Source organism: Janthinobacterium sp. PSPC3-1 (assembly GCF_049896105.1).
Lineage (GTDB): Bacteria > Pseudomonadota > Gammaproteobacteria > Burkholderiales > Burkholderiaceae_D > Janthinobacterium.
In genome coordinates this window covers 1-112,899 of the sequence record NZ_JAFCTQ010000012.1, presented here as the reverse complement: position 1 = coordinate 112,899, position 112,899 = coordinate 1, and the positions used below count along the sequence as shown (strand labels likewise).

General features: G+C 62.8%; 104 protein-coding genes, 1 tRNA gene and 1 pseudogene. 40 read left to right on the top strand and 66 right to left on the bottom strand.

The features are described 5' to 3' along the window. Positions 1–12 precede the first annotated feature (12 nt). The gene (locus tag ACP7B7_RS14910; protein WP_308923295.1) at positions 13–426 is read left to right on the top strand and encodes a CopG family transcriptional regulator; all 414 of its coding nucleotides are present in this window, start codon (positions 13–15) and stop codon (positions 424–426) included. A gap of 62 nt (positions 427–488) precedes the next feature. After that, complete coding sequence (locus tag ACP7B7_RS14905) at positions 489–1,781, top strand: extracellular catalytic domain type 1 short-chain-length polyhydroxyalkanoate depolymerase (protein WP_426077143.1); 1,293 nt, start codon at positions 489–491, stop codon at positions 1,779–1,781. Here ACP7B7_RS14905 and ACP7B7_RS14900 read toward each other — a convergent pair. The 3 genes from ACP7B7_RS14900 to ACP7B7_RS14890 all read right to left on the bottom strand — a co-directional run bounded on the left by ACP7B7_RS14900 (position 1,765) and on the right by ACP7B7_RS14890 (position 6,287). Beyond that, the gene (locus ACP7B7_RS14900; protein WP_426077142.1) at positions 1,765–2,913 is read right to left on the bottom strand and encodes a response regulator; all 1,149 of its coding nucleotides are present in this window, start codon (positions 2,911–2,913) and stop codon (positions 1,765–1,767) included. The genes ACP7B7_RS14905 and ACP7B7_RS14900 overlap by 17 nt on opposite strands. Continuing rightward, positions 2,910–5,987: a response regulator gene (locus ACP7B7_RS14895; protein ID WP_426077141.1), complete on the bottom strand. Its 3,078-nt coding sequence runs from the start codon at positions 5,985–5,987 to the stop codon at positions 2,910–2,912. The genes ACP7B7_RS14900 and ACP7B7_RS14895 overlap by 4 nt, the downstream gene beginning before the upstream one ends. Before the next feature lie 96 nt (positions 5,988–6,083). Further along, complete coding sequence (locus ACP7B7_RS14890) at positions 6,084–6,287, bottom strand: cysteine-rich CWC family protein (RefSeq protein ID WP_308923291.1); 204 nt, start codon at positions 6,285–6,287, stop codon at positions 6,084–6,086. Positions 6,288–6,518: 231 nt separating this feature from the next. Here ACP7B7_RS14890 and argB point away from each other — a divergent pair, with 231 nt between their 5' ends. Both argB and ACP7B7_RS14880 read left to right on the top strand, forming a co-directional pair. Continuing rightward, a complete protein-coding gene (argB, locus tag ACP7B7_RS14885; RefSeq protein WP_065307827.1) occupies positions 6,519–7,412 on the top strand; it encodes an acetylglutamate kinase in 894 nt (297 codons plus the stop codon). Between the two features lie 61 nt (positions 7,413–7,473). After that, positions 7,474–7,548 (top strand) — tRNA-Thr (locus tag ACP7B7_RS14880). A gap of 163 nt (positions 7,549–7,711) precedes the next feature. On the opposite strand, the gene ACP7B7_RS14875 is transcribed toward ACP7B7_RS14880, so the two are convergent. Then, positions 7,712–8,581 (bottom strand): TraB/GumN family protein, encoded by an 870-nt coding sequence (locus ACP7B7_RS14875; protein WP_308923290.1) that lies wholly within the window; start codon positions 8,579–8,581, stop codon positions 7,712–7,714. 92 nt (positions 8,582–8,673) lie between these two features. Here ACP7B7_RS14875 and ACP7B7_RS14870 point away from each other — a divergent pair, with 92 nt between their 5' ends. The 3 genes from ACP7B7_RS14870 to pabB all read left to right on the top strand — a co-directional run bounded on the left by ACP7B7_RS14870 (position 8,674) and on the right by pabB (position 11,944). Next, entirely contained in the window at positions 8,674–9,408 is a 735-nt protein-coding gene (locus ACP7B7_RS14870; RefSeq protein WP_308923289.1) for an HAD-IA family hydrolase, read from the top strand. 102 nt (positions 9,409–9,510) lie between these two features. Then, positions 9,511–10,086, top strand: coding sequence for a nucleoid occlusion factor SlmA (gene slmA / locus ACP7B7_RS14865; RefSeq protein WP_308923288.1), 576 nt, complete (start codon positions 9,511–9,513; stop codon positions 10,084–10,086). 19 nt (positions 10,087–10,105) lie between these two features. Next, complete coding sequence (gene pabB, locus ACP7B7_RS14860; RefSeq protein WP_426077140.1) at positions 10,106–11,944, top strand: aminodeoxychorismate synthase component I; 1,839 nt, start codon at positions 10,106–10,108, stop codon at positions 11,942–11,944. On the opposite strand, the gene ACP7B7_RS14855 is transcribed toward pabB, so the two are convergent. Next, positions 11,941–12,300 carry a DUF1428 domain-containing protein gene (locus tag ACP7B7_RS14855; RefSeq protein ID WP_426077139.1) on the bottom strand — a complete coding sequence of 120 codons (360 nt, stop codon included), beginning with the start codon at positions 12,298–12,300 and terminating at the stop codon, positions 11,941–11,943. The genes pabB and ACP7B7_RS14855 overlap by 4 nt on opposite strands. Positions 12,301–12,411: 111 nt before the next feature. After that, positions 12,412–13,011, bottom strand: coding sequence for a glutathione peroxidase (locus ACP7B7_RS14850; protein ID WP_426077138.1), 600 nt, complete (start codon positions 13,009–13,011; stop codon positions 12,412–12,414). A 169-nt stretch (positions 13,012–13,180) separates the two neighbouring features. Between ACP7B7_RS14850 and ACP7B7_RS14845 the strand changes: the two genes are divergently transcribed. Continuing rightward, the gene (locus ACP7B7_RS14845) at positions 13,181–14,284 is read left to right on the top strand and encodes an extracellular catalytic domain type 2 short-chain-length polyhydroxyalkanoate depolymerase (protein ID WP_426077137.1); all 1,104 of its coding nucleotides are present in this window, start codon (positions 13,181–13,183) and stop codon (positions 14,282–14,284) included. A gap of 5 nt (positions 14,285–14,289) precedes the next feature. Here the strand turns inward: ACP7B7_RS14845 and ACP7B7_RS14840 are convergent, their stop codons facing one another. From ACP7B7_RS14840 to ACP7B7_RS14775, 14 genes are all read right to left on the bottom strand, one after another. Further along, positions 14,290–15,132, bottom strand: coding sequence for a PPK2 family polyphosphate kinase (locus ACP7B7_RS14840; RefSeq protein WP_426077136.1), 843 nt, complete (start codon positions 15,130–15,132; stop codon positions 14,290–14,292). Continuing rightward, positions 15,129–15,551, bottom strand: coding sequence for a CoA-binding protein (locus ACP7B7_RS14835; protein WP_426077135.1), 423 nt, complete (start codon positions 15,549–15,551; stop codon positions 15,129–15,131). Before ACP7B7_RS14835 ends, ACP7B7_RS14840 begins: the two co-directional genes overlap by 4 nt. A gap of 87 nt (positions 15,552–15,638) precedes the next feature. Beyond that, positions 15,639–16,277, bottom strand: coding sequence for a bifunctional 2-keto-4-hydroxyglutarate aldolase/2-keto-3-deoxy-6-phosphogluconate aldolase (locus ACP7B7_RS14830; RefSeq protein WP_426077134.1), 639 nt, complete (start codon positions 16,275–16,277; stop codon positions 15,639–15,641). 22 nt (positions 16,278–16,299) lie between these two features. Next, positions 16,300–17,205 carry an SMP-30/gluconolactonase/LRE family protein gene (locus ACP7B7_RS14825; RefSeq protein WP_426077133.1) on the bottom strand — a complete coding sequence of 302 codons (906 nt, stop codon included), beginning with the start codon at positions 17,203–17,205 and terminating at the stop codon, positions 16,300–16,302. A gap of 92 nt (positions 17,206–17,297) precedes the next feature. Then, entirely contained in the window at positions 17,298–19,028 is a 1,731-nt protein-coding gene (araD, locus tag ACP7B7_RS14820; RefSeq protein ID WP_426077132.1) for an L-arabinonate dehydratase, read from the bottom strand. Further along, positions 19,025–20,038, bottom strand: a complete 1,014-nt coding sequence (locus ACP7B7_RS14815) for a 2-dehydro-3-deoxygalactonokinase (RefSeq protein WP_426077131.1) — start codon at positions 20,036–20,038, stop codon at positions 19,025–19,027. Before ACP7B7_RS14815 ends, araD begins: the two co-directional genes overlap by 4 nt. Positions 20,039–20,115: 77 nt before the next feature. Next, complete coding sequence (locus ACP7B7_RS14810; protein ID WP_426077130.1) at positions 20,116–20,901, bottom strand: hypothetical protein; 786 nt, start codon at positions 20,899–20,901, stop codon at positions 20,116–20,118. After that, positions 20,898–22,091 carry a XylR family transcriptional regulator gene (locus ACP7B7_RS14805; RefSeq protein ID WP_426077129.1) on the bottom strand — a complete coding sequence of 398 codons (1,194 nt, stop codon included), beginning with the start codon at positions 22,089–22,091 and terminating at the stop codon, positions 20,898–20,900. Before ACP7B7_RS14805 ends, ACP7B7_RS14810 begins: the two co-directional genes overlap by 4 nt. 68 nt (positions 22,092–22,159) lie before the next feature. Continuing rightward, positions 22,160–23,302, bottom strand: a complete 1,143-nt coding sequence (locus ACP7B7_RS14800; protein ID WP_426077128.1) for a sugar ABC transporter permease — start codon at positions 23,300–23,302, stop codon at positions 22,160–22,162. Next, positions 23,299–24,870 carry a D-xylose ABC transporter ATP-binding protein gene (xylG, locus tag ACP7B7_RS14795; RefSeq protein ID WP_426077127.1) on the bottom strand — a complete coding sequence of 524 codons (1,572 nt, stop codon included), beginning with the start codon at positions 24,868–24,870 and terminating at the stop codon, positions 23,299–23,301. Before xylG ends, ACP7B7_RS14800 begins: the two co-directional genes overlap by 4 nt. Before the next feature lie 206 nt (positions 24,871–25,076). Then, positions 25,077–26,051: a D-xylose ABC transporter substrate-binding protein gene (gene xylF, locus ACP7B7_RS14790; RefSeq protein ID WP_426077186.1), complete on the bottom strand. Its 975-nt coding sequence runs from the start codon at positions 26,049–26,051 to the stop codon at positions 25,077–25,079. 157 nt (positions 26,052–26,208) lie between these two features. Continuing rightward, the gene (locus ACP7B7_RS14785) at positions 26,209–28,005 is read right to left on the bottom strand and encodes an IlvD/Edd family dehydratase (RefSeq protein ID WP_426077126.1); all 1,797 of its coding nucleotides are present in this window, start codon (positions 28,003–28,005) and stop codon (positions 26,209–26,211) included. Beyond that, positions 28,002–28,769, bottom strand: coding sequence for an SDR family NAD(P)-dependent oxidoreductase (locus ACP7B7_RS14780; protein WP_426077125.1), 768 nt, complete (start codon positions 28,767–28,769; stop codon positions 28,002–28,004). The genes ACP7B7_RS14785 and ACP7B7_RS14780 overlap by 4 nt, the downstream gene beginning before the upstream one ends. A 36-nt stretch (positions 28,770–28,805) precedes the next feature. Then, positions 28,806–29,966 (bottom strand): fumarylacetoacetate hydrolase family protein, encoded by a 1,161-nt coding sequence (locus ACP7B7_RS14775; RefSeq protein WP_426077124.1) that lies wholly within the window; start codon positions 29,964–29,966, stop codon positions 28,806–28,808. A 378-nt stretch (positions 29,967–30,344) separates the two neighbouring features. Between ACP7B7_RS14775 and chvE the strand changes: the two genes are divergently transcribed. The 3 genes from chvE to mmsB all read left to right on the top strand — a co-directional run bounded on the left by chvE (position 30,345) and on the right by mmsB (position 34,272). Then, entirely contained in the window at positions 30,345–31,403 is a 1,059-nt protein-coding gene (gene chvE / locus ACP7B7_RS14770; protein WP_426077185.1) for a multiple monosaccharide ABC transporter substrate-binding protein, read from the top strand. A gap of 126 nt (positions 31,404–31,529) precedes the next feature. After that, on the top strand, positions 31,530–33,071 hold the full coding sequence (gene mmsA / locus ACP7B7_RS14765) for a multiple monosaccharide ABC transporter ATP-binding protein (RefSeq protein ID WP_426077123.1): 1,542 nt from the start codon (positions 31,530–31,532) through the stop codon (positions 33,069–33,071). Further along, a complete protein-coding gene (mmsB, locus tag ACP7B7_RS14760; RefSeq protein ID WP_426077122.1) occupies positions 33,061–34,272 on the top strand; it encodes a multiple monosaccharide ABC transporter permease in 1,212 nt (403 codons plus the stop codon). The genes mmsA and mmsB overlap by 11 nt, the downstream gene beginning before the upstream one ends. A gap of 64 nt (positions 34,273–34,336) precedes the next feature. On the opposite strand, the gene ACP7B7_RS14755 is transcribed toward mmsB, so the two are convergent. Continuing rightward, positions 34,337–35,089 carry an SDR family oxidoreductase gene (locus ACP7B7_RS14755; protein ID WP_308923266.1) on the bottom strand — a complete coding sequence of 251 codons (753 nt, stop codon included), beginning with the start codon at positions 35,087–35,089 and terminating at the stop codon, positions 34,337–34,339. 97 nt (positions 35,090–35,186) lie between these two features. Here ACP7B7_RS14755 and ACP7B7_RS14750 point away from each other — a divergent pair, with 97 nt between their 5' ends. Continuing rightward, positions 35,187–36,122, top strand: a complete 936-nt coding sequence (locus ACP7B7_RS14750; RefSeq protein ID WP_426077120.1) for an AraC family transcriptional regulator — start codon at positions 35,187–35,189, stop codon at positions 36,120–36,122. 22 nt (positions 36,123–36,144) lie between these two features. On the opposite strand, the gene ACP7B7_RS14745 is transcribed toward ACP7B7_RS14750, so the two are convergent. Genes ACP7B7_RS14745 through ACP7B7_RS14735 form a run of 3 tightly spaced genes read right to left on the bottom strand, consistent with a single transcriptional unit; the run spans position 36,145 to position 39,860 of the window. Continuing rightward, complete coding sequence (locus ACP7B7_RS14745) at positions 36,145–36,675, bottom strand: cysteine hydrolase family protein (protein ID WP_308923264.1); 531 nt, start codon at positions 36,673–36,675, stop codon at positions 36,145–36,147. 54 nt (positions 36,676–36,729) lie between these two features. After that, positions 36,730–38,349, bottom strand: coding sequence for an FAD-dependent oxidoreductase (locus ACP7B7_RS14740; protein WP_426077119.1), 1,620 nt, complete (start codon positions 38,347–38,349; stop codon positions 36,730–36,732). Further along, the gene (locus tag ACP7B7_RS14735; protein ID WP_308923262.1) at positions 38,349–39,860 is read right to left on the bottom strand and encodes a polyamine aminopropyltransferase; all 1,512 of its coding nucleotides are present in this window, start codon (positions 39,858–39,860) and stop codon (positions 38,349–38,351) included. The genes ACP7B7_RS14740 and ACP7B7_RS14735 overlap by 1 nt, the downstream gene beginning before the upstream one ends. 58 nt (positions 39,861–39,918) lie before the next feature. On the opposite strand from ACP7B7_RS14735, the gene ACP7B7_RS14730 reads away from it, so the two are divergent. Genes ACP7B7_RS14730 through ACP7B7_RS14705 form a run of 6 tightly spaced genes read left to right on the top strand, consistent with a single transcriptional unit; the run spans position 39,919 to position 44,011 of the window. Beyond that, positions 39,919–40,305: a DUF350 domain-containing protein gene (locus tag ACP7B7_RS14730; protein ID WP_308923261.1), complete on the top strand. Its 387-nt coding sequence runs from the start codon at positions 39,919–39,921 to the stop codon at positions 40,303–40,305. A gap of 30 nt (positions 40,306–40,335) precedes the next feature. Continuing rightward, the gene (locus ACP7B7_RS14725; RefSeq protein ID WP_426077118.1) at positions 40,336–41,385 is read left to right on the top strand and encodes an SPFH domain-containing protein; all 1,050 of its coding nucleotides are present in this window, start codon (positions 40,336–40,338) and stop codon (positions 41,383–41,385) included. Positions 41,386–41,395: 10 nt separating this feature from the next. Next, positions 41,396–42,859: a DUF4178 domain-containing protein gene (locus ACP7B7_RS14720; protein WP_308923259.1), complete on the top strand. Its 1,464-nt coding sequence runs from the start codon at positions 41,396–41,398 to the stop codon at positions 42,857–42,859. Continuing rightward, positions 42,856–43,029, top strand: coding sequence for a hypothetical protein (locus ACP7B7_RS14715; RefSeq protein ID WP_170840580.1), 174 nt, complete (start codon positions 42,856–42,858; stop codon positions 43,027–43,029). Before ACP7B7_RS14720 ends, ACP7B7_RS14715 begins: the two co-directional genes overlap by 4 nt. After that, positions 43,026–43,406, top strand: a complete 381-nt coding sequence (gene speD / locus ACP7B7_RS14710; protein ID WP_308923258.1) for an adenosylmethionine decarboxylase — start codon at positions 43,026–43,028, stop codon at positions 43,404–43,406. The genes ACP7B7_RS14715 and speD overlap by 4 nt, the downstream gene beginning before the upstream one ends. A gap of 50 nt (positions 43,407–43,456) precedes the next feature. Then, on the top strand, positions 43,457–44,011 hold the full coding sequence (locus tag ACP7B7_RS14705) for a hypothetical protein (RefSeq protein ID WP_308923257.1): 555 nt from the start codon (positions 43,457–43,459) through the stop codon (positions 44,009–44,011). Positions 44,012–44,186: 175 nt separating this feature from the next. Here ACP7B7_RS14705 and ACP7B7_RS14700 read toward each other — a convergent pair whose 3' ends face one another. From ACP7B7_RS14700 to mnmG, 13 genes are all read right to left on the bottom strand, one after another. Beyond that, positions 44,187–44,606, bottom strand: a complete 420-nt coding sequence (locus ACP7B7_RS14700; RefSeq protein WP_065307860.1) for a F0F1 ATP synthase subunit epsilon — start codon at positions 44,604–44,606, stop codon at positions 44,187–44,189. Between the two features lie 62 nt (positions 44,607–44,668). Next, a complete protein-coding gene (gene atpD, locus ACP7B7_RS14695) occupies positions 44,669–46,069 on the bottom strand; it encodes a F0F1 ATP synthase subunit beta (protein WP_065307861.1) in 1,401 nt (466 codons plus the stop codon). Positions 46,070–46,099: 30 nt separating this feature from the next. Beyond that, on the bottom strand, positions 46,100–46,975 hold the full coding sequence (gene atpG / locus ACP7B7_RS14690; RefSeq protein WP_308923256.1) for a F0F1 ATP synthase subunit gamma: 876 nt from the start codon (positions 46,973–46,975) through the stop codon (positions 46,100–46,102). A 62-nt stretch (positions 46,976–47,037) separates the two neighbouring features. Then, positions 47,038–48,579: a F0F1 ATP synthase subunit alpha gene (gene atpA, locus ACP7B7_RS14685; protein ID WP_010393784.1), complete on the bottom strand. Its 1,542-nt coding sequence runs from the start codon at positions 48,577–48,579 to the stop codon at positions 47,038–47,040. Positions 48,580–48,657: 78 nt separating this feature from the next. After that, a complete protein-coding gene (locus ACP7B7_RS14680; RefSeq protein ID WP_308923255.1) occupies positions 48,658–49,203 on the bottom strand; it encodes a F0F1 ATP synthase subunit delta in 546 nt (181 codons plus the stop codon). Positions 49,204–49,205: 2 nt separating this feature from the next. Continuing rightward, on the bottom strand, positions 49,206–49,676 hold the full coding sequence (locus ACP7B7_RS14675; protein ID WP_094442676.1) for a F0F1 ATP synthase subunit B: 471 nt from the start codon (positions 49,674–49,676) through the stop codon (positions 49,206–49,208). A gap of 43 nt (positions 49,677–49,719) precedes the next feature. After that, complete coding sequence (gene atpE, locus ACP7B7_RS14670; RefSeq protein WP_010393790.1) at positions 49,720–50,001, bottom strand: F0F1 ATP synthase subunit C; 282 nt, start codon at positions 49,999–50,001, stop codon at positions 49,720–49,722. A gap of 62 nt (positions 50,002–50,063) precedes the next feature. Beyond that, positions 50,064–50,873 (bottom strand): F0F1 ATP synthase subunit A, encoded by an 810-nt coding sequence (atpB, locus tag ACP7B7_RS14665; protein ID WP_426077117.1) that lies wholly within the window; start codon positions 50,871–50,873, stop codon positions 50,064–50,066. 51 nt (positions 50,874–50,924) lie between these two features. Beyond that, positions 50,925–51,293 (bottom strand): ATP synthase subunit I, encoded by a 369-nt coding sequence (locus ACP7B7_RS14660; protein ID WP_426077116.1) that lies wholly within the window; start codon positions 51,291–51,293, stop codon positions 50,925–50,927. Between the two features lie 202 nt (positions 51,294–51,495). Continuing rightward, positions 51,496–52,377, bottom strand: coding sequence for a ParB/RepB/Spo0J family partition protein (locus tag ACP7B7_RS14655; RefSeq protein ID WP_426077115.1), 882 nt, complete (start codon positions 52,375–52,377; stop codon positions 51,496–51,498). Positions 52,378–52,435: 58 nt separating this feature from the next. Continuing rightward, on the bottom strand, positions 52,436–53,206 hold the full coding sequence (locus tag ACP7B7_RS14650; protein WP_426077114.1) for a ParA family protein: 771 nt from the start codon (positions 53,204–53,206) through the stop codon (positions 52,436–52,438). A 195-nt stretch (positions 53,207–53,401) separates the two neighbouring features. Further along, the gene (rsmG, locus tag ACP7B7_RS14645; protein ID WP_426077113.1) at positions 53,402–54,046 is read right to left on the bottom strand and encodes a 16S rRNA (guanine(527)-N(7))-methyltransferase RsmG; all 645 of its coding nucleotides are present in this window, start codon (positions 54,044–54,046) and stop codon (positions 53,402–53,404) included. Then, positions 54,043–55,992, bottom strand: coding sequence for a tRNA uridine-5-carboxymethylaminomethyl(34) synthesis enzyme MnmG (gene mnmG, locus ACP7B7_RS14640; RefSeq protein WP_308923249.1), 1,950 nt, complete (start codon positions 55,990–55,992; stop codon positions 54,043–54,045). The genes rsmG and mnmG overlap by 4 nt, the downstream gene beginning before the upstream one ends. A gap of 227 nt (positions 55,993–56,219) precedes the next feature. On the opposite strand from mnmG, the gene ACP7B7_RS14635 reads away from it, so the two are divergent. Both ACP7B7_RS14635 and ACP7B7_RS14630 read left to right on the top strand, forming a co-directional pair. Beyond that, positions 56,220–57,377, top strand: a complete 1,158-nt coding sequence (locus ACP7B7_RS14635) for an iron-containing alcohol dehydrogenase (RefSeq protein ID WP_308923248.1) — start codon at positions 56,220–56,222, stop codon at positions 57,375–57,377. Between the two features lie 43 nt (positions 57,378–57,420). Further along, complete coding sequence (locus ACP7B7_RS14630; RefSeq protein WP_308923247.1) at positions 57,421–58,212, top strand: EAL domain-containing protein; 792 nt, start codon at positions 57,421–57,423, stop codon at positions 58,210–58,212. Between the two features lie 45 nt (positions 58,213–58,257). Here the strand turns inward: ACP7B7_RS14630 and ACP7B7_RS14625 are convergent, their stop codons facing one another. From ACP7B7_RS14625 to ACP7B7_RS14595, 7 genes are all read right to left on the bottom strand, one after another. Then, entirely contained in the window at positions 58,258–60,318 is a 2,061-nt protein-coding gene (locus ACP7B7_RS14625; RefSeq protein ID WP_308923246.1) for a 3-hydroxybutyrate oligomer hydrolase family protein, read from the bottom strand. 93 nt (positions 60,319–60,411) lie between these two features. Then, complete coding sequence (locus ACP7B7_RS14620; protein ID WP_426077112.1) at positions 60,412–61,392, bottom strand: branched-chain amino acid ABC transporter permease; 981 nt, start codon at positions 61,390–61,392, stop codon at positions 60,412–60,414. A 31-nt stretch (positions 61,393–61,423) separates the two neighbouring features. Continuing rightward, entirely contained in the window at positions 61,424–62,308 is an 885-nt protein-coding gene (locus ACP7B7_RS14615; protein WP_308923244.1) for a branched-chain amino acid ABC transporter permease, read from the bottom strand. Positions 62,309–62,468: 160 nt separating this feature from the next. After that, positions 62,469–63,677, bottom strand: a complete 1,209-nt coding sequence (locus ACP7B7_RS14610; protein ID WP_308923243.1) for an ABC transporter substrate-binding protein — start codon at positions 63,675–63,677, stop codon at positions 62,469–62,471. A 49-nt stretch (positions 63,678–63,726) separates the two neighbouring features. Continuing rightward, positions 63,727–64,449, bottom strand: a complete 723-nt coding sequence (locus ACP7B7_RS14605; protein WP_308923242.1) for an ABC transporter ATP-binding protein — start codon at positions 64,447–64,449, stop codon at positions 63,727–63,729. Beyond that, a complete protein-coding gene (locus ACP7B7_RS14600) occupies positions 64,449–65,219 on the bottom strand; it encodes an ABC transporter ATP-binding protein (RefSeq protein WP_308923241.1) in 771 nt (256 codons plus the stop codon). Before ACP7B7_RS14600 ends, ACP7B7_RS14605 begins: the two co-directional genes overlap by 1 nt. A 121-nt stretch (positions 65,220–65,340) precedes the next feature. After that, positions 65,341–66,978, bottom strand: coding sequence for a GMC family oxidoreductase (locus tag ACP7B7_RS14595; RefSeq protein WP_426077111.1), 1,638 nt, complete (start codon positions 66,976–66,978; stop codon positions 65,341–65,343). 422 nt (positions 66,979–67,400) lie between these two features. Between ACP7B7_RS14595 and ACP7B7_RS14590 the strand changes: the two genes are divergently transcribed. Next, the gene (locus ACP7B7_RS14590) at positions 67,401–67,604 is read left to right on the top strand and encodes a hypothetical protein (RefSeq protein ID WP_426077110.1); all 204 of its coding nucleotides are present in this window, start codon (positions 67,401–67,403) and stop codon (positions 67,602–67,604) included. 717 nt (positions 67,605–68,321) lie between these two features. After that, positions 68,322–69,098, top strand: coding sequence for a 5'-methylthioadenosine/adenosylhomocysteine nucleosidase (locus tag ACP7B7_RS14585; protein WP_426077109.1), 777 nt, complete (start codon positions 68,322–68,324; stop codon positions 69,096–69,098). 68 nt (positions 69,099–69,166) lie between these two features. Here the strand turns inward: ACP7B7_RS14585 and putA are convergent, their stop codons facing one another. Further along, the gene (putA, locus tag ACP7B7_RS14580) at positions 69,167–72,820 is read right to left on the bottom strand and encodes a trifunctional transcriptional regulator/proline dehydrogenase/L-glutamate gamma-semialdehyde dehydrogenase (RefSeq protein ID WP_426077108.1); all 3,654 of its coding nucleotides are present in this window, start codon (positions 72,818–72,820) and stop codon (positions 69,167–69,169) included. Between the two features lie 208 nt (positions 72,821–73,028). Here putA and ACP7B7_RS14575 point away from each other — a divergent pair, with 208 nt between their 5' ends. Both ACP7B7_RS14575 and ACP7B7_RS14570 read left to right on the top strand, forming a co-directional pair. Then, the gene (locus ACP7B7_RS14575) at positions 73,029–73,484 is read left to right on the top strand and encodes an Lrp/AsnC ligand binding domain-containing protein (protein ID WP_010393827.1); all 456 of its coding nucleotides are present in this window, start codon (positions 73,029–73,031) and stop codon (positions 73,482–73,484) included. 203 nt (positions 73,485–73,687) lie between these two features. Next, positions 73,688–75,247, top strand: coding sequence for a methyl-accepting chemotaxis protein (locus ACP7B7_RS14570; protein WP_426077107.1), 1,560 nt, complete (start codon positions 73,688–73,690; stop codon positions 75,245–75,247). On the opposite strand, the gene ACP7B7_RS14565 is transcribed toward ACP7B7_RS14570, so the two are convergent. After that, positions 75,248–76,228, bottom strand: a complete 981-nt coding sequence (locus ACP7B7_RS14565) for a LysR family transcriptional regulator (RefSeq protein ID WP_308923236.1) — start codon at positions 76,226–76,228, stop codon at positions 75,248–75,250. A gap of 196 nt (positions 76,229–76,424) precedes the next feature. On the opposite strand from ACP7B7_RS14565, the gene ACP7B7_RS14560 reads away from it, so the two are divergent. Beyond that, entirely contained in the window at positions 76,425–76,646 is a 222-nt protein-coding gene (locus ACP7B7_RS14560; RefSeq protein WP_426077106.1) for a hypothetical protein, read from the top strand. A gap of 58 nt (positions 76,647–76,704) precedes the next feature. On the opposite strand, the gene ACP7B7_RS14555 is transcribed toward ACP7B7_RS14560, so the two are convergent. From ACP7B7_RS14555 to ACP7B7_RS14535, 5 genes are all read right to left on the bottom strand, one after another. Next, complete coding sequence (locus ACP7B7_RS14555; protein WP_426077105.1) at positions 76,705–77,298, bottom strand: chalcone isomerase family protein; 594 nt, start codon at positions 77,296–77,298, stop codon at positions 76,705–76,707. 82 nt (positions 77,299–77,380) lie between these two features. Then, complete coding sequence (locus ACP7B7_RS14550) at positions 77,381–77,644, bottom strand: YfhL family 4Fe-4S dicluster ferredoxin (RefSeq protein WP_308923233.1); 264 nt, start codon at positions 77,642–77,644, stop codon at positions 77,381–77,383. A gap of 15 nt (positions 77,645–77,659) precedes the next feature. Further along, positions 77,660–78,157 carry a pantetheine-phosphate adenylyltransferase gene (coaD, locus tag ACP7B7_RS14545; RefSeq protein WP_308923232.1) on the bottom strand — a complete coding sequence of 166 codons (498 nt, stop codon included), beginning with the start codon at positions 78,155–78,157 and terminating at the stop codon, positions 77,660–77,662. A gap of 100 nt (positions 78,158–78,257) precedes the next feature. Further along, positions 78,258–78,917, bottom strand: coding sequence for a 16S rRNA (guanine(966)-N(2))-methyltransferase RsmD (gene rsmD / locus ACP7B7_RS14540; protein ID WP_426077104.1), 660 nt, complete (start codon positions 78,915–78,917; stop codon positions 78,258–78,260). A 68-nt stretch (positions 78,918–78,985) separates the two neighbouring features. Then, the gene (locus tag ACP7B7_RS14535) at positions 78,986–79,882 is read right to left on the bottom strand and encodes a DUF6279 family lipoprotein (RefSeq protein WP_426077103.1); all 897 of its coding nucleotides are present in this window, start codon (positions 79,880–79,882) and stop codon (positions 78,986–78,988) included. Between the two features lie 29 nt (positions 79,883–79,911). Here ACP7B7_RS14535 and glmU point away from each other — a divergent pair, with 29 nt between their 5' ends. After that, positions 79,912–81,288, top strand: coding sequence for a bifunctional UDP-N-acetylglucosamine diphosphorylase/glucosamine-1-phosphate N-acetyltransferase GlmU (gene glmU, locus ACP7B7_RS14530; RefSeq protein WP_426077102.1), 1,377 nt, complete (start codon positions 79,912–79,914; stop codon positions 81,286–81,288). A 618-nt stretch (positions 81,289–81,906) separates the two neighbouring features. Here the strand turns inward: glmU and ACP7B7_RS14525 are convergent. After that, complete coding sequence (locus tag ACP7B7_RS14525) at positions 81,907–82,380, bottom strand: Lrp/AsnC family transcriptional regulator (RefSeq protein WP_308923227.1); 474 nt, start codon at positions 82,378–82,380, stop codon at positions 81,907–81,909. 160 nt (positions 82,381–82,540) lie between these two features. On the opposite strand from ACP7B7_RS14525, the gene glmS reads away from it, so the two are divergent. Next, positions 82,541–84,370: a glutamine--fructose-6-phosphate transaminase (isomerizing) gene (glmS, locus tag ACP7B7_RS14520; protein ID WP_308925630.1), complete on the top strand. Its 1,830-nt coding sequence runs from the start codon at positions 82,541–82,543 to the stop codon at positions 84,368–84,370. A 44-nt stretch (positions 84,371–84,414) separates the two neighbouring features. Continuing rightward, positions 84,415–84,966: a hypothetical protein gene (locus tag ACP7B7_RS14515; protein ID WP_308923226.1), complete on the top strand. Its 552-nt coding sequence runs from the start codon at positions 84,415–84,417 to the stop codon at positions 84,964–84,966. Positions 84,967–85,024: 58 nt separating this feature from the next. On the opposite strand, the gene ACP7B7_RS14510 is transcribed toward ACP7B7_RS14515, so the two are convergent. From ACP7B7_RS14510 to ACP7B7_RS14495, 4 genes are all read right to left on the bottom strand, one after another. Further along, positions 85,025–85,963 carry a bifunctional helix-turn-helix transcriptional regulator/GNAT family N-acetyltransferase gene (locus ACP7B7_RS14510; RefSeq protein WP_426077101.1) on the bottom strand — a complete coding sequence of 313 codons (939 nt, stop codon included), beginning with the start codon at positions 85,961–85,963 and terminating at the stop codon, positions 85,025–85,027. Between the two features lie 124 nt (positions 85,964–86,087). Then, positions 86,088–86,309, bottom strand: coding sequence for a hypothetical protein (locus tag ACP7B7_RS14505; protein WP_426077100.1), 222 nt, complete (start codon positions 86,307–86,309; stop codon positions 86,088–86,090). A 53-nt stretch (positions 86,310–86,362) separates the two neighbouring features. After that, positions 86,363–88,243 (bottom strand): hypothetical protein, encoded by a 1,881-nt coding sequence (locus tag ACP7B7_RS14500; protein ID WP_308923223.1) that lies wholly within the window; start codon positions 88,241–88,243, stop codon positions 86,363–86,365. Between the two features lie 118 nt (positions 88,244–88,361). Then, positions 88,362–89,759 (bottom strand): cytochrome P450, encoded by a 1,398-nt coding sequence (locus tag ACP7B7_RS14495; RefSeq protein WP_308923222.1) that lies wholly within the window; start codon positions 89,757–89,759, stop codon positions 88,362–88,364. A gap of 97 nt (positions 89,760–89,856) precedes the next feature. Here ACP7B7_RS14495 and ACP7B7_RS14490 point away from each other — a divergent pair, with 97 nt between their 5' ends. Next, positions 89,857–90,705 (top strand): AraC family transcriptional regulator, encoded by an 849-nt coding sequence (locus ACP7B7_RS14490; protein ID WP_308923221.1) that lies wholly within the window; start codon positions 89,857–89,859, stop codon positions 90,703–90,705. A gap of 3 nt (positions 90,706–90,708) precedes the next feature. Here the strand turns inward: ACP7B7_RS14490 and ACP7B7_RS14485 are convergent, their stop codons facing one another. Then, positions 90,709–91,167: an Lrp/AsnC family transcriptional regulator gene (locus ACP7B7_RS14485; RefSeq protein WP_308923220.1), complete on the bottom strand. Its 459-nt coding sequence runs from the start codon at positions 91,165–91,167 to the stop codon at positions 90,709–90,711. A gap of 122 nt (positions 91,168–91,289) precedes the next feature. Here ACP7B7_RS14485 and ACP7B7_RS14480 point away from each other — a divergent pair, with 122 nt between their 5' ends. From ACP7B7_RS14480 to ACP7B7_RS14470, 3 genes are all read left to right on the top strand, one after another. Continuing rightward, positions 91,290–92,033 carry an AzlC family ABC transporter permease gene (locus ACP7B7_RS14480; RefSeq protein WP_426077099.1) on the top strand — a complete coding sequence of 248 codons (744 nt, stop codon included), beginning with the start codon at positions 91,290–91,292 and terminating at the stop codon, positions 92,031–92,033. Further along, positions 92,026–92,325, top strand: coding sequence for an AzlD family protein (locus ACP7B7_RS14475; RefSeq protein WP_308923218.1), 300 nt, complete (start codon positions 92,026–92,028; stop codon positions 92,323–92,325). The genes ACP7B7_RS14480 and ACP7B7_RS14475 overlap by 8 nt, the downstream gene beginning before the upstream one ends. Before the next feature lie 101 nt (positions 92,326–92,426). Then, a complete protein-coding gene (locus ACP7B7_RS14470) occupies positions 92,427–93,215 on the top strand; it encodes a MipA/OmpV family protein (protein WP_426077098.1) in 789 nt (262 codons plus the stop codon). Here ACP7B7_RS14470 and ACP7B7_RS14465 read toward each other — a convergent pair. Genes ACP7B7_RS14465 through ACP7B7_RS14455 form a run of 3 tightly spaced genes read right to left on the bottom strand, consistent with a single transcriptional unit; the run spans position 93,212 to position 95,891 of the window. Beyond that, positions 93,212–94,558: a sensor histidine kinase gene (locus tag ACP7B7_RS14465; RefSeq protein WP_426077097.1), complete on the bottom strand. Its 1,347-nt coding sequence runs from the start codon at positions 94,556–94,558 to the stop codon at positions 93,212–93,214. The genes ACP7B7_RS14470 and ACP7B7_RS14465 overlap by 4 nt on opposite strands. Further along, complete coding sequence (locus ACP7B7_RS14460) at positions 94,555–95,220, bottom strand: response regulator (RefSeq protein WP_426077096.1); 666 nt, start codon at positions 95,218–95,220, stop codon at positions 94,555–94,557. The genes ACP7B7_RS14465 and ACP7B7_RS14460 overlap by 4 nt, the downstream gene beginning before the upstream one ends. A gap of 59 nt (positions 95,221–95,279) precedes the next feature. Beyond that, positions 95,280–95,891: an MSMEG_1061 family FMN-dependent PPOX-type flavoprotein gene (locus ACP7B7_RS14455; protein WP_426077095.1), complete on the bottom strand. Its 612-nt coding sequence runs from the start codon at positions 95,889–95,891 to the stop codon at positions 95,280–95,282. A gap of 92 nt (positions 95,892–95,983) precedes the next feature. Here ACP7B7_RS14455 and ACP7B7_RS14450 point away from each other — a divergent pair, with 92 nt between their 5' ends. Beyond that, positions 95,984–96,805, top strand: coding sequence for an AraC family transcriptional regulator (locus ACP7B7_RS14450; protein ID WP_426077094.1), 822 nt, complete (start codon positions 95,984–95,986; stop codon positions 96,803–96,805). Between the two features lie 6 nt (positions 96,806–96,811). Here ACP7B7_RS14450 and ACP7B7_RS14445 read toward each other — a convergent pair whose 3' ends face one another. After that, positions 96,812–98,497, bottom strand: a complete 1,686-nt coding sequence (locus tag ACP7B7_RS14445) for a methyl-accepting chemotaxis protein (RefSeq protein WP_426077093.1) — start codon at positions 98,495–98,497, stop codon at positions 96,812–96,814. Positions 98,498–98,723: 226 nt separating this feature from the next. On the opposite strand from ACP7B7_RS14445, the gene ACP7B7_RS14440 reads away from it, so the two are divergent. The 3 genes from ACP7B7_RS14440 (at position 98,724) to ACP7B7_RS14430 (ending at position 104,071) form a co-directional block, all read left to right on the top strand. Then, positions 98,724–101,159, top strand: coding sequence for a DUF3772 domain-containing protein (locus ACP7B7_RS14440; RefSeq protein WP_426077092.1), 2,436 nt, complete (start codon positions 98,724–98,726; stop codon positions 101,157–101,159). Positions 101,160–101,297: 138 nt separating this feature from the next. Further along, the gene (locus ACP7B7_RS14435) at positions 101,298–103,013 is read left to right on the top strand and encodes an NAD+ synthase (protein WP_426077091.1); all 1,716 of its coding nucleotides are present in this window, start codon (positions 101,298–101,300) and stop codon (positions 103,011–103,013) included. Beyond that, positions 103,010–104,071, top strand: coding sequence for a bifunctional nicotinamide-nucleotide adenylyltransferase/Nudix hydroxylase (locus tag ACP7B7_RS14430; protein WP_426077090.1), 1,062 nt, complete (start codon positions 103,010–103,012; stop codon positions 104,069–104,071). The genes ACP7B7_RS14435 and ACP7B7_RS14430 overlap by 4 nt, the downstream gene beginning before the upstream one ends. A gap of 34 nt (positions 104,072–104,105) precedes the next feature. Here ACP7B7_RS14430 and ACP7B7_RS14425 read toward each other — a convergent pair whose 3' ends face one another. Both ACP7B7_RS14425 and ACP7B7_RS14420 read right to left on the bottom strand, forming a co-directional pair. Next, positions 104,106–105,065, bottom strand: coding sequence for a hypothetical protein (locus tag ACP7B7_RS14425; RefSeq protein WP_308923202.1), 960 nt, complete (start codon positions 105,063–105,065; stop codon positions 104,106–104,108). 149 nt (positions 105,066–105,214) lie between these two features. Then, positions 105,215–106,126 (bottom strand): LysR family transcriptional regulator, encoded by a 912-nt coding sequence (locus ACP7B7_RS14420; RefSeq protein WP_426077089.1) that lies wholly within the window; start codon positions 106,124–106,126, stop codon positions 105,215–105,217. A 128-nt stretch (positions 106,127–106,254) separates the two neighbouring features. Between ACP7B7_RS14420 and ACP7B7_RS14415 the strand changes: the two genes are divergently transcribed. From ACP7B7_RS14415 to ACP7B7_RS14400, 4 genes are all read left to right on the top strand, one after another. Continuing rightward, positions 106,255–107,352 (top strand): MFS transporter, encoded by a 1,098-nt coding sequence (locus ACP7B7_RS14415; RefSeq protein ID WP_426077088.1) that lies wholly within the window; start codon positions 106,255–106,257, stop codon positions 107,350–107,352. After that, positions 107,349–107,489, top strand: coding sequence for a hypothetical protein (locus tag ACP7B7_RS14410; RefSeq protein WP_426077087.1), 141 nt, complete (start codon positions 107,349–107,351; stop codon positions 107,487–107,489). Before ACP7B7_RS14415 ends, ACP7B7_RS14410 begins: the two co-directional genes overlap by 4 nt. Then, the gene (locus ACP7B7_RS14405; RefSeq protein ID WP_426077086.1) at positions 107,486–107,884 is read left to right on the top strand and encodes a DUF4440 domain-containing protein; all 399 of its coding nucleotides are present in this window, start codon (positions 107,486–107,488) and stop codon (positions 107,882–107,884) included. Before ACP7B7_RS14410 ends, ACP7B7_RS14405 begins: the two co-directional genes overlap by 4 nt. 113 nt (positions 107,885–107,997) lie before the next feature. Further along, the gene (locus ACP7B7_RS14400; protein ID WP_426077085.1) at positions 107,998–108,354 is read left to right on the top strand and encodes a hypothetical protein; all 357 of its coding nucleotides are present in this window, start codon (positions 107,998–108,000) and stop codon (positions 108,352–108,354) included. Between the two features lie 49 nt (positions 108,355–108,403). On the opposite strand, the gene ACP7B7_RS14395 is transcribed toward ACP7B7_RS14400, so the two are convergent. From ACP7B7_RS14395 to ACP7B7_RS14385, 3 genes and pseudogenes are all read right to left on the bottom strand, one after another. Further along, positions 108,404–108,979, bottom strand: coding sequence for a DUF1349 domain-containing protein (locus tag ACP7B7_RS14395; protein WP_426077084.1), 576 nt, complete (start codon positions 108,977–108,979; stop codon positions 108,404–108,406). 17 nt (positions 108,980–108,996) lie between these two features. After that, a complete protein-coding gene (locus ACP7B7_RS14390) occupies positions 108,997–110,397 on the bottom strand; it encodes an efflux transporter outer membrane subunit (RefSeq protein ID WP_426077083.1) in 1,401 nt (466 codons plus the stop codon). Further along, a pseudogene (locus tag ACP7B7_RS14385) lies at positions 110,394–112,835 on the bottom strand (efflux RND transporter permease subunit); the annotation flags it as partial. The gene ACP7B7_RS14390 and the pseudogene ACP7B7_RS14385, both read right to left, overlap by 4 nt. Between the last annotated feature and the right edge of the window lie 64 nt (positions 112,836–112,899).

The following is a 112,899-nucleotide window of genomic DNA, read 5'->3' as shown; positions in this document are numbered from 1 at the left end:
TTATGGAGCGCTATGGCCACGCAAGAAAGCAAGCCCAAAATTGGGGAATCAGAAAAAATTACCATCAACCTGGGCCTGATCGACCTGGGCCAGATTGATCTGCTGGTGCAGGAGGGATTTTATTCCAACCGCACGGATCTGATCCGTACGGCGATACGCAACCAGCTGGGCACGCATGCCGACGTGGTGAAGCAGACGGTGGCGCGGCGCAGCCTGGTGTTGGGCATGCAGCATTATTCACGCGCCGACCTCGAGGCGATCCAGGCGGCCGGCCAGCGCCTGCAGATACAGGTACTGGGGCTGGCCAGCATTGCCAGCGACGTGTCGGTGGAACTGGCATTGGCCACCATCGAATCGATTTTTGTATTAGGTGCCCTGCACGCCAGCACCGTCGTCAAGACGGCGCTCGCAGGGCGAATTCACTAGCGCGACGGTCGCGGCACGCTGCCGGACCCGTTGCGCAAACCATGCAACAGTTAAGGACTGCCATGAAACTTCCGCACGACATGATGGCGCAAATGCGCGCCGCGACCAGCAAGCTGTTGAAAAACGGCCCGCACACCGCCACCGAAACGATCCAGAAAGCGCTGTCGGCGGCCGGCCTGATGCCGGCCGCCGGTGCAGCAACGCCGGCGCCGCACACGGCCGGCACGCCGCAACCGCGACCGATGCAGGACATCAATCCGCCGCCGGCCAACAGCCAGGCCAAAACAGCCCGGCCCGAGCCCGAAGCGAGCCAGGCGCAAACCCAGACTGCCCCGCTGCCGCCTACCCCCGCGCAGGTGGCGCAGGAATTCGCCCAGGACTTCATGGCGCGCCTGGGCGTGCCGGCCGGCCTGGGCCAGCACAGCTTCGACATGCCCAGCTTCGAGCTGCCGAATTTCCAGCCGTCCGGCATTCCCGGCTTTGGCGGCGCTGCCGCAACCCGCGCGCCGCTGCCCGAAGGTGCGCAGTTCATCGACGGCAGCTATGCCAACCATGCGGGCACGCGCTCCTATAAACTGTATATTCCGAGCGGCTACCATGGCCAGGCCATGCCGCTGATCGTGATGCTGCACGGCTGTACGCAGAACCCGGACGACTTCGCGGCCGGCACGCAGATGAATGCGGTGGCCGAGGAAAAGCAGTGTTTTGTCGTCTATCCGGCGCAAACCCAGGGCGCCAACAGCTCGCGCTGCTGGAACTGGTTCAATGCGATCGACCAGCAGCGCGGCCAGGGCGAACCATCGCTGATCGCCGGCATCACGCAGCAGATCATCGAGGAATACCCGGTCAATGAACGCGAAGTGTTTGTCGCCGGCCTGTCGGCGGGCGGCGCCATGGCCGTGATCGTCGGCACGCTGTATCCGGAACTGTTTGCCGCCGTCGGCGTGCATTCGGGCCTGCCGTTCGCTTCGGCGCAGGACTTGCCGTCGGCGCTGTCGGCGATGAAGGGCGGCGCCATGTCCAAACGCCAGGCGCCGGAAGGCGGCGTGCCCATCATCGTTTTCCACGGCGACCGCGACACCACCGTCAACCTGCGCAATGGCGAAGAAGTGATTGCGCAGGCGGTGCGTGGCCAGGATGCGCGCGCCGATTCCATCGACGGCAGCGTGCCGAATGGTCACCGCTACACGCGCACCACGCACAGCCAGGCGGACGGCTCGCCGCTCGGCGAATACTGGGTCATCCACGGCGCCGGCCACGCCTGGTCTGGCGGCAGCGACAGCGGCAGCTATACCGACGGCAAGGGGCCGGACGCCAGCCGCGAAATGATGCGCTTCTTTACGACACTGGGCTGAACGCCGCCACCTGGCGCCGCTTGTCCGCCATCTCGCGCACACCGTCGGCGTAGCGGCTGGAAATGGCCTGGAACTCGTGCTGGATACGCAGGAAGGCGTCGACGATGTCGGCGTCAAAATGCGTGCCGCGCCCTTCGGCGATAATCTTCACGGCGTCCTCGTGGCGCATGCCGTCCTTGTAGATGCGGCAGCTGATCAGGGCGTCGTAGACATCGGCCAGCGCCATCAGGCGCGCCGAGATCGGGATCTGTTCGCCGGCCAGCCCTTGCGGATAACCGGTGCCATCCCATTTTTCATGGTGGCTGTAGGCGATCTCTTTCGCGTATTTCAAGAAGTCGACCTCGATGCCAAGCTCGCGCTCGGCCGCCAGGATGGCGTCGCGTCCCAGCGTGGTATGGGTCTTCATGATGGCCATTTCATGCGGCTCGAAGCGTCCTGGTTTCAGCAGGATATGGTCGGGGATGCCCACCTTGCCGATATCGTGCAGGGGCGCCGTCTTGAACAGCAGTTCGATCGTCTTGTCGGTCAAAAAATCGCGGAAGCGCGGCAAGTGGCGCACCTGCTCGGCCAGCGCCTTCAGGTAATGCGAGGTGCGGCGGATATGGTTGCCGGTTTCGCTGTCGCGCGTTTCGGCCAATGAGGCCATGGCGTGGATGGTGACGTCCTGCAGTGCGGCCACTTCCTGCACCCGGCGCTCCACTTCGCTTTCCAGGTAATGGTTCTGGTCGCGCAAAAAATCCTGCATGCGCTTCATGCCCAGCTGGGTCTTGATGCGCGCCAGCACCAGGGGCGCCGAAATCGGTTTGGTGATGTAATCGACGGCGCCCAGCGCCAGTCCCAGCTGCTCGTCGGCCACCTCGCTCATGGCGGTGACGAAGATGACGGGGATATTGGCGGTGGCCGGATCGGCTTTCAGCGCGCGGCACACGTCGTAGCCGCTCATGCCGGGCATCATGATATCGAGCAGGATCAGATCGGGCTGGTCGCCACCGGCGGCGATCTTCAGGGCGCGCTCGCCGTTGACGGCGATCTTGGTGCGGTAATCGTCTTCGAGCACCGCGCGCAGCAGGTCGATATTGTCGGGAGTATCGTCGACCACCAGGATGGTCGGCTTGCTGTTCAATGCCTTCATGAGTGTCCTGTCTGCGGTGTATGCAGTGTCAAATCGAGCGCGGCGGCCGTTTCGCCCAGCTGCGCCAGCGCACCTTCAAAATCGTATTGTCCCAGCATGCGTTTCAACTGGCGCGCATGTTCGGCCTGGCCGGCCGCCACCAGCATGGAGGCAATGCCGTCGAGATGCTTGACCGCCTGCGCATCATCCTGCAACAGCAGCTGCGACAGCTCGCGCAAGCGCGCTTCCAGCTGCGCGCGGTCCACCTCCGCCACCGCCGGACCTTGCCTTGGTGTGCTCCTGCCCTGCATCGCCTGCGCGATCTTCGGCACCAGTTCATCGAGCGCCAGGGTGCACGCCTCCAGGGCCTGCGGCAAGCCGTCGTGCGAACCGAGGCTGAGCAGATGCTCGACCCGCGCCGCGCTGTCGGCCAGGCCGCCGGCGCCGATATTGCCGGCCAGTCCCTTCAGGGTATGGGCGACACGGATCGCCGTTTCCAGCTGGTTGTTCTCGATCGCGCTGGCGATGCGCAGCATGGCGTCGAACTGGGTCTCGACAAAGCGGTCCAGCAATTTTCGCATCAAATTGACATTCCCGCCCACACGCCGCAGGGCCTCGGCCATCATCAGGCCCGGCACCACCGGCAAGGCCCCATCGAGCTGCGCCTGCGGCTGCGCCATCTCCTGCGCCACGGCCCGCGGCGCGCTTGGGGCCACCCAGCGCGCCAGGGTGCCGAACAGCTGCGCCACGTCGATCGGCTTGGCGATGAAATCGTTCATGCCGGCGTCCAGGCATTTCTCCTTGTCGCCGACCATGGCGTTGGCCGTCATGGCGATCACCGGCAGGTTCGAATAGCGGGCGTCCTGGCGCAGCTTGCGCGTGGCCTGGTAGCCATCCATCACCGGCATCTGGCAATCCATCAGCACGCCGTCGTAGTTGTTCTCGGCGATTTTCGCCAGCGCGATGGCGCCATTGCCGGCGATGTCGACGCGGATGCCGGCGTCGCTCAATATCTGCTGCGCCACTTCCTGGTTTACCTCGTTGTCTTCCACCAGCAGCAGCCAGGCGCCGCGCAAGGCCCGTTCGTCTTCCTTGTAGCTGCTCTGGCGCTGCGTCTTGCGGCTTTGTCCGGTGACGCCGCCAAACACAAAGGATATCTGGTCGAGCAGGCTCGATGCGCTGACCGGCTTGTTCAACACGCCGTCGAGCGGCAGCTCGCGCTGGCGCGCCGCTTCCAGCAGCGCTTCGCGGTGATACGCGGTGACCATGATGCAGGCCGGCGTGGCGTCGATGCCGGGCGACCCGGCGCGGATCGCGGCCAAGGCGTCAAGGCCGTTCATGCCCGGCATTTTCCAGTCCATCAGCACCAGGCCAAACGGGCGGCCTTCACCACGCGCCTGCGCCACCGAGGCGATCGCCGGCGCGCCGCCGGGCACCGCACGCGCGTCGAAACCGAGGCTGGCCAGCATGCTGACAAAAATCTCGCGCGCGCTGGCATTGTCGTCGACCACCAGTACGCGCAGGCCGGCAAATTGCGGCAGTGGCTGCAAATGCGGCAGCTGATCGCGGCGCACGGCGGCCAGGCCGAAGCGCGCCGTAAAGAAGAAGGTGCTGCCCACGCCCGCCACACTGTCGAGACCTATCTCGCCTTCCATCATTTCCACCAGGCGCTTGCTGATGGTCAGTCCCAGGCCCGTGCCGCCATGGTGGCGCGTGGTCGAGGTATCGGCCTGGGTAAACGCCTGGAACAACTTGCTGCGCTGGGGCGGCGTCAGGCCAATGCCGGTGTCGCGCACGTCGACCCGCAGCACGGCCGCATGGTCCTCCAATGTCTGCAGGCGGATGGTGACGACGATCTCGCCCTTGTCGGTAAACTTGATGGCGTTGTTGGTGAGGTTGATCAGCACCTGCCCCAGGCGCAGCGGGTCGCCCTGCAGCGCATTGGGCACGTCGGCGGCTACGTCGAACAGCAGTTCCAGGCCCTTGTCCTGGGCCCGCATCACGGACAGGTCGGCGATCTGCGCCAGCACGTCTTCGAGGAAAAAATCGACTTTTTCAAACGTCATCTTGCCGGCCTCGATCTTGGAAAAATCGAGGATGTCGTCGATGATGGCCAGCAGATTCTTCGACGCCGATTCGACCTTGTCGAGGTAGTTGCGCTGGGTCGGCGTCAGCTCCGTCTGCAGGGCCAGGTGGGTCATGCCGATAATGCCGTTCATCGGCGTGCGGATTTCATGCGACATATTGGCCAGGAAATCGGACTTCATCTTGGTCGCGTCTTCGGCCACCTCCACCGCATGGCGCAGGTCCTGTTCCAGCGCCAGGCTGATGCTCATGTTTTTCAGCGCCTGCATCAATTCGCCCGTCTCGTCGCGCGAATCGACGTCGATCACGGAACTCAGGTCGCCATTGGCCACGCGCGTGGCGATCGCCACCGCCTGGCCCAGCGGGCGCGTGATCGAGCGCGCCGACCAGGCAAACGCCAGCCCCACCAGCAGCGCGGCCAGGCCGATGCCGCCCATCAGCAGCAGGGACGTGTCGATGTCGCTGCGGATGCGCGCCGCGCTGTCGCTGATCTGCTGCTGCTGCAAGCCGTCGAGCTGGCCCACGTACAGCAGCACTTGCTCCAGCATCGGCAGGGCGCTCGTCTGCAAGGTCGTTTCGGCGCCCGCATGCTCGCCATCCTCCACTTGCGCGAAGATCCGGCGCAGCGCGACAAAATAATCGGCGCGCGCGCGGCGGATCTGCTGCAGCAGGTGCCGCTCTTCGGCACGCGCATCGAGGCTTTCCAGGATGCGCATCTGGCCATCGATGCCCTCCTTGATCGCTTCCAGGCGGGCCTGGTTTTCCTGCCGCAGTACCTCGCTTTGCAGGATCGGCAGGCTGACGATGCGCGTGGCCGCCTCGCGCGCCATCGCATGGATCTTGCTGGTCGCCTTGGAGGCGACCCAGTCGCGCTGCAGGATATCGTCGGTCTCGGCGCGGATCGCGTAGATGCGGCTGCCCGACAGCACGATCACCACCAGCATCAGCACGATCAGAATGGCGTAGCCCGCATTGATGCGCACGCCGATGCGGATATCCTTGAAACGCATGACTATTTCCTTACGGTAACTCTCAAAAGCACAGTCTGACGGGATTGCCCCGGCCCTAGCAAGATCAAATGCAAAGGAAACCGCCAGTGGCCGCGCTTATTTCGATGGCGCGGACGTCGATGAGGACAGCGGCAGGCCGGCGATATGCGCGCGCAGGCAGGCCGGGCACCAGCAGCCGGTGGCGCTGTTGCCAGGCAGCGGCACGGCCGCTGGCAGGGCCGCGCACCAGCATGGTCCGCTGGCCGCTGGGTCAACCTGGCCGCAGCTGAAGGGGGCGCCGCAAAGCGTGCAGAGGCTCATGAGTACTAATGAATTGACAACTGTGTGACACACGCCTGTCGGGCGCGAAGCAGGTGTAACTGGCGGTAAAAAGGCTGGTGGACGTGCATATCGGGCCAGACTATAGGATCGCCAGGGAAAATACAACAGGATCGTCCTATAATGCCTCCAAGATTTTCGTCTTCCCTGTAAAATCCCACCTATCTATTTTCCGGACTCGCCATGAATCAACTCGCTAAATTGAACCTGGACATGAATGACGACTTGACGGCCGTATCGCCGCAAATCAAGGCGCAGATTCTGGCCGAGGCCCTGCCCTATATCCGTAACTTCCACGGCAAGACCATCGTCATCAAATACGGTGGCAATGCCATGACCGACGAGCGCCTCAAGCACGGCTTCGCGCGCGACGTGATCCTGCTCAAGCTGGTCGGCATGAACCCCGTCGTGGTGCACGGCGGCGGACCGCAGATCGACAACGCGCTGAAAAAAATCGGCAAGCAAGGCACCTTCGTGCAAGGCATGCGCATCACCGACGAAGAAACCATGGAAGTGGTGGAGTGGGTGCTGGGCGGCGAAGTGCAGCAGGACATCGTCATGCTGATCAACCACTACGGCGGCCAGGCTGTCGGCCTGACCGGCAAGGACGGCGGCTTGATCCGCGCGCGCCGCATGCAGATGCCGGACCGCGAAAAGCCGGGTGAATTCCTCGACATCGGTTTTGTCGGCGAGATCGACGCCATCAATCCGGCCGTCGTCAAGGCGCTGCAGGACGACGCCTTCATTCCCATCATTTCGCCGATCGGTTTCGGCCAGGACGGCCAGGCCTACAACATCAACGCCGATGTGGTGGCCGGCAAGATCGCGGAAATCCTGAAAGCGGAAAAGCTGATCATGATGACCAATATCGCCGGCGTGCAGGACAAGCAGGGCAACCTGGTGACCGATCTGTCGGCGCGCGAGATCGACGAGATGTTCGCCGACGGCACGATTTCAGGCGGCATGCTGCCAAAAATCTCGTCCGCGCTGGACGCCGCCAAGTCCGGCGTGAACACCGTGCACATCATCGATGGCCGCATCGAACACTCTTTGTTGCTGGAAGTGTTGACCGAGCAGGCTTTTGGTACTATGATCCGTTCGCACTAAAAAATTCGCAGCACATCGCGAGCAGCACGGCGGCGCACTCACCTGGCGCCGCTTTCAATTTGCCCTTGTAGCTCAGTGGTAGAGCACTCCCTTGGTAAGGGAGAGGCCACGTGTTCGATCCACGTCAAGGGCACCAACTATTTATACCCCGTAGCTGAAAAAACGTCCATGACTGCGTTGCCTCGCCTCGCCGTACATGCGTACTGTCTTCGGCTCGACGCCTTGTCCTGAACGTTTTTCCATCTACTTGGCCGCCTGTGTTGCGCGGCTGGGCTGCCTTCAGCTTATTTCTTTGTTGTTCAATAAATCCGTTCTACCTTCAGGCCCTTCTTGCGCAAGAGGTCGGGGACGCTTTGCTGGCCGACCAGGTGCAGCACGCCGATGGCGGCGAGGCTGGATTTTTCTTGCTTGAGCAGGTTGGCGATGCCGTCGGCGAGGGCGGGGTTGCGGCCATCGAGCAACACTTTTTGCACGAATCGGGCGGCGAAGGAGGGGTCGGTGGCGGCTTTGGTGGCCAGGCGCTCGAAGGCGGCGGCATCGGCCGTGCGCCAGGCCTGGGCGATTTCGCGCGCTTCTTCTTTTTGATCCTTGTCTTCGATCGAGGCGACGCTGTCTTCCAGGAAGCGGCATTGCTCGTCCGGGGTCATGCCGCCGAACAGCGCCAGTTGGCTTTCCATCGATTCGAGTTCCAGCACCGGAATGCGGCGCTGCTTGGCCTGCTGCGACAGATAGCTGTCGACGGCCAGGTCGGCGCGGTAGCCGAGGGTGGAAAATTCGCTGATGGCCAAGACACTGGCCAGCATCCACGGTTTCATCGGCGCCGCCGCCTCGGCGGGAATCCCGTATTTCTGCAACAGCGGGGCCACGCGCGGCGCCAGCGCCTGGCGGCAGTCGGCAGGTGCCTTGCCGCCCGGCGCATCCATGCCGTATTTCAGCACGGCGCTGGCGGCCAGGCGCGGGTCGGCGGTGGGATCGATCTCCAGCGCCAGCGCGCCGGCCTCGTGCAGGGCGCGCGTGACGGTGGGCTCCAGCGGATAAAAATCGGGCGCGCCGACGTGGATGGTCCCGAACAAATACAGGGTGTGGCTGGCGTCCTGCACCTTGAACAGCGCGCCCCGGTTGACGGCCGCAGGCGGCGCTTCGGCAAAGGCCGCCGGAAGGGGCAGCAAGAATAATCCGCAGAACATCACTATAATCTGGCGTCGCATGGTTTTCCTGATCGTTAAATTTTCGTCGTTCATTTTGATTGCTAGAGACTCTCGTGCCCGTGCTCCATCTTAATCGCTCCTCGCCCGTCTGGCTGTTCGACCTCGACAACACCCTGCACAACGCCTCGCACGCCATCTTCCCGCTCATCACGGCCAATATGAACACCTATATTGCGCGCGTGCTCGGCGATGGCGTGACGCCGGCCGACGACGCCATCGTCAACGCGGCGCGCGCGGCCTACTGGCGCCGCTATGGCGCCACCTTGCTGGGCATGGTCAAGCACCACCAGGTGCCGGCCGCGCATTTTCTCAGCGAGACGCATGCCTTTACGGATTTGCCGTCGATGATACGCGCCGAGCGGGGCCTGGGTGCCTTGCTGCGGCGCCTGCCTGGCCGTAAAATTTTGCTGACGAATGCGCCGCTGCGCTATTCGAGCGACGTGATGCGCCATTTGCGGCTGCGCCGGCATTTTACCCATCATGTGGCGATCGAAGCGATGCATGTGCACCGCCAGCTGCGTCCGAAACCGTCGACCCTGATGCTGCGCAAGTTGCTGCGCAAGCACCATATCCAGGCCAGCCGTTGTATTTTGGTTGAAGATACGCTGGCCAATCTGAAGGGCGCCAAAAAGATCGGTTTGCGCACGGCGTGGGTCACGCAATACCTGAAAATGGCCGATCCCATCGGCATGGCGCGGCTGCCCAAAGCGTTAAATCGCCCCGCTTACGTCGATGTCAAAGTAAAATCTGTCCGGCATTTGGCACGCCGCCTTCATCGCCTGCGCTGAAGGGGACCTTCTCCGCCGTCCGGTTGATCCCGGATCGCGGGCCGCTAGCGGCGGTTTCGAACTCCCCTCAAGGCAGCATTTTTTTTAACTATAAGAGAAAACATGGCAAGCACACCGCCGGGCCAACGCAGGCTACAAATTCTTCAGGCCCTCGCCGCAATGCTGGAGCAGCCGAAAGGCGAAAAGATCACCACGGCCGCACTGGCCGCCAGGCTGGCCGTCTCCGAAGCGGCGCTGTACCGCCATTTCGCCAGCAAGGCGCAGATGTTCGAAGGGCTGATCGAATTCATCGAGTCGAGCGTCTTCGGCCTGATCAACCAGATCACGGAAAAGCACAGCGACGGCCTGTCGCAGACGCGCGACATCGTCGGCATGCTGCTCAATTTCGCCATCAGCAATCCGGGCATGACGCGCGTGCTGATCGGCGACGCGCTGGTCAATGAAGACGAGCGTCTGCAAGTGCGCATGAACCAGTTCTACGACCGCGTCGAACTGTCGCTCAAGCAGGCCTTGCGCGTGGCGGCCGCCGAAGGCCATGGCAAGGAAAGCGAAGTGTCGGCGCGCGCCACCCTGCTGGTCAGCTTCGTCATCGGCCGCTGGCACCGCTACGCCAAGAGCGGCTTCAAGATCAATCCGTCCCAGGAAGCGGCGCTGCAAATCGCCATGCTGCTGGGCTGATTCCATCGCCGCTGTTGCCATGAGTGCCGACTGCTACGCCCTGCTTGACGACGCCGCCAGCCCGGGCGCCGGCTCGCGGCTGTACACGGGCGTGGCGGGCGTGCTGCGCTGCGATGCCATCGAGCAGTGGCCGGCACTGCTGGACGGCCTGGAAGCGGCCTTACAACGCGGCCTGCATGCCGTCACGGTATGCAGCTACGAACTGGGCGCGCATCTGCTGGCGACGCCGCCGCGCGCGGCTGATGGCGACGCGCCACCGCTGGCACAGGTGCTGCTGTTCAAGCACTGCGCGCATTTGTCGCAGGATGACGTGGCGCATTGGCTGGCAGCCCAGGCGCCGGCTGGCGAGACACCGGCCGGTATCGCCGGGGTCAATGCCAATATCGACCAGCGGCAGTTCACGCAGGCCTTGGCCCGCATCCACGACTATATCGCCGCCGGCGACACCTACCAGGTCAATTACACATATCGGCTGCGCTTCGACGCGTTTGGCGCGCCCGCCGCCCTGTATGCGCGGCTGCGCGCGCGCCAGCCGGTGCCGTATGGCGCGCTGGTCATGCTGCCCGATGGCGGCGCCCTGCTGTCGCTGTCGCCCGAACTGTTCGTGCGCCATGCGCACGGTGAATTGACGGCGCGGCCGATGAAAGGCACGGCGCCTGCGGCACCGGCGGATCAGGAAGAGGAAAACACGCGCCGCGCGCTGGCACTGGCGCAGGATCCGAAAAACCGCGCCGAAAACCTGATGATCGTCGACCTGCTGCGCAACGATATCGGCCGCATCGCCGACACCGGCACGGTGCAGGTGCCGGCCCTGTTCGACGTCAAACGCTACAGCAGCGTGCTGCAGATGACCTCCACCGTGCAGGCCCGGCTGCGCCAGGACGCCACACTGGCCGATATCTTCCAGGCGCTGTATCCCTGCGGCTCGATCACGGGCGCGCCCAAGCGGCGCACCATGGAAATCATCGCCGAACTCGAACCCGATCCGCGCGGCATTTATACCGGGGCGATCGGCTGGTTCGATCCGCCCGCGCCAGATTCAGCGCACGCGGTGGGCGACTTCTGCATGTCGGTGCCGATCCGCACGCTGGCCCTGCAGCCTGTTGATGCCGCCAGCGGCACCCGCCGCGGTGAACTGGGCGTGGGCGCCGGCATCGTTTACGACAGCGTGGCGGACGAGGAATTTGCCGAATGCCGGCTCAAGGCGCGTTTCCTGACAGGTTTGAGCAACGACTTCGAACTGTTCGAGACCCTGCATGCCAGCCGCGCGGACGGCTGCCGCCAGCAGGCGCGCCACCTGGCGCGCTTGAGCGCATCGGCCCGCTACTTCGGCTTTGCATGGGATGAAAGCCTGGCGATCGCCGCGCTGCAGGCCGCTTGCGCGGAGCGGCCGGACGATACGCCCTTCCGCCTGCGCCTGGCCCTGGCATACGATGGCGGGTTCAGCGTGCAGAGCGGCGCGCTGGCGCCCCTGCCCGCCACCGTCACGGTGATGCTGGCGTCCGATGCAACGGACAGTGGCGACCTGTTCCTGCGCCATAAAAGCAGCGTGCGCGCCCGCTACGACGCCGCCTGGCGTGCCGCCGAGGCGCAGGGCTGCTTCGACATGCTGTTCTTTAACGAGCGCGATGAACTGACCGAGGGTGGGCGCAGCAATGTGTTCGTCCAGCTGGACGGGCGCTGGCATACGCCGCCGCTATCTTGCGGCTTGCTGCCCGGCGTGCAGCGCGCGGCCATGCTGGCCGACCCGGCCTGGGATGCCCGGGAAAGCGTGATCACGCGCGCCATGCTGACCAGCGCACAGCAGATTGTGGTGTGCAATGCGCTGCGCGGGGCGATGCCAGCACAACTCGTTTAGAGATCGATTTTCATTTCGTAACCGCCGTAGACCATGCGCTTGCCGTCAAACGGCAATTTTTCCGGATCCATGTATTCCTTCATGCGCGGATCTTTCATCACCTTGTCATTGATCTCGTCACGCCTGGCGCGCGATTCGTAGACGATCCAGGAAAAGATCACCACTTCGCCGTCCTGCAGGTCGACCGCCTGCGGGAACGAGGTCCACTTGCCCGGCTTGACATCGTCGGCCACGCATTCGCGAAATTCGAGCGCGCCCAGGTCGCGCCAGATGGCGCCACAGGCACGCGACATGGTCAGATAGTCCTCCAGCCGGTCCTTGGGCACCGGCACCACGAATCCATCGACATACGCCATGATGTTCTCCTTGTCAGCTGTTGTAGAGACTCCAGCAGGCAGCTTAGGACAGCGATGCCAGAATGACAAGCGCGGCGTTACAAAAAAACCGGCGCGCGGGCCGGTTTGTTCTTACATCGCCAGCGCCTTTTCGACGGCGCCCACCAGTTTCTTGTCTTCCGGCGTGACCTTGCTGGGGAAGCTTTCCAGCACCTTGCCATTGCGGTCGATCAGGTATTTATGGAAGTTCCAGGCCGGCGTCTTGCCGGTCTGCTTGATCAGGTCCGCATAGAAGGGGTTCGGCGTGGAACCGGACACCACCGATTTGGCGAACATGGGGAATTTCACGCCATAGGTGTTGTAGCACAGGTCGGCGATATCCTTGCTGTTGCCCGGTTCCTGGTTGCCGAAGTCGTTCGACGGAAAGCCCAGCACCACCAGGCCCTTGCTGCCGTACTTGGCATACAGCGCTTCGAGGCCTTCGTACTGCTTGGTAAAGCCGCAATAGCTGGCCGTATTGACGACCAGCACGACCTTGCCCGCGTACTGGCACAGGTTTTGCGGCGCTTCATCCTGCAGGCGGTTGAAGGTCTGCTTGAGAATGGCCGGGCAGGCAGCTGGCGCGGCGGCGGCCGGGGCGGCGGCGGCAGCGGCGACCGGCTGGGCGGCAAAAGCGGGCAGGCCCGCACACAGGGCGGTCAACGCGAACAGCTGGGCAATAGTCTTGGACATGCGGGCACCATGATGAAAGGATAAAAAAGCATTCTATGCCAATCCTTGCGCGCGCGTGTGCGGCACCGATGCCACTGCGGCGATTGAGCGATATCAAGCCCAGCACAGTGCTTGCCCACAGCACATTATTTTTGCCTATGCTCGGCCTACCCCATTGCCAGGAAATGCCATGAACCGTCCAGCCATCCATGCCCTGCTTGCCGCCAGCCTGCTGCTGGCGCCGCAAGTACACGCCATTACCAGCCCCGTCAAGCCGACGGCCCCGAAAAGCGAGGCATCCGCCCTGCCCGCGCTGCAGGTGGACTTGCGCCAGACCACGGTGTCCGGCCTGTCGTCGGGCGGCTATATGGCGGCGCAGTTCGCCGTCGCCTATTCGGCCACCGTCAGCGGCGCCGGCATCATCGCCGGCGGGCCGTATTACTGCGCCAGCCAGCCGGGCCGCTTTCCGTATATCGCCTACCTGAACAATGCCCTGACCACCTGCATGAACCCGGGCGACGCGCAGGTATCACCGCCGGACGCGGCCGGCCTGCTGCGCGCGGCGCAGGACTTTGCGCGCGACCGGCTGATCGACGACACCGGCAATTTGCAGCGCCAGCGCATCTACCTGTTCAGCGGCACCCGCGACCAGACCGTGACGCGGCCGGTGGTGGAGCAGGTGGCCAGGTTCTACCAGCTGGCCGGCACCCCGGCGGTCAATATCCGCTTTGCCGACACGGTGACCGCCGGCCACGCCATCATTACCGACAGCCTGCAGGACTCGGCCTGCGCCAGCACCCAGCCGCCATTCATCAACAACTGCGGTTTTATCCAGGCGCGCGACATCTTGCAGCATCTGTACCAGGACCTGCAGCCATCTTCCACCACCTTGAAGGGCAAGCTGATCGCTTTCAATCAGCGCGGCTTTATCAAGAGTTCCTATTCCAGCATGGGCAATACCGGCTACGCCTATATTCCCGCCGCCTGCAACAGCGAAAGCTGCCGCGTGCACGTGGTGTTCCACGGCTGCCTGCAAACCACGCAGGCGATAGGTGACCAGTTTTATACGCGCACCGGCTACAACCAGGTCGCCGATGCGAACAAGATCGTGGTGCTGTATCCGCAGGTGGAACCGAGCCCGATCTACCCCTACAACCCGAAAGGCTGCTGGGACTTCTGGGGCTACACCAGCATCAATCCACTGGAGCCGGACTTTTACCGCCAGAGCGGCACGCAGATGGAAGCGGTCAAGAACATGCTCGACCGCCTGGCCGCGCGCAGAGGGTCGCGCTAGGTTTTTTACTCGACTTTATAGGATGACAGTTTCGGGTCCGGCGCCGGGTAGGCCAGCTTCATCGCCTGCAAGGTTTCCAGCAGCAGGGACGCCACTACCAGGTTGCGCTGGGTCTTGGAATTGGCCGGCACCACATACCAGGGCGCGTGATCGGCGTCGGTCTCGCGTATCGCCGTCTGGTAGGCGCGCTGGTAGTCATCCCATTTCTTGCGCTGCGCAATATCGTTCGGGTCGAACTTCCACTGGCGGTCGGGATCGTCCAGCCGCTCCTGCAGGCGGCCGCGCTGTTCATCCTTGGAGATATGCAAAAAGATCTTCAGGATGACGGTGCCGGTCTCGCTCAGCATGCGCTCGAAATCGCGGATCTGCGCGTAGCGGCGCTCGCATTCGGGCTTGGTGATCATGTCCTGCACGCGCGTGATCAGCACGTCTTCATAATGGCTGCGGTTGAAGATCGCGATCTCGCCTTTCACAGGCACATGCTGGTGCACGCGCCACAGATAGTCGTGCGCCAGTTCGATATCGGTAGGCCCCTTGAAGGCCACGGCGCGGATGCCCATCGGGTTGATATTGCTGAAGATGGCTTTTACCGTGCCATCCTTGCCCGAGGTGTCCATGCCCTGCAATACCAGCAGCACTTTCTGCTTGCGCTGCGCGTACAGCATGCTCTGGCACTCGGCGATCTGCGCCGTCAGGGCCACGGTTTCCTCGCGGTCCAGCGCCTTGCACTGGGCGGCTGTCAGCTTCTTGTTGGCGGCCTTGGTGGCGGCGCCCAGCAAGCGCTTGCCCGCGAAATCCTCGTTCAGATCAAACCCTTTGCCGGCGCGGAACTGCGTGCGCGCCTTCATGCCGTCACCGCCAGGTTGCGGTGCTCGATCTTCGTGCAGTGATCCATCACCACCTCGAGACCGGCGGCGCGGGCGATCGCCGCCGCTTCTTCGTTGACGACATCGAGCTGCAGCCACAAACAGCCGGCCGCGATGGTGACGGCTTCCTGCGCGATCGGCACAATGTCTTCGGACTTGCGGAAGCAGTCGACGATATCGATACGCTGCGGGGCCAGCGCGCTGGCCGCTTCGGTAAGGGTGGCAAAGACGCGCTGGCCCAGTACCTGCTGGCCGGCCAGCGCCGGGTTGACGGGCACGACCTGGTAGCCGTGCCCGATGAGGTATTCGGCCACCTCATGGCTGGCGCGTTCTGGTTTGTCGGACAGGCCGACGATGGCGATAATGCGGGCGTCTTGCAGGATGCGGGGAATATGGGACATGGTCTGGGCTTCGGCAGGCGTGCGACATTGCCCGCCTAGCGTAGCAGATTCAGGCCGGCATGGGAGCCAGCCTGAAGAGGTGGACGCCTATTTGCGCACGGCCGCCATCTGCGCCACGAACTCGCGCGCGCGGCTGGTGACGGCCGCGTAATCGCCCTTGGCGCCCGGGCCACTGAGGCTGCCGCCGATGCCGACCGCGATGGCGCCGTTGGCAAACCATTCACCAAGGTTCTCTACCGTGACGCCGCCGGTCGGCATCAACGGCGCGTGCGGCAACGGCGCGCGCAGGGCCTTGATATAGGCAGGGCCGAACATCTCGGCCGGGAACACCTTGACGATATCGGCGCCGGCCTGCAGGGCCGTGACGATTTCGGTCGGCGTCATGGCGCCCGGCATGGCCAGCACCTGGTAGCGCTGGCACACGGCAATGGTGTCGACATTGACGCCCGGCGAAATGATGAACTGGGCGCCGGCCAGTATCGCCGCGCGCGCCGTTTCAGGGTCCAAGACCGTACCCGCGCCCAGCAGCACGTCCTGGCCATGACGCTCGCGCAGGGTGCGCAGTACGCCCAGGGTGTCGGGCGTGGTGAACGCCACTTCCAGCGCCGTCACGCCGCCGGCGATGCACGCCTCGGCGATCTGTACCGCCGCTTCGGGCGAGTCGGCGCGCACGATGCCCACCATGCCGCGTTCAAGGATGCCTTGAAAAACTGTTTGCTTCAACATGCTGATACTCCTGATTGGTTGGTCAGACTGGCAGTGCGTTGAAACGCACTTCGGGCAAGCCGCGCACGCCGTCGATGCGCGCATGGAACAGGCCACCGGCCTGCGGTTCCGCCGCCAGTTGTTCCGGCGTCAGGTTTTCCTGCGCCGTGGTGATGAATACCTCGTTGTAGGCAGCGCCCCCCACGCTCACGCAGCTGGGCTGCGAGACGGGCAAGGTGACTTGCCGGGCTATGCTGCCATCGGGCGCAAAGCGCAGCACGCGCGAGGCGCCCCACTGCGCGCTCCACAGGTAACCGTCAGCATCGATGGTGGCGCCATCCGGTGCGCCAGGCTCACCGGCCAGATGCGCAAACACCTTGACCCGGCTGGCATCGCCGCCGAGATAATCGTCCCAGCGCCAGATCACGCCCTGGATCGAATCGCAGAAATACATGGCCGCGCCATCGACGCTGAAGCAGATGCTGTTCGAGATCGCCACGTTCGGCAGCGGCAGGCGCTCCAGCGTCAAATCGAGATTGAGGCGGTAGAAGCTGCCGATGGCATCGCGGCACGGGCGCTCGTCCAGGGTGCCGAACACGAAGCGGCCCTGGCGGTCGCAGCGGCCATCGTTCAGGCGCGTCATCGGCAGGTCTTCCTCCACCACGTGCAGGGTGGTGACGGCGCCGCTGCGCAGGTCATGCCAGGCCAGGCGCGAGGCCAGGCCCAGCAGCAGCACATGCTCGTCGTGCGTCAAGGCAAAGCAGGCCAGGCGCTCGGGCATGGCCCAGGTCTCGCGCACGCCCGTGGCCAGGGTCAAGGCATGCAGCTTGCAGCCTTCGATATTGGTCCAGAACACGCGCCCGCTGCGTTCGCACCAGCGCACGCCCTCGCCCAGGAAATCCTGGGAGTCGACCAGCAGGTCGGCTTTTGATTCAGCTTTTGTCTCCATTTTTTTCCTTTTTTTTTACCCCAGAAGCAAAAACTGGGGTCGAACGGGGACGCCGAGTCCCTAGGGTCCGACCCCGGAACTTGCACTTGGGCTTAATGCGACTCGCGTGGCACTGCCGACCCACGGCAACCGACCAGGAAGTCCAGGTCGGCGCCTTCATCGGCCTGCATCACGTGCTTGATATACATCGACTGGTAGCCGCCGCGCATGGTTGGTGCAATCGGCTTCCATTCGGCGCGGCGACGCGCCAGTTCTTCGTCCGACACTTCCAGGTGCAGGCGGCGGCCATGCACGTCGAGCTCGATCATGTCGCCATCGCGCACCAGCGCCAGCGGGCCGCCGGCGGCCGCTTCCGGCGCCACGTGCAGCACCACGGTGCCGTAGGCCGTGCCGCTCATGCGCGCGTCCGAAATACGCACCATGTCGCGCACGCCCAGTTCCAGCAGTTTCTTCGGCAGGCCCATGTTGCCCACTTCGGCCATCCCCGGATAACCCTGCGGACCGCAGTTCTGCAGCACCATGATGCAGCTGGCGTCGATGTCCAGGTCCGGATCGTCGACCCGTTCCTTGTAATGCTCGATGCTGTTGAAGACCACGGCGCGGCCGCGGTGCTGCATCAGTTCCGGCGAAGCGGCCGATGGCTTGATGACGGCGCCGCGCGGCGACAGGTTGCCGTGCAACACAGCGATGCCGCCTTCATCCTTGAATGGCTGTGCCAAAGGCGTGATGACTTCCGGGTTGAAGTTTTCCGCTTCGGCCACGTTGATGGCCATGGTGGCGCCGGTCACCGTCAGCGCTTCGCCGTGCAGCTTGTCCAGCAGGTCGCGGATGATGACGGGCAGGCCGCCCGCATAGTAAAAATCTTCCATCAGGTACTGGCCCGACGGCATCAGGTTCAGCAGGCATGGAATGTCGCGGCCCAGGCGGTCCCAGTCGGCCAGGCGCATGTCGACGCCGATGCGCCCGGCAATCGCCAGCAGGTGGATCACGGCATTGGTCGAGCCGCCGATGGCACCGTTGACCATGATGGCGTTTTCGAACGCGTCGCGGGTCAGCACCTTCGACAGCTTCAGGTCTTCATGCACCATGTCGACGATGCGGCGGCCCGTCAGCTGCGCCTGCAGCTTGCGGCGCGAATCGACGGCCGGAATGGCGGCATTGCCCGGCAAGGTCACGCCCAGCGCCTCGACCATGCTGGCCATGGTGGAAGCCGTGCCCATCGTCATGCAGTGGCCGGCCGAGCGCGACATGCACGATTCGGCCTGCTTGAATTCGGCGGAGGTCATGCGGCCGGCGCGCACGTCTTCGGAGAATTTCCACACATCGGTGCCCGAGCCGATCGGCTTGCCGCGGTAATTCCCGTTCAACATCGGGCCGCCCGACAGCACGATGGTCGGCAGGTCGACGCTGGCCGCACCCATCAGCAGGGCCGGGGTGGTCTTGTCGCAGCCGGTCAGCAGCACCACGCCGTCGATCGGGTTGGCGCGGATCGATTCTTCCACATCCATGCTGGCCAGGTTGCGGAACAACATGGCGGTCGGGCGCAGATTGGTCTCGCCCAGCGACATCACGGGGAATTCGACGGGAAAGCCGCCCGCTTCGAGCACGCCGCGCTTGACCATTTCGGCCAGGTCGCGGAAGTGGGCGTTACATGGCGTCAGTTCGGACCAGGTATTGCAGATGCCGATCACCGGACGGCCATCGAAGGCGTCGCTGGGGAAACCCTGGTTCTTCATCCAGCTGCGGTGAATGAAGCTGTCCTTGTCGTCGCCACCAAACCACGATTGCGAGCGTAATACTCGTTTGTTCTTTTGCTCGCTCACGCGGCCTCCTGCTGTGAAATCAAGCCGCGCGCGGCGGCAATTAAAAGGGCTCCATGGCCCGCCAAATTGGCTTGCTGTCCATCGTCGACGACGATGCGCTTGCCGTAAAAAAATCCGTGTTCTTCGATCAATAATGCCAGCGCCTGGCGCAGCATGGCCTTGCCCGTGATGACCAGGGTCGTCTCGGGCCGCATCTGGATGGCGCTGCTGTTGCGCAGCGCCAGCAAGTCGCCGCTGAGCACCGCACCCATCAGGAAATTGGCGCGTTCATTGCGCTCGACGGCGCCGAACTGGCCCAGGGTGCGCACGCTGAAGCAGGCGCGCGCCAGGCCCGTCTTCTGCGCGGCGGCGGCGCCGGCCAGCAGCATCTTCGGCACCAGCGACTCGGCAAAGTCGCCATCGACCGACTGGCGTATCAGGGTGTGTTGGGTAATCGCCTGCAGCAGTTCGCCGGCGATGGTGGTGGCGCAGCCCATGATGCGTCCCCGCTCGTCAACGCTGACCAGCTTGGTATGCGAACCGGGCATGATGAGGGTGGCCGGATCCTGCAACTGCAGGCGGTCCAAGAGGCCGATCACCTCCGTCTCTTCGCCGCGCATCATGTCCATCGCTTCGGCATTGTGCAGGCCGATGGCGCCATGCTGGTTACGCACGCCCGGCACCAGCCACAGGGGCTGGGCCAGCACGTCGGGCAGCTCGACCGCCTGCATGCCCTGCGCCAGCTGCGCCAGGCCGGCCGGCGCCGGCAGATGCGGTATTTCCTTGACGCCCATCGGCGAGGTGATCATGCCCGAGGCCAGCACCAGGCCCACCTCGGCGCTGGTGATCGCCGCCTGCGATTGCACGGTGGCGATGCTGTCGCGCAGCGCCTGCTTCAGTGCGCCGTTATGGCCATCGATGGCCGTATTGCGCACACCGATTTCCTGTGACGCCTGGGCGATGACGGCGCCGTCCCGCCATAACAGGGTACGCGTATTGGTGGTGCCGGCATCGATGGTGATTATATTCATGGGCAAGTTTCGCAGCGTCGGTAAAAAGAGGGGCTAAAAACTGCCCTATGGTAGAACCGCGCGGCATATCTGACCAATCACTTATTTAACGACAACGATACCGATTCTGATATGTCAAACGCATCGATATCCTGCACCCCCAGACGATACACGAAAGTGTGTCGTGCCGCTGCGCCACAGGGGACGTCGAGTGCCTCGGTGGCCAGGCAGAAGCGGTGCGGGTCCGACTGCAGGTGCAGCCGCGGCTGGGTGGTGAAGAAGCGCAGTTCGCGGCCCGAGGCCGGATCGGCCACGCGCGCCGCTTCGCGCAGCAGGCCGTCGCCGGCCAGGCAGAAGCCATGGTCGAAGCCCAGCGTGCCGGCCGGCTGGGCGCCGGGCCAGGCCAGGCGCGCGCCCAGCGGTGCCGGCTGGCGAAAATCGAAGGCGCTGCCGGCCACCTCGGTCACGGCGGCCGCCCGCAGATAATGGTCGGCCGCCAGGCGCAGCACATGGTCGAACACCATGCCGCCGCCATGCAGGTTGAACGCCGGCGCGGCCAGGCCGATGCGGGCCGGCGCGATCGCCACCGCCTCGCAATCGATATGCAAGCCGCCATTGTCTTCCAGCCGGTAGCGCAGGCGCACGCACAGGCCGTCCTGGGCCAGGCGCAGCTCCAGGCCGGCGTCGCTGGCGGCGTCGCAGTGCCAGCGCGCGCCGGGCGTGCCGGCTGCCGGCGCCGCCATCGCATGCCCGAGCACATCGGCCATGCGGCCGTAGCGGTCGGGCGCCCACCACGCCTGCAGGCTGGCGTCGTGCGGGTTGACCTGCACCCGCATGCCGCGACTGTTGCAGAGGGTATGGCTGGCGGCGGCGGTCACGGTCATGGCGAGGCCGCCTTGGGCGACCGGCTGCGCAGCTGGAATTCGCGCGGCGTGCAGCCCAGTTCGCGCTTGAAGACGGCGTGCATGTACTGCACCGTGGTAAAGCCGCAGCGCACGGCCACGTCGGCCACTTGCCCCGGTTCGCGCGTCAGCAGGGTCTTGGCCGCATCGAGCTTGAAATGCAGGATTTCGTCGTGCACGCTGCGCCCCAGCTCATGGCGGAAATGCGCTTCCAGGGTCGAGCGCGACACGCCCACATAGTCGGCCACCTGTTCCGTCTTGATGCCCTGGCAGGCGTACTGGCGGATGAAGTGGCGCGCCTGCATCACCTGCGGATGCTGGAACGGCTGGTGGCGCGTCGAGGCCAACACATTCAGGCCGGCCGGCGGCACCAGGATGCGCGTGCCGGCCAGGCGCGCGCCATTCAACATCTGGTGCAGCAGGTGCGCGGCCGTGCGGCCCATTTCTTCTGCCCCCTGGATCACGGAACTCAGGGGGATGCGCGTGAGCATGCGCGCCAGCGGGTCGTTGTCGATGCCGATCAGGGCCACCTGTTCGGGCACGGCGATTCCCGCATGCATGCAGGCCTGCAGCAGCTGGCGCGCGCGCGCGTCGCTGACGGCGATAATGCCGACCGGTTTTTCCAGGCTGTTCAACCAGGCGATCTGCTGCTCGACCGCCTCGTCCCACGACGGTGCGCTGGTGGCCACGCCACGGTACACGTCGGCGCGCATGTGGTCGCGCTCCATCAGCGCGCAAAACGCCGTTTCGCGCTCCTGCGCCCAGCGGTTCACGTCCGCTTCGGGCAGGCTGAAACAGGCAAAGCGCGTGAGGCCCGCTTCGACCAGGTGGTCATAGGCCAGCTTGACGATCTTGAAGTTGTCGGTGGCGACATAGGGAATGCCGGCCGGGTAGCCGTCATCCTGCGCGTAGGAGCCACCGACGGCCACCACCGGCAAATGGCTGTTGGCCAGCGCCGCGCAGACGGCCGGGTCGTCGAAGTCGGCGATGATGCCGTCGCCCTGCCAGCGCTCGATGCCGGGCAGGCGGCAGCGGAAGTCCTCTTCCAGGAACAGATCCCACGACACGCGCGTGGTGTTCAGATACGCCGCGATGCCGGCGATGATGTCGCGGTCATAAATCTTGTTGCCATTGAAAAGCAGCGCGATACGGTGCGCGGTCGGCATCTTCATTTTTTTGTCTCCTCCATGGGCGCGGCCGGGACGTATCTTCGTCCCTGGCCACTGGTCATGCGCCGGTACTAGCGGCGTCCGGCCCGGGTGCTGACGTCCACCCAGACTGCGAGGGTCAGAATACTGCCTTTCACGATCATCTGCCAATACGTGTCCACGTCCAGCATCGACATGCCGTTATCGAGACTGGCCATCACCAGCGCGCCGATCAGGGCGCCGTACACGGTGCCCGAGCCGCCGCGCATCGAGGTGCCGCCGATAAAGCAGGCGGCGATGGCATCGAGTTCGCTGAAGGTGCCGGCCGACGGCGACCCTGCCGCCAGGCGGCCCGTATTGATCAGGCCCGCCAGCGCGCACATCAGGCCCATGATGCCGAAGATCCACAGCTTCACGGCTTTCACGTTGATGCCCGACAGGCGCGTCGCTTCCATATTGCTGCCCACCGCGTAGATGCGGCGGCCGAATACGGTCTGGCTGGTGATATAGCTGAACAGGCCCAGCAGCGCCAGCAGCAGCAGCACCGGCAGCGGAATGCCTTCATAGCCGTTCAGGGTGCGCACGAATGCATACAGCACGGCGCCGATCACCGCCACGCGCAAGGTGTCGACCCAGACCGCCGTTTGCGGCAGGCCATGCTGGGCGCGGCTGGCGCGGCCGCGCCAGGTCAGGAATGCCGCCAGCACGAACAGGAACACGCCGAGGATCATGCCGGGCGTGGCCGGCAGATAGCCCTGGCCCAGGTACACCATCGGCTCGGAGACGGGCGCGATGGTGATGCCGCCGGTGATGCCCAGCAAAATGCCGCGATACGCCAGCATGCCGCCCAGGCCGACGATAAACGAGGGGATGCCCCGGTAGGCCGTCAGGTAGCCGTTCAACAGGCCGATCACCAGGCCGCAGCCCAGCACCGCCATCAGGTTCAGCGCCAGCGGCCAGTGCTGCGTGACGTCGAGCACGGCGGCGATGCCGCCCAATAGTCCCAGCAGGGAGCCGATCGACAGGTCGATCTCGCCGGCGATAATCACCAGCACCATGCCGCAGGCCAGGATGCCGGTGACCGACATCTGGCGCAGCAAATTGGACAGGTTGCGCGGCGTGACGAAGCTGCCTTCGGTCTTCCACGAAAAAAAGGCCCAGATCAGGGCCACCGCGATCAGCAGGGCCAGCATCTTGTATTGGGTGAAAAGCTGTTTCACGCTATGCGTATTCATGCGGCAGGTTCCTTGTGTGCAGTGTTGTTGCCGGATGCCGGGCGCTGGTCGAGCGCCGCCGCCAGCACGGTTTCCTGGCTCAGGCCATCGTTGATAAAGTCGCCGCGCAGCCGGCCTTCGCCCATCACCAGCACGCGGTCCGACACGCCCAGCACTTCGGCCAGCTCGGACGAGACCATGATGATGGCCACGCCCTGGTCGGCCAGCGCCAGCATCAGCTTGTAGATTTCATATTTGGCGCCGACGTCGACGCCGCGCGTCGGTTCGTCCAGGATCAGCACCCGGGGACGTGTCAGCAGCATCTTGGCCAGCACGGCCTTCTGCTGGTTGCCGCCCGACAGGCTGGTGATCGGCAGCGAAGGGCTGGCCGTCTTCAGTTCCAGCTGGGCGATCTCGCCACGCACCGCCGTCAGTTCCGCGTCGCCATCGATGCGCGTGGCGCGCGCAAACTGGCCCAGCACCGACAGGGTGATGTTCTGGCCGACGTCGAGGTCGGGCACGATGCCGTGGTGCTTGCGGTCTTCCGGCACCATCGCCAGGCCCATGGCGATCGCCTTTTGCGGCGACGTCGTGTCGATCTGGCGGCCATCGAGCCAGACCTCGGCCTCGCACGGCCCCTGGTAGGCGCCGAACAGGGCGGAAACGAGTTCCGTGCGCCCTGCCCCCACCAGCCCGGCGATGCCGAGGATCTCGCCACGGCGCAGGCTGAACGACACATCGTCGACGCGTTTTCTCTGCGGGTTGTCGGCGTCGATGCAGGTCACGTGGCGCGCCTCGAACAGCACCTCGCCGATTTCCTCTTTCTTCGCGCGGTGCGGATACAGCTGGTTCATTTCGCGGCCCACCATCTGCGCGATGATGCGTTCGACGTTCATCTGCGCCATCGGCGTGGTGGCGATATGCTTGCCGTCGCGGATCACGACGATGGTGTCGCAGATGGCCGCCACTTCATCGAGCTTGTGCGAGATATAGATGCAGGTGACGCCCTTGGCTTTCAATGCGCGGATGATGTCGAGCAGCACGGCGATTTCGGACGCCGTCAGCGACGACGACGGCTCGTCGAGGATCAGGAGGCGCGCATTCTTGTTGAGCGCCTTGGCGATTTCGACCAGCTGCTGGTGGCCGCCGCCGTAATTCATCACCGGCAGCGCCACGTTCAGTTCGGGGATCTTCAGTTCGCGCAGCAGTTCGTCGGCGCGCTTGTACATGGCGCCATAGTTCATGCGCCCGCCCGCCAGCGTCAGCTCGCGGCCCATGAAGATGTTTTCGGCCACCGACAGCTGCGGCACCAGCATCAGCTCCTGGTGGATGATGATGATGCCGGCCGCCTCGGTATCGCGGATCGATTCGGCGCGCAGGGGCTGGCCATCCCACAGGATCTCGCCATCCCAGGTGCCGTGCGGGTACACGCCCGACAAGACCTTCATCAGGGTCGACTTGCCGGCGCCATTCTCGCCGCACAGGCCTATGCACTCGCCGGCCCGCACCTGCAGGTCGATGCCATCGAGCGCGCGGACACCGCCAAACTGTTTGACGATGCCTTTCATTTCAAGCAGATAGTCGGACATTCTTGCTCTCGTTGCTGATACGGGGAAAAATGTCGGGTTAGGCGGTGCCCATGGCACCGCCAATCCGACCTACGGCCGATCCGGGCAAGCGTAGGTCGGGTTAGCGCAAAGCGCGTAACCCGACACCACCACCGGCGTTTTCCGGGGCCGGCGCAGGCCGGGTTAGCGCGCAGCGCGCAGCGCGTAACCCGACATGACACAGGCGATCAATTACCCAGCTGCGCCTTGGTGTAGAAGCCGTCGTCAATCAGAATATTCACATTCGCCTTGGTCAGCGGCGTTGGTTTCAGCAGCACGGTGCTGACTTTTTTCAGGCCGTTGTCGTAGCTGGAGTTGTAGGCCGGCTTTTCGTTGCGCGCCAGTTGCACGGCCAGTTTGGCCGCTTCCGAAGCGATGGTTTTCAACGGTTTGTAGACGGTCATCGCCTGGGTGCCGGCGATCACGCGCTTGACGGCGGCCAGGTCGGCATCCTGGCCCGAGACCGGTACCTTGCCGGCCAGTTTTTGCGCGGCCAGCGCCTGGATCGCGCCGCCGGCCGTGCCGTCGTTCGAGGCGACGATGGCGTCGATCTTGTTGTTGTTGGCCGTCAGCGCGTTTTCGACGATGGACAGCGCTTCGGTGGCGCTCCAGTCCTTGACCCATTGCTGGCCGACGATCTTGATGTCGCCCTTGTCGATAAACGGTTTCAACACTTTCATCTGGCCTTCGCGCAGCATCTTGGCGTTGTTGTCGGTAGGCGCGCCGCCCAGCAGGTAGTAATTGCCTTTCGGTTGCAGCTTGGTCACGCCTTCGGCCTGCATTTCGCCGACTTTTTCATTGTCGAACGAGATATACGCGTCGATATCGGCGCCCAGGATCAATCGGTCATACGACAGCACCTTGATGCCGGCCTTTTTGGCTTCCTTGACGGTGTTGTTGAGCACCGTCGCATTGAACGGCACGATCACCAGCACGTCGACGCCGCGCGAGATCAGGTTTTCGATCTGCGAAATCTGGCGCTGCTCGCTGGCGTCGGCCGATTGCACGAAGACCTTGGCGCCCTGCTTTTCGGCGGCGGCGATAAAGAAGTCGCGGTCGCGCGTCCAGCGTTCCACGCGCAGGTCGTCGATGGAAAAGCCGATTTTCGGATTTTTTGCGTCGGCCAGGGCGGCGCTGCTGGTCATTGCCAGCATGGCGGTCATGATGGCGGCGCTGATGATCTTGTTCATTGTGTGTCTCCTGGTGGATGTTATTAACAACGTTTTTTTAACTACGGGTGCTGCTGAAAAAATTTTTGACCGTGGTGCTGGTTGCTGTTGGGGTGGTGTCGGGTTACGCGCGGAGCGCTAACCCGACCTACTAATGGTTATGGCGCGGCAGGGTCTGGCCCACGGCGCGGTATTTCAGCGCCAGCTCCATGCAGGCGCCCGTTTCCAGCTGGCCCACGCTGGCGCGGTAGATTTCCTGCCACGGGGTGGAACTCTCGTTGACCGGCGGCGGCAGTTCCTGTGCGCGGCGCGCCAGCTCGGCCTCGTCGACCAGCATGTCGCAGCGGCCCTCCTGCAAGTTGACACGGATCAAATCTCCCGTTCGCAGCAAGGCCAGGCCGCCACCGACCGCGCTTTCCGGCGAGGCGTTCAGGATCGACGGGCTGTCCGAGGTGCCGGACTGGCGCCCGTCGCCCAGGGTCGGCAGGTTCAATATGCCGGCTTTCAGCAGGGCGTCGGGCGGCTGCATGTTGACCACTTCGGCCGAACCGGGCCAGCCGACCGGGCCCGCGCCGCGCATCACCAGCATGCAGCTGTCGTCAATCGCGAGGGCCGGATCGTTGATGCGGGCGTGATAATCGGCGGAACCGTCGAACACGATGGCGCGCGCCTCGAAAATGCCTTCGCAGCCGGGGCGCGACAGATAGCGCTCGCGGAAGGCGGGCGAAATCACGCTGGTCTTCATGATGGCGAAATCGAACAGATTGCCTTTCAAGGCCAGGAAACCCGCTTTTTCCTTCAAAGGCTCGGCAAACGGGCGGATCATTTCGCGGTCGCCGCTTTCCTGGCCGGCCAGGTTTTCCGCCATGGTCTTGCCGGTCACCGTCAGGCGGTCCGCGTGCAGCAGGCCCGCCTGCTGCAGTTCCCACATGATGGCCGGCACGCCGCCGGCGCGGTGGAAGCGCTCGCCCAGGTATTTCCCGGCCGGCTGCATGTTCAAGAGCAGCGGCACGTCGTAGCCGTGCGCCATCCAGTCGCTCGAATGCAGTTCGACGCCGGCGTGGCGCGCCATCGCCATCAAATGCGGCTGGGCGTTGGTCGAGCCGCCGATGGCCGCGTTGACGATGATGGCGTCCAAAAACGCTTCACGCGTGAGGATGGCCGAGGGGCGCACGTCGTCATGGGCCAGGGCGACGATGCGGCGCCCCGTTTCATAGGCGATCTGGCCCCGTTCGCGGTACGGCGCGGGGATCGCCGAGCAGCCCGTCAGCGACATGCCCAGCGCTTCAGCCAGCGCGTTCATGGTCGACGCCGTGCCCATGGTGTTGCAGTGGCCGGCCGACGGCGCCGAGGCGGCCGCGATCTGCAGGAATTTGTCGTTGTCGATCAGGCCGGCGGAGAGCTGGCGGCGGCCCTTCCAGATAGCCGCGCCCGAGCCCACCAGTTCGCCGTCCATCCAGCCGTCCAGCATGGGACCGCCCGACAGCACGATGGCGGGAATATCCACCGTGGCGGCGGCCATCAGCTGCGCCGGCGTGGTCTTGTCGCAGCCGGTGGTCAGCACCACGGCGTCGATCGGATAGCCGTGCAGGATCTCCACCAGGCCCAGGTAGGCCAGGTTGCGGTCCAGCGCGGCCGTCGGCCGGCGACAGTTTTCAAAAATCGGGTGCAGCGGGAATTCCATCGGAATGCCGCCTGCGTCGCGGATGCCGTCGCGCACGCGCTTGGCCAGGTCCAGGTGGATGCGGTTGCACGGGCTGATGTCGCTGCCGCTTTGGGCGATGCCGATAATCGGCCGGCCCGAGCGCAGTTCTTCGGCGGTAATCCCGTAGTTCATGAAACGCTCGAGATACAGCGCCGTCATGTCGATATGGTCGGGATTGTCGAACCAGTCCTGCGAGCGGAAACGGCGCGGCGCAGTGGTCGGCGGGATGTTCAGGTCGCTCATGCGCCGTACCAGCCCGCGTCGACATAGTATTCACGCCCGGCGCACTTGGCCGCGTTGTCCGACGCCAGGAACAGCGCCAGCGCCGCCACGTCTTCCGGTTCCACGCGCAGCTGCAGGCACTGGCCCTGCAGGATCACGGCCTCGGCTTCCGGCGTATGCCACAGGCGCTCCTGGCGCGGCGTGCGCACGGCGCCAGGGATGATGCAGTTGACGCGGATGCCATCGACGCCCAGGTCGCGCGCCAGGCCCCGCGTCAGCCCTTCGATGCCGGCCTTGGCCGTCATGTAGATCGACAGGTTGGCCTGCGCCAGGTGCCACGAGATGGAACCGAGATTGAGGATCACGCCGCTTTTGCGGGCGCGCATGGCCGGCGCCACGGCCTGGGCGCAGAAATACTGGTGGCGCAGGTTGACGGCCATGCGTTCGTCCCAGTAGGCGGGCGTGACGTTTTCGATCTGGTGGCGGTCGTCGTTGGCGGCGTTGTTGATCAGGATATCGGTGGCGCCGACCGAGGCTTCGATCTCGGCAAACGTGGTGGCCAGCGCGGCGAGATCCGTCAGGTCACAGTAGCGAAAGCGCGGCGGCTGTGGCAGGTCAGCCAGCTTGGCTTCCAGTTCGTGCGAGGCGTCGCGCGCGATATCGAGAAAGGTGACCTGCGCGCCCTGGCGCGCGAACGCTTCGACGATCGCCACGCCGATGCCGGTGCCGCCACCGGTAATGATGACGTTTTTTCCGGCCAGGCTGGGATAAGTTGCATGCAGCATTGATGTCTCTCGTTTTATATTAGATAAGTTGAATGATCAGAGCAGGCCGCGCTGCGCCAGGCTGGCGTACAGCGCGCGCACGCCGAACTGCCACGGCGCGATCGTGTCGCAATGCTGGACTTCATTGACCAGCGCGCCCAGGGCCGGGCTGGCAATCGTCACGCGGTCGCCCAGGTGGTGGGTAAAGCCGCCGCCCGGCGCGCCACGGTCTTTCACGGGCGAGAACATGGTGCCCAGGAACAGCATGAAGCCGTCTGGATACTGGTGGTACTGGCCGGCCGTCTGGCGCACCAGGTCGAGCGGGTCGCGGCTGATCTCGCGCATGAAGCTGGCGCCTTCCAGCACGAAACCGTCGTCGGCGCCTTCGATCAGCAGCGATACTTCGGCGTCGCGCACGGTGTCGATGGTAAAACTGTCGTCGAACAGGCGGATAAAGGGGCCGATGGCGCAGGAACCGTTGTTGTCCTTGGCCTTGCCCAGCAGCAGCGCGCTGCGCCCTTCGATATCGCGCAGGTTGACGTCATTGCCCAGGGTCGCCCCCAGCACCTCGCCGCGGCTGTTGACGGCCAGCACGATTTCCGGCTCCGGGTTGTTCCAGGCGGACGCCGGCAGCAGGCCCACTTGCGCGCCGCAGCCGACCGACGACATCGGCTGCGCCTTGGTAAATACTTCGGCGTCGGGGCCGATGCCCACTTCCATATATTGCGACCAGGCGCCGCGCTGCTGCAGTTGCTCTTTCAGGCGCTGCGCCGCGTCCGAACCCGGTTTCAATGCCGACAAGTCACTGCCCAGGGTCGCTTGCAGGGCGGCGCGCAGGGTGTTGGCCTTGTCGGCATTGCCGCCGGCCTGTTCCTCGATCACGCGTTCGAGCAGGCTGACGGCAAATGTCACGCCGCAGGCCTTGACGGCCTGCAGGTCGCACGGCGCCAATAGCAGTGGCTGGCCGGCCGGCGCGCCCAGGGCTTGCGCCAGCAAATCGGCGACCGGGCCCAGCGACTCGCCCTGCGCCTGGCGCACGAAGGCAAGCGGATTGTCGCGCTCCAACAACTCCGACACGGTCGAGACCGACGCCGTGATATCAAATACTTCACCGCCGCGCACGGCCACCACGCAGGGACCGTCGCGCCAGATGCGGCCGATCAGGGTGGCGTCGGCGAGATCAAGAGGCAGCAGGGAAACAGGGGAAATCGGCAACATGGCGGCTTTCAGGAAAAGGGAGCAAAGTTCAGGTGAGGCCGATTCTGCGCGCCGTCCCACCTCACCGCAATTACGAAAATCACCAAATTGCATGATGATTATTGGTATTGCGACGCACCAAAAATCCCCTATCCGATGGACAGGTCGCGCCCTTTTGCCAGCCCGGGAAAATCCATGCGGCACCGCATCAATAAGGGGGGTGATATCTTTTTGGATATCGCATAAGTGAAAAAATTGATTGGTGAGGTCTCACTGGACAAACTAGTATCAGCCGTGGCCTGGATTGGCCACCAGCGCCAAGCCGGCCGACAGACCGAGACGCTGGACCATTCAACTATTCGAAGACGGTGGAGACCTAATATGAAAACAACAATGAAAATGCTCAGCGCCAGCCTGGTGCTGGCCATGTCCGGCATGACCGTGGTACCGATGGCCAGCGCCGCAGACAAGGGCGCGGTCGGCATTTCGATGCCAACCAAATCGTCGATGCGCTGGATCGCCGACGGCGACAACATGGTCAAGGTATTCAAGGAGCGCGGCTACAAGACCGATTTGCAGTTCGCCGACGACGATATCCCGAACCAGCTGGCACAAGTGGAAAACATGATCACCAAGGGCGCCAAGGTGCTGGTGATCGCCGCCATCGACGGCACCACCCTGTCGAACGTGCTGCAAAAAGCGGCCGACAAGGGCATCAAGGTCATTTCCTATGACCGCCTGATCCGCGGTACGAAAAACATCGATTACTACGCCACCTTCGACAACTTCCAGGTCGGCGTGCTGCAAGCGGGCTACATCGAATCGGCGCTGAAGCTGAAAGAAGGCAAGGGCCCGTTCAATATCGAACTGTTCGGCGGTTCGGCTGACGACAACAACGCGCACTTCTTCTACAACGGCGCCATGTCGGTGCTGAAACCGTACATCGACAGCGGCAAGCTGGTGGTGCGTTCGAAGCAGATGGGCATGGACAAAGTGGCCACCCTGCGCTGGGACGGCGCCGTGGCGCAAGCCCGCATGGACAACCTGCTGAGCGCCTACTACGGCAATGCCCGCGTCGACGCGGTGCTGTCGCCATATGACGGCCTGAGCATCGGTATCCTGTCGTCGCTGAAAGGCGTCGGCTACGGTACGCCGAAGCAGCCATTCCCGGTCGTGACCGGCCAGGATGCCGAGATCCCGTCGGTGAAATCGATCATCCGCGGCGAACAGGCATCGACCGTGTTCAAGGACACGCGCGAACTGGCCAAAGTGACGGCCAATATGGTCGATGCGATGATGACCGGCAAAACGCCGACCGTCAACGACACCAAGACCTACAACAATGGCGTGAAAGTCGTGCCATCGTTCCTGCTCAAACCGGTCACCGTCGACAAGGCGAACTGGAAGCAAGTGCTGGTCACCGGCAGCGGCTACTACACCGAAGCGCAAGTAAAGTAATTTGACAGACGGGTACTGAGGGCCCGGCGACGCCGGGCCTTTCGCTTCACAGAATTCTAGAACAAACTGCCGCACGGCCAGCGCCCATGGTGTCGCCATGGCGCGCGGCCGTGCCAGAGAGGTTATATGACGAACACTATCCTGGAAATGCGCGGGATACGCAAGACGTTCCCGGGCGTGGTTGCGCTCGACAATGTCAACCTGCGGGTGCGCAGCGGCGAGATCCACGCCATCGTGGGTGAAAACGGCGCCGGCAAATCGACCCTGATGAAAGTGCTCAGTGGCGTGTATGGCCACGGCAGCTACTCGGGCGACATCGAATATCAGGGCCAGGTCCGCCAGTTCCGCGGCATCAAGGACAGCGAAGAAATCGGCATCATCATCATTCACCAGGAACTGGCGCTCGTGCCCCAGCTGTCGATCGCCGAAAATATTTTCCTCGGTAACGAACCGGCCACGATGGGCGTCATCGACTGGGAACACACGCAACGCAAGACGCGCGAACTGCTGAACAAAGTCGGCCTGAAAGAATCCCCCGACACCCTGATCACGAATCTGGGCGTGGGCAAGCAGCAGCTGATCGAGATCGCCAAGGCGCTGTGCAAGGACGTCAAGCTGTTGATCCTCGACGAGCCGACCGCCAGCCTGAACGAAAGCGACAGCGCGGCCCTGCTCGACCTGCTGCTGGGCCTGAAAGCCCAGGGCATTTCGTCGATCCTGATTTCGCATAAATTGAACGAAATTTCGCGCGTCGCCGATGCGATCACGGTCCTGCGCGACGGCAATACCGTCGACAGTTTCGACTGCCGCGTGGAACCCGTCAGCGAAGACCGCATCATTGAAAAAATGGTCGGACGCGAGATGGCCGACCGCTATCCGCCGCGCACGCCCACCATCGGCGAGACCATTTTCGAAGTGCGCGACTGGAAGGTGTACCACCCCGAGCACGCCGACCGCGCCGTCATCAAGGGCATCAACCTGCATGCCAGGAAGGGCGAGATCATCGGTATCGCCGGCCTGATGGGCTCCGGACGCACGGAACTGGCGATGAGCATTTTCGGCCGCGCCTACGGACAGCGCATCAGCGGCACGGTACTCAAGAATGGCCAGGAAATCGACGTCAGCACCATCGGCAAGGCGATCGCCCACGGCCTGGCGTATGTGACGGAGGACCGCAAGGGCCTGGGCCTGATCCTGGAAGAGGACATCAAGAAGAACACCAGCCTGGCCAACCTGGACGCGATTTCGAAGCACATGGTGATCGACGAGCAGCGCGAGTTCAGCGTGGCCGAAGAATTCCGCCGCAAGCTCAAGACGCGCTGCTCGAGCGTGGCGCAGAAGGTGGTCAACCTGTCCGGCGGCAACCAGCAGAAAGTGGTGCTGGCGAAGTGGCTGTTTTCGCGTCCCGACATCCTGATCCTCGATGAACCGAGCCGCGGCATCGACGTCGGCGCCAAGTACGAGATCTACAGCATCATCAGCGACCTGGCCGCCGAAGGCAAATGCATCATCATGATTTCCTCGGAAATGCCGGAATTGCTGGGCATGTGCGACCGGATCTATGTCATGAACGAAGGCCGCTTTGCGGCAGAACTAAGCGCAGCAGAAGCGTCGCAAGAGAGAATCATGCGCGCGATCGTCACACACGGAGAGAACAATGGACAATAAACTCACAGCCGGCGCGCCAGCAACGCCAGCGGCCGCGCCGGAAGCGAAAAGCTATGCCGGCTTTTTGAAAAACAATATGCGCGACTACGGCATGCTGCTGTCGCTGATCGTCATCATGGGCTTTTTCCAGTACATGACGAACGGCACCCTGATGGAGCCGCTGAACCTGACCAACCTGGTACTGCAGAACAGCTATATCGTCATCATGGCGCTGGGCATGCTGATGGTCATCGTGGCCGGCCATATCGACCTGTCGGTCGGCTCGGTGGTGGGCTTTGTCGGCGCGCTGGCCGCCGTCTTGATCGTCAACTACGAGATGAACTTTGTCGCGGCCAGCATCATCTGCCTGATCGCCGGCGCCGTCATCGGCGGCGCGCAGGGCTATTTCGTCGCCTTCTTCAAGATCCCGTCGTTCATCGTCACCCTGGCCGGCATGCTGGTGTTCAAGGGTCTGACCCTGGCGCTGCTGGCAGGCCAGTCGGTCGGTCCTTTCCCGGAAGGCTTCCAGATGCTGAGCTCGGGCTTCCTGCCCGACCCGTTCGGTGGCGACCACCTGCGCGGCTTCTCGCTGCTGCTGGGCGTGATCGCCGCCGCCGCGCTGATCTTCACCTCGCTGCGCAGCCGCGCCAAGCAAATGAAGCACGGCATGGAAAACGAGCCACGCGCCTTCTTCCTGCTGAAAAACGGCGTCTTCGCCGCCGTGATGGTGTACTTCAGCTACCTGCTGTCGTCGTACCGCGGTTTCCCGAACGTGCTGGCCGTGATGTCGGTGCTGATCGTCGCCTACACCTTCATCACCAATCGCACCGTGCTCGGCCGCCGCGTCTACGCCGTCGGCGGCAATGAAAAAGCGGCGCGCCTGTCGGGCATCAAGACCGAACGCGTCAGCTTCTACACCTTCGTCAACATGGGCATGCTGGCCGCCCTCGCCGGCCTGATCTTCGCGGCACGCCTGAACACCGCCACGCCAAAAGCCGGTACCGGCTTCGAGCTGGACGTGATCGCAGCCTGCTTTATCGGCGGCGCCTCGGCCTCGGGCGGCGTCGGCAAGGTGATGGGCGCGGTGATCGGCGCCTTCATCATGGGCGTGATGAACAACGGCATGTCCATCATGGGCATCGGCATCGATTACCAGCAGGTGATCAAGGGCCTGGTGCTGCTGGCCGCCGTCTTTATCGACGTGATTAATAAAAATAAATGAGAAGAACAAGGACGTACAAGTTCGAGCCTTAGGGGGTTCAAGCCGGCGCATGCGCCGGCTTTTTTTATGGCGCGGCCAACACGGCGGCCAGCGCCACCGCGTCGGCGCCGGCGGCAATGCGCAGCGGGCCTTCGGCATCGGTGGCGGCGCGCCAGACCGCCTCGGCCACGTCCGCCGCCAGCGTCACCTCGGACGACTGGCTCCATTGCGCAAAGACGTCCTGCGCCAGCGCCGCGTAGGCGTCGGGGATGCTGCCCTGCATGCGCTCGCGGGCGTTTTCGCCGAAACGCGTTGCCGGTGCCCGGCCCGGCAGCACCAGCCTGACCCGCACATTGAATTGCGCCAGTTCCAGCGCCAGCGACTCGGTAAAGGCGTTGACGGCCGCCTTGCTTGCCGTGTACACCGACAGCAGCGGCAGCGGCGCCAGTGTCACGCTGGACGTGACGTTGACGATCACGCCGGCCCTGCGCTGCCGGAACTGGGGCAGCACGGCCTGCGTCAGCGCGATGGTGCCCAGCGTATTGGTCTCGAACACCTGGCGCGCGGTGGCCATCGCCGTGCCTTCGAGCGCGCCCAGCACGCCGATGCCGGCATTATTGACCAGCACGTCGACCGGCCCCGCATCCCCGATGGCCCGGGCGATACTGGCGGCATCGGTAACGTCAAGTGCCAGCACGCGCAGCTGCGCGGATCGCGGCAGCAGATCCGGATCGGGCGTGCGCATCGTGGCGACCACGTGCCAGCCCCGTTCGAGGAAATGGCGGGCAGTGGCAAGGCCGAAGCCGGACGAGCATCCGGTGATCAGAACGGTTTTCATGAAAACTCCTGGTGTGGTTGGCGGTGCCCTGACTATAGAATGCCTGCGCCGGACTTGCTATAATCAATAGTCCATCTTTCATTCGCAATAGTCCACAATGGTCGATCCGCTTGCCGAAGTCGTCACCCTGCTCCAGCCGCAGGCCAGGTACTCGAAAGTCGTTGGCGGCGCGGGCAGCTGGCGCATCCGCCGCGCGGAGTCGGGCCAGCCGTTCTACTGCGTGATCCTCGATGGCGGCTGCCGCCTGACGCTGGACGGACAGGCGCCGCTGGAACTGCGGCAAGGCGACTTCGTGCTGATCCCCGCCGCCCAGGGCTACACCATGTCGAGCCTGGCGCCGGCAGCGCCGCAGGCGGCCGACAGCGTGCCTGTCGAACTGCCAGAGGGTCAGTTCCGGCTTGGCGATCAGGATGGGCCATCGCAGGTGCTGCTGCTGGTCGGCCACTGCGCTTTCGGTTCGCCCGACGCGGCCTTGCTGGTGTCGCTGCTGCCGCAGCTGATCCATGTGCGCGGCGAGCACCGGCTGGCCACCCTGGTGCAGCTGGTCACGGAAGAATCGCGCGCACGGCGGCCCGGGCGCGAAGTGATCCTGGCGCATCTGCTGGAAGTGCTGCTGATCGAGGCGCTGCGTTCGACGGCGGAAAAGGATGCAGACAACGGTGCGGAAAACCTGGCGGCGCCGGGCCTGCTGCGCGGCCTGGCCGACGACAGGCTTGCCGCCGCGCTGCGCTGCATGCATGACGACATGGCGCGCGCCTGGACGGTGGCCGAACTGGCGCAGCAATCGGCCCTGTCGCGCTCGGCCTTCTTCGAGCGCTTCAGCCGCGCGGTCGGCGTCGCGCCGATGGAATATCTGCTGGCCTGGCGCATGGCGTGCGCCAAGGATCTGCTGCGGCGCAGGGAGGGCGGCATCGCCGCAGTGGCCGGACGGGTCGGCTACGGCTCGGCCAGCGCCTTCAGCGTCGCCTTTGCCCGCCATGTCGGCATGCCGCCGGCACGCTATGCGCGCGAGCAGGTGGAAGCGTCAAGTTAGCAGGGAGCGGCCGCGTCTGTTCTCAAAATGGCACGGCGTCGGCCGTGAGCAAGGTGACGGGATTGCCCGGATTGAGCAGCTGGCGCCACACCCAGTTATGGTGTTCGACGATGGCCGGTGCGGCCAGGTGCGGGCGGTCGCGCGTGGTATGCGCATCGCTGATCACCACCGTTGCCAGTTCCAGGCTGGCGGCGCGGCGCACGCTGGTGTCGATGCAAAATTCGGTCGCATAGCCGCACACATAAATCGTCGTGATGCCGGCCTGCGCCAGGTGCTGCCGCAGCCCCGTCTGGCGAAACGCATCGCAGGAGTTTTTTGCGCTGACATGGTCTTGCGGCTGCGGCGCGATCAAGGCCGGAAATTGCCAGCCGTGCGTGCCGGCTTCCCAGCTTGAGTCGGCCGTATCGTGCTGCACATAGATCACCGGCACGCCGGCGGCGCGCGCCCTGGCGATCAGGCCGGCGATACGTTCCAGCACAGTATCGGCCTGCCAGGCGGGCGGCTCGCTCAAGACGGCGTTCTGGAAATCGATCACAATCAATGCACTGCTCATGGTTACTCCTTGGATTAGGCTGCACAGCCAGTTTTTTCAATAATCAAAAGCGGGTCAAGCTGCCGCCAGCCGCGCCGCCCTGTCGCCCCACCACGCCGCTTCCTCGAACACGGAAAAGCCCGACAAATCGGCATGCGCGAACAAAATCGCGCCGTCGTGTTCACGCAGCGCTTTCAGGCCCGCATTGCTGCGAAAGCCGGGCAAGGGGGCGGCCATGGCGTGGCCGCGCACGGTGATGTCGACGCGCTCGACGCAGCGGGCAAAGTCGCGGCCATAGGCGGTTTTCAGATCGACGCTGGCCAGCGCCAGCAGTTCTTCCGGTGTAGCCGTGTCGAGCCACTTGCGGGCGTCCTGCGGCGTGCGGTCCGACAGCGCGACATAGGCACTGAAGACGGTTTGCTCGGGCGGGCGCACGCGAATGTCCTGGTGGGTCGAGACGACGTAGCCGAGGCCAGGCTCCTGGTACACCACGTTGTCCCAGCATAGCGGCGCATGCGGCAGTTCGTCGGGGAAGCGTTTCAGCAGAAAATTCGCCACCATCCACGGCGCATACGCCGGCGTATCGCGCTTGGCGTCAAAGCCATAGCTGGCCATCTCCGGTACCACGCGCGCGGCCACATACAGCGGCATGGCGCAAATGGCCTTGCGGGCCTTGACCAGATACGTGCGCGGCTGGCCGTCGACCAGTTCCATGCACAGCGCTTCGACCCCATCGGCCGTGGTGGACAAGGACACCACCGTGCCCGCATGGCGTTTGACGCCAGAGGCCTGCTCCAGCGCCGTGGCGACCGGCTGCATGCCGCCCGGCCAGGTCAGCCAGGCGCCGTTACCCGCATTGGCCGCCTGGCCCCAGCGGCTGCAATAGTAATGCAGGCCGGCCCAGGCCGAGACCTGGTCGTAGCGCGTGCCGTAGTCGTCGCGGCAGCAGTAATTCAGGTACCAGTGCAGGGTGGGCGAGGTATAGCCGTGCTGCTCCATCCAGGTTTTGAGGGTGATGGTATCGAGCGCCTGCCAGGCCGGGTCCTGCGACGATGCTATGGTGGGGAACACGAACACGCGCTTGCCATCGTTGCCGCGCGCCTGGCGCAGCTGCGCCACCTGCGCAAAGAAACGCTGGTGCTGGGCCAGTTCCTCGGCCGGCACGCCTTCGACGGGAATAAAGCCGTCCTGCCAGTGGCCGTTGAACAGCAGCCGTTCCTCCGGCGCGTGCAGGATATAACGCTCGTCGTAATACGGCTTTTCCGCCATCGGATCGCGCTGGATAATGCCCAGGTCGAACAGGATCTCGCGCACGTGCGTGGATTCCGGCGACGGCAGCGGCAGATAGTGGCCGCCGGTGGGATAGGCCAGCTCGCCGAAATGGCCGCCGGCCGCATTGCCATACGGTTGTGGGCCATCGACCATCAGGAAGTCCCTGTGACCGAGTTTTTTCAGGCGCCAAGCAGCCGTCAGGCCGGCGATGCCAGAACCGAAGATGGCCACATCGGTGCTGAGGGTGCGCGACGGTGGCGGCAGCGCCTTGCGGTCGCGAAGGAAGTGCCCCTCGGCGCGGCCCGGATACAGCACCCTGGGTGTGATCTCCTGCCAGCGCAAATACGCCGCAATGCTGCCGGCGCCCGCCGCCACCGCCGCCGTGCCACCGGCCGTCCACAGCAAAAAAGAGCGGCGCCGCATCAGCGTATCACCCGGTTCCAGTCCTGCTCGAACTCGTGCACCAGCGATTGGGTATTCAGGCGGTTTGGCGCCATCGGCAGCTTCCGCATATCGGGCGGGAAGATGAACATTTCGCGCGTGGTGTCGGCATTCAGGTAGCGCATCGGCAGGCGGTAACTGGTGGGCGGCCGGTAGTCGAGCTGGGGCGAAGCGAGGATAAAACCCCACTCGCCGAACGACGGCACATAGGCGTGATACGGCCAGGTGCGCATGCCCACTTCGCGCAGGGTGGCGTCGATGGTCCAGTAGGCGTGCGGCGCAAAGAACGGCGACGTCGACTGCACCACCATCAGGCCCTTGGCCGCCAGATGCTTTTTCACCAGGTCGTAGAACGGCACCGAATACAGCTTGCCCAGCGCGAAGCTGGACGGATCGGGGAAGTCGACGATGGCCGCGTCGAACATGTCCTGGTTGTTGCGCAGCCAGACGGCGGCGTCGGCATTGACGACGGTGACGCGCTGGTCCGAGAACGATTTTTTATTGAGCTCGGCCAGCTCCGGCCGCGTGGTGAACGCGCCCGTCATGGCCGGGTCCAGGTCGACCACGGTGACGTGTTCGATATGCGGATAGCGCAGGATCTCGCGCAGCGCCAGGCCGTCGCCGCCACCGAGCACCAGCACGCGGCGCGCCCATGGCAGCGCTTCCATGACCGGATGCACCAGCGCTTCATGGTAGCGGTATTCGTCGCGCGAGGAGAACTGCAGGTTGCCGTTGATGTACAGCCGCGTGTCGTCCTTCCAGCGCGTGATCACCAGGCGCTGATAAGGCGTGGTGGTGGAGTAGACGATCTGGTCGCCGAACAGGCCATGCTCGCCCCACTCCACCATGCGGTCCGACATGGCAAAGCCGGTCACCAAGAGCAGCATCACGGCGCAGGCGCGCAGGAATTGCCCGGTCATATTGTGCAGTTCGGCGCGGAACACCCAGATGCTCCACAGGCCGACGGCCACATTGAGCATGCCGAACAAAAAGCCCGTGCGCACCAGCCCCAGATAGGGCGACAGCACCAGCGGGAACAGCAGCGAGACGGCCAGCGCGCCCAGATAGTCGAAGGTCAGCACGCGGCTGACCAGTTCGGAAAATTCGGTCTGGCGCGTGTTCAGCGCGCGCATCACCAGCGGCACCTCCATGCCCACCAGTGCGCCGATCAGGAAGACCATCACATACAATAAGGTGCGAAACGGCGCGGCCATCCACGAAAACGTCATGAACAGAATCGCCGCCGACAGCCCGCCGATCAGGCCGACGGCCAGCTCGATATCGACAAAGCGCGACAGCACGTCGTCGTCCTTCACGTACTTTGAAAAGTGAGCGCCTACCCCCATGGCGAACAGGTAGCAGCCGATAATCGTGGAAAACTGCAGGATGGAGTCGCCCAGCAGATAACTGGACATGGCACCGGCGATCAGCTCATACGCGAGGCCGCAGGAAGCGACCACGAACACGGATAAAATCAGAATCTTTTTGTTCATTGGGCTGGTTTTGTTCTAATATGCTTGGACGTTATCAAATGCTCAATCGAGGAATGCCGTGCCCGACATCCTAAACTATCTGATCCACCTTTTACTGGCCGCCGTGCTGCTGATTGTCTTTTTTGTCATCTACACGCGCGTGACGCCGTATGAAGAGGTGCTCTTGATACGCCAGGGGAACCAGGCGGCGGCGCTGTCGCTGGGCGGCGCCATCCTCGGCTTTTCGGCCACCATCGCCTCGTCGCTGATGCACACGGCGAATTACCAGCAGTTCTTCGCCTGGGCGTTTGGCGCGATGGTGGTGCAGCTGCTGGCCTACCTGGTCACCACGCGGCTGCTGCGCATGTCGAAAGACCAGATCGAATCGAACAACAGCGCCTTTGGCGGCCTGCTGGGCGCCATCGCGCTGGCGATCGGCGCCATCAACGCCGCCTGCATTTCCTGACCCCGTCATCATCTTCGCAAGGACACCATCATGAGCCTCGGCAGCTTTATCAAGAAGCAGTTTATCGATGTACTGCAATGGAACGAAGAGAAGGAAGGCGTGCTGGCCTGGCGCTTTCCGATGCAGGATTTCGAGATCCAGAACGGCTCCATTTTGAACGTGCGCGAGTCGCAGGTGGCCGTCTTCGTCAACGAAGGCAAGATCGCCGACGTGTTCGGCCCCGGCACGCACAAGCTGACCACGCAAACCCTGCCGCTGCTGACCAACCTGAAGAATTGGGACAAGCTGTTCGACTCGCCCTTCAAGTCCGACGTGTATTACTTCAGCACCCGCGTGCAGACGGGCCGCAAATGGGGCACGCCGCAGCCGATCACGATCCGCGACAAGGACTTCGACATGATACGCGTGCGCGCCTTTGGCATGTACTCGTACCGCATCGCCGACGCCCGCACCTTTTTTACGGAAATCAGTGGCACGCGCGACGTCTACACGCGCGACGAAGTGGAAGACCAGTTGCGCGGCATCCTGATGGCCAGCATGGCCAGCTCGCTGGGCGGCGCCAACGTGCCCTTCCTCGACATGGCGGCCAACCAGGCGCTGATGGCGCAGCAGGTCAAGGACGGCCTGGCGCAGGCGTTTGCCCGCTATGGCGTGGGCCTCGACGAGTTCAACGTGGCCAGCATCAGCCTGCCCGAGGAACTGCAGGCGGCGCTGGACGAGCGCATCTCGGCCGGCATGAAGGGCGGCCTGGGCGCCGACAAGATGAGCGGCTTTACCAAGTTCCAGGTGGCGAACGCGATTCCGCTGGCGGCGCAGAACGAAGGCGGCCTGGCCGGCATCGGCGCGGGCCTGGGCGCCGGATTGTCGATCGGCCAGGTGATGGCGCAGGGCATGGCGCAGGGGACAGGAAGCGCGTTGCAGCCACAGGCACCTGCACCGGCGGCTGTCCCACCGGCACCCGCCGAAGAACCGATCGAAGCGCGGCTGGAAAAACTCAAGGGCCTGCTCGACAAGGGTCTGATTTCGCCGGCCGACTACGACGGCGCGAAAGCGGAACTGCTGAAAAAACTGATCGGTTAAGCGCGACCGCATGCAAACTGTTTCCTGTCCCAGCTGCGGCGCGGAAGTCCATTTCCGCTCGCACGCTTCCGTGCTGGCCGTGTGCGATTACTGCCACGGCACCATCCTCAAGGACGCCGACTCGGTGCGCGATATCGGCAAGATGTCGGCCGTGCTGGAGGACTATTCGGCGATTCAAATCGGCACGGCCGGCGTGCACGAAGGCGTCCATTTCACGGTGGTCGGACGCATCCAGCAGCGCTATGCGGCCGGCACCTGGAACGAATGGTATCTGCTGTTCGACGACGCCAGCACGGCGTGGCTGGGCGACTCGTCCGGCCTGTACACCATGACGCGCGAGCGCAAGGCGGCAGGCGCGCTGCCCGCCTTTGCCGAACTGCGCCCGGGCCAGCAGTACACCATCAATAACGAACCGTACACGGCGGCCGAAGTGCGCAGCGGCGAGTGCATCGCCGGCCAGGGCGAACTGCCGTTCAAGGTCGGCAGCGGCTGGCGCATCCAGGTGGCCGACCTGCGCAACTACGCCAGCTTCGCCACGCTCGACTATACCGATGGTCCGCAGCCGGTGCTGTACCAGGGCGTGGCCGTCACCCTGGAGGGCATGCAGTGCCAGCTGCTGCGCGACACCGATGCGATCGCGCGCACCGCCGGCAAATACCGCGGCAAGCTCGATGCGCTCGACTGCCCTTCCTGCGGCAGCGGCATCAAATATGTGCCGGGCGCCGCCGCGCAGCTGGTCTGCCCGGCCTGCCATGCGCAGCTCGACGCCACCGGCCCCGAGGCGCAGGTGCTGGCCAAGGGCCAGCAAGTGGAAGAGGAGGCGGACATCACCCTGGAACTGGGCGCCAGCGCCAAGATCAACAATGTCGACTTTACCGTGATCGGCATGATGCGCCGCGCCGACGACGAGGGCACGGAGTGGAACGAATACCTGCTGTACAACGCGCACGCGGGCTTTTTCTGGCTGGTGGAAACCGACGAAGGCTGGTCGCGTGCCAGCGTGCTGCCGAACTGGCCCACCTGGGCCTCCCTCGATGCGGACAAATGCACGCTCGACGGCGCCACCTACACCAAGCTGTATGACTATGGCTCGCAAGTGACGTATGCGGCCGGCGCCTTCAACTGGAAGGTGGCCGTCGGCGACACTACCCATGTCTATGAATTCGAACAGGGGCAGACCAAACTGGCGGCGGAACTGACCGGCGAAGAGATGACCTGGTCACGCTCGGTACCAGTCGCCTACGATCAGATGAGCGCCTGGTTCGGCGCCGCTTTTCACGGTATTGCGCCGTCCTCGAACATCAAGATGAGTCATCGCGGCGTGGCCAAGGTCTTTATCATCATCACCCTGGTGTTGAATGCGATCCCGATGTTCGTCTCGTTTTCCAGCACCCTGATGTGGAGTGTGCTGGGTTGCCTGGCGCTGTTCGTGCCCGCCCTTTTCCTCGACAAGAATACAAAGACCCCGCAATGAGCAAATACGTGATCTACGCGCTGATGGTGACCTTTTCCGTCACGGCCGCCAACTGGGTGCGCATGTTCAAGGTGGCCGGCAGTGGCAGCGGCGGCAGCAGCTGGAGTTCGCGCACCGGCAGCGGTGGCGGCAGTTATGGCGGCGGCTCCAGCGGCGGCAGCCACAAGTGACGGCCAGCGCGCACCTGCCGCTCGGTACCCATCTGCTGGCCGACCTGTCCGGCGTCGATGCGGCACCCTTGCGCGACTGCGCGGCGCTGGAAAACCTGTTGCGCCAGGCCGCCATCGAAGCCGGTGCGCAGGTATTGCACGGCCACTTCCACAGCTTCGGCGCGGAGGCGGGCGTGACCGGCGTGCTGCTGCTGGCCGAGTCGCATATCTCGATCCACACCTGGCCCGAAGCCGGCTTTGCCGCCGTCGATATCTTCATGTGCGGCGCGGCCCGGCCGCAGGTCGCGCTCGATATCATCAGCACCGCACTGGCGGCACGGCACTGCGCGCTGCACACGGCGCGCCGCGCCCCGCCCGGCCAGGCCATCGCTGGCTGATTGCCTGGCGATCGCTTACACTGTCGGCTCACTTCTTACCGATCACGCCCATGCGCCGTTCCGCCCTGCTTGCCCTGCCACTCCTGCTGCTGCTGTCCGCGTGCGACGACTATACGGCGCCCAGCCTGTACCAGGCCACCACGCCCGATTGCAAGACGTGGACCGAAGGCTCGCGCTTCGAGCTGCCGCGCGGTATCACCGTGTATGCCACGCCCCCCACCACGCTCAAGGATGGCGGCACGGAACTGGCGCTGATTTTTACTTTGCCGGTCGGCACGCAGGCCAGTTTTACGCGGCTGTCGTTCTTGCTGGAAGAACCGAAAAAGCCGCCGTTTGCAAATGCCAGGGTGACCACCATCTACCAGCGCGGCCTGGACCAGAAGGCGGAAATCGTCGACGTGATCGAGCAGCTGCCCATCATGTTCTCGGCGGTGGGCAACAGCAAGGCCACCCAATGGCGCTTGCGCCTGCAGCTGCCGCGCCAGCTGCCGCAGCGGTTTGACTTGAACATGCCGGACATGCTGGTGGCCGGCAAGCGCTATCCGGTGCGCACGTTTACCTATCGCTATTTTGATGAGCGCAAGGCGTATGGCATGTGCAGTTAAGTTACCAGCCGCGTCAACCATGTTGTCGGATTACGGCCTTCGGCCTAATCCGGCCTACCCGGCGTGCCGGCGGATATCGTAGGTCGGGTTAGCGCGCAGCGCGTAACCCGACACCACCACCTCCGCCAGCAAAAAAAAAGCAGCCCGAAGGCTGCTTTTTTTGCATGCGCGGCAATTAATGCTTGCGCAGCTTCTGGATCGCGGCCAGTTGCGCAATCGCGCTGGCCAGCTCGGCTTGCGCTTGCGCGTAGTCGATGCCCGAATCCTTGTTGTGGATGTTTTCTTCCGCCAGCTTCTTCGCTTCCAGCGCTTTCGCTTCGTCGAGGTCGTGACCGCGGATCGCGGTATCGGCCAGGACGGTCACGGTGTCAGGCTGCACTTCCAGCAAGCCGCCGGCGACGAAGACGAACTCTTCTTCAGCCTGGCCGACTACCTTGATGCGGACCGCGCCCGGACGGATGCGGGTAATCAAGGGCGTGTGGCGTGGGTAGATGCCCAGCTCGCCTTGTTCACCCGGCAACGCGACGAATTCTGCTTCACCTGAAAAAATCAATTCTTCAGCGGAAACCACGTCAACGTGAATTGTGTGTGCCATGTGTGTCCTATCGGGTTGAAGAACCCCGCCTCGTGAGGGGCGGGGTTAGGCCCAGACTTAACTTAGTTAAGTTTCTTGGCTTTTTCGATTGCTTCGTCGATCGTGCCGACCATGTAGAACGCTTGTTCCGGCAGGTGATCGAGTTCGCCCGACGCGATCATCTTGAAGCCCTTGATCGTGTCTTTCAGCGAAACGTATTTACCTGGCGAACCGGTAAACACTTCAGCGACGTGGAAAGGCTGCGACAGGAAACGCTGCATCTTGCGTGCGCGGGCCACCAGCAGTTTGTCTTCCGGTGCCAGCTCGTCCATGCCCAGAATCGCGATAATGTCACGCAGTTCCTTGTAGCGCTGCAGAGTCGTTTGCACGGCACGCGCGGTGTCGTAGTGCTCTTGACCAACGATCAGCGGATCCAGCTGACGCGAGGTCGAGTCCAGTGGATCGACGGCCGGGTAGATACCCAGCGAGGCGATGTCACGCGACAGGGCAACGGTCGAATCCAGGTGAGCAAAGGTGGTTGCTGGCGACGGATCGGTGTAATCATCGGCAGGAACGTAGACGGCCTGGATCGAGGTGATCGAGCCGGTCTTGGTCGACGTGATACGCTCTTGCAGACGGCCCATTTCTTCAGCCAGGGTCGGTTGGTAACCCACGGCCGACGGCATACGGCCCAGCAGTGCCGATACTTCGGTACCGGCCAGCGTGAAGCGGTAGATGTTGTCGACGAAGAACAACACGTCCTTGCCTTCATCACGGAACGATTCAGCGATCGTCAGGCCGGTCAGCGCCACGCGCAGACGGTTGCCTGGTGGTTCATTCATCTGACCGTAGACCATTGCGACTTTGGAGTTTTCCGGATTTTCCAGATCGACCACTTTCGCATCAGCCATCTCGTGGTAGAAGTCGTTACCCTCGCGAGTACGCTCACCAACGCCGGCAAACACGGACACGCCGCTGTGTGCCTTGGCGATGTTGTTGATCAGTTCCATCATGTTCACGGTCTTGCCCACGCCGGCGCCGCCGAACAGGCCGACTTTACCGCCTTTTGCAAACGGGCACACCAGGTCGATCACCTTGATGCCGGTTTCCAGCAGTTCTTGCGATGGCGACAGTTCGTCGTACGCAGGAGCGGTGCGGTGGATCGAGGCGATCTGTTCGTGCGATACCGGACCGCATTCGTCGATCGGGTTACCCAGCACGTCCATGATGCGGCCCAGGGTTGCTTTACCGACTGGCACCATGATAGGTTTGCCGGTGTTCTGGATCATCATGCCGCGACGCAGGCCATCGGACGAGCCGAGTGCAATGGTACGGACAATGCCGTCGCCCAACTGCTGTTGTACTTCCAGGGTCAGTTCCGAGCCCGCCATCTTCAAGGCATCAAATACCTTAGGCATCGCGTTGCGGGGAAACTCAACGTCCACCACAGCGCCGATACACTGAACGATTTTGCCATCAGCCATGTTCGTTCCTTCAAATATAGTTAAATTCGTTTAAACCGCTGCCGCACCGGCGACGATTTCGGAGAGTTCTTTGGTAATCGCAGCTTGGCGGGTCTTGTTGTAGACGAGCTTCAGTTCGCCGATCACACTACCTGCGTTGTCGCTTGCAGCTTTCATCGCGACCATCCGTGCCGATTGCTCGGACGCCAGATTCTCCGCGACTGCCTGGTACACCAGCGCTTCTACATAGCGCTCCAGCAATTCGTCGATGATGCTTTGTGCATCCGGCTCGTAGATGTAATCCCACGAGTGTGCGCTCTTGTCGGCGACCATTTTGTCGGCCGTCAATGGCAGCAGCTGTTCGACCACTGGTTCCTGCTTCATCGTGTTGATGAATTTGGTGTAGCACAGGTACACTGCGTCGAGCTTGCCAGCCTGGAACTCTTCGAGCATGACCTTGACAGGTCCGATCAATTTATCCAGATGTGGCGTATCACCAGTCTGAATGGCAGAGGCGACGATCTTGACGCCGATGCGATTCAAAAAACCCAACCCCTTGTTACCGATAGCGACTGCTTCAATCTTGTTGCCGGCTGTTTCCAGCTCGCGCGACTTGCTCGTCACCTGGCGCAAGATATTGGTGTTCATGCCGCCGCACAGACCCTTGTCGGTCGTGACGACGATGAAACCCACTGCCTTGGCTTCCGTGCCTTGCGCTGCCGCCAGGAACGGGTGCGTGTATTCCGGATTGGCATTCGCCAGATTGGCGGCGATATTACGAATCTTGTCACTGTAGGGACGAGCGGCCCGCATCCGGTCTTGCGCCTTGCGCATTTTGGACGCGGCGACCATTTCCATCGCCTTGGTGATCTTCTTCGTATTCTCTACGCTTTTGATCTTGCCACGTATCTCTTTGCTTGATGCCATGAGTCCTTACTCCTTCTGCGCGTAGGGCGGCGCCTCACTCGAGGTGGGCGCCGCCTGGCCGCTTAATATGCGCCGGATTTCTTGAAATCAGCAATGGCCGCCGACAGAGTTGCTTCGCTGTCTTTGTCGAGTTGCTTGGTTTCTTCGATCTTGGCCAGCAGAGCAGCTTGCTTGGTTTTCATGTAAGCGTGGACGCCTGCTTCGAACGACAGCACTTGCTTGACTGGCACGTCGTCCATGAAGCCCTTGTTCACCGAGAACAGCGAGACGGCCATCAGCGAGATCGACAGTGGCGAGTACTGGGCTTGCTTGAGCAATTCCGTCACGCGCGCACCACGGTCCAGCTGCTTGCGGGTCGATTCGTCCAGGTCCGAGGCGAACTGCGCAAACGCGGCCAGCTCACGGTACTGCGCCAGGTCGGTACGGATACCGCCGGACAGGTTTTTGATGACCTTGGTCTGGGCGGCGCCACCGACGCGCGATACGGAAATACCGGCGTTAATCGCAGGACGGATACCTGCGTTGAACAACGACGTTTCCAGGAAGATCTGGCCGTCGGTAATCGAAATCACGTTGGTTGGCACGAAGGCCGACACGTCACCCGCCTGGGTTTCGATGATCGGCAGTGCCGTCAGCGAACCGGTCTTGCCTTTGACGGCGCCGTTGGTGAACTTCTCGACGTAGTCGGCGTTCACGCGGGCTGCGCGTTCCAGCAGGCGGCTGTGCAGGTAGAACACGTCGCCCGGGTACGCTTCGCGACCTGGTGGACGGCGCAGCAGCAGCGAGATTTGACGGTAAGCAACAGCTTGTTTCGACAGATCATCGTAGACGATCAGTGCATCTTCGCCGCGGTCACGGAAGTATTCGCCCATGGCGCAACCGGAGTACGGCGAGATGTATTGCATGGCGGCCGATTCCGAAGCGGAAGCGGCGACCACGATGGTGTATTCCATCGCGCCGTGCTGTTCCAGCGAGCGCACGATGTTCTTGATCGACGAGGCCTTCTGGCCAATCGCGACGTAGATACATTTCATGCCCTGGCCTTTTTGATTGATGATCGCATCAATCGCCACGGCGGACTTGCCGGTTTGACGGTCGCCGATGATCAGTTCGCGCTGGCCGCGGCCAACTGGAACCATCGCATCGATCGACTTCAGGCCGGTTTGCATCGGTTGCGAAACGGATTCACGGGCGATCACGCCCGGGGCGATTTTTTCAATCGCGGCCGTCAGCTTGGTCTCGATGGCGCCTTTGCCGTCGATCGGCTGGCCCAGCGCGTTGACCACGCGGCCCAGCAGTTCAGGACCGACCGGCACTTCCAGAATGCGGCCGGTGCATTTCACCGTGTCGCCTTCGGAGATGTGCTCGTAAGCACCCAGAATCACGGAACCGACGGAGTCGCGCTCCAGGTTCATCGCCAGGCCAAAGGTGTTGCCCGGGAATTCCAGCATCTCGCCTTGCATCACGTCCGACAGGCCGTGGATGCGGCAGATACCGTCGGCAACGGAAATAACCGTGCCTTGGTTACGCACTTCAGCGCCGCCATCAAGACCTTGGATCCGGCTCTTGATCAACTCGCTGATTTCAGATGGGTTGAGTTGCATACTAACTCCTAAAAGTGTTTCTCTCAGCTTGCGCGAGGGGTAAGGGTCTGTCTAAGCTGGCCTGCCGAAGCGCGTGTCTTACGACACCAGTGCGGCGTGCAATTGCTGCAGTTTGGCGCGCACCGAGGTGTCGAGCACCTGGTCGCCAACAACTACGCGCACGCCGCCAAGCAGCGATGGATCCACTGTGACAGCAGGGTTGAGCTTACGACTGAATTTCTTTTCCAGCGTTGCGACCAGCTCGGCCGTTTGGCCTTCGCTCAGATCGAAAGCGCTCGTGATCTCGGCGTCAGCCGCACCTTCCAGGCCATTTTTCAAGGCATGGAATTGCGCGCCGATTTCCGGCAGCAGGCTGATGCGGCCATTTTCGATCAACAAGGTGACGAAGTTTTTGACTTCTTCGTTGAGCGGCGATTTCAACAACGACAGGATGGTGGCGGCGACGTCGCTCTCCGAAACTTTCGGATTGCGCGCGTACGCCTGTACCTCGGGGTGGCTACCGACCTGGGCCAATTCGGATACCAGTTCGGACCACGCCGCGAGGTTGCTTGACTCCTTACCTGCTTGGGCTACGCGGAACAAAGCTTCCGCGTAGGGACGGGCGACGGTTGCGAGTTCTGCCATGATTACAGCTCGACAGCAAGACGCTGCAACATTTCGGCGTGTGCCGTCGCGTTGACTTCACGCTTCAGGATCTGCTCGGCACCTTTGATCGCCAGGTCAGCCACCTGAGCGCGCAATTGTTCGCGTGCTTTCGACAGTTGCTGCTCGGCGTCGGACTGGGCTTGCGCGATGATACGCGCCGCTTCAGCCTGGGCATTTTGCTTGATCTCTTCAGCAACCAGCTGGGCACGCTTTTCAGCGTCCGCAACGCGTTGCGACGCTTCTTCACGTGCACCGTTCAATGCTTCTTGCGCACGCTTTTCAGCGACAGCCATCGAAGCCTGACCTTGATCGGCCGCAGCCAATCCATCCGCGATTCGTTTGGCACGCTCATCCAGCGCTGTGTTCAGCGCTGGAAATACGAACTTCATCGAGAACCAGACCAACACCGCGAAGGTGATCATCTGGCCGATGAGCGACATATTGATGTCCATACCTTTGCTCCTGACTAAAAGTTTCTCCTAGGATTGGAGCGAATTACTGAGCAACAGCAGCCATCAATGGAGCCAGGAACGGGTTAGCGAACGTGTACAGCAGAGCGATACCAACGCCGATCATCGAGATGGCATCCAGCAGACCAGCGATAACGAACAGTTTGGTTTGCAGTTGTGGCATCAGTTCTGGTTGACGTGCCGAAGCTTCCAGGAATTTACCACCCAAGATAGCGAAGCCCAAAGCGGTACCGATTGCGGCCAGGCCGATGATGATTGCTGCTGCCAGAACGGTCATGCTTTGTACTTGTGCGATCAGAGCTTGCATAAAATTCTCCTAAATTTAAAAACGAAAGGTACTAACAAAAAAACAAAATATAAAGTTGCTGATTAATGCTTCTCAACCGCAAGGCTCAGATACACAACCGTCAACGCCATAAACACAAAAGCTTGCAAAGTTACAATCAAGATATGGAAAATTGCCCATGGACCACCCAACGCCCACTGTGCCCACCAAGGCAACAACGCGATCAAGATGAAAATCAGCTCGCCGGCATACATATTGCCGAACAGTCGCAGCGACAGGGAGATCAGTTTTGCAACCAACTCAACCATTTGCAGCAAGAAATTAACTGGTGCCAACAAGATCGTGCCGATGATGCCGCTTGCATGGAACGGCGCGGTGAACAATTCCTTGATCCAGCCGCCCAGGCCCTTGGCCTTGACGGAAAACGCGATAATGCACAGAACTACCGAGAACGACATGCCAAAAGTATGGTTGACGTCGGCGGTCGGTACCACGCGCAGGTTATGCACGCCAAAAAAGCTCAAAATCATCGGCAGCAGGTCAACCGGCAGGAAGTCCATCGCGTTCAACAGCCAGACCCACACAAAAATCGTGATGGCCAGCGGCGCGATGATCTTGCTTTTGGCGTGAAAGGCCCCATTAATGGTCTCATTGACCATTTCCATGATCATTTCGACGAAGTTTTGCAGCTTGCCAGGAACACCGGCGGTCGCGCGGCGCGAAGCCATGTAGAAAACGGCAAGAAAAACAAAACCCAGGGCAGCCGAGATCCAGAAGGTGTCCAGGTTGAAAGTGCCACTGGCACTTTTCAAGTGGGTCAAATGGTGACTGATGTATTCTGTGGCGTTGGCCGGGGCAGCATGGCCCGCTTCAATAGCGTGTTCTGTGGTCATAATGAATTTAGATTTGTCGTTTCAGAGCACAACAGGCCCTAAAACCAATGATTAAACAGCGAGCAATGAAAACCAGTATGCTAAGGTTGCCACCGCGAAACCCAAGATCAGCCATAACCAGGCGGCCGACTGAAACAACACCAGTGCCAATATAAACAGCACCGCTGTGATAAACATTTTCACCGCTTCCGCGCGCACATGCGCACGAAAAGCCTTTTTGGCGTCGCTGGAGCCGCGAACGACCAGCATGGCATATGTCATGCTGCCTATGACGGCGATTGCACCGCCAACTGCGGCGGACCAGCCCTTCACGCTGCCACCAAAAAACAGGGTCGCAGTGGCAAAGCTGATCACGATTGCTAGCTGCAAGGCAACTACTTTGTAGACTGGCTTGGCAATGTTTTGCTTCGAATCACTCAATTACCAAGTTCCCGGAAAAATCTACACACGCAAAGACACGGGATTATAGTTGGCTTTGATATACAGAGTCAAACGCTGGCGCACCGCTGCAGGGCAATTGCAGCATGAAACAGACGCTTTACCGACACTTCGCGGCGATTTGCACCAACATATGGCAAAGCGGCTTGCCGCGCCGCTTGCGCTTGTGTTAGCAGCCCGTCATTTAACCACGCAAACGGCTCAGCAGGCCATCCAGTACGTCAAGATCGGCAAAATCAATCACCAACTGGCCACGGCCCTTGTTGCCCATCTTGAATACCACCGGCGTGGCGAGGGCATCGGACAGCTCTTCTTCCAGGCGCGCGATATCGCCCGACTTCTCCTTGACACGCGGTTCCACGGGGTTGGCCGCTTCCTCGACCGTGCGCGTGACCAGTTTTTCCGTTTCGCGCACCGACAGGCGTTTTGCCACCACCTGGTTGGCCAGCGTAATCTGGCTGGCCGCGTCGACCGCCAACAGCGCGCGCGCATGGCCCATGTCGATATCGCCGGCCATCAGCATGGTCTGCACCGGGGCGGCCAGGTTCATCAGCCGCAACAGGTTCGACACCGCGCTGCGCGAGCGTCCGACCGCAGTGGCCGCTTGCTCATGGGTAAAACTGAAGTCGGTGATCAGGCGGTGGATGCCCTGCGCTTCTTCCAATGGATTGAGGTCTTCGCGCTGGATATTCTCGATCAGCGCCATGGCCGCGGCCGCCAGGTCGTCGACGTCGCGCACCAGCACCGGCACTTCCGTCAGCCCGGCCAGCTGCGAGGCGCGAAAACGCCGTTCGCCGGCGATGATTTCATATTTGACCAGTCCGCTCAGGGTGTCCTGGCCAATCGGGCGCACCAGGATCGGCTGCATCAAGCCCTGTGCCTTGATCGAGGCGGCCAGTTCATTCAGGGCACCCTCGTCCATGCGGGTGCGCGGCTGATACTTGCCTGCTTGCATTTGTGTCACCGCCAGTGTGGTCGGTGCCGCCTGTTCCGGACTGGCGAAGTCGCCGCCGCCCAACAGGGCATCGAGGCCGCGCCCCAGTCCTTTTAATTTTTTCGTAGCCATGCTGTCCTAATGAATTTTTTAAGTAAGCGCTCACATTATGACCGTGATCGCTTGCTTCTTACATATGTTTGATGCGCTCGACCATCTCGGCGCCAAAGGCGATATACGCTTGCGCGCCTTTCGAGCTGGGGTCGAAGTTGACGCCAGGCAATCCGTACGAGGGCGCTTCGGCCAGGCGCACGTTGCGCGGGATGATGGTCTTGAAGACTTTGTCGCCAAAGTGCTGCTCCAGCTGGGCCGACACCTGTTGCGATAATGTCATGCGCGGATCGAACATCACGCGCAGCAAACCGATGATCTTCAATTCCGGGTTCAGGTTGGCATGCACCTTCTTGATGGTGTTGACCAGGTCGGACAAGCCTTCCAGCGCGTAGTACTCGCACTGCATCGGGATGATCACGCCATGCGCGGCGCACAGGCCGTTCAGGGTCAGCATCGACAGGGCCGGCGGGCAATCGACCAAAATGAAGTCATAGTCGCCGTCGACTTCGGCCAGCGCATCCTTCAGGCGGCTTTCGCGGCGGTCCAGTTCCACCATCTCGACTTCGGCGCCGGCCAGCTCGCGATTCGACGGCAGCACGTCGAAGCGCCCCGCTTCCGAACGCTGGCGTGCCGTCCTGACATCGGACTCGCCCAGCATCACTTCATACGTCGATGCTTTCAAGCCGGCCTTGTTGATGCCGGCGCCCATGGTGGCATTGCCTTGCGGATCGAGGTCGACCAGCAGCACGCGCTGGTCCAGCTTGGCCAGGCCGGCGGACAGGTTGACACTCGTGGTGGTTTTACCAACACCACCCTTTTGATTTGCTACGCAAAAAATTTTGGCCATGTATCTTCTAGTTGTAAATGGATGCAAACTTCATTGTCGCGTCCCGGCGCATGACCGAAACGATTTATACTGTTTATTTGATTTATACCGTTTATACGATATAAATCGTATATATAATTTATACGATTTATATGATTTATAGGTTTTATATAATTTATACCGTATAAATGATTTATATCGTTTATTTTCCGGCCTTCAAACTCTTGTTATAAACACCAGATGACGCTCTGCATTTAGCCCTGGCACCTGAATAGGGGTCAATTTCGTCACTTTCCAGTCTGCCGGCAGTCGCTCGCGCTCGTCTGGCGGGGCCACCCCCTTCAAGGCGATGAATTGACCACCCTCCTCCAATACGTGGTGCGACCAGTTGACGAAGTCGGACAGGTCGGCAAAGGCGCGCGAGGTGATCACGTCGAATTTCTGCGGTACTTCCAGCTGCTCCACGCGCTTGGTGTACACCGTAACGTTGGCCAGGCCCAGTTCGGCTTTCACCTGCGTCAAAAACGCGGTCTTTTTGTGCACCGTATCGATCATCGACACCTTGATATCGGGCCGTGCGATGGCCAGCACCATGCCCGGCAGGCCGCCGCCGGCGCCCACGTCGAGCACGTTTTTCGCCTGCGCGAAAGCAGGCACGGCGGCCAGGGAATCGAGCACGTGCAGGGTCAGCATCTGCAAAGGATCGCGCACCGAGGTCAGGTTGTAGACGCTGTTCCACTTGGCCAGCAGGGCCAGGTAATCGAGCAGTTGTTCCGCTTGCGCCGCGCTCAGGTCGAGCTTCAGCGCGGCGATGCCTTCATTCAAAGTCTGGGCCAGTACGGCCCGGTCAAACTGCTTCATTCAACAACCTCGTCCTTTAAAATGGTGGTCTGTATTGCGGCCTGGCCTGCGCCAAAACCGCGCTTTTTCAGGTGTACCAGCAGCAGCGAAATGGCCGCCGGCGTGACGCCGGAAATACGCGATGCCTGGCCCAGGGTTTCCGGACGCTGCTTGTCGAGTTTCTGGCGCACTTCGACCGACAGCGCGGCGATATCCAGGTAATTGAACCCTTCGGGCAAAGCCAGGTTTTCATAGTGTTCGTGACGCTCGATTTCCTTGCTCTGGCGCTCGATATAGCCGGCGTACTTGAGCTGGATTTCGACCTGTTCGCGCACCGCCGGGTCTTCCACGCCGGGGCCTGCCAGGGCCTGGCCTTCCACGCCGGTCATGCTCATCAGGGTGTCGTAGGCCACGTTCGGGCGGCGCAGCAGGTCCGCCAGCGAGTATTCGCGTTCGATGGCCTGGCCAACGATGCGCTCCGATTCGGCGGCTGCCAGGATGCGCGGGTTGACCCACGTGGAACGCAGGCGTTCCAGTTCCAGGGCGACGGCTTCGCGCTTGCGCTCGAACGCTTCCCACTGCGCGTCACCGACACAGCCCAGGGCGCGGCCGATTTCCGTCAAGCGCATGTCGGCATTGTCTTCACGCAGGCTCAGACGGTACTCGGCGCGGCTGGTAAACATGCGGTAAGGTTCCTGCACACCTTGGGTGATCAGGTCGTCGACCAGCACGCCGAGATACGCTTCCGAGCGGCCCGGGGTCCACGATTCCTTGCCTTGCGTCAGCAGCGCCGCATTCAGTCCCGCCAGCATGCCTTGCGCGGCCGCCTCTTCGTAGCCGGTGGTGCCATTGATCTGGCCGGCAAAGAACAGGCCCGCCACCACCTTGGTTTCCAGCGATGCTTTCAGGCCGCGCGGGTCGAAATAATCGTATTCGATGGCATAGCCCGGTCTCAGGATATGCGCGTTTTCCATGCCCTTCATCGAGCGCACCAGGGCGATCTGCACGTCGAACGGCAGGCTGGTGGAGATGCCGTTCGGATAGAATTCGTGCGTCGTCAAGCCTTCCGGCTCGAGGAAAATCTGGTGCGATTCCTTGCCGGCGAAGCGGTGGATCTTGTCTTCGATCGACGGGCAATAACGGGGGCCGACGCCTTCGATCACGCCCGTATACATGGGGCTGCGGTCGAGGCCGGCGCGGATAATGTCATGCGTCTGGCTATTGGTGTGCGTGATCCAGCATGGCACCTGTTTCGGATGCATGGACGTGTTGCCCATCACCGAAAACACGGGTACCGGATCGAGGTCGCCCGGCTGTTCCTGCATCACGGAAAAATCGATGCTGCGGCCGTCGATGCGCGGCGGCGTGCCGGTTTTCAAGCGCCCTTGCGGCAGCTTCAGTTCCTTCAGGCGGGCGGACAGCGAGATCGCCGGCGGGTCGCCGGCGCGGCCCGCCGAGTAGTTATTCAGGCCAATGTGGATCTTGCCGTCAAGGAAAGTACCGGCCGTCAGCACCACGGCACGGGCCAGGAACTTCAGGCCGATCTGCGTCACGGCGCCGACCACGCGGTCGCCTTCGACCATCAGGTCATCGACCGCCTGCTGGAACAGCCACAGATTCGGCTGGTTTTCCAGGCGCGCACGGATCGCGGCTTTATAGAGGATACGATCAGCCTGGGCGCGCGTGGCGCGAACTGCCGGGCCTTTCGAGGAATTGAGAATGCGGAACTGGATGCCGGACTCGTCGGTGGCAATCGCCATCGCGCCGCCCATGGCGTCGACTTCCTTGACCAGATGGCCCTTGCCGATACCGCCGATGGACGGGTTGCACGACATCTGGCCCAGGGTCTCGATATTATGGGTAAGCAAAAGCGTCTTCTGCCCCATGCGGGCGGAAGCGAGTGCCGCCTCGGTACCGGCGTGACCACCACCGACGACGATGACGTCGAATTCTGTAGGAAATAACATGAGTAATAGATAAATGCGAGGAGTGAGCTCCGATTATAGAGTCTTTTCGCGGCCATAACTTTTTACGGGCTATTTTTTGCCTATTTTTTACTCAGCAAGCAAGCGATGCGCGGTTTTCTGTTCCACGTGGAACAATGCTGATAATCATCAACGATGGTTTCACGTGGAACATGCGCAGGCGCAAAAAGCGGAGTAAGCTCGTTGAACCTTCTCTCCTGGGAGTTCGCATGGCCGCCTTTCAGTTTCGCACCATCCCCCATTTGATCAGCGAACCAGGCGCCAGCAGCCAGCTTGGCACACATATAGGCCTGCACTTTCCCACCGTGCGGCGGGTACTGCTGGTGACCGATCCCGGCTTCCTGTCCACGGGGCTGGTCGATACGCCACTGCGCAGCTTGCAGGAAGCGGGCATCGAGGTGCATGTCTTTTCCGATGTGCAAGCCGATCCGCCGGAAGCCGTGGTGCTGGCGGCCGTGGAGCAGGCACGATTGTTTCACGTGGAACTGGTGATCGGCCTCGGTGGCGGCAGTTCGATGGACGTGGCCAAGCTGATCGCCGTGTTGGCGCCTGGTGGGCAGGCACTGAGCGAGCTGTATGGCATCGGCAAGGTACAAGGCTCGCGTCTGCCATTGGTGCAAGTACCCACCACCGCCGGCACAGGATCGGAAGTGACGAATATTTCCATCGTCACCACGGGCGCCACCAGCAAGATGGGCGTGGTGGCGCCACAGCTGTATGCGGACCTGGCCATCCTCGACGCCCGCCTGACCCTGGGCCTGCCGCCAGCCGTGACGGCCGCCACCGGCCTCGATGCGATGGTGCATGCGATCGAGGCCTACACCACGGCGCATCTAAAAAACCCGCTGTCCGACATGCTGGCGCGGCAAGCCCTGTCGCTGTTATCAAGTAACCTGGTGCGCGTGTGCCGCCACGGCCAGGACTTGGCGGCGCGGCAAGCCATGCTGCTGGGCGCCATGCTGGCCGGCCAGGCGTTTTCGAATGCGCCGGTGGCGGCCGTGCACGCCCTCGCCTATCCGATCGGCGGCATGTTTCACGTGCCACATGGCTTGTCGAACGCGCTGGTGCTGCCACACGTGCTGCGCTTCAATCTTGGCCACGCCATACCGTTGTATGCGGAACTGGCGGCCATCGTGGCGCCACAGGCAACGGGCAGCGAAGAGGCGCGCGCGCAAGCGCTGATCGCCGCACTGCAGGCGCTGGCGGTGGAGACCGGCATCGTGCGTACCTTGCGCGACGTGGGGATTGCCAAAGCGGACCTCGATGGGTTGGCCGAGGCCGCCATGCAGCAGACGCGCTTGCTGGGCAATAATCCGCGCACCGTCACCTTGGCCGACGCACGGGCCATCTATGCGGCCGCATGGTGAGCCAGCATACCGACATACCACATCACGCTGGTACACTGACGCCATGAAGCCTGCAGATATCCCCATCCATCCCGACGCCACCGTGTTTCCCTACGCGGGCTGCGCCGGTTGCCATGACAGCGCGCCGCTGTCGTTCGCGTTCGAGTACGCCTATCAGCCCATCGTCGACGTGGCCACGCGCAGCATCTATGCCTACGAGGCGCTGGTGCGCGGCCCGAATGGCGAAAGCGCCGCCAGCGTGCTGGCACAGGTGACGGACGAAAACCGCTACCGCTTCGACCAGGCTTGCCGCGTGAAAGCCGTGGCGGGCGCCGCGCGCCTGGGCATGCAGGAGTTCCTGTCGATCAATTTCCTGCCGAATGCCGTGTACCGTCCCGAGGTCTGCATCCGCAGCACACTGGAAGCGGCGCGCGCGCATGACTTTCCCACCGACAAGATCATCTTTGAAGTGACGGAAGGCGAACGGGTGCAGGACCGCCCTCACCTGGTCAATATCTTCCAAGAATACCGGCGCTTCGGTTTCCAGACCGCCATCGACGATTTCGGCGCCGGTTATGCCGGCCTGAACCTGCTGGCCGAATACCAGCCCGATATCATCAAGATCGACATGGACCTGGTGCGCGACATCGATCGTCATGCGCCGCGCCAGGCCATCGTGCGCTCGATCGCCAGCCTGTGCCGCGAGCTGGGCATCAAGGTGCTGGCCGAAGGCATCGAGACGCGTGCCGAACGCGACTTCCTGGCCAGCTGCGGCATTGCGCTGATGCAGGGTTACTGGTTTTCAAAACCCGTGTTCCAGGGACTGGCGCAGATATCCGACAGCGCCTGGAATTGAAAAGGGCCACGTGAAACGTGGCCCTTTCCTTGTGGACCTGCCGCCTTAATCAGGAATGTTCACCACCGCACCCGTCAAAGTGATGCTGTTGGCTGCCGTGGGCGCGGCGGCAATTGACGGTACATTCAGGTTGGTGATCGGCGTGCCGGCGTCTGGCCGCGTCACCGTGCGCACCACTTGCGACGGCGGCAGGGCCTGGTTCGACCGCAGGTGCGCATACATGGCGTCGAGCGCGCGATTCAGGTACACATGCAGCGGCACCACCAGCGTCGGCAAGGCGCTGCTGAAGGAATCGAAGTGGTTGGCGTTGGTGACCTCGATATAGCGCAGCTTGCTGTTGGCGCCCTCCACCGCCGCGTTCAAACCGAGGTAGGCACGCGAGGCGTGGTTGACGGGAATCAGGGTATCGCTGCGGCCCTGGACGATGATCGCCGGTTTGCCGTTGAGCTTGCCTGTGGCCCGCACCTCCGCCACGCCGACGCGCACGCGCGTGCTGTGCGCGGCCAGTGTCCCGGTCAGGGCTGTACCGCTGACGGCGTCATTTCCCGTCGCCAGGCTGCGCAGGCAAAGAAAACCATCGAGCGCCTGGTCGGCCAGATTGCTCGACGGCGAGACGGCCGCCGTGTAGACCCTGGCGCCGCCCACTGCATTTTCATAGATGACATTGCCGAGGATGCCGTTTTGCGTGGCGAAGCTGGCCGCCTTCTGCGCATTGGTGTAAGCGGCGGGATTGCCCAGCGCATCGGTCTGCGCAAAGCTGAAGCCGCACACTTTATCCGTCACCGAAAATTTTCCGTAGGCATAGGCATACGTCACGGCCACCAGGATATTCGTGCCCGCATGCGAGGCATGCAGGGGGTCGGAGTCCGCCAGCCAGCCGTAGGCCTGCAAGCGCCGTTTCGCGTCCTGCTGCTGCGAGGCCAGGTCGCCGCCAGTCAATAACCCTTTGGCCACCAGCGCGGTGCAGCGTCCGGCATTGCCGGCCACCGAGGCGATGCAGGGCTGGTACAGCGCCGCATAAGTGGAATAATCGAACAGCGCGCGGCCGGGGCCGGCCACCGTCACCGCCCCCTGGCGCACGCTGTACGCGGTCGATGGCTGCGGCTGGATCTGCGGCTCGCTGGCGGCCACGCCGCTGATCAGCCCCTTCGTATCCTGCTCGGCGGCCAGCAGCGCGGCGCCGGCGCCATTGGAAATGCTCGACGCGATGGTGATGGTGTTGGCGGGCTTCAGGCGCGCCAGATGGGCAACCCCGTCGCGCGCGGTGGCGCCATGGCGCTCGTTGAGCACATAGTAGGCAAACTCCACCGCCTGCAAGGTGGCCCTGCCCCAGTCTTTCTCCGGGTTCTGTTGCGAGTGTGCATGCTTGAAGGCGATGCGGTTCGGATTTGCGCTGGCAAAGGCGGTGCGATCAGCGTCGGCCAGGTCGGGTGCGAAGATGGCGTTCTTGCCGGCGCTCGTGCGCGTGGCGCGCACACCGTTCTGCAGGTTGACGCTGTCGTCGTCGAACACATACAGGCCGGTGCCGGAACCCTTGTCGGCATAGGCCACGGCGCAGCCTTTTTTCAGCCCCCATTCGCCGGAGCTGCCGATGGCGCCATAGATGCCGCGCGAGCCGCTCGACGTACCCGTGACGATGCAGGCGCGCTCGGGATCGAAACTGGCCGGTACCTGCACCATCAGCGTGACGTTTTTCTTGCCGCTGCCATCGTCGGCATACGCTACGTATTCGCTGCCGGCGATCAGGCCTTCGCCGCCGCCCACCACGCCATTGGCATCGACATTCGGGCCGTACAGGCTGCCGTAGCCGCTGCTGGCGCCAATATCGAGCACGGCGCGGTAATTGGCGTGGATGGCGTTGCGGCGCAATTCCAGCGCGGTCGGATGCTCGGGATCGGCATACGCGGGGGCCGCCGCGGCCAGTCCCGTCTTGCCCAGGCCGGCCGTCAACAAATCATTGGTCCTGCCGTCGACATCCAGTCGGGTGATGGTGCCCAGGTAGGCCGGCAACTGGTTCAGGTCTTCGGCCGTGTGGCTGCTGCCGCAGGCCGTCAGGATCAATAGTGTGCACAAGCTGCCGCCGGTGCGCAGGATGGTGGTGGTCATAGCTGTTCTCCATTCATTGATGAGGTAACGCTAAAAACGGTCTCCAGATAAAAAAAGCCGGACTTGCGTCCGGCCTTGCTTGCTGCTTGCAACTCAGGCTGCTGGCTTGGCTGCCCTGCCGCCGAAACGGGCGATCGCCTCGCCCACGATACCGCGCCGGAACATCAGCACGCAGATCACGAAGATGATGCCGGTCACGATGCCCACCGACTCACCCAGGGTACCGAACCATTCCACGCCCGTGTGCGTGGCCAGGTAGGTGCCGAGGTCGCCCAGCTTGTTTTCCAGGGCAATGATCAGCACCGCGCCGATGATCGGGCCGGCCAGGGTGCCCATGCCGCCGACCAAGGTCATCAGCACGACCAGGCCCGACATGCCCCAGTAGACATCGGTCAGGGTTTCAAAGCCCAGCACCAGGGTCTTGGTGGCGCCGGCCAGGGCCGCCAGCGAAGCGGACAAGACGATGGCCGTCAGCTTGTACTTGTTGACGTCGTAGCCCAGGGAGATTGCACGCGGCTCGTTTTCCTTGATCGCCTTGAGCACTTGCCCGAACGGCGAATGGATGGTGCGTACGATCAGGGCGAAGCCGGCGATAAAGATGGCCAGCACCACGTAGTACAGCACGGTGTCATTGCCGAGGTCGATGGTGCCGAGCAGTGTTCCACGTGGAACACCTTGCAGACCATCTTCGCCACCCGTGAACGGCAGGCGCAGCGCCAGGAAGTACACCATCTGCGCCAGGGCGAGCGTGATCATGGTGAAGTAGATGCCCTGGCGGCGGATCGCCAGGCCCCCCATCACCAGGCCCAGCAAGGCGCCGGTGGCGACACCGGCCAGCAAACCGAGTTCCGTCGGCCAGCCCCAGGTGCGCAAGGCGTAGCCGGTGACATAGCCGGCGCCGCCGAAAAACGCCGCATGGCCGAACGACAGCAAACCGGTATAGCCGATCAGCAAGTTGAAGGCGCAGGCAAACAGGGCAAAGCACAGCAACTTCATCAGGAAGACCGGGTAGCCGTAAAACGGTGCGGCCAGCGCCAGCGCCAAAGCGACTGCGTAGCCTACATTCTTATTCATCGTGATTGCTCCAATACATGACTGATGAGGATTACTTTTCTTTGCCGAACAGGCCGGCCGGACGCAGCAGCAGCACGATGACCATCACCACGAACACCACGGTGGCCGAACCTTCCGGGTAGAACACGCGGGTCAGGCCCTCGATCACGCCCAAGCCCAGGCCCGTCAGGATCGAACCCATGATGGAACCCATGCCGCCGATCACCACCACGGCGAACACGACGATGATCAGGTTCGAGCCCATCAGCGGCGAGACCTGGATGATGGGCGCCGCCAGCACGCCGGCAAAGCCGGCCAGCGCCACGCCGAAGCCGAAGGTCAGAGTCACCATCAGCGGCACGTTGATGCCGAACGCTTCCACCAGTTTCGGGTTTTCCGTGCCGGCCCGCAGGTAGGCGCCCAGTTTGGTTTTTTCGATCACGAACCAGGTCGCCAGACACACGACCAGCGAAGCGACGACCACCCAGGCGCGGTAGTTCGGCAGGATCATGAAGCCCAGATCGGTGGCGCCGGCCAGCAATTCCGGCACGGCGTAGGGCTGGCCCGACACGCCATAGAAGGAACGGAACACGCCTTCGACGATCAGCGTGATGCCGAAGGTCAGCAGCAAGCCATACAAATGGTCGAGCTTATAGAGCCAGCGCAGCATGGTTTTTTCGATCAGGATGCCGAAGGCGCCGACGATGACCGGGGCGATCACCAGCATGGCCCAGTAGCTGATATCGAAATAGCTCAGGCCCATCCAGGCCAGGAAAGCGCCCATCATGTACATGGCGCCGTGCGAAAAATTAATGACGTTGAGCAGGCCAAAGATGACGGCCAGACCGAGGGACAACATGGCATAGAACGAGCCGTTGACGAGACCCAGCAGCAGCTGGCTCATCATCGCTTGTAATGGAACGCCGAAAATTTCCATGGCATCACAGTATAAAAAGCACCGCCGGACGACGGTGTGGTGTCAAGGGAGACGCACGGCCACGCCTGGGCGCGGCGGCGCAAGGTGAAACATGGCCAGTGCGAACGGCCACGACAGCACTGCCCGCGTGGCATGGCGCCAGGCGGGCAGTGCCGTTAGTTTATTTCCAGAGCGAACACTTCGATTCGGCCTTGGTCAGGTACGCCTGCGCGCCCGGCACGGTGGCCACCACCTTGTAGTAATCCCATGGGTATTTCGACTCGGCCGGCTTTTTCACTTCCATCAGATACATGTCGTGCACCATGCGGCCGTCGGGACGCACTTCGCCGTTCTTGGTGAACATGTCGTTGATCTTGGTCTTTTTCAGGTAGGCCATGACCTTGTCGGAATCGTCGGTACCGAGCGCCTTGACGGCTTTCAGGTAGTTGCTTGCTGCCGAGTAGTCGGCGGCCTGCAGCATCGACGGCTCTTTCTTCATCTTGTCGAAATAGCGTTTCGACCAGGCCCGCGTTTCCGGATTCAAATCCCAGTACCAGCCATCGGTCAGGTACATGCCCTGCGTCAGGTTCAGGCCCAGCGAATGGATGTCGTTGATAAAGATCAGCAAGCCCGCCAGCCTGACATTTTTCGACACGCCGAATTCATTGGCGGCCTTGATGCTGTTGATGGCGTCGCCACCGGCATTGGCCAGGCCCAGGATCTGTGGCTTGGCCGCTTGCGCCTGCAGCAGAAAGGACGAGAAGTCGGAGGCGCCCAGCGGATGCTTGACGCTGCCCAGCACCTTGCCGCCGGCCGCCTTGACGACCTCGGCCGTGTCTTTTTCCAGCGAGTGGCCAAACGCATAGTCGGCCGTCATGAAATACCAGTTCTTGCCGCCCTGCTTGACGATGGTGCCGCCGGTGCCGCGCGCCAGCGCCACGGTGTCGTAGGCGTAGTGCACGGTGTACGGCGAGCATTCTTCATTGGTCAGGCGCGAGGAGCCGGCGCCGATGGCAACGAAGATTTTTTTCTTTTCGGCCGCGACCTTGGCCATCGCCAGGCTGGCGCCGGAATTGGTGCCGCCGATCAGCATGTCCACGCCCTGCTGGTCGAACCACTCGCGTGCCTTGGAGGCGGCGATATCGGCCTTGTTCTGGTGGTCGGCGGAAATGAATTCCACTTTCTTGCCAGCCAGGACCACGCCGGCGTCGGCGATCGCCATCTTGATGGCTTCGGCGCCACCCAAGCCATCGACGTCGGAATAGACGCCCGACATGTCCGAAATAAAACCGATCTTGATGGTGTCGCCCGAGACCTGGGCGTGAGCGAAGGAGGAAAAGCCCACTGCGCAAATGGCAGCGGTGGCAATGGCGATAGCGTTACGTTTCATGGTGTCTCCGTTGGAAATTATTGTTTGCTATTGAATTCGATCGCTCGCACTACACGCCAAGCAGCTCGGTCAGTACCGGCATCTTGGCCTCCAGTTCGGATGCAGCAAAAGTCTCGACGATCTGACCATGCTCCATCACATAAAACCGGTCCGCCAGCGGTGCGGCAAACCGGAAATTCTGCTCCACCATAACGATGGTGTATCCCTTCGCTTTCAGGGTGGTGATCATGCGCGCCAGGCCCTGCACGATGACGGGCGCCAGGCCTTCCGAAATTTCATCGAGCAGCAGCAGGCGCGCGCCCGTGCGCAGGATGCGCGCCACGGCCAGCATCTGCTGTTCGCCGCCGGACAGGCGCGTGCCCTGGCTGTGGCGGCGCTCCTGCAGGTTGGGGAACATGGCGTAGATTTCCGCCACCGACATGCCCTTCTCGCCGCTGGCCAGGTTGGGCGGCAGCATCAGGTTTTCTTCCGTCGACAGCGAAGAAAAAATGCCGCGCTCCTCGGGACAATAGCCGATGCCCAGGTGGGCGATCTTGTGCGTGGCCAAACCGATCGCTTCGACGCCGTTGACCTTGATCGAGCCGGTGCGCGCGCCCGTCAGGCCCATGATGGCGCGCAAGGTGGTGGTGCGGCCGGCGCCATTGCGGCCCAGCAAAGTGACCACCTCGCCCTGCTGCACTTTCAGGTTCACATCATGCAAGATGTGCGACTCGCCATACCAGGTTTGCAGCTGCGAAATTTCCAGCGCCGGCGCTTTGTTTGCAGACGTCATCAATGCGCTCCTTCCAGTTCGGCGTGGGTGGTGCCCATGTACGCTTCCATCACCTGCGGATTGCGCGACACTTCCGCATAACTGCCCTCGGCCAGCATGGCGCCGCGCTGCAGCACGGAAATCTTGTCGCAGATACCGGAGACCACGCTCATATTGTGTTCCACCATCAGGATGGTGCGGCCGGCCGAGACCTTCTTGATCAGCTCGGTGACGCGGTGCACGTCTTCGTGGCCCATGCCCTGCGTCGGTTCATCGAGCAGCATCATTTCCGGCTCCATCGCCAGGGTGGTGGCGATCTCGAGCGCGCGCTTGCGGCCGTATGGCATGTCGACCGTGATGGTGTCGGCAAACTCGGTGAGATCAACCTCGGCCAGCAAGGCCATGGCGCGGTCGTTGAGCTGGTTCAAGGCGCGTTCGCTTTGCCAGAAATAAAACGAGGTACCGAGCTGGCGCTGCAAGCCAATGCGCACATTCTGCAGCACCGACAGATGCGGGAAGACGGCGGAAATCTGGAAAGAACGGATCACCCCCATGCGGGCGATCTGGGCCGGTTTCGCGGCCGTGATATCTTTTCCATTGAACAGGATCTGTCCGGAAGTGGGAACCAGGAATTTCGTGAGCAGGTTAAAACACGTGGTCTTGCCGGCGCCGTTAGGGCCGATCAAGGCGTGGATATGGCCGCGTTCCACTTGCAGGTTCACATCGCTCACAGCGGTGAAGCCCTTGAATTCCTTGGTCAAATTTCTTGTTTCCAAGATGATGTTTGACATCGTGTCTCCTAGTTGTACTTTTTGTACTACTTAGTCTTTTTTATAATACACAACTTGAATTTGCCGCACAATACAGTATAACTACGGGGATTTTCGCCTCGCTATCCTGCTGCAAGCAAGTTCAAACCGTCTCGGGTTTCCAGCATTTTTGTATCATGTGCGCCGCCTTTTCCGCGATCATCACGGTCGGCGAGTTGGTATTGCCCGAAGTGATATACGGCATGATGGAGGCATCGACCACGCGCAAGCCCGCCACGCCGATCACCCGCAACTGGCTGTCGACCACCGATAAAGGATCGCTGGCCAAGCCCATGCGGCAAGTACCGACCGGATGGAAAATCGTCGTGCCGATCTCGCTGGCCGCCTGCACCAGCTCGGCTTGCGTCTGGTAATGCGGACCCGGCCTGTATTCCTGCGGCGCAAACCGCTGCAAGGCCGGCGCGGCGACAATGCTGCGCGTCAGGCGCAAGGCGTCCGCCGCCACCTGGCGGTCTTCCGGCGTACTCAGGTAATTGAGGGCAATGCTTGGTGGCGCATAACTGTCGTTCGACGCCAGTTGTACTTGTCCGCGCGAGGTCGGGCGCAGATTGCAGACGCTGGCCGTAAATGCGGGAAACGCATGCAAGGGCGTGCCGAATTTGTCGAGCGACAAGGGCTGTACGTGATATTGCAGATTCGGCGTGGCCTGGCCCGGGTCGGAGCGGGCAAACGCGCCCAGCTGCGACGGCGCCATCGACATCGGCCCGCTCTGGAACAGCGCATATTGCAAGCCGATCTGCATCCTGCCCAGCAAATTGCCAGCCATCATGTTCAAGGTTTTCACGCCCTGCACCTTGAACACCATGCGCAGCTGCAAATGATCCTGCAGATTGCCGCCCACGCCAGGGGCGTCGACCATGGGCGCGATGCCATGTTGCCGCAGCAAGGCGGCCGGACCGATGCCGGACAATTGCAGCAGATGCGGTGAACCGATGGCGCCAGCCGTCAGCAGCGTTTCGCGCCGCGCCGTCGCCTGCCACTGCGTGCCGCCGCCCGTAAACGTGATGCCGGTGCAGCGCGGACCGTTATCCGAGGCGCTGATCTGCAGCCGTTCCACGTGGCAGCCCGTCATGATGGTCAGATTGGGCCGGCGCGAGGCTGGCTTCAAGAACGCTTTCGAGGTATTCCAGCGGATGCCGCGGCGCTGGTTGACGTCGAAATAGCTGCTGCCGCTGTTGTCGCCGCGATTGAAATCCGGCGTTTTCGGGATGCCGACCTGTTCCGCCGCATCACGGAAAGCGTTCAGGATATCCCATGACAAGCGCTGTTTTTCCACCCGCCATTCGCCGCCGGCGCCGTGGTGGCTCGATGCGCCGCCATGATAATCCTCGCTTTGCCGGAACAGCGGCAGCACCTGGTCCCAGCCCCAGGACGCGTCGCCGGCGAGCTCGGCCCAGCGGTCATAGTCCTGTGCCTGGCCGCGCATATAGATCATGCCGTTGATGGACGAGCTGCCGCCCAGCACTTTTCCACGTGGATAAATCAGGCTGCGCCCGCCCAGGCCAGCATCGGCCTGGGTGGAATACAGCCAGTCGGTGCGCGGATTGCCGATGCAATGCAGGTAGCCGACGGGAATGTGTATCCACACATAGTCGTCCTTGCCGCCCGCTTCCACCAGCAAGACGGTGGCGTTCTGGTCGCGCGTGAGCCGGTTGGCCAGCACGCACCCTGCCGTACCGCCACCGATGATGATGTAGTCGAATTCGCCTGCCGATTCCAATGAAGCTCCTTTCGGTAATACTTTCGAGGGTGGGCGGCGTGTCTCCTCGCCGCTTGCCATTACCAGAGTCTGTTCGTGCATGAGTCGCAAAGCAGATTACCACCAGTGTCCTTGCTCGGCGACATTAATTGCTCAGCCTGCGCAATCCGTGCTCAAAAACACCCTTTCCAGCTGTGGATAAGTGTATGGATATCCACAGGTACACTATGTGCGTAAACGAAAAATTTTTCAGGGACGATTTTTTTGTCCCAAAACTGTTCAGCTGTCATACAACCCTTGCCCAGCGTTTATACGCGCGCCAAGTTTTTGTTTACAAGGATAAATCTGTACTTATCCACAGGAAAGTCCTGCGTTAACTACTATTACTATTCTTGTATACGATCTTGTTAGGGTAAACCTGGTCACGCGCAGTTGGCCTCGCCATGGCTAATCCGTTTGATGCAGCTCTGGCCCAGCTAAAAAAAATCGCGCCAACACTGAGCCAGCAAAAAGCGGCAAGCCAGCACGACAACGTCGAGACTGCCAAACCGTCTTGCGGGAAACGACGCGCGAACGAACGCCTGCCGACGGATCAGGCAAGGTCTGCACAGTGCAAAAAAGGGAATTTTCAGAACGGTTGTGGATAAGTCAGTCGATATCCACAGGATGACTTGTGCGTAAACATGAAGTTAACGCAGCGCCGATATTTTATACAATTTTGCTCCTTCGGCGATACAGGCTTTATGCAGGCTTTTTTTTTCGCGTAAACGATTGATCCTGTTGAAAAAAAACGACTTATCCACAGAAAGATCGACGTTTACTATTACTACTATTTTTATATATGAATCTATTGTAAACCGACAAAAAAACGCAAACCTCGCCGTTTTTTCCAAAAACCGGCAAATAGCGCAAAAAAAAAACGTTAACGGCGACGCTGACAGTCACTGCCAAACCGTCTGCAGGAATCCGTAGTCGACCTTGGCCAACATGCTGGCCAGCCATCCAGGTGCGCCAACAGCACGGCGGCAACCGTGAAAACCGTGGTTTTTGCTGCCTGGTGTGGATAACTGCCTGTATATCCACAGGATGAGATGTGGGAAAAGTCGTTCTTTGTCCACAGGCGAACTTTTATCCCAAACAAGTCCGGCCTCGATACAATGCTTATGCAGCGCCTTTTTTAGGGCCTAAGTGCTTGTTAACGCGACGGTATACCGACTTATCCACAGAAAAACACGCGTTTACTATCACTACTATTTTTATGTATACCTCTTTATTTAAAACACAGAAACAAACGCGAACGGTGGAAAAGCGCCGTCAACGGCTTCGGTTAACGTTTTCAATCCCGCAAAACCAGTGAAAAACACATGAATACAGACAAAAAAATGCGTTTGGGGATCATCAGCGCCTTGCATGAAGAACAGCAGGGGCTGGTAGAAGCCATGCAAGGGGCCGTCACGCGTTCGCACGGCATGCGGGTCTACACCCTTGGACAGCTGTGGAATATCGACGCTGTGTGCGTCCTGTCGCGTCTGGGCAAGGTTGCCGCCGCCATGACGGCTTCTTTGCTTGTGGAAAAGTTCGGAGTTACCCACATCGTCTTCACCGGCGTGGCCGGCAGTGGGGATAAATTGGTGAAAGTAGGCGATATCGTGGTCGCCGAAGCCCTGCTGCAGCACGATATGGATGCGCGCCCCCTGTTTCCCCGCTTCGCAGTGCCGCTGACAGGCTTGCAGCGCTTTGCCACCGACCTGGCGTTGAGCGAACAACTGGCCGGCGCCGCCCAGGATTTTTTGCGCGAGGATGCGCAAGCAGTGCTCGATCCGCTGGAAATTGCACAATTCAATTTGCAGCAACCGCAGGTGCACCGTGGCCTGATCGCCAGCGGCGACCAGTTCATCGGCAGCGCCGCCCATGTGAACCAGTTGAAAGCGGATCTGCCTGACCTGCTGGCCGTCGAAATGGAAGGCGCGGCCGTGGCGCAAGTGTGTTTCGAACTGGGCGTGCCGTTTACCATCATGCGCACGGTGTCGGACAACGCCAATGAAGAGGCGGCCGTCGACTTCATGCGCTTCGTGCACAGCGTGGCCTCGCGTTATGCGTTTGGCACGATCAAACGGCTGTGCCAGCGCCTGGCAGAATGATTGGCTCAAAAAAAAGGCAGAACCCGCAGGTTCTGCCTTTTTAAAGCGCCATCAATTGAACACTGAGCTTACACGCTCAGCATCATCAGGCTGGCATTGCCGCCGGCCGCCGTCGTATTCACGCACAGCGCCCGCTCGGCGACCAGGCGCCACAGCGGGATGGCGGAGTCAGCCGTCGTCGCTATGGTGCCCACCACGGCCCCTTCACGGGCCGCCAGCAGTGGTTTGAGCTCGCCGGCCAGTGCCGCTTCGATCATGGCGATCTGGAAATCGTGTTTGCCCGACGAAATATCCGTAATGACCTGGATGCGGTCTTTCAGGGCCGCCGGCAAGTCGGCCGGGATCAGGCTGACGGATTGCGCCAGCACCAGCGCCTGGTTACCGGTCGCCAGGACCGCCGCCAGTTGGTTGATCAGCACACCGGAGGTGGCGGCCGCGCACAGGATCGTGCCGCGCGCGGCAAAGCTCAAGGTATTGCGTTCGCCCGTCGGGCCCGGCAAGACGATGGTGCTGCCCAGCAAGGTGGTGCGCGTGTATTCCTGGGCCAGCTGCATCACCTGGTCGTGGCCGTGCATCTTGGCCCAGACGATCAGCGCGTCGAGCGCCGGCGCCGCCTGGCGCTGGTGCTGCGCCCCCGCCGGCGCATTGCGCTGCAGGCGTTTCAAATACAGCGGGCCGCCCGCTTTCGGGCCGGTGCCCGACTTGCCTTCGCCGCCGAACGGCTGCACGCCGACCACGGCGCCGACGATATTGCGGTTCACATAGATATTGCCCACATGCGCGCGCTGGGTGATGAAGTCGATGGTTTCATCGATGCGGGTATGGATGCCCAGGGTCAGGCCATAGCCGCTGTCGTTGATCGACTGCACCAGCTGCGGCAAATGGGCGCGCTGGTAGCGGATCACGTGCAGCACGGGGCCGAACACTTCCTGCGTCAGCTGGTCCAGCGACTTGATTTCCAGCACGGTCGGCGCGACAAACGTGCCTTCCACGGGCGGCAGGTCGAGCGAGAAATGGTCGATCGCCACGGTTTTCATGCGGTTGATATGGGCCAGCAGATTGCCTTGCGCTTCGGCATCGATGACGGGGCCGATATCGGTCGCCAGGCGATCAGGATTGCCGACGCGCAGTTCCTGCATCGCGCCCTTGAGCATCCTGATGGTTTTATCCGCGATTTCTTCCTGCAGGAATAATACGCGCAGGGCCGAGCAGCGCTGGCCGGCGCTGTCGAACGCCGACGACATCACGTCCTGTACCACCTGTTCCGGCAAGGCCGAGGAATCGACGATCAGCGCATTCTGGCCGCCGGTCTCGGCGATCAGCGGAATATCGAGGTTTTCCGCCACGGCGCGCGCGGCCAGGGTGCAGTTGATCAGCTGCGCCACTTGGGTCGAGCCGGTAAAGATCACGCCTTTGACACGCGCATCCTGGCACAGGGCGGCGCCCACCACTTCGCCGCTGCCGGGCAGGAACTGCAGCGCGCCGCGCGGCACGCCCGCTTCGTGCAGCAGTTGCACGGCGCGCCAGGCGATCAGCGGCGTCTGCTCGGCCGGCTTGGCCAGCACCACATTGCCGGCCGCCAGCGCGGCGGCGACCTGGCCCGTGAAAATGGCCAGCGGGAAATTCCACGGACTGATGCAGGTGACCGGGCCCAGCGCCACGGTGGCCGACGCATGGTCGACCTCGGCCGCGTAATAGCGCAAGAAATCGACCGCTTCGCGAATTTCCGCGATCGCGTTCGGCAGCGACTTGCCCGCTTCGCGCACGGCCAGCGCCATCAGCTCGACGTGATGCTCTTCGAACAGGTCGGCCGCGCGGCGCAGCGCATGGGCGCGCAAGGAGGCTTCCGTGCCCTGCCATGCGGGAGCGAAGGCGCTGGCGGCGGCCAAGGCCGTTTCCACGTCGGCCGGGCACGCTTCAGCGACCTTGCCGACCTGGTCGTCGTGGCGCGCCGGATTGCAGATATTCAAGGTTGGCGCATTCAGGCTGACGGCGCCGTCGATCAGCGGCGAGGCCTGCCAGGCATGCGGCTGCGCCAGGCCATCGGCCAGCGCGCGCAAGGTATCGTCGTTCGACAGGTCGATGCCGGCGGAATTCTTGCGCTCGCCACCGAACATGGCCAGCGGCAAAGGGATCGCCGGATGCGGCAAGCCGCCCTGCAGCCGCGCTTGCTCCAGAGGATCGCGGATCAGGCTGTCGATGGCCACGTTTTCGTCAACGATCTGGTTGACGAAAGACGAGTTGGCGCCGTTTTCCAGCAGGCGGCGCACCAGGTAGGCCAGCAAGGTTTCGTGCGAACCGACCGGCGCATAGATGCGGCACGGCTTGTCGAGGTTGGCCGGACCCACCACCTGGTCGTACAGGGTTTCGCCCATGCCGTGCAGGCACTGGAATTCATAATCGGTAATGCCGTCGCGCCTGGCCCAGGTGTAGATCGTTGCCAGCGTCTGCGCGTTATGCGTGGCGAACTGCGGGTAGATCAGGCTGCTGGCGGCCAGCAGTTTTTGCGCACACACCAGGTACGAGACATCCGTGTAGACCTTGCGCGTGTAGACCGGATAGCCGTCCTGGCCATCGACCTGGGCGCGCTTGATTTCCGCATCCCAATACGCGCCCTTGACCAGGCGCACCATGAATTTGCGGCCGCTGCGCCTGGCCAGGTCGATCAGGTAATCGATGGCAAACGGGCAGCGTTTCTGATACGCCTGCACCACATAGCCGATGCCGTCGAAACCGGCCAGATCGGCGTCAAACGCCAGTGCTTCCATCAGGTCGAGCGACAATTCCAGGCGGTCGGTCTCTTCCGCATCGATATTGAAGCCGATGTTGTACTGCTTGGCCAGCAGCAGCAGCGCTTTCACGCGCGGCAGCAACTCGGCCAGCACGCGGGCGCGCTGGGCGCGGCTGTAGCGCGCATGCAAGGCCGACAATTTGACGGAAATGCCGGGGCCGTTCCTGATGCCGCGGCCATTGGACGCCTTGCCGATGGCGTGGATCGCCGTTTCATACGAGGCGTAGTAGTTGGCCGCATCCTGTTCGGTCAGGGCGGCCTCGCCCAGCATGTCGTAGGAGTAGCGGTAGCCGCGGGTTTCATTGTCGTGGCTGTTTTTCAGTGCTTCTTCGATGGTCTGGCCCGTGACGAACTGGTTGCCCAGCATGCGCATGGCCAGGTCCACGCCTTTGCGGATCAGCGGTTCGCCGCCCCTGGCGATCAGGCGGGTCATGGCCGAACCGAGGCCCGATTCGCTGCTGGTGCCGACCAGCTTGCCGGTAATCAGCAGGCCCCAGGTGGCCGCATTGACGAACATCGACGGCGATTCGCCCAGATGCTTTTTCCAGTCCCCCTTGCTGATTTTGTCGGCAATCAAGCGGTCGGCCGTCTGAGTGTCAGGTATACGCAACAGCGCTTCCGCCAGGCACATCAGGGCCACACCCTCTTCCGACGATAAAGAGAACTCATGCATCAGTGCATCGACGCCGGACGCGCGTGTGCGTTTTTGGCGCACGTTTGACACAAGACGGTGCGCCAGCGCCTGGCCTTCGGCGGTGGTTTCGGTGCTGGAAGGGCGTACCTGCTGCAACAGCCACTGCACTGCGGAAACCTCGTCGCGCCTGTAGGCGGCAGTGATGGCGGCGCGTGGCGCCGTCGCTTCGGGCAGGATTTCCGCCTGGAGCGCGGCGAATGGATGCGGGGTAAAAGCCGGGTGGCCAGCAGGGTGCATAGGGACTCTTTACAAGGAAAAAGATGACGGAACCGGCGGTATTTTTTGCCCTTTTTTAGTGCAAAAGAATACAGAAAGTCGGATGTTAAGATGATTCGATTGTAAAGGGGATTCTTATGGATTAATTCTGGTAATACAGAGGGCTAGCAATAGATAGTTTTTGATGCGACAATTTAACCAAATAATATTTATTTGGGGAGTGCTTCGGATGCTGGACAAGATAAGCAAGAAAATCTTGATGGAATTGCAGAGCGATGGACGCATCAGCAATGTGGAGCTGGCCGCGCGCGTGAACCTGTCGCCGGCCGCCTGTCTCGAGCGCGTGCGCAAGCTGCATGAATCGGGCTACATCATGGGCTATACGGCCCAGTTGAATCCGCAACTGCTCGACGTGTCGCTGCTGGTGTTTATCGAAGTCGTGCTCGACCGCACCACGCCGGAAGTGTTCGACGCCTTCAAGCATAGCGTACAAATCATCCCGGAGGTACTGGAATGTCATATGGTGGCCGGCGGTTTCGATTACCTGGTCAAGGCGCGCGTGAAGGACATGGCGGCCTACCGCGAATTCCTCGGCAAGACCCTGCTGCAAAAAGGCGTGCGTGAAACCCACACCTATGCGGTGATGGAAGAAGTCAAAAATACCACCAAATTGCCGATCAAATGACCTCGGTAGCCCCTTGCCATTTTTCCGATTGAGCTAAGCGGATAAATGTTGTAGGGTGGAACTACTATTCTGCCATCCGGTAGCCGCCTGACACGACGCGCAGACGTCGGGATCAAGGTGCGGTGCGTGCAATCGTGCACGCCCGTATCCGGCTACAGCCTGCCCCGCCTGGGGCCGGCACGGATTCTCGCAGCGGGGGACCAATGAAGCAGTTGCCGCACCAGCTGGTACGTTTCTTTCTATTGACTGTCCTGGCCATCGTGCTGGCCTGTTGCCTGGTGTTCCTGCTGCAGCTGGCGGGCGCCACTTCGCCTTACCTGAGCGCCGTGCTGGCCGCCGTGGCTGGCGCCGTGCTGCTGGCGCTGGCCGGCCGCAGCCAGGGCGAGCAGGGGCTGCACGGGTTTGCCGATACGGTCGGGCGCGCGATCGACGCCATCATGATCGGCGCTGCGGAAACCTCGTATTTTGTCGATTCGGTGAAAAAGAAGGTCGACCTGGACGTGCAGACGGCCAGCGATATCGCCGACAGTTCCGAACAGAATGCGCGCACCACCGAAAAAATCGCCGCCAATGCCGAGCGGGCCGCCAAAGTGGCCGCCGGCGTACGCGTGGAAAGCGTGGCGGCGCGCGCCGAACTGGACCAGGGCTTGCAGCGCGTCAACCGCGCGCGCGAAGATGCGCAAGCGGCATCCACCGCCATGCTGAGCCTGCAGGACAAATCGAAACGCATCACCGGCTTTACGGAAGCGATCTCCGATATTTCCGCGCGCACCAACCTGCTGGCGCTGAACGCCGCCATCGAGGCGGCGCGGGCCGGCGAACATGGCCGCGGCTTTGCGGTGGTGGCCGGCGAAGTGCGGCAACTGGCGCAGCGCACCAAGGAGGCGAGCGACGAGATCAGCGTGATGGTGCGCGAAATCAATGAACAGGCCGAACGCGCCGCGCGCGGCATGCAGTCGCTGGCCGCCGGCGTGACGGAAGCGGCGCGCAATGTGGAAAGCGTGCATGGCTCGCTGAGCCATATCGAGGAATCGTCGGGCGTGTCGGAAGACGAGATCGGCCAGATCGCCCGTGCCTCGCGTGAACATGTGGACACCACGCAAGTGATCGCCGACGCCATCGTGCAGATCCGCGACAGCATGCTCTCGACCAATACCGAATTGCCGCGCGCCACGCAATCGGCGATGGCGCTGGCCGAACGGGCCGAAGTGATCGCCAGCGCGCTGGGTGAGTCAACTGTATCCACCCCGCACGACGAGATCCGCGTCGCCGCCCAGCAGGCCGCGCGCGATGTGGGCAAACTGTTCGAGCAGGCGATTGCCGCCGGGCGCATCACCCGCGACGCGTTGTTCGACCGCCATTACCGGCCGATTGCGCATACCAATCCGCCCAAGCACACGACCCAGTTCGACGCATTTACCGACAAGGTCCTGCCGGACCTGCAGGAAGCGTTATTGGCCGCCCTGCCCCAGCTGGCGTACGCGGGCGCGGTCGATACGAATGGCTACTTTCCGACCCACAACAAGAAATTTTCACAGCCGCTGACGGGCGATTACGAGCACGACATCGTGCACAACCGTACCAAGCGCATCTTCAGCGACCGCACGGGCGCGCGCTGCGGCAGCAATACGCGGCCGTTTTTGTTGCAAACGTATAAAAGGGATACGGGCGAGGTCATGCATGACCTGTCGGCGCCCATCTATGTGGACGGCAAGCACTGGGGCGGTTTCCGCGTGGGATACCGTTCCAGTGCTCGTGAGTAATTAGTCGACGTGAGGCTTGGGTGCGACGCCACCGCCGGCGGCCGTGGCCGAGCGCAACACCGGCGTATTCATGCCTTCCAGATGATTGCGCAGCCATTTGTGGGCCGGGCTGCGCGCGTCGCGTTCGTGCCACAGCATGTCCAGGTGGACCGCAGGCAAGGTCAGCGGCAAATCCTTGTACAGCAGCGATTCCGTCATGCCGGTCGAGGCGATCAGGTGGCGCGGCAGGACCGTGATCAGGTCGGAGTTGGCCACCACGCGGCCGGCCGTGAAGAACTGGTTGACGGTCAATAAAATGCGCCGTTCGCGGTGGATCTGCGACAGCGCTTCGTCGATCAGGCCGTGGGCGCGGCCGGAAAAACTCACCAGCAAATGGTTCGCCGCGCAATAGTTGTCCAGGGTCAGTTCCTGGTTGGCCAGCGGATGGCCGCGCCGCATCACGCATACGTATTTACCGGAATACAAGCGCTCGTGGCGGATCGGCGAACCCGTTTCGCTGGACAGTTGCGCCGCCACGCCGGGAAAGAAGCCGACCGCCAGGTCGATGTCGCCGCGCAGCAACATCGGCCGCGGTTCGCGCGTGGTGAGCGGCATCATGCGCACATTCACGCCCGGCGCCTCGCGCTCGATCGAGCGCATCAGGGACGGCAGCCAGAAGGCGGCCGTGGCGTCGGCCATCGCCATGCGGAAGGTGGCATGGGTTTTCGAGACATCGAAGGTTTCCGGCGTCACCGCCGCTTCCAGACTGGCCAGCGCCGAGCGCACGGACGGCCACAGCGCTTCGGCGCGCGGCGTCGGTTTCACGCCATACGCCGTGCGGATCAGCAACTCATCGCCCAGGCTTTCGCGCAGGCGCTTGATGGCGTTCGATACCGCCGGCTGTGTCATTGCCAGATGGCCGGCCGCGCGCGTCAGGTTTTGTTCCGTCATGACGGCGTCGAAAACACGCAGCAAGTTCAGATCCAGCGTCAGAAAACTCATGGAAAGTCCAAGGTAAAGTTGAATTCAGATAAATTATTTACCAGTGTAAACCGCGCCGGGGCGGATTGATTTCACTCGTAAAAAAATATTACAGTTTTCCATTCATGATTCATATAATTGGTATCAGGAAATGGAATTAGATTTATATGTTGCACTGCACTATAGTACTGCCAAATTCTATAATGCACTGGAAATCATGTCTACCTTCGCTACCGCCCTGTACGCAGTATCCGCACCCGTACTGGACATCCCCTTCAGCACGGTCCTGCAAGTAGCGCTGGCGCTGCTGGCCATCGGTGTGTTTGCGCTGGTGTTCAAGCCCCTGCTGGTCGGTATCGCCCGCGCCTTGGTACTGGTGGTGCGTCCCAAGCTGAGCCGCGAGCAGCGCCTGGCGCGCGAGTTGGCCACGCGCGCGTAAGCTGTTCCCGCAGATGCAACAAGCCGGTGATATCACCGGCTTTTTTTACGTCCGTGGTTCAGCCCACCTCGCCCAGCAAATGCGCGCGCAATTGCAGATCGGCCGGATGGGCGCCGATCCAGATCTTCAGCAGCGCATTATAGAAAGCCAGGTCGGGCACTTTTTCGCCCAGTTGCTTGCCGTTCAGCCGGCATAAAGTCCCCTCCTCGGGCAGCCAGTCGACCGTCAGCATGTCGCCTTTTTTCAGGCCCGGCACCATTTCGAACATGGCGCCCAGTTGCATCGTCTGGCTCAGCAGGCGCGTGCGGTCGGCCTGGTCGGAACTGCGGTTCAGACCTTCCATGAAGGACTTGCCCAGGTCGTCGGAGCTGATATCGCGCAGCATGACGATTTCCAGCCGGCGCGGCCCGGGCAGCGCCAGGATGTCGGCCAGCTGGCTCTTCTTTTCCGGTAAATACAGCGCGATGGTGTAGACCTTGAAGATCAGCTTGTAGCGCACGCCGGCGCCATTCAGTTTCAAGGCCTGATTCGCCAGTTGCACCGTGTCGTCGAGCTTGATACCGCCGACATCGACGGCCAGCGCCGGCTGCGCCAGAGTGGCGCAGATGCAGGCGGTGGCCAGCGAGCGGCCGAGTCGGGATATGCTGAGCATCTGCTGCCTTCCGTGGAATAAGCGAAGGGACAGTGTAGAGCAGTTGCCGGAAGAGGGCCGCGCAGCTTGGCGGCCGGAATGTTTACGCTTTCAGCGGCAGTTCGGCTTGCAGGCGTTCGTACTTGGCCGTCAGCTGTTCCCGGGTTTCGATCCAGGCCGGATTGAGCGGGATGCAGCTGACCGGACACACTTGCTGGCATTGCGGCTCGTCGAAGTGGCCCACGCATTCGGTGCACTTGTTCGGGTCGATTTCGTAGATTTCGGCGCCCATGTAGATCGCGTCATTCGGGCACTCGGGCTCGCAGATATCGCAATTGATGCATTCGTCGGTGATCAGTAGTGCCATGATTTTTACTCTTGCTTATTCCGGCAATGCAGCGTTGGCGGCAATCTTGTTTTGCAGCCAGCGGTTGACCGAGGGGAAGACAAACTTGGAGACGTCGCCGCCCAGCGCCGCGATTTCACGCACGATGGTGCCCGAAATAAACTGGTATTGGTCGGACGGCGTCAGGAACATGGTTTCAACTTCAGGCAGCAGATAGCGGTTCATGCCGGCCATCTGGAATTCGTATTCGAAGTCGGAGACGGCGCGCAGGCCGCGCACGATCACGCGCGCTTCGTGCTTGCGCACGAAATCCTTGAGCAGGCCGGAAAAGCTTTCCACCTGCACATTTGGATAATGACCGAGCACTTCGTTGGCAATTTCCAGGCGTTCGTCGAGCGAGAAAAACGGATTTTTGTTCTTGCTGTCGGCCACACCCACGATCAGCTTGTCAAACAGACCCGATGCGCGGCGCACCAGATCTTCATGACCGCGCGTGAGCGGATCGAACGTTCCCGGATAAACGGCTACAACCATTGCGGCTCCCTGACGATGCACCAATATAGACGCGCATTATGCCTGAATTTGGTGATTTGCCTTGGGCCGGGGGCTGTTTCTGCTCAATTTATAAGCAGATTCACGCCGTTGCCGCCACTTTGTTGTAAGTTAGCAAATGATAATAAACCGTCCCTGCTTTATCGGCGCGGATGACTTCCCACGGCGCCATCCAGTCCGGCTTGTCCAGTTCGCTGTTTTCATCGAACACCATCGACAGCCCCGATTCCGCGTAGACGATGCCGCCCTCTTTCAACAGATGGGCGCACAACGGCAATACCTTGGCCAGGAAATCTTGCTGGTAAGGCGGATCGAGGAAGATCAGGTCGAACCGCTGCCCGCGCGCCGCCAGTCCTTGCGCCGTCAGCAAGGCGTCGCCGCGCAGCAGCTGCACGTTGTCAGCGCGCAGCTTGATCTTGTTGTCTTCCAGCTGGCGGATCACGGGCGTATGCGTGTCGACCATGGTGACGGACGCCGCGCCGCGGCTGGCCGCTTCGAAGCCGAGCGCGCCGCTGCCGGCGAACAGGTCCAGTACGTGGGCATTGGCCCAGTCGCCGTCGCGCAGGTGATTGATCCAGTTGAATACGGTTTCGCGCACGCGGTCAGGTGTCGGGCGCAAGCCCAGCGCCTGCAGCACGGGCAATACGGAGCGCTTCCATTGTCCGCCGATAATGCGCACCTGGTTCGGTGGCGGTGCATGGTGGACCGGGACTTTGGCGGGTTTTTTAACTTTCTTTTGCATGGGGATGTCTTCAATTCGGTGGCGGCCACTATAGCATATGGCCCCCGCCGCCCCTGTGCTGGCGCGGCTTATTTCGGCTGCGCCGCCAGCGAATTGAAGTCGTCGATCCAGCCCTGCATGCGCTTGACGGCATGGGCTTTTTGCGCCGGCGTGGCGATCTTGATCACGGTCAGTATCATCTGCGCCGTGCTGTTTTCAAATGCATCAAAAAAGGCCTTGCGATCAGAGTGTTCCAGGCGCTCGAAGCTGTCCTTGATCAGGGTATTGATCAGGGCCACGGTGGCTTCCTTGCCCAGCTTTTCGTTCTGTACCTTTTGTACCAGGGTCAGCACATTGCGCTGGCGGCGCATGCGCTCGTCGAGCCAGATTTCATTGTCCAGCGGCCGCGCGTCGGACGCCTTGCGGATCAGGGCTTCCTGCTCGCCGCTGAAACTGCCGAACCACAGTTCGAACTGTTCCATCGATTTCTTGTAGCGCAGCTGCTGGCGTTTCTCCTGGTCGCCCGTGAGAAACTTCTTGCGATAGTCGTCATTGTTCGACCTGAACTTCTTTTCCATCTGCGCGATCTGTTCCGGCTTCAGCGAGCGGGCCAGGTCGGCCAGGTCGGGCGCCGCTTTCAGCAGCAGCGACTGGGTGCGGCTCTTGATTTCGCTGTAATCGGCCAGCAAGTCCGCCTGGCTCGGGTTGCCCTGCACCTGCTTCTGGCCCTTGCGCAGGATTTCCACATAGTCCTTGAGCTGGGTCTTGCGGTGCCAGTCGAACAGCTTGTCGATATCTTCGCGTACCCAGCCTTTCTGGTCGCGGTCCAGGTCGACATAGGCGTTGAGCCACCAGTACAGCACGGTGTCGCCATTGTTGTAGGCCAGCCGCAAGCTGCTGCAGCCGGCCACGACGACCAGCATCAGGACCAGCAATGCACAAGTAAAGCGCTGGTGGAGAGGGGCCCGCGTGTTAAACTTTTTCATATTCTTAACTTATAAAATAAATACGGACTATGAACGTTGTCATTCTCGCCGCCGGTATGGGGAAACGCATGCAGTCGGCACTGCCAAAAGTACTGCACCCACTGGCTGGCAAGCCGCTGCTGTCGCATGTGATCGATACGGCGCGCACCTTGGCGCCGTCCAAATTATGCGTGATTTACGGACATGGGGGCGCAGCGGTGCTGAAACTGCTCGACCAGTACAAGTCCGGGCAGTCGGTGGACATCGCCGCCGCCGAGCAGGCGCAGCAGCTGGGCACCGGCCACGCCGTGCAGCAAGCGCTGCCTTTGCTGGACGATAACGTTCCTACCCTGATCCTGTACGGCGACGTGCCGCTGACCAGCGGCGGCTCGCTGCAAAAGCTGGTGCAGGCGGCCGGCAACGGCCAGCTGGCGATCCTGACGGTGGCGCAGGACGATCCGTTCGGCCTGGGCCGCATCGTGCGCGAAAATGGCGCCATCGTGCGCATCGTCGAGGAAAAGGATGCTAATGCGGACGAACGCGCCATCAAGGAAATCAACAGCGGCATCATGGTCGCGCCGACCGTGCAACTGAAGAAATGGCTGTCTGCGCTGTCGAACAACAATGCGCAAGGTGAATACTATCTGACCGACATCGTTGCCCAGGCCGTTGCCGATGGCGTGCCTGTCACCTCGGCCCAGCCCGGCGCCGTGTGGGAAGTCGCTGGCGTCAACAGCAAGGTGCAACTGGCCCAGCTGGAACGGATTCACCAGAACAATATCGCGCTGGCCCTGCTCGAGCGCGGCGTCACCCTGATGGACCCGGCCCGCATCGATGTACGTGGCGAACTGATCTGCGGACGCGACGTCACCATCGACGTCGGCTGCGTGTTCGAAGGCAGGGTGGAACTGGGCGACGGCGTGCGCGTGGGTGCCAATAACGTGCTGGTCAACGCCAGGATCGCGGCCGGCGCGCACATCAAGCCGTTCTGCCATATCGAAGAAGCCATCGTTGGCGCCGGTTCGCTGATCGGCCCGTACGCGCGCCTGCGCCCCGGCACCATGCTGGCGGAAGAAGTGCATATCGGTAACTTCGTCGAAGTCAAAAACAGCCAGGTGGCCGCCAACAGCAAGGCCAATCACCTGGCGTATATCGGCGACGCCACCATCGGCTCGCGCGTCAACATCGGCGCCGGCACCATCACTTGCAACTACGACGGCGTCAACAAATCGCGCACGGTGATCGAAGACGACGCCTTTATCGGCAGCGACAGCCATCTGATCGCACCGGTGACGGTCGGCAAGGGCGCCACCCTGGGCGCCGGCACCACCCTGTCGAAAGATGCGCCGGCCGGCAAGCTGACCATCTCGCGCGCCAAGCAGACCACCGTCGAAGGCTGGCACCGCCCGATCAAGAAGCCGAAATAAGTTTCGTCCTCTACGCTTGACGGCAGATGATGCCGCCAGCCTTCACGGGCTGGCGGCATTTTTTATCAGCATCGGTGTTGTGGACAAGCTTGTGGACAGGCGGTGGGCAGAAAGGGGATAAGTCACCGGCTATTGAAAGTGCCATTTTTGCAGTGTGTATAAACATGTGTACAAGCATGGGAATCATGCAGGGATAAGCCTGGTATAAGCCATGTAAAAGCGGTGAAAAAGACGGGATAAGTTTGGCGTCTTGTCTTGTTTCATGCATCGTTGTCCGGTAAGCAGCCATGATATTTCAACATGCTGGTTTCGAATTTCCCGGCTGTGGATAATGCTGTGCGCAAATGCTGGATAAGCTCGGAATAACTTTCAAGCTATTGAATTCAATCAGGATTTTATGCTTGAATCAGATTGCCGCCTGTGGGTAAATCTGTGCACAAGCCTGTTGTCAACTGGTGGGCAAGCAGCGGACAAGTCGGGATAACTTGTTTTTCACGGCAACTGTCGCGCAGCATGATGAGGGTAAATGCATCAGGCCGCCCGCAAGGCGCTTGCCGTGCTGTGGATAACAATGTGCACAAGGGGCATAACAAGTCGGGATAACTTGCCAGCCCGCCTTCAGACGGCGATGCGTGTCTCGAACTTGCTGCGGAAGGTGGAAAAATAGCTTTTCACATTGCGCACGTTGGCGTGCGCCGTAAACAAGCTGTGCGCCAGCGCATGGTAGGCCGGCATGTCGGCCACCTGCACGATCAGCACGAAATCGGGGCCGGGCGAGACGCGGTAGCATTGCAGCACGGCCGCCTCGCCGGCCACCAGTTGTTCGAACTCGGTCATGCGTTCGGCCGCCTGCACATCGAGCGTGATCTCGACCACCGCCGTCAGGCTGGGCCCTACGAGTTGCGGCGCGACGATCGCCACCTGCCGCTCGATCACCCCGCTCTCGGTCAGGTGCTTGACCCTGCGCAGGCAAGTGGGTGCCGAGACATGGACCAGCCGCGCCAGTTCGCTGTTGGTTTGTGATGCATCAACTTGCAAGGCATTCAGAATCCGCCGGTCGATGTCGTCAAGAAGAATAGTGGTTTCGTTCATGATTTAATGAATTAACAAAAAAATTTAAATTAAATGAAAGAATATTTCATCGCAAAATATACATGAAATATTCAATCAAAAATACGTGAATTTAGAAAGCATATTTCATGCTCTCTGCATTAGCATGCGTGCATTAATTAATTTTCAATTCGAGGTTTCCATGTGCGGCATTGTCGGCGCAGTAGCGCAACGTAATATCACCCCTATCCTGGTCGAAGGCCTGAAGCGCCTGGAATACCGCGGCTACGATTCCTGCGGCATCGCGCTGCATACCGATGGCCGTTTGCAACGTTCGCGCTCGACCGCGCGCGTGGCCGAGCTGGAAAAGCAGATCGCCGAAGAAGGCGTGAGCGGCTTCACGGGCATCGCCCACACGCGCTGGGCCACGCATGGCGCCCCGGTGTCGTTCAATGCCCACCCGCACTTTTCGCCGAACGAGGAAAATCCGCGCGTGGCACTGGTGCATAACGGCATCATCGAAAACCACGACGAACTGCGCGCCGAACTGACCGCCCTCGGTTATGTGTTCCAGAGCCAGACCGATACCGAAGTCATCGCCCACCTGGTCGAGCACCTGTATAACGGCGACCTGTTCGAGACGGTGCAACAAGCCGTCAAGCGCCTCGATGGCGCCTATGCGATCGCCGTTTTCTGCCGCGACGAACCGCACCGCGTGGTCGCCGCCCGCCAGGGTTCGCCGCTGATCGTCGGCCTGGGCGAGGGTGAAAACTTTGTCGCTTCCGACGCCATGGCGCTGGCCGGCACCACCAACCAGATTATCTACCTGGAAGAAGGCGACGTGGTCGACCTGCAACTGTCGCGCGTGTGGATCGTCGATGTCGACGGCAAGCCGGTCGAGCGTGAAGTGAAAACCGTGCATGCGCACACCGGTGCCGCCGAACTGGGCCCGTACCGCCACTATATGCAGAAAGAAATCTTCGAGCAGCCGCGCGCCATCGGCGACACGCTCGAAGGCGTGACGGGCATCATGCCGGAGCTGTTCGGCGACGACGCCTATAACATCTTCAAGCAGGTCGACCGCGTGCTGATCCTGGCCTGCGGCACCAGCTCGTATGCCGGCATGACCGCCAAGTATTGGATCGAATCGATCGCCAAGGTGCCTGTCAGCGTGGAAGTGGCCAGCGAATACCGCTACCGCGACAGCGTGCCGCATCCGAACACCCTGATCGTCACCATTTCGCAAAGCGGCGAAACGGCCGACACGCTGGCCGCCCTGAAACACGCGCGCAGCCTGGGCATGCACCATACGCTGACGATTTGCAACGTGGCCACCAGCGCCATGGTGCGCGAATGCGCGCTGGCCTACATCACGCGCGCCGGCGTCGAAGTGGGCGTCGCCTCGACCAAGGCCTTCACCACCCAGTTGGCCGGCCTGTTCCTGCTGACCCTGTGCCTGGCGCAAGTAAACGGCCACCTGACCGAAGAAGAAGAAGCGGCCCACCTGAAAGCCATGCGTCACCTGCCGGTGGCAATCGCTTCCGTGCTGGCGCTCGAACCGCAGATCATCGCCTGGTCCGAAGAGTTCGCCCGCAAGGAAAACGCCCTCTTCCTCGGTCGTGGCATGCATTACCCGATCGCCCTGGAAGGCGCGCTGAAGCTGAAGGAAATTTCCTATATCCACGCCGAAGCGTATCCGGCCGGCGAACTGAAACACGGCCCGCTGGCCCTGGTAACCAATGAAATGCCGATCGTCACCATCGCCCCGAACGATGCCCTGATCGAAAAGCTGAAGTCGAACATGCAGGAAGTACGCGCCCGCGGCGGCCAGCTGTACGTCTTCGCCGACGTCGATTCGCACATCAGCTCGGGCGAAGGCCTGCACGTGATCCGCCTGCCGGAACACTACGGCGTGCTGTCACCAATCCTGCACGTGGTGGCGCTGCAATTGCTGGCCTACCACACGGCGCTGGCGCGTGGCACCGATGTGGACAAGCCACGCAATCTGGCGAAGTCGGTGACGGTGGAATAAGGTTTCAGTGGCCGGGACGCAAGAAGACTGCGCGTCCCGGCCGCTTGCCGCCCGATGTACTTCACGTCACTCTGATTCCTGATGAAATGACGAGCATGATTGGCCGATTTTTCAAACTGCTGTACGGTGGCGAGCCTGTGGCCTTTCGCAGCGCGCTGTCCAGCGAGCAGGCGATCGCATCGCTGAGTGCGGCGACACGCCGCCCCGGTTTTCGTGTGGGCGGCGGTTCGGCGGCAACCGGTGTGGTCAACAAGCACATGGTAGAGCTCAAGAAAGAGACGCCGTTTGTACGCAATGATTTCAAACCGTGTTTTGTCGGCCGTTTCAGGATAGAAGGGGAAGAAGTCGTTCTCGAAGGCAGGTTTACCTTGTCCTGGCAGACCAAGTTTTTCATGACCATGATCTTTGTCTTCCTGGCGTATTTTTTCATCCGTAGTTTTTCCATGCTGGCCGATTATCCGGATGACCTGTGGTATTTTCCGCTGGGTGCTGTGGCGCTGTTTCTTGTGATGGTACTCAACATCGCATCGGGTAAATCGATGGCGCAAGGGGACCGCAAGTATCTGAGCGATATCATCAGCAAGGCCCTGGCCTGAAAGGTTGTCGGCAAGGCCTTCCTGCGTGGCGCGCCTACCACAGCGTCAGCACATGCACTCAGAGATCGAGCTCCCACGTCTCATCGACCATCTGCTGGCCAAACGCCAGCACCGGCGTTTGTGCCACCAGCACATAGCCCTTGCCCTGGTAAATCTGGCGCGCACTCTTTTGCTGGTCGGTGGTCCACAAGCGCATCTTGCGGTAGCCGGCGGCGCGCGCGAAGCGGTGGCATTCGTCGACCAGGCGCGCGCCCAGGCCATGGCCGCGCGCCGCTTCTTCCACCAGCAGCAGGCGCAGCTTGGCCACGCCCGCTTCACCGCGGCGCGCGACCGCAACCGAGCCGACCGGCTGGCCTGCCATCTCGGCGATCCAGCAGTGTTCCAGGGCGGGATCGAAATGGCGGTCGAAGTCGGTGCAGATCTGGCCGACCAGTTGTTCAAAGCTTGCATCCCAGCCATGCTGCGCGCCATACAATTCGCCGTGGCGGCGCGTGATCCAGGCCATGTCGCCGGGGCGGTGCGCACGCAGCACGAAAGGCTGGGCGTATTTCATGCCTGACTGATCGTCCAGCAATTCGGCGATGGTGTGCATGGCGCCCAGCAAGCGCAGTTGCTGCGCATCGTCGAAGCGCGACAGCATCTCGCTGACCTCGTCGCGCGAACACTGGTCCAGCGGTTCGTAGACGGCGCGGCCGTGCGGTGTCAGGTGCAGCAGCTTGCTGCGGCCATCGGTGGCGGACGCCACTTTGCTGATCAGTCCGTCGTTTTCAAACTTGGCGGCGATGCGGCTCAGGTAGCCACGGTCCAGGCCCAGGTCGCGGCACAGCGCGGCCGATGGCCGGTCGCCATGGTGGGCCAGCTCGTACAGCACGCGCAGCTCGGTCAGCGTGAATTGGCTGTGCAGCAAGCCTTCGCGCAAGACGCCGATGTGGCGTGTAAAAAAACGGTTGAACGCGCGCACGGCGGCGACACGCTCATGGGAAACCAGGACAGGCATGACCATCTCCACAATCGCAAGAAGGCAATTGTGCGATAGTTTGTTGACTGAGTCAACATTGTGGCATGGTGCAGTCGCACCGTGCCGCTGTCAGCCCCTGGCCATGTGGCGCGCGATGTGGTGTTCAGCGCTCCTGGCGTGGTTCGCGCGTGTTGTGGGCGGCGGCACTCTGGCGTGCGCCGCCGCTGTCGCGATTGGCGGAGGAAATTTGCTCGGCGACGGCCGAGTCGACTGGGTGGAGCCCGCCACTGCGCAAGGTGTCCTGCACCAGTTGCACCATCCGGTCTTCGCCGGGCCGCAAGAACCGCGAGGTACGATATTGCGGCATGTTTTCATTGTTCGACATGGTGAAATCCTTTCTTGACGGAAGCACCATTTCGATGCTCCGCGACGTGTACTTTATAACCAATTGGGCGGCGACGCAATTGCCAGCGGAATCGCCGACGTCAGCGTCAGTTTCTGGGTGCTGGAAATGTCACAGCGGCTATCCATCGTGTACTGGGACTCGTTTTTCGCGGTCAGGGTCAGGCACATGCCGTGGTGTCCGGCCGGCAAATTCAGTTCTTGCGTGCGTCCGCCGGCATCGCGCCACAGCGCGATCGAGCGTACCGGACGGCTTTCCAGCCAGTTGGACCGGTCCACCAGCGCCGCACAGGTCAGCGTCAGCACGGATGAGCCCGGGTCGTCGGCCAGTACCGTGGCATAGCGTGCCGGCCAGCGCGTGGCCAGCTGGGGACCGTCCATCAGCAGGGCGATGACGAGGTTGGGGCCGACGGCGCGGATGACGGACATGGCCGGATCGGTGCGCGCAAGATCTTCACAGATCAGCACGGCCAGCGAGACGCCGCGGCGTATCGCATAAAACGGCAAGTCCCGGTCCGCAATATCGATTCCTTCCCACCATTGCTGCGCAGGCAGCGCTTTGCTGGTTAACGAGCGGTCGGGAAAGTTGAGCGCATAGCGTTGTACCTGCATCGGGTCGAGCGACCAGCGGTGATGTTTCGACTGGCTGCTCATCACCAGCGGTCCGTCGCCAAGCATGTTGCCGTTAGCCACTTTTGGGAACAGATAGGTACTGGCCTGGTTGTGCGGCAGGCGGGCGCCGCCATGGCCGTTGGGTGCGCCGTGATCGAGCACGCCGCTGATGAAAAAGTCGATATTCTCTTCGCGCAAGTGTGCCGCCACCGCATTGGCCAGTTCGCGCGACAAGGCGCACTCGGGCATGACGATGCCATGGATCTCGTCGCTGCCACATTCCGTCCGCGCCTGTTCCAGCAAGGGCTGGAACAGCTCCGCCACCACGCTCGGGCCGGTCAATTTACGCTGGCCTTTCTTGAGCCATAGCTGGCGCAGTTCGAAAAATGCGCCGGTCGAGGTATGCCTGTTCAGCACCACCCTGTCTTCGCGCAAGTGAAAACTGGTTTCGGGAAGATGAAACGGATACGGTACCAGCAGCAGGCGCAGCTTGGAATCGCGCTCGGCCGGCTTGTGGCTGGCCGCGCCATTGCCGCCAGCGTCATTGTGATCGATTCTATCGCGCGCGAGGCCAAACGATTTGTCCACCAGCTGCCAGCTTGGCTTGACTTCCAGGCTGCTGGGCAACAGCGCCAGATGATGGCTCATGGAGCGGATGGTGCAGCCCACGCTGGCGGTCATCGACTTCGGCAACACCACGGCCGCATCGGTCATGATCAGCGAACACAGGGAGGTCGGTGCGAACGGCAGCACATACACCGGCCCGTCCTGCTTCAGCAACTCGTGCTGGTCCAGCAAACTGGTCATGACCATGTTGACCAGCAGATTGGCTGTGCCGGGCGCGTCCGTGCTGGAGGTCTCCAGCGGCGCCCAGCCCATGCCGTTACACGATTCGTCGGCAATCGCCAGCAGCAGGAACAGCACGTCGCGCACCTCCTTGCGGCATTTGACGTCACCCAGCTTGACATCGCCAAACGTGAGCAAGGTAGTCCATAACTGTTGCACGTCGGCTGGCGCGGCATAGCCGGTGGTCCAGACCCTGGCCGCGGCATAGATGCGCCTGAAATAGTCGCGGTGTTGTTCCAGCGCCGCCGCATCGGGGCCGGCCAGCATGCAGCAACTGGCTTTTTCGACCAGGGTGGCGGCGACCGCAAACACATCCGGCGGCCATGCCGGACAACGCGCCCAGCTCAAGCCCGGTTGCCCTCTGCTGACATGGCTTTTCGAGCGCAGTTCGGTAAGGTAAATTTCACCTTCGGTACCGCTTTGCAGCAGCGTCTTGATGACGTCCATGACTACCATCATTTTTCCTTGTCAGGTATGGTCACCCCAGGCTGCGTGACAGTTGACATTCAGTCTAGGACTGGACGGCAGGTGATGGTTGATGTGGCTCAAACGTGCCGTGTGGCGGCGTCGTGTCGGCTTATGTTCGTGCGCGCAGCCGCATGTGCAAAGCCTGTGGCGACATCGTGAAACCCATCACCTCTTCGGGCTCCTTGCCGCCTGTCGTCGCGATGGCGGCGATGTCAAACGTCGCCAGCAGCATGGCACAGGCCACCTTGATTTCCAGCAGCGCCAGATAGCGCCCCGGACAAGTGCGCGGGCCGGCGCCGAAGGGCATCGCGGCCTGCTTGCCGATGGCATCGCCGTCCTGGCGCAGCCAGCGGCCGGGATCGAAGTCGCTGCCAGGCGGCATGGTCTTGTCGTGGCGCATCACGCACCAGACCAGGCCGCCTTTCGGCAGCGCCACGTCGCCCACCACGCTGTCGCGCAGGGCTTCGAGCGGGATAAAGGGCGTGGCCGGTTTCAGGCGCAGCGCTTCCTGGGCGCAGGCGTTGAGATAGACCAGCGCGTCCATCTGTTCGATGGTGAAACTATCCGGCTCCGGTGCCATGCGCAGCACCTCCTCGCGCGCCTGCCGCAGCGCGGCCGGATTGCTGTGCAGCAGATACAGCAGCCAGGCCAGCGTGCTGCTGGTGGTTTCCTCGCCGGCCAGCAGCATGGTGGCGACGTTGCCGGCAACAATATTGTCGTCGATGCCGCTGCCCTCCTCCTGCGCCGCGCACAGCATCGCCTGCAGCAGGTTGGCCGGCTGCTGGCGGCGTGCCGGTTCGGCCTCCAGTTGCGTGCGCGCGCCGGCGATCAGCTGGTCGACGGCGGTGCGCAGCGCGGCGACGCTGGCGTCCAGCTCACGCTCGCGCGCCAGTCTCAGATAGCGCCAGTACGGAAATGGCGCCATCGAGCGGCGCGCCACGCCGGCGAGGATGATTTCCATGTGGCGCTGCAGAACATGCTCGCCGTGCTCGAGGGTGTTGACCTCGATGCCGAAGGCCAGGCCGGCGATGATGTCGATGCTGTAGCACTTCAGGTCGACCGCCAGTGCGATGCTGGTGCCAGCCTGCGCGGCCTGGCGCCAGCGTTCCCGCAGGCGCAGGCAGGTCACCGCCAGCGCCGGAAAATAGGCCTTGACCGCGTGTGGCGCCAGCGCGGCCATGACCATGCGGCGCTGCGCGCGCCAGGGGGCGCCTTCGGCCACGATCAGGCCGGGGCGGCCATCCATTTCCATCGCCACTTGCGCCGTGGCGGACGGGCGGCGAAAGCCCTCCGGCCGGTCGCGCAGCACGCCGCCGACCAGTATCGGGTCGGCCACCACCAGCACCGGCGTGGTGGCAAAACGCATCGTGAACAGCGGGCCGTATTGCCTGGCCCACGCCTCCACCTGGCGGTGCATGCGCGTGGGCGACAGTTGCGGCAGGTTGCCCAGCAGTGGCCACGGGCGTGGCCCGGGCAGATCGGAAAGGTGGCGCAAGGGGGAATGCATGGTGTGCTCCGGTAATGGACATGGCGTTACTCTGCCGCCGCGAGACATCATCGTCTTGAACGTTTGCGACAAGCGGCCGCCGGGTTAGAATTTCGCCATGCCCAATCCCGCCGCCACGCGTCTGATCGCCCCGCCCCAGGCACTGGCTTCCTGCGTGCGGGCGCTGCTCACGCGCAGCACGGTCGAGGCGCCACTGACGGATCCGCGCGATCGTTTCAACCACTCGCCGGCCACGCCGCTGTGCACCATCGCCTGGTTCATCGAGGGCGAGGGGGAACTGGTGGTGCCGGCCGGTTTGCCGGCACCTCCCACGCCGGTGCGCGCCGTGTTTGCCGGCCCGCAGACGGGGCCCACCACCAGCTGGAATCCCGGTCCCGTGCGCTTGTTCATGGTGATGTTCTATCCGCAGGCGCTGCAGGCGATCAGCGGCATCGACATGGCGTCCTGCGTGGACCGCTGGGCGGCGCTGGACGAGGTGCTGGGCGCCGAATGGCAGGCCCTGTCCGAGGCGATCCTGGCTGCGCCTGACGACGCCGCGCGGCTGGCGTTGCTGGAACAGTTCCTGACGCCGTTATGGCAGGCGGCGCGGCCCAAGGGGCCGTCCGCGCTGGCGGGCGACTGGGTGCGCCACCTGGCGTGGCAGGCGGCCGATACGGTATTCGGCCGCGGCGTGCGCAATCTCGAACGCCGCATCAAGGCGCGCGCGGGGCAATCGCTGCGCAGCCTGCTGCGGCTGCGGCGTGCCGAGCAGTCATTTTTCGAGGCGCGCGACAACGCCCGGGCCGGCCCGGCGAACCTGGCGGACGTGGCCGCGCAGGGCGGCTATGCGGACCAGGCCCACCTGAGCCGCGACGTGCGCGCCATCACCGGCCACAGCCCCGGCAGATTCCTGCGGCTGCTGGCATCGGACGATGAAAGCTACTGGATCTACCGCATCTGGCTCTGACATCTACACGGGAATTTCCGACGTCAGCTTGATGTTCTGCATCGGAATCTCCGTCTTGACGCTTTGCACGCCCTTGATGCTGGTCAGGTGCTTGATCTGGAACTGGTAATAGCCGTCCAGGTCGGCGGCCACCACGCGCAGCAGGAAATCGCAGTCGCCGGCCATCAAATGGCATTCCACCACTTCCGGCAACTGGCGTATGGCGGCGTTGAAATGGCGCACGGTTTCCGTGTCCTGCCCGGTTAGCCAGATGCGGGCGAAGACCGTGAAGCCGCGGCCCACCTTGGCCGGATTGACCACCGCCACATAGCGTTCGATCACGCCGGCCTCTTCCAGCAGGCGCACGCGGCGCAAGCAGGGCGAGGGCGACAGCCCCACTTCTTTCGCCAGGTCGATATTCTGCATGCGGCCGTCGCGTTGCAGGGCGTTCAGGATGCGGCGGTCGATGGCGTCCAGCTTCATTGGTGTTTCATTCCAGGATTGGCTCGAAAAGAAGATTTTAATGCCAATTTCAACGGTATGCGTGGCAACAACGCAATCCGATTTCACGCGCTTTGGCAGAAAATAATGGGGAAAGGAAACCCATGCACAGCCTGCCCTCCACCCCTTCTTCTTCTTCGACGCATCCGGTCGTCCTGCCGTCCGGAAAATGGCGCGAAGCGCTGCGCGGCTTGCGCGCCTCGCTGCCCGTGATGCTGGGCTTTGTGCCGTTTGCGCTGGTGCTCGGGGCGCAGGCCGCGCAAAAAGGCTTGAGCGTGGCGGAGCTGGCCCTGATGACGGGGCTGAACTTTGCCGGCGGTTCGGAGTTCGCGGCGGTGCGCCTGTGGACTTCGCCGCCGCATCTGCTGCTGATCGTCGGCATGTCGTTGTTGATCAACTGCCGCCACATCCTGATGGGCGCCGCGCTGGTGCCCTACCTGCGGCATCTGCGGCGCCGGCAAGCCCTGCCGGCCCTGTTCCTGATGTGCGACGAAACCTGGGCCCTGGCGCTGGCGGACGCGCGCGCACGCGGACGCATCAGCATGCCCTACTACCTGGGCGTAGCGGCCGGCCTGTATGCCAGCTGGGTGGTGTTTACGGCCACCGGCGCTGCGCTGGGGCCGGCCATCGGCGACATGGAGCGGTTCGGCTTCGACATGGCGTTCACGGCCGTCTTCCTGGTGCTGCTGAAGGGCATGTGGAAAGGGGTGCGCGCCAGCCGGCCGTGGCTGGTCAGCCTGGTGGCGTCGGCGTCGGCCTATCTGCTGCTGCCGGGCGCCTGGCATGTCGCGATCGGCGCGCTGGCGGGCCTGGCCGCCGCCGTGTACTGGGCTGGCCGCCATGATTGACCTGCCGACCCTGCTGGTGATCGTGCTGATGGCCTCGACCACTTATCTGACGCGCATCCTCGGCTATTTGCTGCTGCGCAACCGCCAGCTCAGTGCCCGCACCCTGGCCGTGATGGACAATGTGCCCGGCTGCGTGCTGATCTCGGTGATCGCGCCGGCGTTTGTGTCGGAACAGCCGGCCAACCTGCTGGCGCTGGCCGTCACGGTGCTGGCGGCCATGCGTTTTTCGCTGCTGCCCACCGTGATGATCGGGGTGGCGGCGACGGGCCTGCTGCGCCACTGGCTGGGGTGATGCCGTCATCGCCGTCGCGGTCATGGCGGACCCTAATAAATTATTAATCGCCCGCAGGCATGCTGTGCCTCTGTTTCAACCGCCTGAAAGAGATCCACCGCATGACGCATCCACACACCGTATTTTCCCTGTTGTTCGCCGCCATCCTGGCGGTGGCGTTGCCGGCCGCGCAAGCGCAGGTGCTGGCGCCGGAACTGGCCGCCAAGGAAGCCTCGCCGGCGCCATCGCAATGGGGCCTGGGCCTGGCCGTGGGACTGGACCGCAAGGCCTACCGCGACTACGACAACGACGTCCAGGCCCTGCCGCTGTTGCTGTTCGAAAATCGCTACATCAGCTTTTTCGGTACCACCCTCGACGCCAAGCTGCCGTCAAGCGGGCCGCTGTCGTTCCGCCTGCGCGCGCGCTATGCCAACGATGGCCATGAAGCCAAGGATTCGCCTTACCTGGCAGGCATGGCCGAGCGCAAGGGCGGCGTGTGGCTGGGCGGCGCCGTGCTGTGGCGCGGCGGCGTGGTCAATGCCTCTGCCGAAGCGCTGGCCGCCACCGGCGACGCCGAAGGCAAGCGCGTCAAGCTGGAACTGAACCGCGATTTTCAGGTGGGCGCCCTGACCCTCACGCCGCGGGTGGCGGCCAACTGGCAGGACAAGAAATTTGTCGATTACTACTATGGCGTGCGCGCCGCCGAAGTACGCGCCGGCCGTGCCGCCTACACGGGCGACGCCGCCAGCAATGTCGAACTGGGCTTGCGCATGGGCTACGCCGTGGCGCCGCGCCACAATGTGTTTGTCGACCTCAGCGCCACCAAAATGGGTAGCGCCATCAAGGACAGCCCGCTGGTCGACCGATCGAACCAAGGCAGCGTCAAGGCCGGTTACCTGTACAGCTTCTAAGATGGCGGAAACAGGATGCGCACGCAAAAGCCGCGGCCATCGAGGCCGGCGCCGGTAACGATGCCGGCCCGGTGCAGCCGCGCGATGGCGGCCACCAGCGACAGGCCGATGCCGCTGCCGCGCCCGTTGTTGCCTTCGGCAAGGCGGTGAAAGCGCTGGAAGATACGCTCGCGTTCGGCTTCCGGCACGCCGGGGCCGTCGTCGGCCACTTCCAGGTAGACCTGGTTTTCGGCATGGCCGCAGGCGATGCGCACGCGGCCGCCGGGCGGCGCAAAGCGCAGCGCGTTATCGATCAGGTTGCGCAGCAGAATGCCGATCTCGTCGATATCGCAGGCGATCTGGCACGGCGTGGCGGCGATGACCAGGGTGCGCCGCTGCTGCTCGGCAACCACGTCGAATTCGCGCACCACGTGCACCGCCAGTTCACTGAGGTCGGCCAGCGCCGCGTGCGCCAGGTGGGCGCCGGCGTCGAGCCGCGCCAGGTCGAGCAGTTGCTCGGACAAGCGGGTGCTGCGCTGGGCCACCGCCAGCAGCTTGGCCAGCGCCGCGTCCTTTTCGGCCAGCGTGGCGGCTTTCAATGCCACTTGCGCCTGGGCCTGCAGCGCCGACAGCGGCGTGCGCAATTCGTGGGCGGCATCGTCGATAAAGCGCCGCTCGCTTTGCACCGCCTGCCCCACCTGGTCCAGCAGATGGTTGAACGAGACCACCAGCGGATGCAGTTCCGTCGGCAGTTGGGCCAGCGGCAGCGGCGTGAGGTCGAATTTTTCCCTGCTGCGCAAGGCCGCGCCGATGCCGATGACCGGGTTCAGCGCACGCCGCACGGCCCAGGCCATCAGCGCGCCGCCCATCAGCAATAACAGGGTGCTGACGCCGAGCACGGTCAGCACCTTGAGCCTGATTTCGGCGTCGATGCTGCTTCGCAGATTGCCCACCTGCGCATGGATGGTGCCGCTGCTGTCGGCCACCGAATACACGCGCCACTGCTTGCCATCGATCAGCGTGGTGCTGAAGCCGTCGATGAAGTCCGGCCGCAATGGCGTCAGCGGCGCGTCCGGCGCGCGCACCACCTGGCGCGTGCGGTTGCTCCAGATCTGATAGCTGGTATCGTCGTCATACGATTGCTTGACAGCGGGCGGCAGCAATGCCGGTTTGACGGCAGCGAGGGTGCTCATGCCGGGCGGCATGGACAGCAACACCCGGTTGCCCAGGCTGCGCAAATCGTCGTCCCAGGCGCCGCTTTCGCCACGCGCGATATAGCCGAGCGTGACCGCCAGCACCAGCGCCCAGCAGATGACGATACAACTGCCGATCACCAGCAGCATGCGTCCGCGCAGCGACTTCATGCGTCGCCGCCTTCTATCATGTAGCCCTGGCCGTGGACGGTGGTGATGATGTTGTCGCCCAGCTTGCGCCGCAGCTGGTGGATGAACACCGCGATGGTATTGCTCTCGATCGCGCTGGCGCCGCCATACACCATTTCGTGCAGGTAATCGCGCGTGACGATATGGCCGGGCCGCTCCAGCAACGCCAGCAGGGTACGGTACTCATGGGCACTGAGCGCGACCCGCACGCCGGCACGGGTGACGACCCGCTTGCCGAGGTCGAGCTGGACCTCGCCGCAGGTCAGCAGCGGTATCACCCGCCCCTGGCTGCGCCGTATCACCGCCCGCACGCGGGCCCACAGTTCATCGAACTGGAAGGGCTTGACCAGGTAGTCGTCGGCGCCGGCGTCGAGCCCCGCGATACGCTCGCTGAGCTGGCCGCGCGCCGTCAGGATCAGCACCGGCGTCACGTCGTAGCGGGCGCGCATGGTCTTGAGCAGGCTCAGGCCTGATTCGCGCGGCAGGCCCAGGTCGAGCAACATCACCGAATACGCGCCGTCCAGCAAGCGCAGCCGTGCCGCTGCCGCGTCGGAGGCATGGTCGATGGTCCAGCCATTTTGCCGCGCGCCATCGCAGACCGCGTCGGCCAGCATGCTGTCGTCTTCAACCAGTAGTATGTGCAAGGCAGGCTTTCGAAATCGGCTGGAAGCTGCCATGGTACCGCGCGTTGATTAATCGCTTGTTAATGCTCTCCGTACAGATTGCCGCGGATCGCCGTGTAATAACCCTCATTCATGGCCTGCGCCGTGGCGCTGTCCGCGCCCGTGATGGCGGCCACGATCTCGCCCGGTGACGGCAGGCTCTTGCGGTCGAGCATCGAATCGGGGTGCCATAGTTTCGCCCGGTTGATGGCTTTGCCGCAGTGAAACAGTACTTCATCGATCTTTACCACGATGGCGGTCTTCGGCAGGCGTGCGCCTTCGGCCAGCGCCCGCAGCAGTTCGGGATGCATCGACATCGCCGCATGGCCGTTGATGCGCATGAAGATTTCCAGGCCGGGGAACAGGAACAGCATGCCGATGCGGTCGTCGCTCTGCAGGTTGGTCAGCGAGGCGATGCGGTTATTGCCGGGCCAGTCCGCAAAGGCGACCGTCTTGTTGTCCAGCGCATGCACGAAGCCCGCTGCGCCGCCGCGCGGCGAGGCGTCGAGGCCATCGGCGCTGCCGCTGGCCAGGCAAAAGAAGGTCGCCGCTTTCAGATAGCTCAGGTGAAACGGCAGCAGATGGTCGAGCACGGCCTTGACGATCATGTCGGACGGCGGCGCGTACAGCTCACTTAAATTCACGTTGGTCATGGTTTATCCTGGAAGCGGTGATGATCACCACCATAGCGCCCAAACCATGGCGCTGCTAAGCTATGGATGCCAATCAATAGCCCGATCGCGCCATGTCCACTGCCACCCCACTCGCCCCGCTGGAAATCAAGCTGCATCACGCCGTGACCATGGCCGATGGCGAGCCGCCCCTGATCGCCGTCACGGGCAAGGAAAGCGCGCCGCGCGAGTCGATGCCGCACAGCCATCCGCCGGGGCAGCTGCTGGGCCTGTTTTCGGGCTTGCTGACGGTGCGTACCGACGCCGGCGCCTGGACCATTCCTACCACGCACGCCATCTGGATACCGTCCTCGTGCACGCATGCGGCCCGGTCGCATGGTCCGTTTTCGGGCTGGGCCGTGTATGTGGCGCCCGAGCGTTGCGCGCAGTTGCCGCAGCTGCCGTGCGCGATCAAAGTGTCGGGGCTGTTGCGCGAAGCGGTGCTGCGCGCGGCGCAGTGGGAGGTGGCGCCACTGGATCGCGCCCGCGCGCAAGTGGCGCAAGTGTTATTGGATGAGATCGCCGCCGCGCCGGTCGACGCGCTGGGCCTGAGCCTGCCGCGCGAAGCGCGTTTGCTGCGCATCGCCAACGCCCTGATCGCCGACCCGGCCGATCCGCGCACGCTGGAGCAATGGGCCGTCTGGGCCAACCTGGCGCCGCGCACTCTGAGCCGGCGCTTTGCGGTGGAGACTGGCATGAGCCTGACCGCCTGGCGCCAGCGCGTGCGCCTGCTGCGATCGCTGGAACTGCTGGCCGGCGGCTCGCCCGTGACGACGGTGGCGTTTGATCTGGGCTACGACAATGTCAGCGCCTTTATCGCCCTGTTCCGGCGCACCTTCGGCACCACGCCGGGGCGGTACTTTGCGGTGGGATTGACACCAACGGACGAGGGCTAGACGTCGTTAAAACTCTTCCCACTCCGACAGTGCCGGTTCCGCCTGCTGCTGCTTCTTGGCGGAAGCTGGGGCATGGATCTGTGACGCTGGCGCCGGCCTGGCCACCGGCACGCTAACGACGGCAGGCTTGATGCTGGCCGGCTGGTCGCCCAGCTTGAATACGCTGACCACCTGCGCCAGGGTGGCGGCCTGTTCGCGCAGGGCGGCGGCGGCGGCGGCCGATTCCTCGACCAGGGCGGCGTTTTCCTGGGTGTCGATGTCCATGTCGCTGATGGCGCGGTTGATCAGTTCGATGCCGGCCGTCTGTTCGGCGCTGGCCGAGGTGATTTCGCCCATGATGTCGGTCACGCGGCGCACGCTGTCGACCAGGTCGGTCATGGACGCGCCGGCCTGGTGCACCAGCGCGCTGCCGCTGGCCACCGAACTGGTCGAATCATCGATCAAATTCTTGATTTCCCTGGCCGCCTGGCTGGATCGTTGCGCCAGGTTGCGCACCTCGGTGGCGACCACGGCAAAGCCGCGTCCCTGTTCGCCGGCGCGCGCTGCTTCCACGGCGGCGTTCAGGGCCAGGATATTGGTCTGGAACGCGATGCCGTCGATCACGCCGATGATGTCGGTGATCTTGCTCGACGACTGGCTGATCTGGTCCATCGTGGCGACCACCTGCGTGATCATGGCGCCGCCGCGCTGGGCCGCGCCCGAGGCGGTATCGGCCAGCACATGGGCCTGGCGCGCATTGTCGGCGTTCTGCTTGACGGTCGCGGTCAGCTCTTCCATCGACGAGGCCGTCTCTTCCAGCGAACTGGCTTCATGCTCGGTGCGCGACGACAGGTCCTGGCTGCCGGCCGCCACCTGGGCCGAGGCGGCCGCGATGGCGTCGGTGCCGGCGCGCACCGTGCCCACCGTGCGCGCCAGGCTGTCGTTCATGCTCTTGAGCGCTTGCAGCAGCTGGCCCATTTCATCGCGCGATTCGATGATGATGGTGCTGCTGAGGTCGCCAGCGGCCACCGTATGGGCCACCTTCAAGGCCTGCGCCACCGGTTTGGTGACGGAATGGGTGATGAGGTACGACAGCAGCGCGGCGCACAGCAGGGCGACGCCCGACAGCACGATCAGCAGCAGCCGCGTGGTGAGATAGGTGTCGTGCGCGCTGGCGGCGTTCATCGTGGCCTGCTCGCTTTGCAAGGCGATCTCTTGCGCGATCAGCCGCTTGTAGGCGTCGAGCATGGCGCGCACCTGGTCGTACATATACGTACGCGCTTCTTCCAGGGTGCTGGTTTTCACCAGGTCGAGCAGATGGTCCTGGCCTTCGGCATAGCGCACGTGGGCGGCGCGCAGCTGTGCCAGCAGCTCGCGTTCGCGCGGCAGGTTGGCGATGCGCTCGAGCCTGGCCATGTCGGCCACTGCCGCTTCGCGCGCGGCCAGCACGGCGCCCACTTGTTTTTGCCGGTCGGCCGGATCGGTGGTCAGCATATTGTTGCGCAAGGCGATGGCGATATCGTTGACGTGGTCCGCCAGCGCATTGGCAATCGCGATCTTCGGCATGCTGTCCTTCACAATATGGTCGGTGCCTTGGTTGATTTTGCCCAGCATGGCCAGGCCCAGGAAGGAAATGACGATCAGCATGGCGCTGATGGCGCCAAAGCCCAGCGCAAGGCGTTTGCCGATGTTGATGTTGGAGATGAACTTCATGATGGGCTCGATAAGGAAGTGGGAGGACCGGCCGCGCCTGCGAAGCACGTTGTCCTGGGCACACGATACTAGTCTTTTTCATATCACATATCTATAGTGCAATAGACGTAGACCAGTGGCGGCAATCGCCGCGGCGATGGCTATCCAGGCGGCAATTGCGCGTTTTGCCGTAGCGTTTTCGGCTATATTGTGCCGCTACACCCTTCTCTTCCGTCCATAGGCCCGCATGATTTCTCATCGACCATTCCGATTGCTGTTTCCCTTCCTGCTGGCACTGCTGCTGGCCTTGTCATTTGGCGCCAGTCCCGCCTGGGCCCAGGCCGATGACGACGCCGCCACGGTCGACCAGCGCCTCGACACCTTGCGCAAGCAGATCACCACGATCCAGAAGACCCTGGACGGCGAGGCCGATGTGCCGGACGCGGCGCTGTCGCAAATGAAGGCCGATGCGCTGGCCGCCAGCGCCGAGGCCGACAAGGTGGCGGCCGATATCGAACCGCAGCTGGCCGGGGTGCAGGCACGCCTGGCCGAGCTGGGCAAGCCTGCCGCCGGCGCCAAGGACGCGCCCGACGTGGCCGAGCAGCGCAAGCAGCTCGACCACAGCAGCAGCGAGCTCGACTCACAGGTCAAGCTGGCGCGGCTGTTGTCGGTGGAAGCGGCCCAGGCCTCCGAGCAGGTGACCACGGTGCGCCGCGCGCAACTGCAGGCGCGCCTGGGCGAGCGCACCTCGTCGATCCTGGCCGGCGCCTTCTGGAAGCAGCTGCATGCCGAATGGCCGCAGACGCACTTGCGCCTGCAGAACCTGGGGCAGGAACTGGTCGATGCGGCGCGTGCCACGCCGGTCTCGGTATGGGCCATCATCTTTGTCGGCATCGTGCTGCTGCTGGCTGCCAGCGTGTGGATCTCGCGCCATCTGCTGATGCTGACCTCCACCCGCGTGCCGCACGGCCGGCTGCGGCGCTCGCTGCATGCGCTGGCCGTGCTGGTGCTGGCGCTGGCCACGCCGGGCCTGGTGGCCGAACTGCTGGCCTTCGGCATGCGCTGGAGCGGCAACCTGTCCGACAAGACCAACGTGTTCCTGAGCAGCCTGATCGGCATCATCTGCTTTGCCGGTTTTACGGCCGGGCTCGGCCACGCCCTGCTGTCGCCGAACCGTACCTCGTGGCGCCTGTTGCCGCTGTCCGATGCGCTGGCGGCGCGCATGGGCCGCTACCCGACCGTGTTCGCGCTGGTGATGGTGCTGGTATGGGCCGCCGAGCGCGTCTCCATCGTCATCAATACGGGCTTGTCGACGGCGGTGGCGGTCAACTGCATCGTCGCGCTGGTGCTGAGCATCACGGTGGCCTACGGTTTGCTGCGCGCCGAACGCTGCTGGCGCCAGGTGCGCGCCGCCGACCCGGATTCGCCCGTCACGCCGCTGTGGCTGCGCTGCGTGGTGGTGGTGCTGTGGCTGGCGCTGGCGGTGAGCCTGATCAGCCTGCTGGTCGGCTATGTGGCCTTCGGCAGCTTTGTCACCAAGCAGATCACCTGGATCATGGTGGTGGTCTGCACCACCTATCTGCTGACGGTGCTGGTCGACGATGTGTGCATGCTGCTCGCTTCGCGCCCGCCGCCGCCGGACTCGAGCAACCCGGTGCTGGCCACGCCGAAGGCGCGCGACCAGGCGGCCGTACTGCTGTCGGGCCTGGGCCGCGCCCTGATCGTGCTGCTGATGCTGATGCTGCTGCTGGCGCCATTTGGCGAAGGGCCGGCCGAACTGTTCCAGCGCCTGGGCAAGCTGCAGGACGGCCTGGCCATCGGCGAAGTGGCGATCCGCCCCGGCTCCGTGATCCAGGCCTTGCTGGTGCTGCTGGTCGGCTATATCGGTGTGGGCTTTTTCAAGCGGTGGCTGCAAAACAGCTACTTGCCGACCACCAATCTCGATTCGGGCATGCAGACCTCGTTCCTGACCCTGTTCGGCTATGTCGGCGCGATCACCGCCGTGGCGCTGGCGCTGTCGTCGGCCGGCATCGGCCTGGAACGCATCGCATGGGTGGCGTCGGCCTTGTCGGTCGGTATCGGTTTTGGCCTGCAGGCGGTGGTGCAGAACTTTGTATCGGGTTTGATCCTGCTGGCCGAGCGCCCCGTCAAAGTGGGCGACTGGGTCTCGCTGGGCGGCGTGGAAGGCGATATTCGCCGCATCAATGTGCGCGCCACCGAAATCCAGATGGGCGACCGCTCCACCGTGATCGTGCCGAACTCGGAATTCATTACCAAGACGGTGCGCAACGTGACCCACGCCAGCCCGCTGGGCCTGGTGCAGGTCAAGCTGCCGCTGCCGCTGGGCACCGATGCGGAAGCGGCGCGCGCGCTGATCCTGGGCGTGTTTGTCGACAACCATGATGTGCTCGACACACCGGCGCCCAGCGTGCAGCTCGACGGCATCGACAATGGCAACCTGCTGTTCAACGCCACCGGCTTTGCCTCCTCGCCGCGCCTGACGTCGGGTATCCGCAGCGCCCTGCTGTTCGAACTGCTCAAGCGCCTCGATGCCGCCGAGATCTCGATCGCCAAGCCGAACACCATGATACTGAGCGCCTTGCCGACGCAGCTCGAAGCGCCGGCCATTTCGGCCGCCGCCCCTTCGGCGCCATCGCCGTCCGCCCCGCCGCTGGGCGCCTGAGGCCCATCCCTGCCCCGCTCCTGATCACGTTTCACGTGAAACAATCAGGAGCGGCATGCTCTTGCACGATTGCATCAGTACCATTTGTCCGTTTTCAGGCACGATAGCGTCTCCACGTATTTCTGCCGAAGGAACACCATGCTTACGATTGCCATCGCCCAGCGCAATTTCACCATCGGCGATTTCGACGCCAACACCGCCGCCGTCCTCGACCAGATGCGCCGCGCCAGCGACGGTGGCGCGCAGATGGTGGTATTTTCCGAGCTGACCTTGAGCGCCTATTACCCGGGCGACCTGTTCGAGGATGCCACCTTCTTGCGCAGCATGGACGCGGCGCTGCAGACGGTGCTGCAGGCATCAAAACGCTGGCCGGCGCTGGTCACCGTGCTCGGGACGGCGCGGCCCAACCCCGGCCCTGGCAAGCCCTTGCACAACGCGCTGCTGGCGATCCGGAACGGCCAGATCGTCGCCGAATACTACAAGCAGTTGTTGCCCACCTACGGCATCTTCGACGAGGGCCGCCATTTCGAGGCGGGGCCACCGGTGGCCTGCACCCTGGAGGTGGCCGGCCACAAGGTGGGCTTCATGATCTGCGAAGACGGCTGGAACGACGAAGGCAAGGCCTACGCCGTCAATCCCTTCGCCTCGCTGCAGGCGGCGCGGCCCGACTTGGTGGTCAGCATCAACGCCAGCCCGTCCGATATCGGCAAGCGCGCGCTGCGCCACGCCGTGTTCGGCGCCGCCTGCCGCCGCCTGGAGCTGCCGCTGCTGTTCGTCAACCAGGTCGGCGGCCACGACCAGCTGGTGTTCGACGGCGCCTCGTTCGCCATCTCGCCGCAGGCCGGGGTGCAGTTCGAGGCGGCCCGCTTCGTGGAAGATTTTCAATTGCTGCGCTTCGAGGGCGGCCAGTTCCGCCAGCCCGATGGCCAGCCGTTTCCCGTGCCTGATGTGGACGGCATCCCCGCGGTGGAATTCGCGCGCCGCCAGATCGTGCTGGGTTTGCGCGACTATGCGCGCCGCTGCAAGTTTACAAAGGTCGTCGTCGGCTGCTCGGGCGGCATCGATTCGGCGCTGACCCTGGCGCTGGCCGTCGAAGCATTGGGGGCCGAGAATGTCATTGGCATCACCATGCCGTCGGTGTTTTCCAGCGCCGGCTCCGTCACCGATTCGGTGGCCCTGTGCGCCAACCTGGGCATCACCCTGCTGACGCACCCGATCCGCGACATCGTGGCGCACTATGAAAGCGGTTATGCGGCCGCGTTCGACGGCAAACTGGCCGGCCTGCCACTGGAAAACCTGCAGGCCCGCGTGCGCGGCACGATATTGATGGAATACTCGAACGCGTTTGGCGCGCTGCTGCTGACCACTGGCAACAAGAGCGAAATCTCGGTCGGCTACTGCACCCTGTATGGCGATACCAACGGCGGCCTGGGTCTGATCGGCGACCTGTACAAGACGGAAGTATTTGCCCTGTCGCGCCATGTGAACGCCAGCGCGGGGCGCGAGCTGATCCCCGTCGCCGTGCTCGACAAGCCGCCGTCGGCGGAACTGGCGCCGGGCCAGCGCGACACCGACAGCCTGCCGCCCTACCCCGTGCTCGATGAAATTTTAAAATGGCATATCGAGGGCAACCGCCTGCCGGCGCCGGAAAGCGCGCAGGCGCTGGCCTTTGTCGGCCAGCTGCGCGAGAGCGAGGAAGGCCGCCGCCTGGTCACGCGCATCCTCGGCATGGTGGCGCGCAATGAATACAAGCGGCGCCAGGCGGCGCCCATCATCCGCGTGCGATCGCGCGCCTTTGGCAGCGGCCGCCAGTTGCCGATCGCCGCCCACTACCCCACCGGAGACACCGCATGAGCCCAGTACATTCCCCCCCTGCCTTTGACTGTGCGGTATTGATCGGCCGTTTCCAGCCATTCCACAGCGGCCACGCTGGCCTGCTGCAGGCGGCGCTGGCCAGCGCCGCGCAGGTAGTGGTCGTGCTCGGCTCGGCTTTCCATGCGCGCAGCCCGAAGAACCCGTTTACGTGGCAGGAACGGGCCGCCATGATCGCCGCCAGCCTGCCCGAGGCGCAGCGCGAGCGCGTGCACTACGTGGCCGTGCGTGATTACTACGACGATGGCCTGTGGGCCGACAGCGTGCGCCGCAAGGTGGCCGCTGCCGTGCCAGCCTCGCGCGTGGCCCTGGTGGCCTGCTTCAAGGACGCCACCAGCTATTATCTGCACCATTTTCCGCAGTGGCAGATGCTGAACCAGGAGATCGACGCCGGCGCCCCGATCGGCGCCACGGCGATCCGCAAGGTGCTGTTCGAAGCGGAAGATGTCGACGTGTCGCTGGGCGCGCTGGCGCAGCTGCTGCCGAAGGCGATCGCCCAGTACCTGAAAGCCTGGACCATGCTGCCGTGGTATGCGCCGCTGGTGCAGGAGCACCGCGCCATCGAAGCCTACAAGACGCGCTGGCGCACGGCGCCGTATGCGCCGATTTTCAGCACCGTCGACGCGCTGGTGCAGACCGGCGGCCATGTGCTGCTGGTGAAACGCGGTGGTTATCCGGGCAAGGATTTGTGGGCGCTGCCGGGCGGCTTCCTGGAGCCGCGCGAACGCCTGCTGCAGGGGGCGATCAGGGAGTTGGCGGAAGAAACGCAGCTGGGCGTGCTGGCGCCGACCCTGGAAGAAGCGCTGGTCGGCGTGGCCGTGTTCGACCACCCCGACCGCAGCCAGCGCGGGCGCACCATCACGCACGCCCACCATTTCAACCTGCAGACCAGCCAGTTGCCCGAGGTTTCCGCAGCCGACGACGCGGCGCTGGCCCGGTGGCTGCCGCTGGCCTCACTGCCGGCGATGGAGGAAGAGTTTTTCGAGGATCATTTTCATATCCTGAATCACTTCTTGAAGCTGACGCACGAAGAGCGCTGACACTGCACAGCGTCAGCGCTCTTTGGGAACCGGCTTACGACGTCAACCGGTTCCAGCCATGGCGCACGGCATCCTTGAAGTTTTCCCATGCCGACTGCGGGTAGGTATGCTCCCAGTTGCTGCGCAGGTCGGGTTCCACTTCGTCCCATGGACGGCCGCGATAGCTGTCGCTGCCCGCCATCGAGCGGCCATAGCGGTAGGCCGGATCGTAGTCCTCGAAACGCGCGCCGGTGCTCAGGTAGGTCGAATCCCAGTGGCTGCGATAGTACTGCTCGTCGTCGACGATATCGTTCGACAGGGTGTCGACGCGCGGGTAGCTGCGCACATTGCGCGTGCCGCCCAGGCTGGTCGCGCCGCCCGGTTGAATGAAGTCCGGCGTGTCGTCGCGGGCGAACTGCTGCGAGGCCGCCGATGACTGGCTGAGGTTACCGACAGGAACGGCCGGATTGATGCCCAGTTCGGCGCCCGCGCCCAGCGGCGTGGCCTGCTGCGACAGGCTGCCCGCCTGCGACTGCGATTGCAGGTTGGCGGCGCTACTGCCGCTGAGGTTGCCCGTGCTGCCGCCGGCATAGCCCGCGCCGGTGGTGCTGTCGTCGCGGCTCCAGCCGCCGGCGCGCCACTGCTCGCTGTGCTCTTCGATATTGAGCGGACCGAAGTCTTCCACGATATCGCTGGCGCGGTCGATCTCCGCGTCGCTGGCGCTTTCCAGGGTCAGCACCACGTGGCCGCGCGAGACGGCTTCCGCATACACATAGCGGTCTTCATGGCTGCCGAACAGGTCGGCAAAGAAATGCTTGATGCTGGCGACAAAGCCGTCGTCGTCGCGTCCGGTGGTATTGGCGACGGTCGAGGTGGCCGAGGGCGCGCCGCTATAGTCGCTGGCCGCGTCGTTGAGACGGATGCGCTCGCTGCCGAAGCCCGAGGCGATCAATTTTTGCCGTGCGCTTTCGGCCGATGCGCGGTTGTCGAATACTGCTGCCAAAGTCTGTGCCATGATGGTCTCCGATCGGTAAGGGATAAGGTAAGTGCATCATTCGCCGTAGCCGCAGCCTGCCTTTTGGTAAAAGGCAGCGTCTGCAGTCATGGCACTAGTCTAGGACGAAAAACAGCGGGACGTCGTTCCTTTGCCGTGCGGGAATTGTTTCACGTGGAAGAGAGGGGAGCCCCCACGAACTCGCGCAGGAAGTCGATAAAGGCGCGCACTTTCTCGGCAATATGCCGGCTGTCCGGATACACGGCATACACACCCTGCTGCGGAAATATCACCTCGGGCAACAGGTGGCGCAAACGCCCTGCCCGCACGTCCGCTGCCACCTGCCACCGCGGCAGCAGCGCCACGCCGCAGCCGCCCAGCGCAAAAGCGAGCAGCGCCGAGGCGGAGTCCGATTCGATCATGGTGTCCTGTTCGGCTGCAAACGCGACCTCTCCCTCCGGCGTCTGCACCTGCCAGCGCAAGGGCGTGGCCAGCCTGCCGTGCGCCAGCCAGCGTGCGCGCTGCAGGTCCTGCAGCGTGGCGATGCCTTTTGCGGGCAGGCTGGCCAGGTAGGCGGGCGAGGCGACGGGCCAGATCGCGTAGTTTTCCACCAGCGCCGCGCGGTAGCTCGAATCGTTCAGCTGCCCCATGCGGATCGCCAGGTCATAGCGGCCCGAGATCAGGTCTTCGTGCGAGGACGATGACGAATGCTGGATCTGCAGTTGCGGATGCACGCCCGCGAACGCGATCAGCGCGGGCACGACGGTGCGCTGGCCGTATTCGACCGTGGTGGTGATGCGCAGCGTGCCGCGCAGTCCCTGGTGGCCCTGGCGCGCCGTTTCGATCGCGCCATGCGCTTCGCCCAGCACGCGCTGGCAGTCCTCGTAAAAACGCCGGCCCACATCGGTCAGCGCCAGGCTGCGGGTGCTGCGCGTGAGCAGCGATACCCCCAGTTCCGCCTCCAGCTGCTTCAGGTTGAAGCTGACGACGGCCTTGCTTTGCCCCAGCACGGCGGCCGCGGCGGTCAGCGATCCGGCATCGACAATGGCGATAAAAATCCCGAGGCGGTCAAGACTGATCATGGATAAAAGTGTGGAAACATGCGGGTTTCAAAGGAATGTCAAAATATTTTTGACAGTGTAATCGCAAGCATGGCCTTATGCAAATCGCGGCCAGGCCGCAAGATTGCGCTTTGCCATTCGGAAGCACCATGGACTACCGCAAACAGGTCGCCGCCATTTACCTGCTGGGCTTTTTCATCGACCTGGTCAACATGTTCATCACCAGCGTGGCCTATCCCGACATCGGCCGCGCGCTGCATGCCTCGGTGGCGCAGCTGGGCTGGATCAGCACCGCATATATCGCCGGCCTGACTGTCGTGATGCCCTTCAGTGCGCGACTTGCTGCTTATTATGGCAGCAAAACCGTCTTTATAGCGTCTTTGCTAACTTTTTTCTTTGCAAGTATTGCTGCCGGACAGGCCGATTCGATCGGCGCGCTGATCGCCTGGCGCGCGCTGCAGGGCCTGGGGGGCGGCCTGTTGATCCCGCTGGGGCAAAGCATGACCTACCGGCTGTACCGCCCTGCCGAGCGCCCTGGACTGTCGTCCGTGATCATGCTGGTGGGCTTGCTGGCGCCGGCGCTGTCGCCGGCCATCGGTGGCATGATCGTCGATGGCCTGTCGTGGCGCTGGATTTTTTACCTGAACGCCCCACTGGCGGCGCTGGCGCTGCTGCTGGCCGTCCGCTGGCTGCAGCCTGATTCGCCGCGTGCAGCGCTGCGCCCGTTCGCCTCGATGCTCAATCTGCGCCTGATCGGCGAACCGCTGTTGCGCGTGTCGATGCTGGTGTATCTGCTGGTGCCGGGCGTGTTCATGGGCGTCAGCCTGCTGGCCACCTTGTATTTGCAAGGGATCCTGGGCATGTCGGCCGCCGGCGCCGGCGCGCTGATGCTGCCTTGGGCGCTGGCGTCATTTTGCGCGATTGCCCTGACGGGAAAAAGCTATCGCCGCGTGGGGCCACGGCCGCTGTTTCTCGCCGGCACACTGTTGCAGGCGGCCGGCATCTTGACGCTGGCGTGGGTCGATACCGGCAGCCAGCTTTTCCTGCTGGCGGCAGCCTATGCTCTGATGGGTTTTGGCGGCGGCCTGTGCAGCAGCACGGCGCAAAGCACGGCCTTCCTGCGCACGCCGGACAGCGATTTGAGCAGGCCAGCGCCATCTGGAACATCAACCGCCAGCTCGGGTTTTGCCTCGGCGCCGTGCTGGCCAGCGCGCTGCTCGAGATACTGCTGGCCGCGCATGGCGTGACTGCCGAAGACGCGCGCGCCATGCCGGTTTTTCACCTGTGTTTTGCGCTGGCGGCGGCCTCGGTGGTGCTGCCGCTGGCGCTCTGTTTGCGCATCGATAACCGCGCTGTCCTGCATTTACTGGAGAAGACGAAATGACCGCATCGAACCGCTATTTTGACGACGTTTTATTTACCCACATGCTGATACGCGACTGGCTCGCCGGCGCAGAAAAGGATGCAGAAAAATGCGCCGGTTTGCTGGCGCGTTTTTCGGCCGGTTTTTCCATGATCGCGCCGTCCGGAAAACAATTGGATATCACCGGCCTGACGGCTTTTTTTACCGCTGCCGCGGGCAGCCGGCCAGGCTTGCAGATGCGGATCAGCGAGCTGGCGCTGCTGCAGGAAAGCAGCGCTGGCGCCGTGGTCAGTTATCGTGAAATCCAGTCGCAGCCGGGCCTGGACAGTACCGAACGATGGTCGACAGTCGTGTATGACAACAGTCCCGATGGACTGCTGTTGTGGCGCCATCTGCACGAAACCTGGGTGGTGTGAAGCGATGCGCGCGCGGTGTTTTCCTACAGTCGCGCAAGACGTGCGCCGGGTACGCTGCAGCGCTCTTCGGCCTAAAATCACCTCTTTTAGCGTCCCTTGACAGGAGATCAGCCATGAGCGAGACCATCAAACCCCAGTCCGAGCTATCCAGCGACCAGGCCCGCAACAGCCGCATGGACAAGACCGATGCCGACAAGGCCGCCGGCGACCCGTATGCCAACCAGGGCGGCGGCAAGATCGCCAGCGGCACCGCCAACAGCGGCCACTGGGCCAACGACGTGATCACGCGCGAGAGCGGACCGACCGCGATCGAGCAGGAAAACATGCACACCCTGGGCCAGCCCGACAGCCACGCCAACGTCAAGGGATCGGGCCAGCAGCCGCAAAGCGAAGCGGGCAAGCTGCTGGACGACCGGCCAGGGCGCAACGAATCGAAAGATATCCACCGCTCGTTGAACGTGCACGAATAAACGCAAGTTTCCGTGGTGTTGTCGGGTTACGCGCAAGCGCTAACCCGACCTACGTTAAATCATGCAAATCCCTGACCACCGCCGGACCCACCGTCAACTGCGAAAACGCCACTTCCAGCCCGCCGCGTTCCGGCGTGCAGCACATGGGACCCACCAGGTAGCGCGCGGCGACCGGAAACGGCGCCAGGCGCAGCAGCGGCCACACTTTTCCGTCGACCGAATACTGCACCCGGATCACGCCCTCGCTGACGGTCACGCGCAGCCAGAAACCGTCCGGCATGGCCGGCGCGGCGCTCACCGCCCAGTCGGAATGATCGACCGTCAGCACGGTGCTGAGCCATAGCTGACCGTCGGAGAATTCGACGCCGCATTTGATCCAGTTTTCGGCGTCGATACGCACCATCAGGCCGGCCTGGTCGTACAGGGTGGCGTAGTGCCCGGCCACATGCACCTGGGCCGTGAAATCGCCGTCGGTGGCCACGCCGAAAAAGTGGCCGCTGTCGCGGATAAAACCGTAGCTGGTCTTGCGCCAGAAGTCGGTCTTGTCGTCACTGGTGACGCGCAAGGTGCCGTTTTCAAGCGACCATTTTTCCGGCTGGTTCAACCAGCTCGCCTGTTCAAACATCGTGTCTCCTCCGTGGTTCAGAAATCATGCGATAGTCCCCATCCCAGCGCCTGGTACAACGCGACCGCACTGGTGTAGGACGCGGTCTCCGACTGCAGCGCCTCGCGCCGGATCTCGTACAGCGTTCGCTGGTTTTCCAGCACCGCCTGGTAGCTGCCGGCGCCCGCCTGGTAACGCGTGCCGGCGATCTGCAGCGCGGCGCTGGCGTGGCGTGCCGATTGTAGCAAGGACGCCAGCCGGGACTGATTTTCCGCCAGCTGCGTGACGGCGTTTTCCACCTCTTCCTGCGCCAGCAGCATCGCCTGTTCATAGCCGGCCAGCGCGCCTTGTGCCACCGCCTGCGTGCCGCGCACGCGGGCCCTGGCGCTACCCAGATGAAAAGCCGGATGGCTGATGGTCGGCGCCAGTTCAAAGGCGCGCGCGCCGCCGTCCAATACACTGCTGCCGCGCAGCGCAAAAAAGCCGAGAAAGCCGCCCAGGCTGACCCTCGGATACAGGTCGGCCGTGGCCGCGCCCACGTCTTCGCTGGAGGCGGCCAGCAGGCGCTCGGCGCGCACCACGTCGGGCCGCTGCCTGATCAATTGATTGACGTCGCCCAGCGGCAGCTGGCCCGCCAGCGGCGCCGCCTGGGCGGCGTTCAAGGCCAGCGCGGTGGCTCCCGGCGCCTGGCCGCCAAGCACATCGAGCCGGTACCGCGCCTGGCGTAAATGCGCCTGCAAGGGCGGCAGCGCGGCCTCGCTGCGCGCCAGGTTGGCCAGCGCGTTTTGCCGCTCTTCCGGCAGGCCGCTGCCGGCGGCCAGGCGCGCATCGATCAGGGCCACCGTTTCGCGCCAGCTGTCCACCTGTGCTTGTGCCAGCGCCAGGCCTTGCCGGTCGCCCAGCGCCTGGTAATAATTGCGCGCCACCTCGGCCGCGATCACCAGCTGCGCCTGGCGCAGATCGGCTTGCGCGGCGTCGGCGCGCGCCTGCGCCGAGCGGCTCAGATGGCCCAGGCGGCCGAACAGATCGAGCTCCCAGCGCGCATCGAGACCGAGCCGCGTGCTGGCCGTGGCACTGCGTATTCCGGGCGCGGTTTGTTCCACCTTGCGCTGCCAGCCGGCCTGGCCGGTAACGGCGGGCAGCCGGTCGAGTTCCCGCTCGTCGAACACGGCGCGCGCGGCCAGCAGACTGGCTTGCGCCTGCGCGATATCGCGGTTGTGCGCCAGCGCGCCGGCGATCAGTTGCGTGAGCGGCGCATCATCAAAAAAAGACCACCATGGCGTGCCGCTGGCGACATCGCCAGCGGGTTTGAACTGCGCTTGTTGCGGGCTGGCCAGCGTGATCGTTGGCGTGCCCGGCGTGACGTAGGCAGGGCTGACGGCGCAGCCGGCCAGCAGCAGCGATAAAGCGGAAAAAACGTGGCGATATGGTCTCATCATGATCCTTGTAGTGCGGTGGCCTGCGCCCGTTCACTGGCATCGCCGGCGGCGTGATTGCGGGCCAAAAAGGTGTACATGGTCGGCAGCACGAACAGGGTAAACAAGGTGCCGACCAGCATGCCCGAGACGATCACCACGCCCAGGCCGAAGCGGCTGTTGGCGCCCGCGCCGGAAGCGAACAGCAGCGGCACCAGGCCCACCACCATGGCGGCCGTCGTCATCAAAATCGGGCGCAGGCGGATCTGCGCGGCGCGGGCAATCGCGCTGGCGCGATCAAACCGTTCGTGCGCCTGCAATTCGTTGGCAAATTCGACCATCAAAATGCCGTGCTTGCTGATCAGGCCGATCAGGGTCACCAGGCCGATCTGCGTATAGATATTGATGGTGGCCCAGCCCAGCGCCAGCGGAATCAGGGCGCCGCAAATCGACAGCGGCACCGTGATCAGGATGATCAGGGGATCCATCAGGCTTTCATATTGCGCCGCCAGCACCAGGTAGATCACGATGACGGCCGCGAGAAACGCCAGCAGCAGCGCATTGCCTTCGGTGGCGAACTGGCGCGCGTCGGACTGCCAGTCGTAGCTGAAACCGGGCGGCAGGTTGTTCGCCACGCCATCGAGGAACGCCACCGCGTCGCCCAGGGTGACGCCGGGCGCCGGCACGCCCTGGAAGGTGGCGGCATTTTGCTGGTTGAACTGGGTCAGCTGGTTCGGCCCGACCTCCTGCGTGAGCGTTACCAGGCCGGACAAGGGCACCAGGCTGCCGTCGTCGGCACGCACGTATTGCTGCGTCAGCGCCTGCGCGGTGAGGCGTTGGGCGCGCGGGCTTTGCGCGATCACGTCATAGGCGCGGCCATCCATGCTGAAACGGTTCAGGTAGTTCTCGCCCACCAGCACCGCCAGCGACTCGCCGATGTCCTGCATCCGCACGCCCAGGCTATTGGCTTTTGAACGGTCGATCTTCACTTTCAGCACCGGGTTGTTGTAATCGAGATCGCTGTCGACCACCGCGAACAGGCCGCTGTCGCGGGCGCGCTGCTTGATGTCTTCCATGGTGCGAAACACGGTGGCGTAATCCTGCGCGCTGCGCAGCACCAGCTGCACCGGCAAGCCGCCGCTGGAGCCCGGCAGGGGCGCCATCTGGAAGGCGAAAATGCTGGTGCCTTCGACGTCGCCCACGGCCTGCTGCAGCTCGGCCTGGATCTCGGCCGCATTGCGCGCGCGCTCGCCCCACGGCGTCAGGTTGATGCCGCCGATGCTCGACGCCGTACCGTCGCTGCCGTTGATGATCCAGGTCGATGCCGTCTCCGGCGTGCGCCGGTAAATTTCTTCGAGTTTGCTTGAAAAGCGCTCGACGTAATCGAGGTTGGCATGCTGCGGCGCCTTGATGGCCGTCAGCACGCTGGCCTGGTCTTCCGACGGCGCCAGTTCGCGCTGCGGCAGCAGGTACAGGAACGGCAGGCTGGCCATCACGGCCAGGGCAAAGCCGCCGCTGAGCCAGCGGCGCCCCAGCGACCAGGCCAGCAGGCGCGCATAGCGGCGCGTGAGGCCACCAAAAAAATGTTCGGCGGCGCGCGCCATGCGCCCTTCCGACGTTTTTGACTGCAGCAGGAAGGAGCTCATCACCGGCGACAGGGTCAGCGCCACCACGCCCGACACCACCACCGCGCCGGCCAGGGTCAGCGCGAACTCCTTGAACAGCGCGCCCGTCAGGCCGCCCATCATGCCGATCGGCGCATACACGGCCGCCAGGGTGATCGTCATGGCGATCACGGGGCCGGCCACTTCGCGCGCGCCCGCCAGGGCCGCCGCCACCGGCGTCTTGCCTTCCTCGATATGGCGGTGCACGTTTTCCACCACCACGATGGCGTCGTCGACCACCAGGCCCACCGCCAGCACCATCGCCAGCAAGGTCAGCAGATTGATGCTGAAACCAAAGGCCAGCATCAGCGCGGCCGCGCCCAGCATCGACAGCGGGATCGTCACCACCGGGATCAGGACCGAGCGCAGGGAACCCATGCACAACCAGATCACCAGCACCACGATCGCCAGTGCTTCGAGCAGCGTGTGCGCCACTTCGTCGATCGAGGCCTGGATAAAGCGCGCCGTCTCGAACGCCAGTTCCACCTTGACGCCGGGCGGCAGGGTTTTCTGGATCTCGGGCAGCAGTCGCTTGATGCCGTCGACGATCACCAAAGGATTGCCGCCCGGCGTGGGGAACAGGCCCAGGTGCACGGCCGGCACGCCGTCCATGCTGGCGCTGGTCTCGCTGGCGGCCGCGCCCAGTTCCACCGTGCCGATATCTTTCAGCCGTATCAGCGCGCCGCCATCGTCCTTGCCATTGGCAACCACCATCTCGCGAAACTGCGCCACGCTGGTCAAGTCCGTATTGACGCTGATATTCGAGACGACCAATTGCCCTTTTATTTGGTTCTTCGCGGGGAATGGGGGAAGACGGGGTTGACGATCTGAGCGGGAGGTGGCGGCGGTGGCCTGATGTTGG

Bases quoted from the DNA above. Each gene is read 5' to 3' on its own strand.
- ACP7B7_RS14910 (WP_308923295.1), top strand. From the start codon at position 13: ATGGCCACGCAAGAAAGCAAGCCCAAAATTGGGGAATCAGAAAAAATT.
- ACP7B7_RS14905 (WP_426077143.1), top strand. From the start codon at position 489: ATGAAACTTCCGCACGACATGATGGCGCAAATGCGCGCCGCGACCAGC.
- ACP7B7_RS14900 (WP_426077142.1), bottom strand. From the start codon at position 2,913: ATGAAGGCATTGAACAGCAAGCCGACCATCCTGGTGGTCGACGATACT.
- ACP7B7_RS14895 (WP_426077141.1), bottom strand. From the start codon at position 5,987: ATGCGTTTCAAGGATATCCGCATCGGCGTGCGCATCAATGCGGGCTAC.
- ACP7B7_RS14890 (WP_308923291.1), bottom strand. From the start codon at position 6,287: ATGAGCCTCTGCACGCTTTGCGGCGCCCCCTTCAGCTGCGGCCAGGTT.
- argB (WP_065307827.1), top strand. From the start codon at position 6,519: ATGAATGACGACTTGACGGCCGTATCGCCGCAAATCAAGGCGCAGATT.
- slmA (WP_308923288.1), top strand. From the start codon at position 9,511: ATGGCAAGCACACCGCCGGGCCAACGCAGGCTACAAATTCTTCAGGCC.
- pabB (WP_426077140.1), top strand. From the start codon at position 10,106: ATGAGTGCCGACTGCTACGCCCTGCTTGACGACGCCGCCAGCCCGGGC.
- ACP7B7_RS14855 (WP_426077139.1), bottom strand. From the start codon at position 12,300: ATGGCGTATGTCGATGGATTCGTGGTGCCGGTGCCCAAGGACCGGCTG.
- ACP7B7_RS14850 (WP_426077138.1), bottom strand. From the start codon at position 13,011: ATGTCCAAGACTATTGCCCAGCTGTTCGCGTTGACCGCCCTGTGTGCG.
- ACP7B7_RS14845 (WP_426077137.1), top strand. From the start codon at position 13,181: ATGAACCGTCCAGCCATCCATGCCCTGCTTGCCGCCAGCCTGCTGCTG.
- ACP7B7_RS14840 (WP_426077136.1), bottom strand. From the start codon at position 15,132: ATGAAGGCGCGCACGCAGTTCCGCGCCGGCAAAGGGTTTGATCTGAAC.
- ACP7B7_RS14835 (WP_426077135.1), bottom strand. From the start codon at position 15,551: ATGTCCCATATTCCCCGCATCCTGCAAGACGCCCGCATTATCGCCATC.
- ACP7B7_RS14830 (WP_426077134.1), bottom strand. From the start codon at position 16,277: ATGTTGAAGCAAACAGTTTTTCAAGGCATCCTTGAACGCGGCATGGTG.
- ACP7B7_RS14825 (WP_426077133.1), bottom strand. From the start codon at position 17,205: ATGGAGACAAAAGCTGAATCAAAAGCCGACCTGCTGGTCGACTCCCAG.
- ACP7B7_RS14815 (WP_426077131.1), bottom strand. From the start codon at position 20,038: ATGAATATAATCACCATCGATGCCGGCACCACCAATACGCGTACCCTG.
- ACP7B7_RS14810 (WP_426077130.1), bottom strand. From the start codon at position 20,901: ATGACCGTGACCGCCGCCGCCAGCCATACCCTCTGCAACAGTCGCGGC.
- ACP7B7_RS14805 (WP_426077129.1), bottom strand. From the start codon at position 22,091: ATGAAGATGCCGACCGCGCACCGTATCGCGCTGCTTTTCAATGGCAAC.
- ACP7B7_RS14800 (WP_426077128.1), bottom strand. From the start codon at position 23,302: ATGAATACGCATAGCGTGAAACAGCTTTTCACCCAATACAAGATGCTG.
- xylG (WP_426077127.1), bottom strand. From the start codon at position 24,870: ATGTCCGACTATCTGCTTGAAATGAAAGGCATCGTCAAACAGTTTGGC.
- xylF (WP_426077186.1), bottom strand. From the start codon at position 26,051: ATGACCGCCATGCTGGCAATGACCAGCAGCGCCGCCCTGGCCGACGCA.
- ACP7B7_RS14785 (WP_426077126.1), bottom strand. From the start codon at position 28,005: ATGAGCGACCTGAACATCCCGCCGACCACTGCGCCGCGCCGTTTCCGC.
- ACP7B7_RS14780 (WP_426077125.1), bottom strand. From the start codon at position 28,769: ATGCTGCATGCAACTTATCCCAGCCTGGCCGGAAAAAACGTCATCATT.
- ACP7B7_RS14775 (WP_426077124.1), bottom strand. From the start codon at position 29,966: ATGTTGCCGATTTCCCCTGTTTCCCTGCTGCCTCTTGATCTCGCCGAC.
- chvE (WP_426077185.1), top strand. From the start codon at position 30,345: ATGCTCAGCGCCAGCCTGGTGCTGGCCATGTCCGGCATGACCGTGGTA.
- mmsA (WP_426077123.1), top strand. From the start codon at position 31,530: ATGACGAACACTATCCTGGAAATGCGCGGGATACGCAAGACGTTCCCG.
- mmsB (WP_426077122.1), top strand. From the start codon at position 33,061: ATGGACAATAAACTCACAGCCGGCGCGCCAGCAACGCCAGCGGCCGCG.
- ACP7B7_RS14755 (WP_308923266.1), bottom strand. From the start codon at position 35,089: ATGAAAACCGTTCTGATCACCGGATGCTCGTCCGGCTTCGGCCTTGCC.
- ACP7B7_RS14750 (WP_426077120.1), top strand. From the start codon at position 35,187: ATGGTCGATCCGCTTGCCGAAGTCGTCACCCTGCTCCAGCCGCAGGCC.
- ACP7B7_RS14745 (WP_308923264.1), bottom strand. From the start codon at position 36,675: ATGAGCAGTGCATTGATTGTGATCGATTTCCAGAACGCCGTCTTGAGC.
- ACP7B7_RS14740 (WP_426077119.1), bottom strand. From the start codon at position 38,349: ATGCGGCGCCGCTCTTTTTTGCTGTGGACGGCCGGTGGCACGGCGGCG.
- ACP7B7_RS14735 (WP_308923262.1), bottom strand. From the start codon at position 39,860: ATGAACAAAAAGATTCTGATTTTATCCGTGTTCGTGGTCGCTTCCTGC.
- ACP7B7_RS14725 (WP_426077118.1), top strand. From the start codon at position 40,336: ATGAGCCTCGGCAGCTTTATCAAGAAGCAGTTTATCGATGTACTGCAA.
- ACP7B7_RS14720 (WP_308923259.1), top strand. From the start codon at position 41,396: ATGCAAACTGTTTCCTGTCCCAGCTGCGGCGCGGAAGTCCATTTCCGC.
- ACP7B7_RS14715 (WP_170840580.1), top strand. From the start codon at position 42,856: ATGAGCAAATACGTGATCTACGCGCTGATGGTGACCTTTTCCGTCACG.
- ACP7B7_RS14705 (WP_308923257.1), top strand. From the start codon at position 43,457: ATGCGCCGTTCCGCCCTGCTTGCCCTGCCACTCCTGCTGCTGCTGTCC.
- ACP7B7_RS14700 (WP_065307860.1), bottom strand. From the start codon at position 44,606: ATGGCACACACAATTCACGTTGACGTGGTTTCCGCTGAAGAATTGATT.
- atpD (WP_065307861.1), bottom strand. From the start codon at position 46,069: ATGGCTGATGGCAAAATCGTTCAGTGTATCGGCGCTGTGGTGGACGTT.
- atpG (WP_308923256.1), bottom strand. From the start codon at position 46,975: ATGGCATCAAGCAAAGAGATACGTGGCAAGATCAAAAGCGTAGAGAAT.
- atpA (WP_010393784.1), bottom strand. From the start codon at position 48,579: ATGCAACTCAACCCATCTGAAATCAGCGAGTTGATCAAGAGCCGGATC.
- ACP7B7_RS14680 (WP_308923255.1), bottom strand. From the start codon at position 49,203: ATGGCAGAACTCGCAACCGTCGCCCGTCCCTACGCGGAAGCTTTGTTC.
- ACP7B7_RS14675 (WP_094442676.1), bottom strand. From the start codon at position 49,676: ATGGACATCAATATGTCGCTCATCGGCCAGATGATCACCTTCGCGGTG.
- atpE (WP_010393790.1), bottom strand. From the start codon at position 50,001: ATGCAAGCTCTGATCGCACAAGTACAAAGCATGACCGTTCTGGCAGCA.
- atpB (WP_426077117.1), bottom strand. From the start codon at position 50,873: ATGACCACAGAACACGCTATTGAAGCGGGCCATGCTGCCCCGGCCAAC.
- ACP7B7_RS14655 (WP_426077115.1), bottom strand. From the start codon at position 52,377: ATGGCTACGAAAAAATTAAAAGGACTGGGGCGCGGCCTCGATGCCCTG.
- ACP7B7_RS14650 (WP_426077114.1), bottom strand. From the start codon at position 53,206: ATGGCCAAAATTTTTTGCGTAGCAAATCAAAAGGGTGGTGTTGGTAAA.
- rsmG (WP_426077113.1), bottom strand. From the start codon at position 54,046: ATGAAGCAGTTTGACCGGGCCGTACTGGCCCAGACTTTGAATGAAGGC.
- mnmG (WP_308923249.1), bottom strand. From the start codon at position 55,992: ATGTTATTTCCTACAGAATTCGACGTCATCGTCGTCGGTGGTGGTCAC.
- ACP7B7_RS14635 (WP_308923248.1), top strand. From the start codon at position 56,220: ATGGCCGCCTTTCAGTTTCGCACCATCCCCCATTTGATCAGCGAACCA.
- ACP7B7_RS14630 (WP_308923247.1), top strand. From the start codon at position 57,421: ATGAAGCCTGCAGATATCCCCATCCATCCCGACGCCACCGTGTTTCCC.
- ACP7B7_RS14625 (WP_308923246.1), bottom strand. From the start codon at position 60,318: ATGACCACCACCATCCTGCGCACCGGCGGCAGCTTGTGCACACTATTG.
- ACP7B7_RS14620 (WP_426077112.1), bottom strand. From the start codon at position 61,392: ATGAATAAGAATGTAGGCTACGCAGTCGCTTTGGCGCTGGCGCTGGCC.
- ACP7B7_RS14615 (WP_308923244.1), bottom strand. From the start codon at position 62,308: ATGGAAATTTTCGGCGTTCCATTACAAGCGATGATGAGCCAGCTGCTG.
- ACP7B7_RS14610 (WP_308923243.1), bottom strand. From the start codon at position 63,677: ATGAAACGTAACGCTATCGCCATTGCCACCGCTGCCATTTGCGCAGTG.
- ACP7B7_RS14605 (WP_308923242.1), bottom strand. From the start codon at position 64,449: ATGACGTCTGCAAACAAAGCGCCGGCGCTGGAAATTTCGCAGCTGCAA.
- ACP7B7_RS14600 (WP_308923241.1), bottom strand. From the start codon at position 65,219: ATGTCAAACATCATCTTGGAAACAAGAAATTTGACCAAGGAATTCAAG.
- ACP7B7_RS14590 (WP_426077110.1), top strand. From the start codon at position 67,401: ATGGCTAATCCGTTTGATGCAGCTCTGGCCCAGCTAAAAAAAATCGCG.
- ACP7B7_RS14585 (WP_426077109.1), top strand. From the start codon at position 68,322: ATGAATACAGACAAAAAAATGCGTTTGGGGATCATCAGCGCCTTGCAT.
- putA (WP_426077108.1), bottom strand. From the start codon at position 72,820: ATGCACCCTGCTGGCCACCCGGCTTTTACCCCGCATCCATTCGCCGCG.
- ACP7B7_RS14575 (WP_010393827.1), top strand. From the start codon at position 73,029: ATGCTGGACAAGATAAGCAAGAAAATCTTGATGGAATTGCAGAGCGAT.
- ACP7B7_RS14570 (WP_426077107.1), top strand. From the start codon at position 73,688: ATGAAGCAGTTGCCGCACCAGCTGGTACGTTTCTTTCTATTGACTGTC.
- ACP7B7_RS14565 (WP_308923236.1), bottom strand. From the start codon at position 76,228: ATGAGTTTTCTGACGCTGGATCTGAACTTGCTGCGTGTTTTCGACGCC.
- ACP7B7_RS14560 (WP_426077106.1), top strand. From the start codon at position 76,425: ATGTCTACCTTCGCTACCGCCCTGTACGCAGTATCCGCACCCGTACTG.
- ACP7B7_RS14555 (WP_426077105.1), bottom strand. From the start codon at position 77,298: ATGCTCAGCATATCCCGACTCGGCCGCTCGCTGGCCACCGCCTGCATC.
- ACP7B7_RS14550 (WP_308923233.1), bottom strand. From the start codon at position 77,644: ATGGCACTACTGATCACCGACGAATGCATCAATTGCGATATCTGCGAG.
- coaD (WP_308923232.1), bottom strand. From the start codon at position 78,157: ATGGTTGTAGCCGTTTATCCGGGAACGTTCGATCCGCTCACGCGCGGT.
- rsmD (WP_426077104.1), bottom strand. From the start codon at position 78,917: ATGCAAAAGAAAGTTAAAAAACCCGCCAAAGTCCCGGTCCACCATGCA.
- ACP7B7_RS14535 (WP_426077103.1), bottom strand. From the start codon at position 79,882: ATGAAAAAGTTTAACACGCGGGCCCCTCTCCACCAGCGCTTTACTTGT.
- glmU (WP_426077102.1), top strand. From the start codon at position 79,912: ATGAACGTTGTCATTCTCGCCGCCGGTATGGGGAAACGCATGCAGTCG.
- ACP7B7_RS14525 (WP_308923227.1), bottom strand. From the start codon at position 82,380: ATGAACGAAACCACTATTCTTCTTGACGACATCGACCGGCGGATTCTG.
- glmS (WP_308925630.1), top strand. From the start codon at position 82,541: ATGTGCGGCATTGTCGGCGCAGTAGCGCAACGTAATATCACCCCTATC.
- ACP7B7_RS14510 (WP_426077101.1), bottom strand. From the start codon at position 85,963: ATGCCTGTCCTGGTTTCCCATGAGCGTGTCGCCGCCGTGCGCGCGTTC.
- ACP7B7_RS14505 (WP_426077100.1), bottom strand. From the start codon at position 86,309: ATGTCGAACAATGAAAACATGCCGCAATATCGTACCTCGCGGTTCTTG.
- ACP7B7_RS14500 (WP_308923223.1), bottom strand. From the start codon at position 88,243: ATGATGGTAGTCATGGACGTCATCAAGACGCTGCTGCAAAGCGGTACC.
- ACP7B7_RS14495 (WP_308923222.1), bottom strand. From the start codon at position 89,759: ATGCATTCCCCCTTGCGCCACCTTTCCGATCTGCCCGGGCCACGCCCG.
- ACP7B7_RS14490 (WP_308923221.1), top strand. From the start codon at position 89,857: ATGCCCAATCCCGCCGCCACGCGTCTGATCGCCCCGCCCCAGGCACTG.
- ACP7B7_RS14485 (WP_308923220.1), bottom strand. From the start codon at position 91,167: ATGAAGCTGGACGCCATCGACCGCCGCATCCTGAACGCCCTGCAACGC.
- ACP7B7_RS14480 (WP_426077099.1), top strand. From the start codon at position 91,290: ATGCACAGCCTGCCCTCCACCCCTTCTTCTTCTTCGACGCATCCGGTC.
- ACP7B7_RS14475 (WP_308923218.1), top strand. From the start codon at position 92,026: ATGATTGACCTGCCGACCCTGCTGGTGATCGTGCTGATGGCCTCGACC.
- ACP7B7_RS14470 (WP_426077098.1), top strand. From the start codon at position 92,427: ATGACGCATCCACACACCGTATTTTCCCTGTTGTTCGCCGCCATCCTG.
- ACP7B7_RS14465 (WP_426077097.1), bottom strand. From the start codon at position 94,558: ATGAAGTCGCTGCGCGGACGCATGCTGCTGGTGATCGGCAGTTGTATC.
- ACP7B7_RS14455 (WP_426077095.1), bottom strand. From the start codon at position 95,891: ATGACCAACGTGAATTTAAGTGAGCTGTACGCGCCGCCGTCCGACATG.
- ACP7B7_RS14450 (WP_426077094.1), top strand. From the start codon at position 95,984: ATGTCCACTGCCACCCCACTCGCCCCGCTGGAAATCAAGCTGCATCAC.
- ACP7B7_RS14445 (WP_426077093.1), bottom strand. From the start codon at position 98,497: ATGAAGTTCATCTCCAACATCAACATCGGCAAACGCCTTGCGCTGGGC.
- ACP7B7_RS14440 (WP_426077092.1), top strand. From the start codon at position 98,724: ATGATTTCTCATCGACCATTCCGATTGCTGTTTCCCTTCCTGCTGGCA.
- ACP7B7_RS14435 (WP_426077091.1), top strand. From the start codon at position 101,298: ATGCTTACGATTGCCATCGCCCAGCGCAATTTCACCATCGGCGATTTC.
- ACP7B7_RS14430 (WP_426077090.1), top strand. From the start codon at position 103,010: ATGAGCCCAGTACATTCCCCCCCTGCCTTTGACTGTGCGGTATTGATC.
- ACP7B7_RS14425 (WP_308923202.1), bottom strand. From the start codon at position 105,065: ATGGCACAGACTTTGGCAGCAGTATTCGACAACCGCGCATCGGCCGAA.
- ACP7B7_RS14420 (WP_426077089.1), bottom strand. From the start codon at position 106,126: ATGATCAGTCTTGACCGCCTCGGGATTTTTATCGCCATTGTCGATGCC.
- ACP7B7_RS14415 (WP_426077088.1), top strand. From the start codon at position 106,255: ATGGACTACCGCAAACAGGTCGCCGCCATTTACCTGCTGGGCTTTTTC.
- ACP7B7_RS14405 (WP_426077086.1), top strand. From the start codon at position 107,486: ATGACCGCATCGAACCGCTATTTTGACGACGTTTTATTTACCCACATG.
- ACP7B7_RS14400 (WP_426077085.1), top strand. From the start codon at position 107,998: ATGAGCGAGACCATCAAACCCCAGTCCGAGCTATCCAGCGACCAGGCC.
- ACP7B7_RS14395 (WP_426077084.1), bottom strand. From the start codon at position 108,979: ATGTTTGAACAGGCGAGCTGGTTGAACCAGCCGGAAAAATGGTCGCTT.
- ACP7B7_RS14390 (WP_426077083.1), bottom strand. From the start codon at position 110,397: ATGATGAGACCATATCGCCACGTTTTTTCCGCTTTATCGCTGCTGCTG.